At 52.1% G+C, this 115343-nt stretch carries 105 protein-coding genes and 1 pseudogene (1 of these 106 running past the window's edge); 18 read left to right on the forward strand and 88 right to left on the reverse strand.

The genetic code is table 11. The features are described 5' to 3' along the window. Window positions 1-51 precede the first annotated feature (51 nt). From rplS to ffh, 5 genes are all read right to left on the reverse strand, one after another. Window positions 52-411: a 50S ribosomal protein L19 gene (gene rplS / locus QWY20_RS05825; RefSeq protein WP_330086013.1), complete on the reverse strand. Its 360-nt coding sequence runs from the start codon at window positions 409-411 to the stop codon at window positions 52-54. Between the two features lie 22 nt (window positions 412-433). Continuing rightward, window positions 434-1210 (reverse strand): tRNA (guanosine(37)-N1)-methyltransferase TrmD, encoded by a 777-nt coding sequence (gene trmD, locus QWY20_RS05830; RefSeq protein WP_330128097.1) that lies wholly within the window; start codon window positions 1208-1210, stop codon window positions 434-436. After that, the gene (gene rimM / locus QWY20_RS05835; RefSeq protein WP_330128098.1) at window positions 1210-1740 is read right to left on the reverse strand and encodes a ribosome maturation factor RimM; all 531 of its coding nucleotides are present in this window, start codon (window positions 1738-1740) and stop codon (window positions 1210-1212) included. Before rimM ends, trmD begins: the two co-directional genes overlap by 1 nt. 26 nt (window positions 1741-1766) lie before the next feature. Beyond that, the gene (gene rpsP / locus QWY20_RS05840) at window positions 1767-2018 is read right to left on the reverse strand and encodes a 30S ribosomal protein S16 (RefSeq protein ID WP_330128099.1); all 252 of its coding nucleotides are present in this window, start codon (window positions 2016-2018) and stop codon (window positions 1767-1769) included. Between the two features lie 110 nt (window positions 2019-2128). Continuing rightward, window positions 2129-3496, reverse strand: a complete 1368-nt coding sequence (ffh, locus tag QWY20_RS05845; RefSeq protein WP_330128100.1) for a signal recognition particle protein — start codon at window positions 3494-3496, stop codon at window positions 2129-2131. 141 nt (window positions 3497-3637) lie between these two features. Here ffh and QWY20_RS05850 point away from each other — a divergent pair, with 141 nt between their 5' ends. Both QWY20_RS05850 and QWY20_RS05855 read left to right on the forward strand, forming a co-directional pair. Further along, the gene (locus QWY20_RS05850; RefSeq protein WP_330128101.1) at window positions 3638-4444 is read left to right on the forward strand and encodes a cytochrome C assembly family protein; all 807 of its coding nucleotides are present in this window, start codon (window positions 3638-3640) and stop codon (window positions 4442-4444) included. A 72-nt stretch (window positions 4445-4516) separates the two neighbouring features. Continuing rightward, the gene (locus tag QWY20_RS05855) at window positions 4517-5794 is read left to right on the forward strand and encodes an HlyC/CorC family transporter (RefSeq protein WP_330128102.1); all 1278 of its coding nucleotides are present in this window, start codon (window positions 4517-4519) and stop codon (window positions 5792-5794) included. A 57-nt stretch (window positions 5795-5851) separates the two neighbouring features. Here the strand turns inward: QWY20_RS05855 and QWY20_RS05860 are convergent, their stop codons facing one another. From QWY20_RS05860 to guaB, 8 genes and pseudogenes are all read right to left on the reverse strand, one after another. Beyond that, on the reverse strand, window positions 5852-6475 hold the full coding sequence (locus QWY20_RS05860; RefSeq protein WP_330128103.1) for a transglycosylase SLT domain-containing protein: 624 nt from the start codon (window positions 6473-6475) through the stop codon (window positions 5852-5854). Between the two features lie 117 nt (window positions 6476-6592). Next, window positions 6593-8191, reverse strand: coding sequence for a glutamate--cysteine ligase (gene gshA / locus QWY20_RS05865; RefSeq protein WP_330128104.1), 1599 nt, complete (start codon window positions 8189-8191; stop codon window positions 6593-6595). Window positions 8192-8302: 111 nt separating this feature from the next. Then, a complete protein-coding gene (pssA, locus tag QWY20_RS05870) occupies window positions 8303-9136 on the reverse strand; it encodes a CDP-diacylglycerol--serine O-phosphatidyltransferase (protein WP_330128105.1) in 834 nt (277 codons plus the stop codon). 109 nt (window positions 9137-9245) lie between these two features. Beyond that, window positions 9246-9476, reverse strand: coding sequence for a hypothetical protein (locus tag QWY20_RS05875; RefSeq protein WP_330128106.1), 231 nt, complete (start codon window positions 9474-9476; stop codon window positions 9246-9248). Beyond that, a complete protein-coding gene (locus QWY20_RS05880; RefSeq protein WP_330128107.1) occupies window positions 9476-9805 on the reverse strand; it encodes a hypothetical protein in 330 nt (109 codons plus the stop codon). The genes QWY20_RS05875 and QWY20_RS05880 overlap by 1 nt, the downstream gene beginning before the upstream one ends. 75 nt (window positions 9806-9880) lie before the next feature. Next, window positions 9881-9967 (reverse strand): annotated as a pseudogene (locus tag QWY20_RS05885) (GFA family protein); the annotation flags it as partial. Between the two features lie 63 nt (window positions 9968-10030). Next, window positions 10031-11608: a glutamine-hydrolyzing GMP synthase gene (gene guaA / locus QWY20_RS05890; protein ID WP_330128108.1), complete on the reverse strand. Its 1578-nt coding sequence runs from the start codon at window positions 11606-11608 to the stop codon at window positions 10031-10033. 72 nt (window positions 11609-11680) lie between these two features. Continuing rightward, a complete protein-coding gene (gene guaB, locus QWY20_RS05895; protein ID WP_330128109.1) occupies window positions 11681-13150 on the reverse strand; it encodes an IMP dehydrogenase in 1470 nt (489 codons plus the stop codon). Window positions 13151-13287: 137 nt separating this feature from the next. Here guaB and xseA point away from each other — a divergent pair, with 137 nt between their 5' ends. Further along, window positions 13288-14622 carry an exodeoxyribonuclease VII large subunit gene (xseA, locus tag QWY20_RS05900; protein WP_330128110.1) on the forward strand — a complete coding sequence of 445 codons (1335 nt, stop codon included), beginning with the start codon at window positions 13288-13290 and terminating at the stop codon, window positions 14620-14622. On the opposite strand, the gene QWY20_RS05905 is transcribed toward xseA, so the two are convergent. The 21 genes from QWY20_RS05905 to trmJ all read right to left on the reverse strand — a co-directional run bounded on the left by QWY20_RS05905 (window position 14619) and on the right by trmJ (window position 38177). Next, window positions 14619-15842: an amidohydrolase family protein gene (locus tag QWY20_RS05905; RefSeq protein WP_330128111.1), complete on the reverse strand. Its 1224-nt coding sequence runs from the start codon at window positions 15840-15842 to the stop codon at window positions 14619-14621. The two genes, xseA and QWY20_RS05905, sit on opposite strands and share 4 nt — an antisense overlap. Next, window positions 15839-17116, reverse strand: a complete 1278-nt coding sequence (locus QWY20_RS05910) for an amidohydrolase family protein (protein ID WP_330128112.1) — start codon at window positions 17114-17116, stop codon at window positions 15839-15841. Before QWY20_RS05910 ends, QWY20_RS05905 begins: the two co-directional genes overlap by 4 nt. A 131-nt stretch (window positions 17117-17247) precedes the next feature. After that, the gene (locus tag QWY20_RS05915; RefSeq protein ID WP_330128113.1) at window positions 17248-20373 is read right to left on the reverse strand and encodes an efflux RND transporter permease subunit; all 3126 of its coding nucleotides are present in this window, start codon (window positions 20371-20373) and stop codon (window positions 17248-17250) included. A 3-nt stretch (window positions 20374-20376) separates the two neighbouring features. After that, complete coding sequence (locus tag QWY20_RS05920; protein ID WP_330128114.1) at window positions 20377-21519, reverse strand: efflux RND transporter periplasmic adaptor subunit; 1143 nt, start codon at window positions 21517-21519, stop codon at window positions 20377-20379. A gap of 145 nt (window positions 21520-21664) precedes the next feature. After that, on the reverse strand, window positions 21665-23137 hold the full coding sequence (der, locus tag QWY20_RS05925) for a ribosome biogenesis GTPase Der (protein ID WP_330128115.1): 1473 nt from the start codon (window positions 23135-23137) through the stop codon (window positions 21665-21667). A gap of 78 nt (window positions 23138-23215) precedes the next feature. Further along, the gene (bamB, locus tag QWY20_RS05930; protein ID WP_330128116.1) at window positions 23216-24400 is read right to left on the reverse strand and encodes an outer membrane protein assembly factor BamB; all 1185 of its coding nucleotides are present in this window, start codon (window positions 24398-24400) and stop codon (window positions 23216-23218) included. Window positions 24401-24405: 5 nt separating this feature from the next. After that, the gene (locus tag QWY20_RS05935; RefSeq protein WP_330128117.1) at window positions 24406-25047 is read right to left on the reverse strand and encodes a YfgM family protein; all 642 of its coding nucleotides are present in this window, start codon (window positions 25045-25047) and stop codon (window positions 24406-24408) included. A 10-nt stretch (window positions 25048-25057) separates the two neighbouring features. Further along, window positions 25058-26341 (reverse strand): histidine--tRNA ligase, encoded by a 1284-nt coding sequence (gene hisS / locus QWY20_RS05940; RefSeq protein ID WP_330128118.1) that lies wholly within the window; start codon window positions 26339-26341, stop codon window positions 25058-25060. Window positions 26342-26421: 80 nt separating this feature from the next. Next, window positions 26422-27537: a flavodoxin-dependent (E)-4-hydroxy-3-methylbut-2-enyl-diphosphate synthase gene (gene ispG / locus QWY20_RS05945; RefSeq protein WP_330128119.1), complete on the reverse strand. Its 1116-nt coding sequence runs from the start codon at window positions 27535-27537 to the stop codon at window positions 26422-26424. Window positions 27538-27540: 3 nt separating this feature from the next. Continuing rightward, window positions 27541-28428 carry a RodZ domain-containing protein gene (locus QWY20_RS05950; RefSeq protein WP_330128120.1) on the reverse strand — a complete coding sequence of 296 codons (888 nt, stop codon included), beginning with the start codon at window positions 28426-28428 and terminating at the stop codon, window positions 27541-27543. Beyond that, window positions 28415-30217 (reverse strand): type IV pilus biogenesis/stability protein PilW, encoded by a 1803-nt coding sequence (gene pilW, locus QWY20_RS05955; protein WP_330128121.1) that lies wholly within the window; start codon window positions 30215-30217, stop codon window positions 28415-28417. Before pilW ends, QWY20_RS05950 begins: the two co-directional genes overlap by 14 nt. Before the next feature lie 22 nt (window positions 30218-30239). Then, on the reverse strand, window positions 30240-31367 hold the full coding sequence (locus QWY20_RS05960; protein WP_330128122.1) for a bifunctional tRNA (adenosine(37)-C2)-methyltransferase TrmG/ribosomal RNA large subunit methyltransferase RlmN: 1128 nt from the start codon (window positions 31365-31367) through the stop codon (window positions 30240-30242). 88 nt (window positions 31368-31455) lie between these two features. Then, complete coding sequence (gene ndk / locus QWY20_RS05965) at window positions 31456-31887, reverse strand: nucleoside-diphosphate kinase (RefSeq protein ID WP_330128123.1); 432 nt, start codon at window positions 31885-31887, stop codon at window positions 31456-31458. Between the two features lie 176 nt (window positions 31888-32063). Next, window positions 32064-32402: an ISC system 2Fe-2S type ferredoxin gene (fdx, locus tag QWY20_RS05970; protein ID WP_330128124.1), complete on the reverse strand. Its 339-nt coding sequence runs from the start codon at window positions 32400-32402 to the stop codon at window positions 32064-32066. Window positions 32403-32404: 2 nt separating this feature from the next. Continuing rightward, window positions 32405-34264, reverse strand: coding sequence for a Fe-S protein assembly chaperone HscA (hscA, locus tag QWY20_RS05975; protein WP_330128125.1), 1860 nt, complete (start codon window positions 34262-34264; stop codon window positions 32405-32407). A gap of 11 nt (window positions 34265-34275) precedes the next feature. Continuing rightward, entirely contained in the window at window positions 34276-34794 is a 519-nt protein-coding gene (gene hscB, locus QWY20_RS05980) for a co-chaperone HscB (protein WP_330128126.1), read from the reverse strand. Window positions 34795-34804: 10 nt separating this feature from the next. Further along, window positions 34805-35128: an iron-sulfur cluster assembly protein IscA gene (gene iscA, locus QWY20_RS05985; RefSeq protein WP_330128127.1), complete on the reverse strand. Its 324-nt coding sequence runs from the start codon at window positions 35126-35128 to the stop codon at window positions 34805-34807. A gap of 2 nt (window positions 35129-35130) precedes the next feature. Further along, entirely contained in the window at window positions 35131-35520 is a 390-nt protein-coding gene (gene iscU, locus QWY20_RS05990; protein ID WP_091337911.1) for a Fe-S cluster assembly scaffold IscU, read from the reverse strand. A 31-nt stretch (window positions 35521-35551) separates the two neighbouring features. Beyond that, the gene (locus tag QWY20_RS05995; RefSeq protein ID WP_330128128.1) at window positions 35552-36766 is read right to left on the reverse strand and encodes an IscS subfamily cysteine desulfurase; all 1215 of its coding nucleotides are present in this window, start codon (window positions 36764-36766) and stop codon (window positions 35552-35554) included. Between the two features lie 21 nt (window positions 36767-36787). Further along, window positions 36788-37273 (reverse strand): Fe-S cluster assembly transcriptional regulator IscR, encoded by a 486-nt coding sequence (gene iscR / locus QWY20_RS06000; RefSeq protein ID WP_330128129.1) that lies wholly within the window; start codon window positions 37271-37273, stop codon window positions 36788-36790. Between the two features lie 166 nt (window positions 37274-37439). Continuing rightward, complete coding sequence (gene trmJ, locus QWY20_RS06005) at window positions 37440-38177, reverse strand: tRNA (cytosine(32)/uridine(32)-2'-O)-methyltransferase TrmJ (protein WP_330128130.1); 738 nt, start codon at window positions 38175-38177, stop codon at window positions 37440-37442. A 297-nt stretch (window positions 38178-38474) separates the two neighbouring features. Between trmJ and QWY20_RS06010 the strand changes: the two genes are divergently transcribed. The 3 genes from QWY20_RS06010 (at window position 38475) to QWY20_RS06020 (ending at window position 42461) form a co-directional block, all read left to right on the forward strand. After that, the gene (locus tag QWY20_RS06010; RefSeq protein ID WP_330128303.1) at window positions 38475-39287 is read left to right on the forward strand and encodes a class I SAM-dependent methyltransferase; all 813 of its coding nucleotides are present in this window, start codon (window positions 38475-38477) and stop codon (window positions 39285-39287) included. A gap of 12 nt (window positions 39288-39299) precedes the next feature. Beyond that, entirely contained in the window at window positions 39300-40598 is a 1299-nt protein-coding gene (purD, locus tag QWY20_RS06015; protein ID WP_330128131.1) for a phosphoribosylamine--glycine ligase, read from the forward strand. A 66-nt stretch (window positions 40599-40664) separates the two neighbouring features. Beyond that, the gene (locus QWY20_RS06020; RefSeq protein ID WP_330128132.1) at window positions 40665-42461 is read left to right on the forward strand and encodes an ExeM/NucH family extracellular endonuclease; all 1797 of its coding nucleotides are present in this window, start codon (window positions 40665-40667) and stop codon (window positions 42459-42461) included. Between the two features lie 15 nt (window positions 42462-42476). On the opposite strand, the gene QWY20_RS06025 is transcribed toward QWY20_RS06020, so the two are convergent. After that, on the reverse strand, window positions 42477-42872 hold the full coding sequence (locus QWY20_RS06025; RefSeq protein WP_330128133.1) for an MAPEG family protein: 396 nt from the start codon (window positions 42870-42872) through the stop codon (window positions 42477-42479). Window positions 42873-42910: 38 nt separating this feature from the next. Between QWY20_RS06025 and QWY20_RS06030 the strand changes: the two genes are divergently transcribed. From QWY20_RS06030 to QWY20_RS06040, 3 genes are all read left to right on the forward strand, one after another. After that, window positions 42911-43840: an ion transporter gene (locus tag QWY20_RS06030; protein WP_330128134.1), complete on the forward strand. Its 930-nt coding sequence runs from the start codon at window positions 42911-42913 to the stop codon at window positions 43838-43840. 70 nt (window positions 43841-43910) lie between these two features. Continuing rightward, complete coding sequence (locus QWY20_RS06035) at window positions 43911-44807, forward strand: phosphoribulokinase (RefSeq protein WP_330128135.1); 897 nt, start codon at window positions 43911-43913, stop codon at window positions 44805-44807. A gap of 148 nt (window positions 44808-44955) precedes the next feature. After that, entirely contained in the window at window positions 44956-46971 is a 2016-nt protein-coding gene (locus QWY20_RS06040; protein ID WP_330128136.1) for a hypothetical protein, read from the forward strand. A 67-nt stretch (window positions 46972-47038) separates the two neighbouring features. Here the strand turns inward: QWY20_RS06040 and speD are convergent, their stop codons facing one another. The 15 genes from speD to rpe all read right to left on the reverse strand — a co-directional run bounded on the left by speD (window position 47039) and on the right by rpe (window position 62787). Then, window positions 47039-47845 carry an adenosylmethionine decarboxylase gene (gene speD, locus QWY20_RS06045; protein ID WP_228612936.1) on the reverse strand — a complete coding sequence of 269 codons (807 nt, stop codon included), beginning with the start codon at window positions 47843-47845 and terminating at the stop codon, window positions 47039-47041. 55 nt (window positions 47846-47900) lie between these two features. Beyond that, window positions 47901-48329: an OsmC family protein gene (locus QWY20_RS06050; protein WP_330128137.1), complete on the reverse strand. Its 429-nt coding sequence runs from the start codon at window positions 48327-48329 to the stop codon at window positions 47901-47903. Between the two features lie 84 nt (window positions 48330-48413). Continuing rightward, window positions 48414-48764, reverse strand: a complete 351-nt coding sequence (locus QWY20_RS06055) for a DUF3802 family protein (RefSeq protein ID WP_330128138.1) — start codon at window positions 48762-48764, stop codon at window positions 48414-48416. Between the two features lie 115 nt (window positions 48765-48879). Then, window positions 48880-50349, reverse strand: a complete 1470-nt coding sequence (gene astD / locus QWY20_RS06060; protein ID WP_330128139.1) for a succinylglutamate-semialdehyde dehydrogenase — start codon at window positions 50347-50349, stop codon at window positions 48880-48882. A 54-nt stretch (window positions 50350-50403) separates the two neighbouring features. After that, window positions 50404-51420 (reverse strand): arginine N-succinyltransferase, encoded by a 1017-nt coding sequence (astA, locus tag QWY20_RS06065; protein WP_330128140.1) that lies wholly within the window; start codon window positions 51418-51420, stop codon window positions 50404-50406. Between the two features lie 95 nt (window positions 51421-51515). After that, window positions 51516-52736 (reverse strand): aspartate aminotransferase family protein, encoded by a 1221-nt coding sequence (locus QWY20_RS06070; RefSeq protein WP_330128141.1) that lies wholly within the window; start codon window positions 52734-52736, stop codon window positions 51516-51518. 296 nt (window positions 52737-53032) lie between these two features. Beyond that, window positions 53033-54151, reverse strand: a complete 1119-nt coding sequence (locus tag QWY20_RS06075; RefSeq protein ID WP_330128142.1) for an HDOD domain-containing protein — start codon at window positions 54149-54151, stop codon at window positions 53033-53035. Between the two features lie 70 nt (window positions 54152-54221). Beyond that, window positions 54222-54827, reverse strand: coding sequence for an anthranilate synthase component II (locus QWY20_RS06080; RefSeq protein WP_330128143.1), 606 nt, complete (start codon window positions 54825-54827; stop codon window positions 54222-54224). Between the two features lie 66 nt (window positions 54828-54893). Then, window positions 54894-56525, reverse strand: coding sequence for a diguanylate cyclase (locus QWY20_RS06085; RefSeq protein ID WP_330128144.1), 1632 nt, complete (start codon window positions 56523-56525; stop codon window positions 54894-54896). A 21-nt stretch (window positions 56526-56546) separates the two neighbouring features. Further along, window positions 56547-59690 (reverse strand): PAS domain-containing protein, encoded by a 3144-nt coding sequence (locus tag QWY20_RS06090; RefSeq protein WP_330128145.1) that lies wholly within the window; start codon window positions 59688-59690, stop codon window positions 56547-56549. Window positions 59691-59703: 13 nt separating this feature from the next. Further along, window positions 59704-60093 carry a response regulator gene (locus QWY20_RS06095; RefSeq protein WP_407935404.1) on the reverse strand — a complete coding sequence of 130 codons (390 nt, stop codon included), beginning with the start codon at window positions 60091-60093 and terminating at the stop codon, window positions 59704-59706. Between the two features lie 147 nt (window positions 60094-60240). Continuing rightward, entirely contained in the window at window positions 60241-60639 is a 399-nt protein-coding gene (locus QWY20_RS06100; protein ID WP_330128146.1) for a CrcB family protein, read from the reverse strand. Beyond that, window positions 60636-61025 carry a fluoride efflux transporter CrcB gene (crcB, locus tag QWY20_RS06105; RefSeq protein WP_330128147.1) on the reverse strand — a complete coding sequence of 130 codons (390 nt, stop codon included), beginning with the start codon at window positions 61023-61025 and terminating at the stop codon, window positions 60636-60638. The genes QWY20_RS06100 and crcB overlap by 4 nt, the downstream gene beginning before the upstream one ends. An 11-nt stretch (window positions 61026-61036) precedes the next feature. After that, window positions 61037-62041 (reverse strand): tryptophan--tRNA ligase, encoded by a 1005-nt coding sequence (gene trpS / locus QWY20_RS06110; RefSeq protein ID WP_330128148.1) that lies wholly within the window; start codon window positions 62039-62041, stop codon window positions 61037-61039. A 74-nt stretch (window positions 62042-62115) separates the two neighbouring features. Next, window positions 62116-62787, reverse strand: coding sequence for a ribulose-phosphate 3-epimerase (gene rpe / locus QWY20_RS06115; RefSeq protein WP_330128149.1), 672 nt, complete (start codon window positions 62785-62787; stop codon window positions 62116-62118). 222 nt (window positions 62788-63009) lie between these two features. Between rpe and QWY20_RS06120 the strand changes: the two genes are divergently transcribed. Further along, complete coding sequence (locus QWY20_RS06120) at window positions 63010-63615, forward strand: TorF family putative porin (protein ID WP_330128150.1); 606 nt, start codon at window positions 63010-63012, stop codon at window positions 63613-63615. Window positions 63616-63961: 346 nt separating this feature from the next. Further along, window positions 63962-64159, forward strand: a complete 198-nt coding sequence (locus QWY20_RS06125) for a DUF2970 domain-containing protein (RefSeq protein ID WP_330128151.1) — start codon at window positions 63962-63964, stop codon at window positions 64157-64159. Here the strand turns inward: QWY20_RS06125 and QWY20_RS06130 are convergent. The 9 genes from QWY20_RS06130 to QWY20_RS06170 form a co-directional block, all read right to left on the reverse strand. Further along, window positions 64122-64991, reverse strand: a complete 870-nt coding sequence (locus tag QWY20_RS06130; RefSeq protein WP_330128152.1) for a Dam family site-specific DNA-(adenine-N6)-methyltransferase — start codon at window positions 64989-64991, stop codon at window positions 64122-64124. The two genes, QWY20_RS06125 and QWY20_RS06130, sit on opposite strands and share 38 nt — an antisense overlap. After that, a complete protein-coding gene (locus QWY20_RS06135) occupies window positions 64988-66346 on the reverse strand; it encodes an SPOR domain-containing protein (RefSeq protein WP_330128153.1) in 1359 nt (452 codons plus the stop codon). The genes QWY20_RS06130 and QWY20_RS06135 overlap by 4 nt, the downstream gene beginning before the upstream one ends. Further along, on the reverse strand, window positions 66347-67408 hold the full coding sequence (aroB, locus tag QWY20_RS06140; protein WP_330128154.1) for a 3-dehydroquinate synthase: 1062 nt from the start codon (window positions 67406-67408) through the stop codon (window positions 66347-66349). Between the two features lie 43 nt (window positions 67409-67451). Continuing rightward, a complete protein-coding gene (gene aroK / locus QWY20_RS06145) occupies window positions 67452-67970 on the reverse strand; it encodes a shikimate kinase AroK (RefSeq protein WP_091337993.1) in 519 nt (172 codons plus the stop codon). A 203-nt stretch (window positions 67971-68173) separates the two neighbouring features. Further along, window positions 68174-70228: a type IV pilus secretin PilQ gene (locus QWY20_RS06150; RefSeq protein ID WP_407935407.1), complete on the reverse strand. Its 2055-nt coding sequence runs from the start codon at window positions 70226-70228 to the stop codon at window positions 68174-68176. 17 nt (window positions 70229-70245) lie between these two features. Continuing rightward, on the reverse strand, window positions 70246-70743 hold the full coding sequence (locus tag QWY20_RS06155; protein ID WP_330128156.1) for a pilus assembly protein PilP: 498 nt from the start codon (window positions 70741-70743) through the stop codon (window positions 70246-70248). Between the two features lie 20 nt (window positions 70744-70763). Further along, window positions 70764-71369, reverse strand: a complete 606-nt coding sequence (locus QWY20_RS06160) for a type IV pilus inner membrane component PilO (protein WP_330128157.1) — start codon at window positions 71367-71369, stop codon at window positions 70764-70766. Then, window positions 71366-71929: a PilN domain-containing protein gene (locus QWY20_RS06165; protein ID WP_330128158.1), complete on the reverse strand. Its 564-nt coding sequence runs from the start codon at window positions 71927-71929 to the stop codon at window positions 71366-71368. The genes QWY20_RS06160 and QWY20_RS06165 overlap by 4 nt, the downstream gene beginning before the upstream one ends. Next, window positions 71917-72996, reverse strand: coding sequence for a pilus assembly protein PilM (locus QWY20_RS06170; protein ID WP_330128159.1), 1080 nt, complete (start codon window positions 72994-72996; stop codon window positions 71917-71919). The genes QWY20_RS06165 and QWY20_RS06170 overlap by 13 nt, the downstream gene beginning before the upstream one ends. A 151-nt stretch (window positions 72997-73147) precedes the next feature. Here QWY20_RS06170 and QWY20_RS06175 point away from each other — a divergent pair, with 151 nt between their 5' ends. Next, a complete protein-coding gene (locus QWY20_RS06175; RefSeq protein WP_330128160.1) occupies window positions 73148-75721 on the forward strand; it encodes a penicillin-binding protein 1A in 2574 nt (857 codons plus the stop codon). A 69-nt stretch (window positions 75722-75790) separates the two neighbouring features. Here QWY20_RS06175 and argH read toward each other — a convergent pair whose 3' ends face one another. From argH to metB, 8 genes are all read right to left on the reverse strand, one after another. After that, entirely contained in the window at window positions 75791-77173 is a 1383-nt protein-coding gene (argH, locus tag QWY20_RS06180; protein WP_330128161.1) for an argininosuccinate lyase, read from the reverse strand. Between the two features lie 2 nt (window positions 77174-77175). Then, window positions 77176-78396: an argininosuccinate synthase gene (locus QWY20_RS06185; protein WP_330128162.1), complete on the reverse strand. Its 1221-nt coding sequence runs from the start codon at window positions 78394-78396 to the stop codon at window positions 77176-77178. A gap of 8 nt (window positions 78397-78404) precedes the next feature. Further along, window positions 78405-79319: an ornithine carbamoyltransferase gene (locus QWY20_RS06190; RefSeq protein WP_330128163.1), complete on the reverse strand. Its 915-nt coding sequence runs from the start codon at window positions 79317-79319 to the stop codon at window positions 78405-78407. Window positions 79320-79346: 27 nt separating this feature from the next. Next, complete coding sequence (gene argB, locus QWY20_RS06195; RefSeq protein ID WP_330128305.1) at window positions 79347-80108, reverse strand: acetylglutamate kinase; 762 nt, start codon at window positions 80106-80108, stop codon at window positions 79347-79349. 1 nt (window position 80109) lies between these two features. Then, window positions 80110-81159 (reverse strand): N-acetyl-gamma-glutamyl-phosphate reductase, encoded by a 1050-nt coding sequence (gene argC, locus QWY20_RS06200; RefSeq protein WP_330128164.1) that lies wholly within the window; start codon window positions 81157-81159, stop codon window positions 80110-80112. Window positions 81160-81323: 164 nt separating this feature from the next. Continuing rightward, the gene (gene metF, locus QWY20_RS06205; RefSeq protein WP_330128165.1) at window positions 81324-82229 is read right to left on the reverse strand and encodes a methylenetetrahydrofolate reductase; all 906 of its coding nucleotides are present in this window, start codon (window positions 82227-82229) and stop codon (window positions 81324-81326) included. Further along, complete coding sequence (metL, locus tag QWY20_RS06210) at window positions 82230-84662, reverse strand: bifunctional aspartate kinase/homoserine dehydrogenase II (RefSeq protein WP_330128166.1); 2433 nt, start codon at window positions 84660-84662, stop codon at window positions 82230-82232. A 4-nt stretch (window positions 84663-84666) separates the two neighbouring features. Further along, window positions 84667-85980, reverse strand: coding sequence for a cystathionine gamma-synthase (gene metB, locus QWY20_RS06215; protein ID WP_330128167.1), 1314 nt, complete (start codon window positions 85978-85980; stop codon window positions 84667-84669). A gap of 224 nt (window positions 85981-86204) precedes the next feature. Between metB and metJ the strand changes: the two genes are divergently transcribed. Next, window positions 86205-86540 carry a met regulon transcriptional regulator MetJ gene (gene metJ, locus QWY20_RS06220; RefSeq protein ID WP_330128168.1) on the forward strand — a complete coding sequence of 112 codons (336 nt, stop codon included), beginning with the start codon at window positions 86205-86207 and terminating at the stop codon, window positions 86538-86540. A gap of 60 nt (window positions 86541-86600) precedes the next feature. On the opposite strand, the gene QWY20_RS06225 is transcribed toward metJ, so the two are convergent. The 5 genes from QWY20_RS06225 to QWY20_RS06245 form a co-directional block, all read right to left on the reverse strand. Further along, on the reverse strand, window positions 86601-87818 hold the full coding sequence (locus QWY20_RS06225; RefSeq protein WP_330128169.1) for a malic enzyme-like NAD(P)-binding protein: 1218 nt from the start codon (window positions 87816-87818) through the stop codon (window positions 86601-86603). Between the two features lie 348 nt (window positions 87819-88166). After that, window positions 88167-88643, reverse strand: a complete 477-nt coding sequence (locus tag QWY20_RS06230; RefSeq protein WP_330128170.1) for a DUF4870 domain-containing protein — start codon at window positions 88641-88643, stop codon at window positions 88167-88169. Between the two features lie 66 nt (window positions 88644-88709). After that, window positions 88710-90008 carry an inosine/guanosine kinase gene (locus tag QWY20_RS06235; protein WP_330128171.1) on the reverse strand — a complete coding sequence of 433 codons (1299 nt, stop codon included), beginning with the start codon at window positions 90006-90008 and terminating at the stop codon, window positions 88710-88712. Between the two features lie 57 nt (window positions 90009-90065). Next, window positions 90066-90842, reverse strand: coding sequence for a peroxide stress protein YaaA (gene yaaA, locus QWY20_RS06240; protein ID WP_330128172.1), 777 nt, complete (start codon window positions 90840-90842; stop codon window positions 90066-90068). A gap of 30 nt (window positions 90843-90872) precedes the next feature. Continuing rightward, window positions 90873-92525: a response regulator gene (locus QWY20_RS06245; protein ID WP_330128173.1), complete on the reverse strand. Its 1653-nt coding sequence runs from the start codon at window positions 92523-92525 to the stop codon at window positions 90873-90875. Between the two features lie 207 nt (window positions 92526-92732). Here QWY20_RS06245 and tal point away from each other — a divergent pair, with 207 nt between their 5' ends. From tal to QWY20_RS06260, 3 genes are all read left to right on the forward strand, one after another. Then, entirely contained in the window at window positions 92733-93683 is a 951-nt protein-coding gene (gene tal, locus QWY20_RS06250; RefSeq protein WP_330128174.1) for a transaldolase, read from the forward strand. Between the two features lie 25 nt (window positions 93684-93708). After that, window positions 93709-95340, forward strand: coding sequence for a glucose-6-phosphate isomerase (pgi, locus tag QWY20_RS06255; protein WP_330128175.1), 1632 nt, complete (start codon window positions 93709-93711; stop codon window positions 95338-95340). Between the two features lie 94 nt (window positions 95341-95434). Then, window positions 95435-95614, forward strand: coding sequence for a DUF3545 family protein (locus QWY20_RS06260; protein WP_330128176.1), 180 nt, complete (start codon window positions 95435-95437; stop codon window positions 95612-95614). Window positions 95615-95664: 50 nt separating this feature from the next. Here the strand turns inward: QWY20_RS06260 and ung are convergent, their stop codons facing one another. From ung to QWY20_RS06295, 7 genes are all read right to left on the reverse strand, one after another. Then, window positions 95665-96342: a uracil-DNA glycosylase gene (gene ung, locus QWY20_RS06265; RefSeq protein ID WP_330128306.1), complete on the reverse strand. Its 678-nt coding sequence runs from the start codon at window positions 96340-96342 to the stop codon at window positions 95665-95667. Then, complete coding sequence (thrC, locus tag QWY20_RS06270) at window positions 96335-97621, reverse strand: threonine synthase (protein WP_330128177.1); 1287 nt, start codon at window positions 97619-97621, stop codon at window positions 96335-96337. The genes ung and thrC overlap by 8 nt, the downstream gene beginning before the upstream one ends. Beyond that, window positions 97612-98568 (reverse strand): homoserine kinase, encoded by a 957-nt coding sequence (thrB, locus tag QWY20_RS06275; RefSeq protein WP_330128178.1) that lies wholly within the window; start codon window positions 98566-98568, stop codon window positions 97612-97614. The genes thrC and thrB overlap by 10 nt, the downstream gene beginning before the upstream one ends. Window positions 98569-98582: 14 nt before the next feature. Next, window positions 98583-101042, reverse strand: a complete 2460-nt coding sequence (gene thrA / locus QWY20_RS06280) for a bifunctional aspartate kinase/homoserine dehydrogenase I (protein ID WP_330128179.1) — start codon at window positions 101040-101042, stop codon at window positions 98583-98585. A 325-nt stretch (window positions 101043-101367) separates the two neighbouring features. Beyond that, complete coding sequence (locus QWY20_RS06285) at window positions 101368-102339, reverse strand: sensor domain-containing diguanylate cyclase (RefSeq protein ID WP_330128180.1); 972 nt, start codon at window positions 102337-102339, stop codon at window positions 101368-101370. Window positions 102340-102467: 128 nt separating this feature from the next. Continuing rightward, entirely contained in the window at window positions 102468-103076 is a 609-nt protein-coding gene (locus QWY20_RS06290) for a chemotaxis protein (protein WP_330128181.1), read from the reverse strand. Continuing rightward, entirely contained in the window at window positions 103076-103441 is a 366-nt protein-coding gene (locus QWY20_RS06295; RefSeq protein ID WP_330128182.1) for a response regulator, read from the reverse strand. Before QWY20_RS06295 ends, QWY20_RS06290 begins: the two co-directional genes overlap by 1 nt. 294 nt (window positions 103442-103735) lie before the next feature. On the opposite strand from QWY20_RS06295, the gene QWY20_RS06300 reads away from it, so the two are divergent. Next, a complete protein-coding gene (locus QWY20_RS06300; protein WP_330128183.1) occupies window positions 103736-105481 on the forward strand; it encodes an ATP-binding protein in 1746 nt (581 codons plus the stop codon). 83 nt (window positions 105482-105564) lie between these two features. After that, window positions 105565-106461, forward strand: coding sequence for a recombination-associated protein RdgC (locus QWY20_RS06305; RefSeq protein ID WP_330128184.1), 897 nt, complete (start codon window positions 105565-105567; stop codon window positions 106459-106461). 15 nt (window positions 106462-106476) lie between these two features. Here QWY20_RS06305 and QWY20_RS06310 read toward each other — a convergent pair whose 3' ends face one another. From QWY20_RS06310 to QWY20_RS06350, 9 genes are all read right to left on the reverse strand, one after another. Then, window positions 106477-107316 carry an HDOD domain-containing protein gene (locus QWY20_RS06310; RefSeq protein WP_330128185.1) on the reverse strand — a complete coding sequence of 280 codons (840 nt, stop codon included), beginning with the start codon at window positions 107314-107316 and terminating at the stop codon, window positions 106477-106479. 27 nt (window positions 107317-107343) lie between these two features. Further along, the gene (locus QWY20_RS06315; protein ID WP_330128186.1) at window positions 107344-107772 is read right to left on the reverse strand and encodes an HIT domain-containing protein; all 429 of its coding nucleotides are present in this window, start codon (window positions 107770-107772) and stop codon (window positions 107344-107346) included. Beyond that, on the reverse strand, window positions 107765-110416 hold the full coding sequence (locus QWY20_RS06320) for an ATP-binding protein (protein WP_330128187.1): 2652 nt from the start codon (window positions 110414-110416) through the stop codon (window positions 107765-107767). Before QWY20_RS06320 ends, QWY20_RS06315 begins: the two co-directional genes overlap by 8 nt. Window positions 110417-110526: 110 nt before the next feature. After that, complete coding sequence (locus tag QWY20_RS06325; RefSeq protein WP_330128188.1) at window positions 110527-112074, reverse strand: M17 family metallopeptidase; 1548 nt, start codon at window positions 112072-112074, stop codon at window positions 110527-110529. 114 nt (window positions 112075-112188) lie between these two features. Next, a complete protein-coding gene (nqrM, locus tag QWY20_RS06330) occupies window positions 112189-112401 on the reverse strand; it encodes a (Na+)-NQR maturation NqrM (RefSeq protein ID WP_091338071.1) in 213 nt (70 codons plus the stop codon). Then, window positions 112401-113447 (reverse strand): FAD:protein FMN transferase, encoded by a 1047-nt coding sequence (locus QWY20_RS06335; protein ID WP_330128189.1) that lies wholly within the window; start codon window positions 113445-113447, stop codon window positions 112401-112403. Before QWY20_RS06335 ends, nqrM begins: the two co-directional genes overlap by 1 nt. Window positions 113448-113456: 9 nt before the next feature. Beyond that, the gene (nqrF, locus tag QWY20_RS06340) at window positions 113457-114683 is read right to left on the reverse strand and encodes an NADH:ubiquinone reductase (Na(+)-transporting) subunit F (RefSeq protein WP_330128190.1); all 1227 of its coding nucleotides are present in this window, start codon (window positions 114681-114683) and stop codon (window positions 113457-113459) included. A gap of 19 nt (window positions 114684-114702) precedes the next feature. Then, the gene (nqrE, locus tag QWY20_RS06345) at window positions 114703-115317 is read right to left on the reverse strand and encodes an NADH:ubiquinone reductase (Na(+)-transporting) subunit E (RefSeq protein ID WP_330128191.1); all 615 of its coding nucleotides are present in this window, start codon (window positions 115315-115317) and stop codon (window positions 114703-114705) included. An 11-nt stretch (window positions 115318-115328) separates the two neighbouring features. Continuing rightward, window positions 115329-115343 carry the 3' end of an NADH:ubiquinone reductase (Na(+)-transporting) subunit D gene (locus QWY20_RS06350; RefSeq protein ID WP_330128192.1) on the reverse strand. It continues 615 nt past the right edge of the window, so the window shows 15 of its 630 coding nt (coding positions 616-630); its start codon lies off the right edge, out of view; its stop codon occupies window positions 115329-115331.

Raw genomic sequence — 115343 nt, forward strand, 5'->3', positions numbered from 1 at the left:
AAAAGGCCAGCCCTTGCAGGGCTAGCCTTTCTTTGATGCAGCAAAAAGTGCTTAGTTAAGCTTTTCGCGGATACGCGCTGATTTACCTGAACGATCGCGTAAGTAGTACAGTTTGGCACGACGTACCGCACCGCGACGCTTAACGGTGATGCTCTCAACCAATGGGCTGTGTGTCTGGAACACACGCTCTACCCCTTCACCGTTCGATACTTTACGAACCGTGAAAGAAGAGTGCAGGCCGCGGTTGCGCTTGGCAATCACTACACCTTCGTAGGCCTGAAGACGGGTTTTCTCGCCTTCTTTTACACGAACCTGAACGACCACGGTATCACCCGGGGCAAATGCAGGCACGTCTTGCTTCAGTTGTTCATCTTCAAGCTGCTTGATGATGTTTTGGCTTACTTTGCTCATAACAATCTCTCTTTACCTGGAATTAACTGTCTTTCTGCTGCAGCGCCTGGTGTTCCTGTTGGAACTCTGCCAGTAACTGTCGCTGCTCCTCAGTCAGAGCCAGGGAATTTAACATATCTGGCCGTCGTAACCAGGTCCTGCCAAGGGCCTGTTTCAGACGCCAGCGTCTGATTTTGTCGTGGTGACCACTCAGCAAAACCGGTGGTACCTCTTTGTTTGCTAACACTTCGGGCCGGGTGTAGTGCGGACAATCCAGCAAACCGGATGCAAACGAATCCTGCTCTGCCGATAAATCATGTCCAAGCACGCCAGGTACCATACGTGACACTGCATCAATCAATGTCATGGCCGGTAACTCGCCCCCGCTTAACACGTAATCACCAATTGACCATTCTTCGTCAATTTCGGTTTCTATTACGCGCTCGTCAATGCCTTCGTAGCGCCCAGCGACCAACAGCAACTTGCTGTGCTGCGCCAACTCCTGCACCCCTTTCTGGTCTAACTTCCGGCCTTGCGGCGAAAGGTAGATGGTGTGCACCTTGCCCCCTGCAGCTGCCTTGGCAGCGCGGATTGCGTCGGTGAGTGGCTGTACCATCATCAACATGCCGGGTCCACCACCATAAGGCCGGTCATCGACGGTGCGGTGTTTGTCCGTGGTAAAATCCCGCGGATTCCAGCACTGCACATCAATCAGCCCCTGGCGCAAAGCCCGTCCGGTCACCCCATACTGCGTTATAGCCTGAAACATCTCCGGGAACAGGGATACAACCCCAACCCAAAGCTTGCATGATTCCGGCATTAAAACGCGGGATCCCAGTCGACGACAATACGTCGCTCAGTCAGGTTGACTTCCTTTATCACCGAATTGGTGATAAAAGGCAGCAACCGTTCTTTCTTACCAAATGCATCGGTGCGGTTGGCTTTCACCACCAGCACATCGTTGGAACCGGTTTCCATCATGTCGCTGACTTCACCTAAGTGATAGCCGGCTTCATTCACCACCGCCAGACCCATCAGGTCTTTCCAGTAGTAATCACCCTCGCCAAGCGCTGGTAATACACTGGTTGGTACGGCGATGTCGGCATTGACCAGACGCTGAGCCTGATCGCGGTCCGAAACTCCTTCCAGCTTGGCAATCAAACCATTGCTATGGCGTTTCCAGCTGGTGACCTGCATTTGTTGTGGACACCCCTGAACACTGACTACCCAGGGTGTATAATCAAAAATCCCTTCCGGGAAATCCGTATAGCTGTTCACTTTTAGCCAGCCGTTAATGCCGTACACAGCACCAAATTTGCCAACCAAAATCAGTTCATTATTTGAACTCAAGCGACAACTCCACAGACAGTGCTAAATTAAGCCGCAGCTTTTTTAGCAGTTTTTACCAGGCTTGCAACACGCTCACTCAAAGATGCACCTTGTGCAACCCAGTGATTCACGCGCTCCAGGTCCAGACGCAGTTTTTCTTCCGTGCCGCTGGCGATTGGGTTAAAGAAACCAACACGCTCAATAAAACGGCCATCACGGGAAAAACGGCTGTCCGCAACCACAACTTGGTAAAAAGGACGCTTTTTCGCGCCACCACGTTGTAAACGAATAGTTACCATACCGTCCTCTAAGTTTTCGTTCAGGTTTTAAAAAATAACAACACCTCCGACGGTTCGGAGGGCTGGTGCATTGTACGGATTTTTGCCCCGATTGCAAGGCATTTCGCGGCTTATCGGGGCGGCAGCATCCCTGGTGGTAACTTGCCGCCAAGGCCGCGCATCATCTTCATCATGCCACCCTTACCCGACATCTGCTTCATCATCTTCTGCATCTGGGTAAATTGCTTGAGCATCTTATTGACGTCCTGCACCTGAGTACCGGAACCTGCGGCAATGCGCTTTTTGCGGGAGCCTTTAATCAGATCCGGAAACTGGCGCTCTTTTGGTGTCATTGAATTGATGATGGCTTCCATCCGGATAAACTGTTTATCATCCATCTGGCCGGCGACATTGGCTGGCAGGTTTTTCATACCCGGCAATTTATCCATCATCGACATCATGCCGCCCATATTGCGCATCTGACCCAACTGATCACGAAAGTCTTCCAGGCTAAAGCCTTTGCCTTTCATCATCTTCTGCGCCACTTTGGCCGCTTTGTCTTTATCGACTTTTTGCTCGATTTCCTCGATCAGGCTCAGTACATCGCCCATGCCAAGGATACGGGACGCCACCCGATCCGGATGGAAAGGCTCAAGCGCATCGACTTTCTCGCCCATACCGATGAACTTTATCGGCTTGCCGGTAATATGGCGAATGGATAAGGCGGCACCGCCACGGGCGTCACCGTCAGCTTTGGTTAAGATTACCCCGGTCAGTGGCAAGGCATCATTAAAGGCTTTGGCGGTATTGGCCGCATCCTGGCCGGTCATGGCATCAACCACAAACAGGGTTTCAATAGGCTTTACCGCCGCATGCAGTGCCTGGATTTCCTGCATCATGGCATCGTCGACATGCAAGCGACCGGCGGTATCCACCAACAGCACATCAAACAGGCGGGTGCGGGCATGAGCAATGGCGGCATTGACAATGGCGACCGGTTGCTGCGATACATCGCTTGGGAAAAACTCAACCCCAACCTCTTTGGCCAGGGTTTCCAACTGCTTAATCGCAGCTGGCCGGTAGACATCGGCACTGACCACCAGGACTTTTTTCTTTTTGCGCCCGGTTAAAAAGCGCGCCAGTTTCGCCACTGAAGTGGTTTTACCCGCCCCTTGCAAGCCGGCCATCAAGACCACCGCCGGCGGCTGGGTATTGAGTGCCAGCTCCTCATTGGCCTCGCCCATGGCATCTTCCAATGCCTTGCGCACAATCTTGATAAATTCCTGGCCCGGTGTCAGGCTTTTGCTGACTTCCAGGCCAACGGCTTTCTCTTTCACCTGCGCCACAAAGTCACGTACTACCGGCAATGCCACATCAGCTTCCAGTAGTGCCATCCGCACTTCGCGCAAAGTATCTTTAATATTGTCTTCGGTCAGACGCCCGCGACCACTGATGTTTTTCAGTGTGCGGGTCAGGCGGTCTGATAAATTCTCAAACATGGTGTCCATCCAGATTGCGTTGCTTGCTCTCAGTATACCTGAGTCCAACAGCGGCGTCAGCCACAGAGCCAATTAGGCATTGGTATTCAGCACAAGTTGCAATACAATGACTATCTGACTGTAATTCAGGGAAAGTTTTGCATGCACTCGCTGTTGTTGCCATTATTTGCCATGCTGGCTTATGCACTGGCAGCAGGCACTATTCTCAGCCGTTTATTTCACCCGGCCGGCCCGGCGCTTAAGCTCACCTTCAGCGCAGCCTGTTTAGGCCTGGCCCTGCATGCGATTTCCTTATCTGCCGCCTTATTTACCAGTGATGGCCAGAACTTTAGTCTGCTTAATGTCAGCTCCCTGGTCAGTTGGCTAATTACCATGGCGGTCACCCTTACCGCCTTGCGTTCTCCGTTAGTCCTACTCCTGCCGGTGGTCTATGGCTGTGCTGCTCTGGTGCAACTGGCTGTATTGTTGCTACCACAAGGCACCCAGCTGCTGCAGATTGATCAAAACCCGCTGTTGCTGCTGCATATCCTGGTGGCTTTTATTGCCTATGTGATTTTAATTCTGGCGACCTTATACAGTGTGCAAGTCAGCTACATCAGCTACAAACTAAAACACAAAGCGTTGAGCATGACCTCGCAGTTGCCTCCTCTGATGCAAGCCGAAGTCCTGCAGTTCCGTTTATTGCTGATTGGTACCGTACTGCTTGGCATCACCCTGCTCAGTGGCGCTCTCTTTACCAGCGACTGGCTTGGCAAACAAAACCTGCATAAAAATGTCCTTAGTTTGCTGGCCTTTGTGTTGTTTGCACTGCTTAGCTGGGGCCATGCCCGGTTGGGATGGCGGGGAAAAACAGCCATCAGTCTGACACTGGTAGCCAGTCTGCTGCTGACGCTGGCCTATTTTGGCAGCCGCTTTGTCCGTGAAGTGCTGTTAAGCGGTGGCTTTTGATGTTTTACATCTGCCAGTGCACCGTACATACTATGCAATCACACTCCCTTAGGCCACACAGGTAACCCAGATTTGGACGCGATCGCAACCAGTACCTTATTTATTATTCTTGGTGTACTTATTTTTATCTCCGCGTACTTCTCTGGCTCTGAAACCGGCATGATGTCGGTGAATCCATACCGCCTGAAACACCTGGCAAATGAAAAAAACAAAGGCGCGCTACGCGTCAGCCAGTTGTTAAAGCGGCCAGATCGGCTGATTGGCCTGATCCTGATTGGCAATAACCTGGTCAATATCGCGGCATCAGCCATAGCGACTGTCATTGGCTTGCGGTTGTTTGGCGATATCGGCATCGCCATTGCTACCTTTGGTCTGACGCTGGTGATCCTGGTGTTTGCCGAAGTCACCCCAAAAACCCTGGCCGCACTGCACCCGGAGCGGGTGGCTTTTCCAAGCTCGGTTATTTTAAAGCCGTTACTGAAAGTGCTGTACCCCATTGTTTGGCTGGTCAATCAAATTACCAACAACTTTTTAAAGCTATTTGGCGTCAGTGCAGAGCAACATAAAGGCAACAGCTTAAGTGCCGAAGAGCTTCGCACTGTGGTGCACGAAGCCGGCGCCCTGATCCCGGAGCAGCACCAGAGCATGTTGGTGGGCGTGTTGGATCTGGAGCATGCCACGGTGGAAGACATCATGGTGCCACGCAATGAAATCAACGGGCTGGATGTGAATGATGACTGGAAACAACTGGTGCGCCAGCTGGCCAACTCACCACACAGTCGTTTGCTGCTGTACCGCGATACCATTGATGATGCGCTCGGCTTTTTGAACACCCGCGATTTAGTGCGCCCCCTGCTGAAAAAGCAGCTGACCAAAGCCACCTTGCTGCGTGCTGTGCGCGATATTTACTACATTCCTGAAGGAACACCTCTCAGTACTCAATTGCTAAAGTTTCAGGCCTCGAAAGAGCGCATTGGCCTGGTGGTGGATGAGTACGGTGATATTCAGGGCCTGGTAACGCTGGAAGATATTCTGGAAGAAGTAGTCGGTGACTTCACTACCGATGTGATTGAAGACAAGCACGAAGAAATCATTGCCCAACCCGATGGCACTGTGTTGGTGGAAGGTGGTATTAACCTGCGCGATCTGAACCGTGAGCTGCAAGTGAACTTCCCAACCAATGGTCCGAAAACACTGAATGGACTGGTACTGGAGTATTTAGAAGAAATTCCGCAGGGCAGCCTGAGCCTGAAGCTGGCGGGTTATAAAATGGAGATTGTCGAGGTTCAGGACAATATGATCAAAACCATCCGCTTGTTCCCTCTGTCGAAAAAGCGGCGCGATCACTAATCACCTCTCCACAAAACTGCCTTTCCACAGCCAGCTAATGGCTGTGGAAAGATCGAATTAAAAACCAATCAAACGACGGAACCAGCCCCGCTGCAGTTCTTTCTCGCAGCTGGCCAATTGGGTTGCATACATCTGGGCCCGGTCATCTACCCGCCGCGCTACCGAAATCAGCCAGGTTTTATTACGATAAGTACCGCGCTGAAAACCACCCCAACCTTCATGGTAATTCAGGTACTGATTGTACGCATCCCATTTGGACACCCCGTTGATACGGTGGGTTTTATCCATGTACCAGCCCATAAAGTCGATAGCATCGGCAAAGTTGCTACGGCTGGCAAAGCGGCGATTGGTTTCCCGCTGGTAATCCGCCCAGGTTTCGGTTTTAGCCTGCGAATAGCCATAGGCCGAGCTGGCACGGCCATAGGGGATAAAGCCTAAAAAATAACGCATCGGCGGCCGGGCGTTGTGGCGGAAGCTGCTTTCCTGGAACATCATGCTCATCGGTACATGGATGGGCACACCCCATTTATCGCGGGTATTGGCGGCGGCCTTGTACCAGGAGCGATGCTCTTTAAAAATATCGCAAATATTGCTGCTGTTTTGCGGCGGCGGCGTGCTGCAACCTGCCAGTAACAATGCCGCAGAAAAAGTACCGCCGATTAAAAATAATTTTGTTTTCATCTGAACTTTATAAATCTCATTGCTTCTAACAAAGTGCAAGGACGCAAATCAAGTTTTACGTTTCCCTGGATTTCAATCCTGTATCGCGGTCACCCCTCTCCTGGTGACCGCTTTTTTTTAGCGCTCGCTCTCCAATGAGCACGGCTTAGGCGCAAAATAATCATCCAGGTATTGCTCGAAACTTAACGTATCGGCTGCTTCCACCGCCGCTTGTTGCTGGTGCGACTGCTCTGCCATTTCCTGCAAAGCCGGCTCATCGTAATACTGATAATCCCGTGCCAACAACTGCTGCCGGTACTGCTCCGCAAGGTTCAACGCGTAAGGGCCATTGTCTTGCTGTTTGCTCAAAAGCTCGCCCAGCAAGCGGCCGGAATAGGTAGTGGCCGGATCCAGCAAACTTAGATAAAAAAGGCGGATGCTGTCCTGGTAACTGCTGCCGCCATGCGCCTGGTCAAGCCAGGCCGCCACAGCATTTAAATCGGCAAATATTTCCTCAGCCCAATCCAACATCAGGCGCGGTGCTCCCTGTTGCATCAGCTCCAGATTTTGCCGCCTGCCATCGGTGACCACTTTCTTCAGGTTTTGTTCTGTCACCAGTTGGTCTGCATGGCTTAGCTCAGGGCTTTCCTGCAGCAGGCAATAGCACAAAAACACATCCAAAAAGCGCATTTGCTCAGCACTGATGCCCACCGGACTAAACGGATTGACATCCAGTGCCCGCACTTCGATGTATTCGACCCCACGCGCCGCCAGCGCGCAGGTAGGACGCTCGCCACTTTCAGTGGTGCGCTTAGGCCGGATGGTGGAATAAAATTCGTTTTCTATCTGCAAGATATTGCTGTTGAGCTGCTGATAGCCTCGTTTGGCATCGCATGGGATATCGGCGTACTCTTCCGATGGCAAGGTTATCGCCTGATGCAACCCTGCGATGTATTCATCCAGCGAGTTGTAGGTAACTTTCAAGCGCGACTGCGCACTGTTGGTGTAACCTAAATCGCTCATGCGCAGTGAGGTGGCATAAGGCAGGTACAGGGTCCCCTTGCCAAGCTGCTGGAATGGGTACCTGGTTTCCCGACCTTTGATAAAAGAGCCACATAAAGCGGGGGAAGCACCAAACAGATAGACAATCAGCCAGGCCATGCGTTTATAGTTGCGCACCAGCGCCAGGTACTGCTCGGAAATAAAAGCCTGGCTGGCTTCAGCCTGGCCGGCCACCGCAGCAAAATGCGGCCAGAAACCCTGCGGAAACGAGAAATTAAAGTGCACCCCACTGATCGCCTGCATCATGCTGCCATAGCGGCGTTTTAAGCCCTGACGGTACAGGGTTTTCATCCGGCCAACATTGGAGCTGCCATAGTGCGCCAGCTGGATTTCATCTTCATGCGCGATGTAACAGGGCATGCTGAGTGGCCATAGCCGCTCATCCGCCAGCTGCTTCAACGTAAAGGTATGCACATCTGCCAATTGCGCCAGAGTAGTCTCAATATCGGTCGAAACCGGTGTGATAAACTCCAGCAGCGTTTCGGAAAAATCTGTGGTGATCAGCGGATGCGTTAAGGCTGAGCCTAAAGCTGCCTGATGCGCCGTTGTTGCCAGAGTGCCGTTGGGTTGGATGCGCAAGCATTCCCGCTCCAAACCCCGGCGAATACCAACAATACTGGGCAGATGCTCGGCAGCAGACAGCTCTGCCAGGCGTTGTTTAAGAAGTGAACTCAAAAGATATCCTTCCTCAATTGAAGGCTCGTATTAGGGAGCGACAACCTTGAACCTGCCGCTCACTGTACTTTGGAAACCCACCCGGGACAAGGTATCTCAGGTGGTAAAATGTTACTTTTGTTCCTGTTCAGTTTGATCTGCCGGCTCTTGCGACTGCAAATCCGGTTGTGGCTCTTCAAAATCAGCCGGCGTTACATCACCCACCACATGCTCCAGTTTCAGTTTATTGACACTGCGAATGGTAGTGATGGGGCCAGAGCAGGCATACAGCAGGAAAATCAGCAGCAGCATTTCCGCCGGCCGCGCCGCTATCACCACAAAAATCAGCACCACCAGCAAGATGGTGACAAAAGATACTTTGTCGCGCCAGTTCACGTCTTTAAAGGAGTGGTAGCGGAAGTTGCTGACCATCAGCAATCCAGCCAGAATGGTCATAATGCCAAGCAGATAACCAAAACCATGACCATCCAGCTGGTAATAGGCGCCAGTCCATACCATGCCCGCTATCAGAGCCGCCGCCGCCGGGCTTGCCAGCCCCTGAAAGAAACGACCATCGGTCACCGACAAATTGGCATTAAAGCGGGCCAGCCGCAGTGCAGCACAGGCAACAAACAAGAAGGCCGCCAACCAGCCGAACTTACCGGTATCGGACAGTGCCCAGTTGTACATCACCATGGCCGGTGCCATGCCAAAGGACAGCATATCGGCCATGCTGTCGTACTGAGCACCAAATTCACTTTGGGTGTTGGTAAGCCGCGCCACCCGGCCATCCAGTCCATCAAAAATCATTGCCACAAAAATGGCGATGGCAGCGGCTTCAAAGTGGCCATTCATCGAGGAAATAATGGCATAAAAGCCGGAGAACAAGCCTCCGGTAGTGAGTAAGTTTGGTAGTAAATAGATGCCTTTACGCGGCTGAGATTCGTTTTTAACCGGTTCTGTCATAAAGTCCTGGCAGCAGAATGTTCTGAAAGATTATGCCGTTAATGTAGCACGGATCGGAAAAACGCAAAAGAAAAGCCGTGGCGCGAAGCCGCCAAAACGTCTCATGGTATCACCCATTGCTCACCGCAATCACCGCGACAACCCCCACGAACACAACAAAGCCGGTTGCAATACACGCTTGTCTGTTGTGCTGGCGTGATGCAGGAAAACGCCCAAAACTCAGTAGCTTCAGTATCAGATAACCACAACCATGGACTAAAAAATCGATAAACCCATAGATCACAATATACTTAAAGGCAGCAGCGCATGCTTTCAGGATTACATCAATCAAATCACTCATTACTGTTTGCTGTCCTTCACGTTATTCATGGCGAGTAATCTGCGCCCGCTGAAACTTACACGCTGATAGGAGCTATACACCAAATGACTGCTGGCTTCATTCACCAGATACGCATCCATCTCAACGCTCAATAACTTCGACACTGGTTTAATTTCCAAAACACCCAGCTCGCCCAGGTTTGCCGATAACAGGGTGTGATGTGAAGTAGCTAAAAATGTTTTATCGAAATCTCGTAATTCGCCATCCACGTACAACTTAGCGCCGTGTAACCAGGAGTTGGTGATTTTGACTTGATGTGGAGCCAGCGTAAATTCAAAAACTTTTCTCATCTCAAATTCCTTTTTTATCAGCAGCAACCGCAGTAAATTCAGTTAGCAGCCCTAGCGTAAGGGTAATGACTAGCATCATTGGCGGTCCGCCGGATGGTTGATACCATCGTAGGTAGGTACATTGGGTATTTTTAAAGGGTTAATGCCCTCCAGGCAAGTAACTTATAGTCAGCATATAAAAAACCCCGGCATCAAAGCCAGGGCTTTCGGGGTTCACTTAGGGATTTATTCCCATTCAATGGTCGCCGGTGGCTTACCGCTGATGTCATATACTACGCGGGAAATGCCGTCGATTTCATTGATAATACGGTTGGAGACTTTGCCCAGCATATCGTATGGCAGGTGGGCCCAGTGGGCGGTCATAAAGTCGATGGTTTCGACCGCACGCAGTGAGATCACCCAGTCGTATTTGCGGGCATCACCCATCACCCCGACCGAGCGTACCGGCAGGAAGACGGCAAAGGCCTGGCTGACTTTGTGGTAAAGGTCCGCTTTATGCAGCTCTTCGATAAAAATCGCATCGGCACGGCGCAGCAAGTCGCAGTACTCTTTTTTGATTTCGCCAAGTACCCGCACGCCCAGGCCTGGGCCAGGGAATGGGTGGCGATACAGCATGTCGTACGGCAAGCCAAGCTCCAGGCCGATTTTGCGTACTTCGTCTTTAAACAGCTCGCGCAGTGGCTCGACCAGACCCATTTTCATATGCTCTGGCAGACCGCCAACATTGTGGTGCGATTTAATCACATGGGCTTTGCCGGTGGCCGAGCCTGCCGATTCAATCACATCAGGGTAGATGGTGCCTTGTGCCAGCCAGCGGGCATTTTTCAGTTTCTGCGACTCTTCGTCGAACACATCGACAAACACCCGGCCAATGGTTTTGCGCTTTTGCTCCGGATCGTTCTGGCCTGCCAGTGCATCCAGGAAGCGATCTTCAGCGCTGACATGGATGATGTTCAAACCAAAGTGGTTGCCAAACATATCCATCACCTGCTTGGCTTCGTTTAAGCGCAGCAAGCCGTTATCAACAAAAACGCAGGTCAGTTGCTCGCCGATAGCACGGTGCAGCAACATGGCGGTGACCGAGCTGTCGACACCACCGGATAAACCCAGAATCACTTGATCCTCGCCAACCTGCTCACGAATCCGCAGAATGGCATCTTCGATAATGGATGCAGGGGTCCAGAGCTTTTCGCAGCAACAGATATCAACCACGAAGTGCTCCAGCATCCGCAGGCCCTGACGGGTATGGGTCACTTCCGGGTGGAACTGCACCCCATAGAACTGGCGCGCCTCATCGACCATACCAGCATGCGGGCAGGTATCGGTACGGGCCACGGTTTCAAAACCTGATGGGATCTCGATAACTTTATCGCCATGGCTCATCCAGACATCCACCAATGCGGTATTGCTGGCACTGATGTGGTCTTCGATGTTGGCAAACAAGCGGTTTTTGGCAATCACTTCCACCTGAGCATAGCCAAACTCACGCATATCGGAGCAGGATACTTTACCGCCCAGTTGTTCGGCCATGGTTTGCATGCCATAGCAGATGCCAAGCACAGGCACGCCAGCCTCGAATACATACTGTGGTGCCCGCGGCGAATCAGCAGCCGCCACACTCTCCGGGCCCCCGGATAAAATAATACCGGTTGGGTTGAAGTCGCGGATTTGCTCCTCGGTAACGTCCCAGGCCCACAGTTCACAGTAAACCCCAATCTCGCGGATACGACGGGCAATCAGCTGGGTGTACTGGGATCCGAAATCCAGGATCAGAATGCGGTGCAGATGAATGTTTTTGCTCATAGTGACCTTTTTAAATCCAATCGTTGTGAAAGCAAACGGCTGGCAAGTGCCAGCCGCTGTGAAACGCAGCCTTTACCCCATGCGGTAATTCGGCGCTTCCTTGGTAATTTGCACATCGTGCACGTGCGACTCGCCCATACCGGCAGAGGTCACTTTGACAAATTGTGGCTTGGTACGCAGCACCTCAATGGACTCACTGCCGGTCAGGCCCATGGCCGAGCGCAGACCACCCATTTGCTGGTGAATGATGTTCTCAATCGGGCCTTTGTACGCTACCCGGCCTTCAATGCCTTCCGGCACCAGTTTTTCGGCATTATCGCTGCCCTGGAAATAACGGTCTGACGAGCCATGCCGCTGTGCCATAGCGCCCAAAGAGCCCATGCCACGGTAGGATTTGTAATAACGGCCCTGATACAGCTCCACTTCGCCCGGCGACTCTTCGGTACCGGCAAACATTGACCCCACCATCACGCAATGAGCACCAGCCACCAGGGCTTTAGCGACATCGCCTGAGAAACGGATACCGCCATCGGCAATGATTTTTACGTTGGTGCCCTTCACCCCTTCGACTGCATCGGCAATTGCTGTGATTTGTGGTACACCACAGCCTGTCACAATACGGGTGGTACAAATCGAGCCAGGACCGATGCCTACTTTGACGGCATTAGCACCGGCTTCCGCCAGCGCTTTGGCGCCTTCAGTAGTCGCGACGTTGCCCGCAACAATTTGCAAGTCCGGGTACTGAGCACGGGTTTGTTTCACCCGGTCAATCACCCCCTGCGAGTGGCCATGGGAGGTATCAATCAGCAGAATATCGACGCCCGCTTCGACCAAGGCGGCGATGCGCTCGTCGGTCCCGGCACCCACGCCAACCGCAGCACCCACCCGCAACCGGCCCAAGTCGTCTTTACAAGCATTTGGCTTGCTGGCGGCTTTGTAGTAATCCCGCACTGTGATTAGGCCTTTTAGTTTAAAGGCATCATCCACCACCAGCACTTTTTCAATGCGGTGCTGGTGCATTAACTTAAAGGCTTCTTCGCGGGAAGCATTTTCGTTCACCGTCACCAGGCGATCTTTCGGTGTCATCAGTTCAGAAACTTTGGTGCCGGCACTGGCTTCAAAGCTCATATCACGGCCGGTGACAATACCGACCAGATTGTGGTTGGCATCCACCACCGGGAAACCAGAGAAACCGTGTTGCTGCGCCAGCGCCTGCACTTCACGGACTGTCATTTGCGGCGATACCGTTACCGGATCAGACACCACACCACTTTCGTATTTTTTTACCCGGCGAACGTGCGACGCCTGCTCTTCAATGGTCATGTTTTTGTGGATAAAACCAAGGCCGCCTTCTTGCGCCAGTGCAATGGCCAAACGGGCTTCGGTCACGGTATCCATCGAAGCGGACACCATCGGAATATTCAGATGAATGCTGTCGGTCAGCTGAGTGCGTAAATCGGCAGTATGGGGTAGTACGGTGGAGTGCGCCGGAACCAGTAACACGTCGTCAAAGGTAAGGGCTTCTTTCATGATCCTGAGCATCGCAACAATCTCGCTTCTTGGGAAAAACCAAAGGAATGTTGCGGCGCAATTTTAGCGCTTTTTCGCCTTTGGAACAAACGATTTTTTACTTTTGTGATAGAGTAAGGCGCAAAGTTCAGGCAACCTCTGATATCGGTATGCAAAACAAAGACATTTACACCGTTTCCCGCTTAAACAGCGAAGTCCGTATGGTGCTGGAACAGCAATTCCAGCGCATCTGGCTGCAAGGAGAAGTGTCTAACTTTGTCGCCGCTGCCTCTGGTCACTGGTATTTTTCATTGAAAGACAGCGGTGCCCAGGTCAAAGTGGCGATGTTTCGCCAAAGCAATCGCATGGCCAGCATCAAGCCACAAAATGGCCAGCAGGTGCTGATCAAAGCCCGCATCAGTGTGTACGAACCCCGCGGTGAATACCAGTTGCTGGCCGAGCTGCTGGAAGATGCCGGCAGTGGTGCCCTGCAATTGCAGTTTGAACAAGTCAAAGCACGATTACTGGCCGAGGGCCTGCTGGCCAGTGAACGCAAGCGGCCGTTGCCAGCCATGATTCAGCGTTTAGGCGTAGTGACCTCACCGACCGGTGCGGCCATCCGCGATATTCTGACGGTGCTCAAACGCCGGGCGCCAGGCATGCAGGTGATTATTTACCCTAGCCTGGTGCAGGGCAGCAGTGCGGTCGCTCAGCTTTGTCAGGCGCTTAGTCTGGCCTATCAGCGCAACGAGGTGGATGCCATTATTATTGGCCGTGGTGGCGGTTCGCTGGAAGATCTCTGGTGCTTTAACGACGAACAACTGGCCCGGCTGATTGCAAAAAGTCCGGTGCCTATTGTCAGCGCCGTTGGCCATGAGATTGATGTCACCATCAGTGATTTTGTCGCCGATATCCGCGCCGCCACGCCATCGGCCGCCGCTGAGCTGGTTTCCAGCGATCAGCTGCATCTGCTGGAGCGGGTGCAAAGGCTGCAGCGGGCTTTGCTGCAGGCGCAGCGCCAGCAGCTGCAACGCTTTGCGCCCAAAGTAGCGCAACTCACCCAGCGACTGCAGGCCAGGCACCCTTCGCGGCAACTGCAACAGCAACAACAGCGGCTGGACGAGCTTGGCAGCCAACTGCTGCGCCGGCTGCAGCAGCGCTTGCAACAATTAAAACAGCAACAGGCCAGCCTGAGCCGTCAGCTCAGTGCACTATCACCGGCCAAAAAGCTGCAGCAGCATCAACAGCAACTTGCACAGCAACAACGGCTGCTTGGTCGCGCGATGCAACAGCGGCTGCAACAGCAACAACAGCGCTGGCAATTGCTACTGGCCCGGCTGGATACGGTCAGTCCGCTGGCTACCCTGGCGCGGGGCTACAGCATCAGTTTTGATGAACAGAACAAGGTCATTACCAGCAGCGCGTCTTTGCAACAAGGCCAGTTGGTTCACACCAAGCTGGCCGAGGGATCTTTTGTCGCAAGGGTGACCACTACCGAGCGTTAATGTGCCTCGGTACTGACCACCTGACCGTTGATGATAACCTGACTGACCTGGGTGGTGTATTCAAAAGGATCGCCGGTATAGAGCACCAGATCGGCATCCTTACCGACCGCAATGGAACCAACCCGCTCATCAATACCTAAGATACGGGCAGCATCAATGGTAATCGACGCCAGTGCTACCTCATACGGCAGGCCATAAGCTGCGGCAATAGCGGCTTCCCACAGCACTACCCGGGTTTTCGGCACATAACGCTCGTACCCACTTTGCAGTGCAAACGGAATACCAGCCTGGTACAACTTTTGCGCTGTGGTAAAGCTGGCATTTTCCAGCTCACCAAACTGTCGTGCCATAGTCGGGTGCAGAATCACCGGCACCTCTGCCGCTTTGATGGCATCCAGCATCAGATAGGCTTCTGCAGCACCATCCAGCACAATACGAATACCAAACTCATCGGCAATCCGCAGCGCCGATTGCATGTCCTGCTCCCGATACGCGGTAATCAGCAAAGGCGTACTGCCCTCCAGCACACTGACCAAGGCTTCCAGTTCCAAATCACGCGCCGGTGCTTTGCCCGCTTCGGCCTGCTGCAGTTTGTGCTGGTACTCCTGTGCCCGGATCAATTGCTGTCTCAGCATGGCAATCTGTTTGGAGCGGGTGCCGGGGCTGCGATTCTCGGCGCCAAAAGCACCTGGCCCCAGCTGAGCCGCAATCATTGTCAGCGGTTGCATCAAGCCATCATCGACATGATTACCATGGCTTTTGCGTAGCATGGTCTGGCCGGAAATCAGCGCCCCCGGGCCGTGCCCCGTATGTAAGGTGGTGACACCAAGGCTGCGGACCCAATCCACCAGGCGTTCGCGGGCATTAAACGCATCCAAGGCGCGCAGTTGCGGCTGAATGGCGCTGGAGGTTTCCAACTGATCCTGATCGTGTGGCTGGTTCAGATAACCAGCCAGACCAACCACAGTACGGGCATCAATCAGGCCTGGGGTGACTACGGCCGCTTGCAAAGTTTTGGCACCCGTTGGCAAACGCAGCTGGCCCTGACGACCAACCTGACGTATTTTGCCGTCTTCGACCACAATAGCACCGGCTTCAATCACCGGGCCGGCCTGGGTATAGATCCGCTCAGCCAGCACCACCAGAGTTTCTGCCTGCAGATTAGCAGCCACCAGGCTCAGACCCAGCAAGTAACTTGTTTTTTTCAATGCGCTTTTCATTGTGCTGCCTCCAGCTGCAATACCTCACTGGCTACCTGATCACGACCGGCACCATAACCGCCGGTGGCAAAAAGTGCCTGCTCCGGATCTGCCAGATCAAACACTTTCACCCCCTCTACCCAGGTTTGCTCCACCCGGGTATAGACACTGAGTGGATCGCCGCTCAGCACAATAAAATCAGCGTCTTTGCCAACCGTCAAACTGCCTACCCGATCTTGCAAGTCCAACATCTTGGCACCATTCAACGTCACTGAACGCAGCGCTGTGTCTCTGTCCAAACCAAAGCGCACGCCCATGGCGGCAGAGCGCAAAAATAAACGCGAATCGGTAATGGGATCATCGGTATGATACGCCAGTAAAACGCCGGCATCAGCCAGCACCTTGCCGTTATCCGGCAATAAGTTCATCACTTCCAGCTTGCCACCGGGGCTGTCGATATGAATGATGGAAGCGCCAACGCCTGCCTTGGCAATGGCATCAGCCACCAACGCCCCCTCACTGACATGGTGCAGCACCACCCGGAAGTTAAACTCATCGGCCAGCCGCAGTACTGTCAGCACATCGTCGTGGCGGTGGGTATGATGATGCACAATGCGCTCACCACTGAACACTTCGCACAAAGCATCGTGACCGATATGACGTGGTGGCGGTGCATCGCTATCGCGCTTATCACAGTATTCTTTAGCCGCCACCAGCTGAGCACGCATCAAAGCCGCAGCCTTGCCCCGGGTGCCAGGAAACGGAGAGGCGCGCAGCGGGTTGGTACCATTGGCCATTTTAATGCCGCCGGCCATGGCGCCTGTCTCGGTTCGAATGGCCAGTGCTTCAACACTGCTGCCGTTGCGTAATTTCAGATAATTGGTCTGGCCGCTCAGTAAATGGCCGGAGCCTGGCATCACATTGACGGTGGTGATGCCACCGGCTTTGGCTTTCATCAAACCGGCGTGGCGGCTGTTGATGGAGTCCAGTGCCCGCACATCCGGCTGAATAGGTGCGCTACTATCGGCACCAGCCACCTGACCAATGTGGGAGTGCGTATCCACCAGACCGGGCATAATAACTTTGCCATCCATAGGATACACAGTGGCAGCAGCCGGGATCGGTACATTGGCGCCAATGGCCCTAATCCGGCCATCTTCGACCAACAAGGTACCATTCGGGATCGCAGGGCCATCAATAGGCAACAAGGTGGCGCCAACAAAAGCTTGGGGCCCTTGCTGGGCATGCAAGGCACCAGCCAGGCAGCCAGCGAGCAGTAAGGCTATTCTTCGCATCAGAGAGGTCTTTTTTTATAATGGTAGGTCCAGCATAAGCAGGGCACCGCATGCAAACAAGCAGCATCTGTCCTGAAAACGGAGCGGGGTATCGCAAAAAAGAGCGGGCAGCGCCTGCTGCCCGCTTCCTCTTAAGCTTCGTAAGCCGCAGGGCTGCCAAACAAGCGGCGTTTTAATGCTCTGAAAGGCCGCTTGGCATCCTCCAGGATCAGGTACAGGCAAGGTACCAGTACCAGCGTGATTAAGGTAGCAAACAGCACCGCAAAGCTTAAGGATACCGCCATCGGGATGACAAACTGCGCCTGCAGGCTGGTTTCAAACATGATCGGTACCAAACCAAAGAAAGTCGTCAGGGAGGTCAGTAAGATGGCGCGAAAACGCATTTTACCCGCCCGCACCACCGAATCGACCAGCGATAAACCTTCCCGCCGCGACTGGTTGACGTAATCAGTGAGTACTAAGCTGTCATTGATCACCACACCGGCGGCGGCAATCATACCGAAGAAAGAAAACAGCGACAGATTCATACCCAGCACAAAGTGCGCCAGTACGGCACCTATCATACCGAACGGGATCACAGACATTACTATCAGCGGTTGACTGTAGCTTTTCAGCGGAATGGCCAACAGAATATAGACCATCAGCAAACCAGCAATCATGTACAGGAACATCTGATCACGCTGGCGCTGCTGCTCTTCAATCTGACCACCCAGCTCAGTACGTACGCCTGGGAAACGCTCCAGCAGTTCTGGCATTACTTCAGCGCGAACCAGGCGCACTACCTCGGAGGTGGTGACCTGAGCCTGATCGACATTGGCGGATACCCGTACCGTACGGAAACCATTCTCGCGGTTTATACGGGAGATGCCGGGGGTTTCCACCAGCTCAGCGACATCACCCAACAGCACGAAGTCACCGGATGGCAGCCGAACCTTGCTGTAATCCAGCGCGCCGATTTGCTCACGTTGCAAGCGCGGGTAACGCACCATCACCCGCACTTCATCGCCATCACGGATCATGCGCTGCGCTTCCAGACCATAAAAGCCAGAACCGACCTGACTGGCTAAATCGGCCGGAGTTAACCCCAGCTGATAGGCCACCGGCTTTAGCTGCAAATTCAATTCTTTGCCAGCTGAGTCGATGGTGGAGCTTAAATCAAACACACCGGGGATTTTTGCCAGGTCCGCAATCAAGGCAAGGCCAGCCTGGTTCAACTGGTCAATATCACGGCCAAATAAGCGGTACTCCAGATTGTTCTGCCCGCCCATGCTCATCACATCATCCTGCACCCGGATTAACCGCACTCCCGGCAGCTCTGGCATGTTCTCCCGCCAGCGCCGTGATAGGGTAAAGGCGTTGAAAGGCCGCTCATCCTCTGCCACCAGGGTAACCACTACCTGGCCACTGGTTTGACTGTTTAAAAAGGCAAATACATCACTGATTAATGGCTTACCGGTTTCTTCCCGCACACGCTCTTCCTGCTGATAAATCATCGCTTCAATCGCCAGCAGGCTTTCAAGCGTTTGCTGCTCAGAGGCATTCTGGTGCATTTCAAAGCGGATTTGCGGATAATCGTGCGGTACCGGTGGCGTCATCACCACCCGCAGATGATTGGACGCCATCAGCGCAATGCTGACCATCAATAAGGCGACAAAGGCCGCCAGCGTAGCATAACGATGGCTGATGCAACGCTGTAAAAATGGTTGATAACGCTGCTCGATAAACTGCTGAAAATTTTGCTGGAATCGGCTGCGCCAGTGTTCTTTAGCCAAAGGTTTGATTTTACTGTGCGCCAAATGCGCCGGTAAAATCAGTTTGGACTCAATCAGACTGAAAATCAGACAAAGCACCACCACAATGGAGATATTTCGAAACTCGTTCGACTCCATGCCCTGGGCAAACATAAAGGGAGCAAACACCGCTATGGTGGTCAAGACACCGAAGGTTGCCGGGGTGGCAACCCGCCGGGCACCACGCACAATATTATCGACACTGTGGCCCTTTTGCTCTGTTTCGTGATAGGCGCTCTCGCCTATTACAATGGCATCATCCACCACGATCCCCAACACCATAATAAAGGCAAACAAAGTAACAATGTTGATAGTCACGCCGGCAAAAGGCATCAGCCAGATGGCGCCTAAAAAGGCAATCGGTAAGCCCAACATCACCCAGAAGGCAACTTTGACCCGCAAGAACAGCATCAGCATCAGGAACACCAGTACCGAGCCCTGCAGCAGGTTGCTCCACATCATGTTGAGGCGCCCATTCAGGTAATAGGTCATATCAACCAGCGCATCCAGCTGATAACCTTCAGGTAACTGCGCATTTTTAAAGGCAATGTACTGATGCACACTGCGGGCAACATCCGGCAAGGATTGGGTGCTGGACGCTTCGACCTGCAAGAAAGCTGCATTCTTGCCATTGCTGCGCATGTAATTGACCCGCTCTTCAAAGCCATCATGAATGCTGGCAATCTCGCCGAGCAAGACCCGCTCCCCCTGAGGACCCAGAATAACCGGAATACGGGCAAATTCATCCGCCCGGTAAGCACGTTGCTCCGAGCGGATCGTGATCATGCCGGACTCACTGCGGATCATCCCGGCCGACAAGTTATCGGAGTAATTGCGAATGGCACGGCTGACATCCTGCAAACTCAGGTTATAGCGTTGCAGCGTTTCCGGTGCGATTTCCACCGCCACTTCCCAGGCCGGCATGGTGTTAAAATTGACGAAGTTGATTTGCTCCAGCAGCAACAGCTCGTTTTGGATCTCACGCCCCATGGCTTTTAGTTCCAGCGAGTTGTCACTGCCGGTCAGCACTAACTCGACAGCCTGCTGACGCCACTCCACCTGATAAATAGTCAGTGGCTCCATGCCTGCCGGGAAAGTACCAATGGAGTCGACCCGCAGCTTGATTTGATCCAACCGGCTGCTGATGTCCTCCCCCACTTCCAGCTCAACGCTGATGCGTCCGGCGCCGCGCCAGGCGAAGCTGCGCACCCGCTTGATGCCTTCGATATCCTGCAAAGCCTCTTCAATTTTAATCAGAATGCCTTCTTCAATTTCCTGTGGGGCTGCGCCCCGGAAGGTGGCGTTGATATGAACGTAGTTCACTTCAACTTGGGGAAACATCTGCCGTTGTATGCTGTTGTAGGTGACAAAACCCATCACCAGAATAAACACCATCATCAGATTGGCAGCGACTGGGTTATTGGCAAACCAGGCGATAATGCCCCGTTTCGGATCGATGTAATCCATGCGTTACTCCACCTTGGCCAGTTCACTGCCATTGTTGTCGGTACGCACCTGCATGCCCGGCTGCGGGAAGCTAGGTGCCAGCAGCACCAGTTTGTCACCAGCTTGCAGCCCTTGCTCAATCAGCACGCTTTTGCCTTCCTGCCTTACCACCTGCACCGGCTGACGGCGCAACGTATTGTCTTCGTTAAGCAACCATACCTGTTGGTTTTGTACCGAGTCCTGCGGTACTTCGAACAAGGCCGGATGGGTCTGGCCGGACAGGATCACCTCGACGTAGTGACCAAAACGCAGCACCGGCTGCGCCGAGTTCAGGCTGTAGGGATCATCCACCTGTACCACCAAATGCCCCATCCGGGTCTGACCGTGGATCACCCCTAAATCACGCACTACTTCTGCACGGCGCTGATGGCCATCGAACTGCACCTGAGCCGGGATACCGGCCACCGGCTGCGGTAAGAAGCGGGCATCAAAACCTGCCACCGGCAAATGAATTTCGGCCTGCTCAACACTGTATATCTCCCCCAAAGCCGTCGCTGCGGAGACGACCTGACCCAGACCGACACTGCGGCTCACCACCAGTGCATCGTAGGGGGCAACAATTTGGGTACGCTCCAAATCACGCTTGGCTTTTTGCAAAGCGGCCTGAGCTGACTTCACTCCTGCTTCGGCACTGTGCAGCTGCGGCTTACGTAATCCCAGTGCGGAGACCTCACCAGGCGATAGGTGACGAAGCTCCTGCGCCGCGACCCGCGCCAGGGCTTTTTCCTGTTCCAGTGCGGCATAAGCGGCGGCTACACCAGCTTCTGCCGAGAGCACCGCAGCCTGATAATCGGCATCATCCAGTTGCGCCATGACTTCACCTTTGGCAATGACGCCACCGGCGACAAAATTGGGGTGAATACCAATCACCCGGCCCGATACTTCAGGCGTTAAACGGGTTTTCTCTTTTGGCTGCACCTCACCAAACACCCGCACTTCAAAACGGTGCGCTCTGGGTTGCAGCGTTTGGGTACTGACCAGAGGGGCTTGCACCCGTTCGGCATCAGCCTCTATAGACTTGGGTGCAGTACTGACAATGGCTACTACCAGAACGATGCCAAGCAACAACACGCCCACAGCAATGGCAACTTTGGTCCATAAGCTCATTATGGCTTCCTTATACGAGCAAAAATTACCCTATAAAGTAGCAGATAGCCGGGCGTGGCGATAACAAAGAAGTGTTAACTTTTATGAAGGCTGAAACACTTTGTTGCAACTGCCTGAGTTGCAACAAAGTCTGTACGGGCAGGCGCTAGTTTTTTTTCAACTTTTGGCGGGCTTTAAGTAAACGCTCTAGTTTGTATTGTTGGTTTGGTGTCATGCTGACCCGCTTTTTCTCGGTGGCGAAAGGGTTATCGCCTTCACGGAATTCAATGCGGATTGGGGTGCCCATAATCTGCAACGCTTTACGATAGTAGTTCATCAGATAACGTTTGTAGGAATCTGGCAAGGCACTGACCTGGTTGCCATGGATAACCACGATCGGTGGGTTGTACCCCCCGGCATGGGCATACTTGAGCTTCACACGGCGACCATTGACCAAAGGCGGCTGATGATCATCCTGTGCCATCTTCATGATCTGGGTCAGAATCGAGGTATTGATCCGCTTGGTAGCAGATTGGTAGGCTTCTTCTACCGACTCAAACAGGTTGCCAACGCCGGAGCCATGCAAGGCGGAAATAAAATGCAGCCGGGCAAAATCAATAAAACCTAACCGGCGGTCAAGCTCGCGTTTGACTTCATCTTTGACGCCTTCGTTTAAGCCATCCCATTTATTCACCGCAATCACCAGTGAACGCCCGGCATTCAGTGCAAAACCAAGCAAGCTGAGATCCTGATCGGCAATGCCCTGACGGGCATCCAGCACCAGCAACACCACATTGGCCTCTTCAATGGCCTGCAGCGTTTTAATCACGGAAAATTTTTCGACTTTATCGTCAATCTTGCCGCGCCGCCTTACCCCGGCAGTATCAATCAAAATATAGTCGCGCTCGTTGCGCTGCATCGGGATGTAGATGGAATCACGGGTGGTACCCGGCATATCAAACACCACCACCCGCTCTTCACCCAGAATGCGGTTGGTCAGGGTTGATTTACCGACATTGGGCCGGCCAATAATGGCCAGCTTGATGGGCTTATCGTGCAAGGCCTCTGCTTCAGTCGACGCATCGTCATCCTCGGACAGCGCCGTATCAGCCAACTCAGCGTCATCCTGCTCAGATACCTCGGGCAGTTCCAGCAAAGGCCGCAGGGCTTCGTTTAACAGCACCGATAAACCGCGGCCATGGGCGGCAGCAATCGGCCATACCTGGCCCAAACCCAAACTGTAAAACTCAGCAATGGCGCTATCGGCATCCAGGCCATCGGTTTTATTGGCAACCAGAAATACCTGCTTTTGCGCTTTGCGTAAATACTCCGCAATGCCCATATCCCCGGCAGTAAGACCTGCCCTGGCATCCAGCATAAAGAGTACGATATCGGCCTCGTCAATCGCCCGCAGCGATTGATCTGCCATTTCAACTTCAATGCCTTCGGCATCGCCATCAATACCACCGGTATCGACCACGATAAAAGACAATTCTTCGAACTCGACAGAACCGTATTTGCGATCCCGTGTCAGACCAGGAAAGTCAGCGACCAGCGCATCCCGCGTGCGGGTTAAACGATTAAACAAGGTCGATTTACCAACATTGGCACGACCAACCAGAGCGACAACCGGTAACATGAGCTCACCTCAAAATAAAAATAACAGGCTCACTGGAGCCTGTTATAGCTTAACGCATAAATCTGTTTTCAACCTGCTTTACGGCTGGCGTAATACCACCAACTCACCATTGCGGCTTTGCAGCACCAGGAACTCACCATTGCTCACCGGCGCAGCGTACATGCCTGAACGATGGAATTGGTGCCGGGCTACCATATCGCCGCTGCGGCGATCCAGCCAGTGCAGGTGACCTTTGCTGTCACCAAATACCAGATACTCACCAAATACGGTTGGGGCCGTCAGAAAATGACGCTCCAGCGCAGTCTGCGACCAGAGTTCCTGGCCATTGCGGCGATCGATCGCATACACCCGGCCAACGGAGTCCACAATGTACAGTACAGTATCTGCCAGCGCCATATTGCGGAAACTCGCGTAATCGCGCTTCCACAAGGTACGGCCTGAGTTCAATTCCATCGCCACCAGCTCACCATTGTAAGCAATGGCATAAACGGTATTGCCCACCACCAGTGGCCTTGCATCGACATCCACTAAGCGAGCCAAATCAGTGGCTCCTTGAGGGGTAGCGATTTGCTCCTCCCAGGCAGGCAAACCATGCTCAGAAATCAAGACGCCAACTTTGCCAGAGCCAGAACCAAATACCACACCACCCGGCACTATCGTTGGCTCGGCCACACCCCGAATGGTCAGCGCCGGCAGTTCCTGCTCGTAAGCCCAGCGCCGGCTGCCATCGGCCGGATTCAGCGCAACAATAAAGCCGGAGCCGGTATTGACTACAATCATGCCGTCGCCGGCAGCTGGGGCAGCCAATACTTCACCCGGTACTTTGCTGGTCCAGCGCCGCTCACCCGTTGCAGGGTCCAGTGCAATGACTTCCCCATTCTCGGTACCAAACAGCAGATGGCCAAAGCCATGGGATAAACCACCGGACACTCGCGCTGTGGTATTGGATCGATTACTCAGTAAACGCCAAAAACCGATCACGCTGTCGCGGCGAGTATCGTAGGTCCAGACGCGCTTGCCACTTTCCAGCTCAAAAGCAGTGATAAGGCCAGTCCGGCTGGCGGCATAAAGCTTACCATCCAGGATCAACGGACGCAGACTGGAGTCAAAGTGTTGCACACCATCGGCAGCGGTATGATCCCAGGCCAACACTGGTTGGAACTGGTTATTCACCGATGGCAGCACCAGCTTTTCTTTCTTCGAGGAGCAGCCAGCCAATACCACCAGTACCAGGGCGCTTGCTATCAGAGTTCGCATCGACATCAGATTCACAGCATGCCCTCAGTCTGTATATGAGCCAGCTCATCCAGTTTAATTTTCAGCAGTTGATTGGCCTGAGCTCCGTCACTCGCTTTGGCCAATTGATAGGCTTGCTTAGCAGCGATGGTATCGCCTTGGGCCAGGTGAATATCCCCCTTCAGCTCTTGCTGTTGCAAGGTGAAACTGGCTGGCAACTTGCTTTGCAGTAAAGCCAGTGCCTGGCTGTACTGCTGCTGCTGCAGATGGACACGGGCTAAGCGTAAGCGCGCAATTGCATCAATCACCGGATCTTTGGTCTGAGCAATCACCCAGCTAAGTTGCTGTTCGGCCAGGCTGTAGTCACCCGCCAACACCGCATCACGGGCTTTGAGCATGGCAGCAAAAGTCGCATAAGCGGTTTTGCTATTGCTCTCAATGTAACGCTCTGCATCTTGCAGCCAATCGGCAGACTGTTGCTCTTGTGCCAGCAGCAATTGCTCAAAGCCTGAAGAAGCCTGCTCAGCCTGAGCCAACTGGTGCCCCTGATAATAACGGAAGCCGTACAATCCCCCTAATCCCAGGATGGTTCCTGCAACGATGGTGATGCCGTACTCTTTCCAGAAGCGCTTGATGGCTTCTACCTGTTGTTCTTCACTGCTGTAAACGTCCATAACTGCTCCGTTATTCTTTCGCTAATTCGTTTTGCAAAAAACTGACCAGCCCGGTCAGCGCAATACGCTGCTGCGGCTGCTCCTGACGCAGCCACTTGATGGTAATACTTGCCGAGGCTAGTTCATCACTACCCAGCACTAACGCCAGCTTAGCACCTGATTTATCGGCCTTTTTAAATTGTTTTTTCAAGGCGCCACCGCCGCAATGCTGCATCATCCGTTGCTGTGGAAAAGCCTGGCGTAGCTGTTCGGCAACCGGAATCAACGCAAGTTCCGCGTCGAACCCTGAGGCCATCAAATACCAGTCCGCCTGGGCCTGCTCTGCCGGTGCCAACTCCAGTGTTTGCAAAAGCAGAATTAACCGCTCCATGCCAAGCGCAAAACCAACGGCTGGGCAAGGTTTGCCACCTAACTGCTCGACCAGGCCATCGTAGCGCCCACCGGCACAGACGGTACCTTGAGCCCCTAAACTATCGGTGACCCATTCAAACACAGTTTTGTTGTAATAATCCAGCCCCCGCACCAAACGAGGATTAACCACAAACTCAATGCCAGCGGCAGTGAGACGCTGCTGCAGCTCGGCAAAGTGCTCGGCCGACTCGGTGTCCAGGTAGTCGGCCAGCCTGGGCGCATTCGCCAATACCTCAGTCAAAGCCGGGTTTTTGCTGTCCAGAATACGCAGTGGGTTGCTGTGCAAACGCCGCTTGCTGTCTTCATCCAGCAGCTCGTGATGAGCGGATAGATACTCCACCAGGGCTGCCCGATAGTGCTGACGCGCCTCGGGGCTACCTAAAGTATTTAATTCCAGTCGCACATGGCTGGTTAAACCCAGTTGCTGCCATAACTGCGCACTAAGGCGGATTACTTCGGCATCAATATCGCTGCTGGCGATGCCAAAAGCTTCCAGACCGAACTGATGAAACTGGCGATAGCGTCCTTTTTGTGGCCGCTCATGGCGAAACATCGGCCCCATGTACCAGAGGCGTTGTTCCTGATTGTACAACAAGCCATGCTCATTGCCCGCGCGGACGCAGCAAGCCGTTCCTTCCGGTCGCAGCGTCAGGCTATCACCATTGCGATCGTCGAAGGTGTACATTTCTTTTTCAACAATGTCGGTCACTTCACCGATCGAGCGCTTGAACAGCTCAGTCATTTCGACAATGGGGAAGCGAATTTCCTGGTAGCCGTAGCTTGCTACCGTCTGCCGCAGCTGCTGCTCGACATATTGCCAGAGCCCGCTGTCTTTAGGCAGACAATCATTCATGCCACGAATGGCCTGTACTTGTTTTGACACCTTATTCTACTCGGCTTAGCTAAAAATAGACGGGATTATAGGAGCTTCAGTGCCAAACACCAAGCTTTCCCGCTGCTTTGTTACTGATCCAGTTGCGTGACCGCAATCTGTTGCTGCTTACGCTTCAGGTAATCACGCACCTGTTGCTCCAGTTGCTCAGCGATCTGGTGATTGTCGAGCCGCAGCTTTTGCCGTTCACCATTGATGTAAAAACCACTCATCCGGTTGGCTCCGGCTACCGCCAGATCAGAGACCAGGGCTTCACCCGGGCCATTCACCACACAGCCGATGACCGACACGGTGAGCGGCTCGACCACATCCTCTAACCGCTGTTCCAGCGCATTCATGGTTTTGATCACATCAAACTCCTGCCGTGAACAGCTGGGACAGGCAATGAAATTAATACCGCGCGAGCGAATACGCAGTGATTTTAAGATATCGAAGCCCACTTTCACTTCTTCGACCGGATCCGCCGCCAACGACACCCGCAGCGTATCACCAATACCTTCGGCCAGCAGCATGCCAAGGCCGATTGCTGATTTAACAGCACCAGCACGGGCACCACCAGCTTCGGTAATTCCTAAATGCAACGGCTGCTTAATCTGGGTAGCCAGTAAACGGTAAGCGCCCACAGCCAGAAACACATCCGACGCTTTGACGCTGACTTTGAACTGGTCAAAGTTAAGCCGGTCGAGGATATCAACGTGACGCATCGCCGACTCAACCAAAGCTTCGGCGGTTGGTTCACCGTATTTCTGCTGAATATCGGCTTCCAGTGAACCGCCATTGACACCGATCCGGATCGGAATGTTGTGGTCTCTGGCGCAATCCACTACGGCGCGGATCCGATCTTCCCGGCCAATATTGCCCGGGTTAATTCGCAAACAATCCACACCATATTCGGCCACTTTCAGGGCGATGCGGTAATCAAAATGAATATCCGCAACCAGCGGCACCGGTGACTGCTGTTTGATCAGGCGGAACGCTTCTGCCGCATCCATCGTAGGCACCGACACCCGCACCATATCGGCACCGGCAGCGGCAATGGCTTGGATCTGTGCTACCGTGGCATCAACATCGGTGGTTTTGGTATTGGTCATGGATTGCACACTGATCGGGGCATCGCCACCAACCGGCACAGTGCCAACCATAATCTGGCTGCTTTTACGTCGTTTAATAGGGTTATCAGCAAACATAGCTTAGTCTTGTAACGGAACAGAGAATTTAGCGACCCGGCCAGAGCGAAAACCGGACATATCAACCGGTTCAGCATCCAAGGTTATTTCAACCACCGAAGGATTGCCCAAGGTCACAGTAAAAGGAGGGCGGCCCTGCACCTGCAATTGATAACCAGCGCGCTTGGTACCAAAGGCCACTCTGGAGCCATCCGCATCCACCACGTCTATCCAGCAGTCATCGGCAAAACGCATGGTTAACTGCTGACTGTCTGGTATGGCCGCATCCGCCGGCAAGGCTTCCTGATCCTGGGCCGGCGCAGAGCTACTGGGTTCCGACAACACGGCAGGTTCAGCAATGGGCGTAATCAGCTCCGGCTGCTCAGGTAAGATCTGAGGTTCGGTAACCGATGTGGGCGTAGTTTCAGGTTCTACTGCAGTCACCATTTCGAGCGGGGCGCTCAAACGCTCGCTGACTGCAGTATTGGTGTCGTCAGTCAACCAATGGGTTTGCCACCACCACAGCACCAATAAGCCCAGTAAAATGGCGCCCACCAGGTAGGTAAGCAGCATAAAACGGCTTTCAGTCGCCTCTTTTTCCGTACGGTTGGAAAAACTATGCATCGCCCGTGGTTCTATCGCCTGATTGCCATGATGCCGTTCATAAGCTGCCAGCACTTGTTGTTCGGAAATTTTCAGTAAACGAGCGTAAGAGCGCAGATAACCACGGATAAAGGTCGGCAGGATACTGGCTTCGTACTGATCCGTTTCCATGCTCTCAATCAGAGATAAGCGAAGGTTGAGCTGACTGGCAACTTCTTTTTGCGACCACTGCTTCTGCTCACGGGCGGCTTTTAACAAGCTCCCTGCACTTTGCTCCATCGTTTCTGTTGGCGTGTTATCGGTCGTCATGGATTAGTTCAGCCGGGTCTTTCAGGTAAATACGTTGCCCCACATACACTCTGCTGCGTTCGGTCAGGTTATTCCAGTGCAGCAGGCGGGTAAGGCGAATATTGTATCGCATCGAAATATTAAACAGGGTATCCCCCTCAGCAACAACATGAGTATCTGGTCGCTCGACAGTCACTTCGCTTGGTGCCACTATGACCTCCAAGGGTGGTTCTGCCAACCACAGGCGTTGCCCCGCCCGAATAGTCGCACCGGGTGATAACTGGTTCCATTGCTGCAACCGCTCTAAACGAAGGTTGTAACGCATGGAAATAGCAAAGAGTGACTCACCTTGCTGCACAATATGGTAGGCAACATCTGCTGACTCTGAAGGCCCGGCCACCGGAGCAATAGCTTCCGTCTGGAGGTTCTTCTCGGGAAGTTCCTGGCTCTCGGGTTCAGCATCCGGGCTATGGACCGATGCAGCGGCCAATAGTTCAGTATCCAGTGATTGTTCGCTGATAATTTCTGCAGCATAGGCCTCTGTTGCTTCAGCCGCTGATTCTGTCCGGCCAGGTTCTGCAACCGTTGGGTCAACATCAAAATGAAACGCAGGCAATGCGAAAGGCTCTAGTTCCAGTACAGGTGGTCTGGTTTGCTCTGGCTCTTGTCTGGGCTCTGGCTTTGGAGCTGACCAAATAGGGGCCGCAATCACCTCTGGGCTTACCAACCTATCAGCCGCAAAGCTGGCTTTATCCGCAACCAGTTGAGCCTCGGCCTCTGGCTCAGGTTGGATATCGGCAGTACGGCTGACTGGTCTTGGTTCAGCTTCCGGCACGGCTCGCTGTGCTGTGCGGGTCAGCGATTGAGATTGACGGGGCGCTTCTGGCTCGGATCTGGGCTCATTACGGCGCACAATGCGAATTTGTGGCTGCTCTGTCGCAGTTTCCTGCTGAGTAGCTGGCTCTGGCAAGTCCAGATTGGAGATTAAATATTGCTTGTAGCGCTCGCGAAGTTGCTCGTATTCGCTATCTTGTAGCCGCTCCTGACGCATCAGACGCGCGGCTTCGCTATCCGGATAAACCTGGAGCAGCAACTCACGCGCAGTTCGCTGCGTTTCACTATCCAGCTCTTTATCGGCAATCAGATAGCTCAGCAGCGAGGTATTGGCTGACACATGGCCAAGACGCTGGATCCGGGTCAGATGCTGACGCGCTCGTTGGTGGTTGCCCATCGCATAATCAAGCCCGGCTAAATTCAATAAACTACTGATACGATTACCACTGTGCAGCACAGCCGATTCCAGATAACGTTGAGCCCGGCTAAAATTATTTTGTTGCAGCTGGCAAAGGGCGAGGTTTTCGTAACTTTCAGACACCCTCATGTAACCGGGCCGGCGAATAGCACTTAGCAGCAAATGCTCCGCTTCATCGTACTTTCCCTGCTGACACAGAAAAGCACCGTAATTGTTGTAGGTATCTGCGTTGTCCGGATCGCGGGCCAGCGCTTGTTTGAACGCAGCCTCAGCCTGTACCGGTTCATTGACATTCTGGTAGTAAAAGGCCAGTGCATTGTAGACTTCAGGCAATTGCGGGGCCAAAGCTCTGGCGCGCTCCAGGTTAAAAATGGCCTGGGCATTTTCACCCCGCTGCAGATAATTCAACCCCAGCGACATCCGCGTTCGGGCTGCTTCAGTGTTATCCACCTGCCGCTGTTGCACCGGCCGTTCAGAGCCAACATAAGTACTTTCAGACACGCAGCCTGACAACACCAATGCACTCATCACGACCATGCTAACCGACAGTTTTTGCATAACTTTTGCCCTGAGCCAACCTTTATGATGTCATTCTGACTGAAATCGCCTGACCTTTCATTTGTTTTTTTAATAAACGCTTGGTTCTGTCAACCACATCCCCGACCAATTGGCCACAGGCGGCATCGATATCATCGCCACGGGTTTTACGTACCATGACGGTAAAACCATGTTGTTGCAAGACTTTATTGAAACGATCGATGCGGGAATTGCTGGAGCGAGCGTACGGAGATCCGGGATACGGATTAAATGGAATCAGATTGATCTTGGCCGGTGTATCCCGCAGTGCATATGCCAACTCATGGGCTTGCTCCATGCTGTCGTTAATGCCTTCCAGCATCACGTACTCGACCGTGACTTTATCATTGGCCTTGGACCACTCGACATAACGCCGGGATGAAGCCAGAAAATCTTCCATTGGGTACTTCTTATTGACCGGTACCAATTCGTTACGCAGCTCATTATTAGGGGCGTGCAGTGAGATAGCCAGTGCCACATCAATCTTTCCAAGCATGGCATCCAGCGCAGGAACAACCCCTGAAGTACTTAATGTGACCCGGCGCTTGGACAAACCAAAGCCATAGTCTTCCATCATCAGCTCCATGGCCGGGATCACGTTATTCATATTCAGCAACGGCTCACCCATGCCCATCATCACCACATTGGTGACTGGTTTTTCCCCGGTATCGCCATAACTGCCAATCAACTGACAAACACGCCAGACCTGACCAATGATTTCAGCCACCGTCAGGTTACGGTTAAAGCCCTGCTGAGCCGTTGAACAAAATGAACAATCCAGCGCGCAGCCAACCTGGGAAGAAACACAGAGGGTACGGCGATCTTTTTCCGGGATCCAAACGGTTTCGACTTCCTGACCACCATCCAGCCGCATCACAAACTTGATGGTGCCGTCTTTACTGTCCTGACGGCTGGCCACTTCCGGAGCACGGATCTCAGCACACTGCTTTAATTTCTCACGCAGCAACTTGTTCACATTGGTCATTTTGTCGAAATCATCGACACAGTAATGATAGATCCATTTCATCACCTGATCGGCGCGAAAAGGCTTCTCGCCAAGATCAGCAAAAAACGACTTCATTTGCTCACGGGTCAGATTCAGCAAATTGGTTTTTGCACCAGATGTTGTCATGCTATCTATTCCTGTTCAATCATTGCACTCTGCGCCAAAGACGCAACAAGGGGGCTATGCCCCCTTGATTTGGTACCGCTGTTAACGATTAACGGGTACGTGGGCAAACTTCCGCATCGGTGAAGAAGTAAGCAATTTCACGGGCAGCCGACTCAACAGCATCTGAACCATGGACCGCATTCTCATCAATGCTGTCGGCATAATCAGCACGTAATGTACCTGCCAGTGCGTCTTTCGGGTTGGTAGCGCCCATGATTTCACGGTTTTTACGCACCGCATCTTCACCTTCCAACACCTGCACCATCACAGGACCAGAGGTCATAAAAGCAACCAGAGCACCAAAGAAAGGACGCTCTTTGTGCTCCGCATAGAAGCCCTCGGCCTGTTCTTTGCTCAAGTGTAGCATTTTTGACGCCACAATACGCAGGCCTGCTGCTTCAAAGCGCTGGTAGATAGCGCCAATCAAATTTTTCGCAACAGCATCCGGCTTAACAATAGAGAAAGTACGTTCTAAAGCCATGAAAGAGCTCCTTGAGTGAATGGGTTAAATTTTAAAGGCGCGAAATTATACGTGATCCCAGCCAAAAAACCTATTTTCTGCCATAAAATTTTTCAGGTTACGGCGAACCCGATGCCGAACAGACCATTGCACCGGGTATAGAGCGGCACAAGGCTCTGATGCCCTGGCAGGAAAGGTTAGTGATTTTCACTGACCATATTGACGGTGTACTTGGGGATCTCTACCACCAGATCTTCATCGGCAACATGAGCCTGACAACCCAGACGGGATTCAGGCTCCAGGCCCCAGGCTTTATCCAGCATGTCGTCTTCCAGCTCATCGCTTTCATTCAAACTGTAAAAACCTTCCCGCACCACCACATGACAGGTGGTGCAAGCACAAGACTTTTCACAGGCATGCTCAATAGAAATACCATTGCGCAGCGCCACATCCAAAATGGTATCGCCTTTGGCAGCATCCAGTTCAGCACCTTGAGGGCACAATTCTGCGTGCGGCAGAAAAATAATTTTTGGCATGATTAAACCTCATCCACCTTATGCCCTTTCAGGGCGTTTCGAATTGATTGATCCATTCTCAGGGCTGCAAACTGGTCGGTGCTGTGATTGACGCGCTCGATGGCCAGCTTGATGGCGTCCACATCCTGTGCCTGACGTTGCTGTTGCAATGTTGCCAGTTGTTGCTCGATCTGCTCACGCTCTTCTGTTTCCAGCAAGTGACCATCAGCCATCAGGGCGGCCTGCACGGCCTCCAGCACCCGATCGGCTTCCACCTGCTGCTCCAACAGCATGCGCTTTTGCATATCGGCTTTGGCGTGCTGCATTGAGCCGGTGATCATGCTCATAATTTGCTCATCGGTCAGACCATAAGATGGCTTGACTTCAATACTGGCGACCACACCGCTGCTTTTTTCCTGCGCAGTGACATGCAACAAGCCATCAGCGTCGACCTGAAAGGTGACCCGGATATGGGCACCACCTGCCGGCATCGGCGGAATACCGTGCAGCTCAAAACGAGCCAATGAGCGATTATCTGCCACCAGCTCACGCTCACCTTGCAGTACATGAATCGCCATCGCGGTCTGACCGTCTTTGAAGGTGGTGAATTCCTGGGCTTTGGCTACCGGGATCACGGTATTGCGTGGAATAATTTTTTCTACCAGGCCGCCCATGGTTTCCAGGCCCAACGACAGCGGGATCACATCCAGCAGCAGCGTATCCTGCTCGCTTTTGTTGCCGACCAGCACATTAGCCTGAATGGCCGCACCAAGGGCTACCACCTGATCCGGATCTATCGAGGTCAATGGCTCTTTGCCAAACAGCTCAGCCACTTGCTGCCGCACCAAAGGCACCCGGGTAGAACCGCCCACCATCACCACCGACAACACCTCGTCCAGCTGAAGACCGGCATCACGCACTGCGGATTTACAGGCCAGCAGGGTTTTACGGACCAATGGCTGGATCAGCCTTTCAAAAGTAGTGCGACCAATAGTGCCGCGGAACTCCTCATCACCCAAAGGCAGCACAAAATCGGCCTGCTCATGCTGGCTAAGCTTTTCTTTTAACCGCCGTGCCAGCAATTTGTATTCGCGCAGACTTTGCGAAGAGCGTTCAGTTTCACCGGTTTGCTCAAGCAACCAGCCGACGATGGCCTGGTCAAAATCATCGCCGCCAAGCGCCGAATCACCGCCAGTAGCCAGCACCTCAAACACGCCTTTTTGCAAACGCAGAATGGAAAGATCAAAGGTACCGCCGCCCAAGTCATAGACAGCTATCACGCCTTCCTGGCCAGAGTCCAGACCATAGGCCAGAGCAGCAGCGGTCGGTTCGTTCAGTAACCGCAGTACATTTAAACCAGCCAGTCGGGCTGCATCCTTGGTAGCCTGACGCTGGGCGTCATCAAAATAGGCCGGCACGGTAATCACCACACCGGTGAGCTCACCGGCTAAATGTTCGCTGGCAATGGCATGCAGACGTTTAAGGATCTCAGCCGATACTTCCACCGGGTTTTTTACGCCCTGCCGGGTTTGTATCGCCAGCAGGCCGGATTGATCCACCAATTGATAAGGCAACTGTTCCGCCTGGCCAGCAATTTCAGCATAACCCCGGCCCATAAAGCGCTTGACCGATAAAATGGTATTCTCAGCATCAAATACTGCCGCATCCAAAGCGGCCTGCCCCACTTCGGTGACTTCGCTACTCACAAAACGCACAGCCGATGGCACCATCGGCTGATCATCACTGCCAAGCAGAATTTGTGCTTCGCCACTGCGTACCGTAGCAACCAGTGAATTGGTGGTGCCCAGATCGATGCCTGCCGCCAGTTTGTGTTGATGCGGCGCCGAGCTTTGTCCTGGCTCAGCGATTTGTAATAATGCCATGGGTGATTGTCTTATCGTTGCTGTTCAATAAACTCGAGCTCTTGCTGCAGTTTATCAAAAAATTTAAGTTTACGAAGAAGCGATGCAGCGTGTTGATTGCCGCTTTCAGAGTGCTGCTCTAACGCCTGCACCAATTCCGTGCGTAGTTGTTGCTGATGTTGCTGCAGCTCTTGCTCAAACTGCTGCAGTAGCTCTGTTTGCTCAGACGCTGCGGCGATGTCGGCCAGTTGCTCACGCAATTCCATCTGCTGCATTAAAAATGCCGGGTCCTGAAAGCTTTGTTGCTCGTGCTTGAGCTCGATACCACGGCATTGCAACAGGTACTCGGCCCGTCGCAGCGGATGCTTGAGTGTTTGGAAGGCATCGTTGATCAGGGCCGCCTGCTGCACCGACTGACGCCGGTCCCGCTCACTGGCATTGGCAAAATTATCCGGATGAAAGCGGCGCTGAAGCTGCAGATAGTGCTGGCTCAGCAAGGCTGAGTCCAGCTCCATCTGTTGGGGTAGTTGAAACAACTCAAAGTAATTCAAGGCCTGGTTCCTACACCGTGAAACTCTCGCCGCAACCACACTCCCCATTGACATTGGGGTTGTTAAACTTGAAGCCTTCGTTTAGCCCTTCACGGGTGAAATCCAGTTCGGTGCCGTCGATGTAAACCAGACTTTTGCCATCGACTATCAGCTTAATCCCTTGCTGATCGAATACTTCATCGTCCGGGTTCAGATCATCCACAAACTCAAGCACGTAAGCAAGGCCAGAGCAGCCGGTAGTTTTCACACCTACCCGCAGCCCGATGCCTTTACCCCGATTGCTCAGAAAATGGCGAACCCGGTCCGCCGCTGCATCCGTCATCGTTATGGCCATGCTTACCCCTGAGCACCTTGCTTTTGCTTGTAATCGGCAATGGCTGCTTTGATGGCATCTTCGGCCAAAATGGAGCAGTGAATTTTCACCGGAGGCAACGCCAGCTCCTGGGCAATTTCGGTGTTGGTAATTTTTTGTGCTTCATCCAGCGTCTTGCCTTTCACCCACTCGGTAACCAGTGAGCTGGAAGCAATTGCGCTGCCACAGCCGTAGGTTTTAAAACGAGCATCTTCAATCACGCCCTGCTCATTTACTTTCAGCTGCAAGCGCATCACATCACCACAAGCAGGTGCACCGACCATGCCGGTGGCAATGGTTGGATCATCTTTGGCAAAGGAGCCAACATTGCGCGGGTTTTCGTAGTGATCGATTACTTTATTGCTGTAAGCCATTGCTATAACCTCCTGAGTCAGTTACTTAAGTTTAGTGAGCAACCCACTCTACTGAATTTAAATCGATGCCATCTTTGTACATATCCCACAGCGGCGACATCTCGCGCAGCCGGCTGATGGCCTCGTTAACCACCTTCACGGTATGGTCAATGTCTGCTTCGGTGGTGTAACGACCAATGCTAAAACGGATCGAACTGTGCGCCAGCTCATCGCTCAGACCAAGCGCCCGAAGGACATAAGAAGGTTCCAGGCTGGCAGAAGTACAGGCCGAACCTGAAGATACGGCGATGTCTTTCAGTGCCATAATCAGCGACTCGCCTTCCACATAGTTAAAACTGATGTTGGTGATGCCTGGCACGCGCTGTGCGTCGTCACCATTTAAAAACACTTGCTCGATATCTTTTACACCATCCCACAGCCGCTGACGCAAGGCTTCAAAACGCTGCCGCTCTGTTGCCATTTCTTCTTTGGCAATGCGGAAAGCTTCACCCATTCCGACCAGTTGATGGGTCGCTAAAGTACCAGAGCGCATGCCTCGCTCGTGACCGCCACCATGGGTTTGTGCTTCCAACCGGATACGTGGCTTACGCCGAACGTACAAGGCACCCACTCCTTTCGGGCCGTAAATTTTATGCGCTGAAAAGGACATCAAATCCACTTTCAACTGCTGCAGATCGATATCGACTTTGCCCGCTGCCTGCGCCGCATCAACGTGAAACACAATGCCTTTTTCACGGCACAGCTCACCGATAGCCGGAATATCCTGTACTACGCCAATCTCGTTATTGACGAACATCACACTGATCAGGATGGTGTCTGGCCGGATCGCTGCTTTTAGTACGTCCAGATCCAGCAAGCCATTGGCCGCCACATCCAGGTAGGTGACTTCATAGCCTTCCCGTTCCAGCGCACGCATGGTGTCCAGTACGGCTTTGTGCTCAGTTTTTACCGTGATTAAGTGCTTGCCTTTTTTGTGGTAAAAGCCTGCAACGCCTTTAATCGCCAGATTATTGGACTCAGTTGCGCCAGAGGTCCAGACAATTTCACGGGGATCGGCATTGACCAGTTCGGCGACCTGACTACGGGCCAGTTCAACTGCCTCTTCGGCTTGCCAGCCAAAGCGATGCGAGCGCGATGCAGGGTTGCCGTACTGACCTTCGAAGGTCAGGTACTGCATCATTTTTTCTGCCACGCGCTGATCAACCGGAGTGGTTGCCGCATAATCCAAATAAATAGGTAACTTCATCTTTGGCTCCAGTTAGGCTGCCTACAGCTGGCAACTTACTTCAATCTTGTTTACCGGGGAGGACGCTGCTTCTGCTTTGTCCTGGCGTTTGGCTACACCTTGTACGTCGTTTTGCTCAACCAGTTCAGCCAGCGAGATGTTGGTAAGAAAATCTTCAATCCGGTGACTGAGATCACTCCATAAGCTGTGGGTCAGACAGCGCACCCCACCCTGACAATCTGATTTGCCCTGACAACGGGTAGCATCGATCGACTCATCGACCGCGCTGATCACTTCTGCCACCGCAATCTGCGCTGCTTCACGCCCGAGCTGATAACCACCACCGGGGCCCCGCACACTGCTGACCAAGCCACGTTTACGAAGGCGCGCAAACAGTTGTTCCAGATACGACAGCGAAATACCCTGTCGCTCGGAAATATCGGCCAGAGAAACAGGCCCGCTGCCGTGGTGCAAAGCGACATCCAGCATCGCGGTCACTGCGTAACGCCCCTTCGATGTCAATCTCATGCTGTACTCCGGATGGCGTAGCCATCAACCTCTGTGTTCATAGCGGTTATTGTACATTCCTGACTATTTTAGTCAAGTATAAAGCCTAGTAATTTAGTCAGGTATTATGGCCATCACTGTGAGTTGCAACACAAGCTTTGATGCTGTGGTACTGCATGCCGTACCACTATTTTTTATCAGCGGTGCCAGCCAAGCGCTTTTGCACTGAAGTCAGCATGCCGCGCAGAATATTGTACTCAGCCTCTTCCGGCCTGGCGCGATTAAACAAGCGTCTTAGTTTGGTCATGACCAGGCCTGGATGCTGGCGAATAATAAAACCCGTTTGATCCAGTGTTTGCTCTAAGTGCTGGTAAAAATTGTCCATCTGACTGGCCGTTGGGTAATGGATGGCATCCGCCGCATCAGACTGCTCCGCCCGTGCCAGGGCGGCAACCCGCACTTCATAGGCTACAATTTGCACCGCCATGGCCAGATTCAACGAACTGTAGTCAGGATTGGCAGGAATACAGACATGATAATTGCACAGTTGCAGCTCTTCGTTGCTTAAACCATTGCTTTCACGACCAAAAACCAGAGCGACCGAATGACTAGCTGCTTCCTTCACCGCCAGCTCACCAAGTGCTCTGGGCTCCAGCATGGGCCAGGATAAGGTGCGGGAACGGGCACTGGTACCGACCACCAGACCACAATCGGCAATGGCGTGTTCAAGCGTATCAAAGTGCTCTGCCTGGCTGAGCAGTTCGCTGGCTCCAGCAGAAAGCGCGTAGGCATGGCCATCCAGTTCAGCTTTTGGCTGCACCAGGCAAAGTCGGCTTAACCCCATAGTTTTCATGGCTCTGGCTACCGAGCCAATGTTGCCACTGTGGGTGGTTCCCACCAGTACAATTTTAATCTGATCCAGCATAAAGCACCCTGTTTGAAGGGGCGCTATTCTAGCATAGCAAGGCTTGGCAGGGACAGACCCTACCCACCATAGTCTGACAATAAGCGCAAAAGAGGTAACGCCAACGCCTTCAGAACCACCGCCCGTTATCCAGTGCAGCGGACAGCTGTGTGGTAAATCGCTGCTTTTTTTGCTGGCCTTTGCTACACTAGCCCACCTCGGCGGTGTGCGTGGTGTCCAGCCAATCCGATGCTGGACGCACCGGGTATAATAGAATGCTTTCAACCCAAGAAGGATACCCCCATGACTGCAATTGGTATGAAATTTAGTTGGCTGCTGCTACCGGCGCTGCTTTTAAGCACTTCACTGTCTGCGACTGAAACCGCTATTCAGGCTGCGGTTGAGCACTCCAGCAGGACCGCTGCCAATAAAGCACGGGATCACTACCGCAATCCGGTCGAAACCTTGTCGTTTTTTGAAGTCGCACCACACAGCACCGTGGTAGAAATTTCCCCCGGTGCTGGCTGGTACACCGAAATCCTGGCTCCTTTGCTGCACCAGCAAGGCACCTTGTATGCCGCCCATTTCCCGGCCAACAGTTCATCCGAGTTTGCTCAGCGCTCTCGAGCCAGCTTTGCCGAAAAAATGGCATCGCATCCAGTCTACAGCAAGGTTCAAATGACCGAGTTTGCTCCGGTGGCTTCGATTCAGATTGCCCCCGACGCCAGTGCCGATGTCGTGCTTACCTTTCGCAATCTGCACAACTGGTACATGCAAGGCGGTGAAGATGCGATGCGCATTGCCTTCAATCACTTTTACCGGGCATTAAAACCAGGTGGTGTGCTCGGCGTGGTTGAACACCGGCTGCCAGAGGCCAAACGCGACAGCGATTGGACCCAAAGTGGCTATTTCCCGCAAAGCCTGGCCATTGAGCTGGCCGAGCAAGCTGGTTTTGTGTTTGAAGCCAGTAGTGAAATCAATGCCAACCCCAGGGATACCGCGGATCACCCTCGTGGCGTCTGGACTTTACCGCCCAGCTTGCGGCTTGGCGAACAAGACCGGGATCGGTATCTGGCCATCGGTGAAAGTGACCGGATGACCCTGAAATTTCGTAAACCTCAACAGCAATAATCGGACAATCGAATGAATGTACTGGTAGTCGGCGGCGGTGGCCGCGAACATGCACTGGCCTGGAAAGCGGCCCAATCCCCTCTGGTCACAAAGGTTTTTGTGGCGCCCGGCAATGCCGGTACGGCGCTGGAGCCAGCCTTACACAATGTCGCCATCGCGGCGGATGATGTGGCCGCGCTGTTGGCTTTTGCCAAAGAGCAACAGGTTGAGCTAACCATCGTTGGGCCGGAAGCTCCGCTGGCCAAAGGCATTGTCGATGCATTTCGTGCCGACGACCTGGCCATCTTTGGTCCCAGCCAGGCAGCCGCCCAGTTGGAAAGCTCCAAAGCCTTCGCCAAAGACTTTTTGGCCCGCCATCAGATCCCAACCGCGGCTTATCAAACCTTTACCGAAATTACGCCAGCCAAAGCCTTTGTGCAACAGCTGGGGACACCCATTGTAATCAAAGCCGATGGCCTGGCCGCTGGTAAGGGCGTTATTATTGCCCAAACCGAGGCCGAGGCTTTTGCTGCGATTGAGGATATGCTGGCTGGCAACAAGTTTGGTGATGCCGGCAGCCGGGTGGTGATTGAAGAGTTCCTGACCGGGGAAGAAGCCTCCTTTATTGTGATGGTGGATGGCTGCCATGCGTTGCCCTTTGCCTCGTCACAGGACCATAAAGCCCGTGATGAAGGCGATAAAGGCCCGAATACGGGCGGCATGGGTGCCTACTCCCCTGCCCCAGTGGTGACCCCGGCCGTGCATGAATGGGTAATGCAACAAGTGATAGAGCCAACTGTGCGCGGTATGGCTGCTGAAGGCAACGTATTTACCGGATTTTTGTATGCAGGCCTGATGATAGCGCCGGATGGTACTGCCAAGGTACTGGAATTCAATTGCCGTTTTGGCGATCCGGAAACTCAGCCCATTATGATGCGATTGGAGTCAGATTTGGTAGCGCTGTGTCAGGCAGCCGTTCAAGGCAAGCTGGCGCAAAGCGAAATCCAGTTCAGCTCAGATGCAGCTGTGGGTGTGGTGCTGGCAGCAGGAGGCTACCCGGACAATTACGCCAAGGGCACAGAAATTCAGGGGCTTAGCACGGCAGACTCGGCCAAAGCCAAGGTCTTCCATGCCGGCACTGAGCTAAAAGATGGCAAAGTTGTCACCAATGGTGGCCGGGTACTCTGTGCCACGGCACTGGGTGAGAATGTCACTGCGGCGCAACAGGCAGCTTATCAATTGGCACAGCAAATCAGCTGGCAAGGTATGTTTTACCGCAAAGATATTGGCTACCGGGCTGTCGCCCGCGAGCAGGGCAGTAAAGCAAACTAATGACAACCAACCCGCTTCGGCGGGTTTTTATTCAGCACCGCCCAACCAAACTCTCAAAGCGAGCTCATGATGAAAACCCTCTACAGCTTTTGTTTTGCCCTTGCCAGCAGCCTGGCACTCAACAGTTGCGCCCAACCGGCTGCCGAGCTGTGCCAACTTCCTGTCACCCCTATCTCCAGCATTCAGGGTGAAGGAGAGCAAAGTCCTAAACTCGGCCAGACCGTGCTGACCCAGGGTGTGTTAACGGCTTACATCTACCCCGATACGCCACGAGCGGGCTGGTTGTTGCAACAAAGTGGGCCAGTAGCACTTCAAACAGCTTCCCAGGCACTCTTTTTGCCGGATGATGGCCGCCTTACCCAGTTGCAACTAGGCCAGTTGCTGGCCATACAGGGCCGGGTAGCGGAAATCGAACAACTGACCAGCCTGATTGATGTTGAGCTGCAAAGCTGCGGTCAGAGCCAGGCCAAACCGCTCCGTATACAACTACCGTTGCCTGAGCAGCTCAGTTGGGAGGCACTGGAAGGCATGTGGCTGCGCTTCGAACAGCCGCTGGTAGTCAACAGCACCTTTGGACTGGGTCGCTTTGGCGAGCTGACACTGGCCGATAAACGTTTATGGACCCCGACCCAGATCCATCTGCCAGGTGACGCCGCAAAGGCGCATGAGGCGCTGCAGGAGCGCCGTATGTTGGTGCTGGATGATGGTAGCCTGGAGCAAAACCCGGAGCCCTTGCCTTACCCGCCGTCGGGTTTAAGTGCCGAGCACAGTCTGCGCCTTGGCGATACGTTCAGTGGTGTTGAAGGCGTCCTGATTCAGGATCTGCGTGGTTACCGGCTGGTACCTACCCGCCAACCCGATTGGCAACCACAAAACCCAAGACCATCCCCTCCGGCACCACGCCAAAATGGTGAACTAAGGGTAGCCAGCTTTAATGTACTGAACTTCTTTACCGGGGCTGATCAGGATCCTCCCTTCCCAACCCGTCGCGGCGCCAGCAGTCAACTGGAGCTAGAACGGCAACAGGCTAAATTAACTGCCGCCATTCTGGCAATGGATGCTGATATTGTCGGGCTGATTGAGCTGGAAAATAATGGCTATGCTGATGGCAGTGCCATCGCCACTTTATTGACCGCCTTAAATGCAGCAACGGATCGCCCCTATGCCATGGTAAAAACGGCAGAACAACCCGGCAGTGATGTGATCAAAGTTGGGCTGATTTACCGGCCGGATGCCGTACAGCAAGCAGGTACCGCCGCCACCCAGCCACAGCCACCTTTTCATCAACTACACCGGGCACCGGTAGCACAGAGCTTTCTTGATTTGTCCTCACAGAAAATGCTGACAGTGAGCGTCAATCATTTCAAATCCAAGGGCGGCTGCCCCAGACGCGACCACCCGCAGTTTGCACAAATGCGTGATCAGGGCGATGGCCAGGCTTGCTGGAATGCGGCACGGTTGGAAGCAGCAGAGGCCCTGCATCACTGGTTAGAACAACAGCCAACCGGTATCACAACCCCTTACCAGTTGTTGATGGGTGATCTCAATGCCTACCGGATGGAAGATCCAATCCGCTTGCTGGAACACTTGGGCTGGCAGTATCTCGATGCCAATACAGAGGGGCCCTCCTACTCCTTTGTGTTTCGGGGCAAGAGCGGCTCGCTGGATCATGCTTTGGCCAGCCCGGCTTTCGCCGCACTGGAGCCACAGATTCAGCACTGGGCTATCAATGCCGATGAACCTGTTTTGCTGCAATACAGTCTGGAGTACAAAAGCCTGACGCAACAACAAAAGCTGTATGCACCATCACCGTACCGTTCATCGGATCATGATCCCATTATCCTGACCTTTCGAATGAACTAAGCAAACTAAGCCGGGCTAACCTCCCCAGATAGCCCGGCCTATCATGCTAAAAGCTGCCGCCATGCTCACCAGCCAGATAAGGGAGCGAACCGTCGCTGCATCGTACCAGTAACACAGCAAGTAGCCACAGCGACTGAGCACAAAAACCCACCCCAGCACCAGACTCAGTTGATCAGGGCCTCCAGCCAAACCTGTCGCCAGTACAGCACAGGCATAGATAAGCAGCGCTTCAAAGCTATTGTAATGTGCAGCATTGGCTCTTTGACCAAAGCCACTCAGCCTGGCTTGCTGCTGGCGCGGATTGTGGTTATCGTATCCTTCAGGTTCGCGATGCATCGCCACAACCAAAGGCGCCTTGGCCAGATAAGGCAGCAGCATTGCAATAAATAATGTGAGTAGCAAACTGGACATAGATCTCTCCCGCATTAAAACAACAAGGACTTTGCAACATGGTATCACGCGCCATAACGGCTAAATGGCTGGAACCTTCCACCGAACACGACAAGCGCTACCTCTGGGTGGATATTGCACTGATCCTGCTGATAGGCCTGAATATTATCGCGCTGATTTTGCAGTCCATCGAAGCAATCGACCAAACGTATCACCGTCACTTCTTCTATTTTGAACTGCTTTCTATCACCGTCTTTACGCTGGAATACGGCGCCCGGATCTGGAGCATTGTCGATGCACCGGAATACCAGCAGCAGGAGGGCAGCAACTGGCAAAAGCGCTGGCGCTATATCCGCTCACCGATGGCGATTATCGACTTGCTGGCCATTCTGCCGTTTTATCTCGGCTTTCTTATTGAACTGGATTTACGCTACCTGCGGGTCTTCCGCTTGCTTAGGGTGTTCAAACTCACCCGCTACTCCCGCGCCATGCAGTTATTGATGAATGTGTTTAAAGAAGAGCGCTTCTCCTTGTTCGCCGCCTTTGCCGTGCTCTTTATCATTATGCTGGTGGCCGCTTGTGCCATGTACTCGCTGGAAAAAGACATTCAGCCCGAGCATTTTAGCTCCATCCCGCAAGCCATGTGGTGGGCTTTGGTCACGCTGACCACGGTAGGCTATGGCGATGTCACCCCAGTGACTGACCTGGGTAAGCTGTTTGGTGGCCTGATCACCATCGTCGGTATTGGCATGGTAGCCTTGCCAGCTGGTATTCTGGCTTCCGGTTTCTCCGAGCAGTTATCCCGTCGCCGCCAGTTCTACCAGCTGGCACTGGATCAAGCCTATAAAGACGGGCAGTTGCTGCCCGGTGCCGCACCGATGCTGGATAAACTTCGCTCTGAACTGGGTGTCAGCCATACCGAAGCCCGCATCATGCAACAATTGATGGAAAAGCGCTATCAGGCGATGCATGTAACGGATCAGGATTAAATGAAAGCAACTTGCCTGAATGACACAGGTCTTATAAGGTATGGATCCAATACCATAGGGTGGGCTTGAAGTGTCCGATAAAAATCCAATCATCGCCATTACCGGCTCCTCGGGTGCCGGTACCAGTACCACCAGCAATGCGTTTCAGCATATTTTTCGCACTTTAGGCGTAGATGCTGCCTTTATCGAAGGCGATTGCTTTCATCGTTACAGCCGGCCGGAAATGGATTTAGCAGTACGTAAAGCGATGGAGCAAGGCAAGCACATCAGCTATTTTGGCCCTGAAGCGAATGATTTTGGTGCACTGGAAGATTTTTTTGCCAGCTACGGCAGCAATGGCAGTGGCCGTTATCGCAAGTACCTGCATACCTTTGAGGAGGCAGTGCCGTACAACCAGCTGCCCGGTACTTTTACCCCCTGGCAGGAGCTACGCCCCAATACCGATTTGCTGTTTTACGAAGGCCTGCATGGTGGCGCCGTCACCGAACAGCACAACGTAGCGCAGCATGTCGACCTGCTGATCGGCATGGTGCCGATTGTGAACTTAGAATGGATCCAGAAAATCATCCGCGATACCCATGATCGAGGCCACAGCCGTGAAGCGGTGATGTCCAGCATCGTGCGCAGCATGGACGATTACATCAACTTTATTACCCCGCAGTTTTCCCGCACCCACATCAACTTCCAACGGGTGCCTACGGTGGATACCTCCAACCCTTTTAGCGCCAAAGACATCCCGTCACTGGATGAAAGCTTTGTAGTGGTGCGCTTTCGCGGCATCAAGCACGTGGATTTCCCCTACTACCTGCAGATGATCCACGGCTCTTTTATGTCGCGGGTCAATACGTTGGTGGTACCGGGCGGCAAAATGGGCCTGGCAATGGAACTCATCTTAACGCCGCTGATTGAGAACCTGATGAAAAAGCGTGCCAATACCCGCGGACAATTGGATTGGTTGGGGCGCTGAGGCGCTTAAGAAAGCCCAAACGCTCTTAGCCGGCAAAAGAATAAATGATTAGAAATCAATGCAGTGAGTAAAAATTAAACATTTAGATTGCTGATTTTATTTATTAGAATTACACTCCGGAAAATTTATCCCGGAAATGGAAATTCTAATGATGAAAGCGTTAAATTTTTTCACCTTCCTTGCTGTGCTATTTCTCACTGCCTGTGGCGGTGGTGACAGTACCCCTCCCTCAGGTGGTGGCCAGACCGGAGGCAGCAACGATAAGCCGCCCTTCCTGATTGAAGCCGATTACCTGGATGCCTATGGTGCCATCGCGGTGAACCTGCCAGAGGGAATGCTGCAACTTGCTCATTACAGTCATACGTTGGTACACCAACAGGTTCCATTCGGGGATTTTCAAATCTGTAGCAATGGCGGTGGCCGTACTTTATCATTGAATCAAGCTCTGCCTATCACCTCCGGCACAGTTTTCACCGATACATTGGAAGACTGCTTTGTCGATACGCTTGACTCCATTTTAAATGGTGAAGTCAAGCTGACAATCAATCAACAAACCAGTACCGCCCTTGGGCATAGCTACTCGTTGGAGCTGGATCTTAGTAAGGTGGTATTTCGCGATTACCCGGAACTCACCGTCTTAGATACGGTGAGTATCACTTTAACCACCGAGCAACTGCTCAGTACGATTCAGGTACAACCCAAGCACAACCAGGTACGTTTTCGCTCCAGCGACGGTGACGTGTTTAGCCTGAGCCAGTTCCAATTGACCAGTGAGCTGGATCTGGCAACAGCTTTGTACCGCGTGGAGTATCAGGGACGAATCGCGCTCAATCACTTTAGCCGTGATTTGGCCGTCAAAGTGACCGAGCCCATTCAAGGCTTTTTGGGAGAATACCCGCATCAGGGGCAGATTGAGCTGAGCGACAGCCGTAACAATACATTGCAGCTTAGTGCCAATCAGGTGGTCGACTCTGAGCTGGTCAAGGTGCGACTGAACCAAGGACCAACAGATCTGTACTACTGGACTGCATTTACTGATGGTGCTTACTGGAATTGGCCTGGTTTATACAACCCTGGCTACGCACAGCGTTTTCGTCACGATAATTTTGAGTTTCTGGGTCTGGTGGGATCGCCAAACTTTGATGATTTTCCAAGCATGGGCACTCTGTCTTTTCTATTCTCTCGCCCGGTAAGCTCAATCGAAAGTTATGAACTAAACAGATTTTTTAATAATTGGGAATGGGGACAGCCGTCAGTGGCAGCCGAAATCACCATCGAAGGTGCTTTAGTGCATATTCGCCCCAGTATGGCACTCACCCCAGGCAAGAAGTACACCGTGCAGTCCTTTGAAGCAACAAGTGCCTTAGGGATAGAGCGATACGTTTACCTTTATCAACAGCTGACTGTCAGTACAGCAATACAAGCCGTAATCAGGAAAGATCAAGTCTCGGTAACACCGGGTTCCGAGCTAGCATTATCCGCTGCCAACTCGATGGTTGCTACGGGATTAACAGCGAACTACCATTGGCAGGAAATCACTGATTTTGGTATCACCTTCACGCAGAGCGACACTAAGGAAACCAGCATTCATATTCCCACAGAAAGCACGACTGGGATTATTCGGATCCGTTTGACGGTAGAGGATGAATTAGGCCGCCGCCATAGCACAGATGCAGAGCTGCTCCTGAAGGATATCAGCACCAATGTACTTTACTACAACAGTGACCAGGGTGATTGGATTGGTGCAGGGCAAACCCGCTTCCTGACCAATGAAACAGGCCAACTAACCACCTCTAGCTGGGATAAAAATAAGTTGACCGTACACTACTCAGGTACTGAACATAACCACTCCGTTTGGTGGTATTTGGATCTTGCTGCGCCTGAAGGAAATGACTTAACCCCCGGTCTCTATCAAAATGCAACCCGGGCTGCTTTTAAACCAGCAAATGGTAATGGATTGGATTTTTCTGGTAGCGGCCGTGGCTGCAACACCCTAACCGGTTCCTTTGAAATTTTTGAAATTCAGTTTACTGAGTTTACCAATGAATGGAATGAGCAGGAGTTTGAGGTCAGCACTTTGGCAGTAGACTTTACACAATATTGTGAAGGCGGAGAGCCTGCTTTACGTGGCAAAGTTCGCATCAACTCCAGTCACCCAATGTAGACGCAGAACTGATAAACAAAAACCGCTCAGTTTGAGCGGTTTTTTTATTGACTGATGATTACCTAGCTTACTTCACATCCGGCAAATTACGGCCATAGAAAATTTCGCGGATTTCTTTAAACACCTTGCTGCTGATTTCTTTCACCTGCTCTTTGCTCATCGAGTCGGTGCCAACACCGAACAGGTAGTTGTCCAGATCGCCTTGCTTTAGCATCATCTTGGTGTGAAACAGGTTTTCCTGGTACACGTTGACATCAATCATCTGAAACGCGTTTTTGGTTTCTTCATCCATAAAGTTCTGGATGGAGCTGATCGGGTGATCGATGTAATGCTTGGTACCGCTGACATCGCGGGTAAAACCACGTACCCGATAGTCAATGGTGACCACATCGGACTCAAAACTGTGGATCAGAAAGTTCAGCGCTTTCAATGGTGAAATAATACCGCAGGTCGATACTTCAATATCGGCACGGAAGGTACAGATGCCATCGTGCGGGTGCACTTCCGGGTAAGTGTGCACACAAATATGGCTCTTATCCAGATGCGCCACAACCGCCTCTGGCAACGGGCCTGGATTTTCCGAATTGTCCGGGTTTTCCAGTACCGGTTCTTCACTCACCAAAATGGTGACACTGGCACCTTGCGGGTCATAGTCCTGCCGGGCGATGTTCAGCACATTGGCACCTATGATATCCACTACTTCACACAAAATGTCGGTCAGTCGGTCGGCATTGTATTGCTCATCGATGTACTCGATGTATTCCTGCCGATGCTGCTCGGTTTTGGCGTAACAGATATCGTAGATGCTAAAGCTTAAGCTTTTGGTCAGATTGTTAAAGCCATGCAGCTTAATTTTCTCAAACGGATTGATCACTTAGTGTGCTCTCCACGACCGCTGCCTGTGGCAACAGTGGTTTGACGACAGGAAGTCAGTCGGCTTTCACCAACCCTTCCGCGGCTTTTACACTGTACGAATGCGAGACCTGGACACTTTTAGCCAGCATCAGCGACACCGAACAGTACTTATCGGCGGATAGCTCTACCGCCCTTGCCACCTGCTTGTCACTGAGGTTGACCCCTGTGACTTCAAAGTGCAGGTGCATCTTGGTAAACACCCGGGGAATGCTGTCAGCCCGCTCTGCAGTGAGCTTGACTTCACAGTGCAGCACCTGCTGGCGGGCTTTTTGCAAAATACTGACCACATCCACCGATGAACAGGCACCGGCAGACATCAGCAACATCTCCATTGGGCTTGGTGCTGTGCTTTGCTCTTTGTTGGCGTCGAACACCACCTGATGGCCGCTACCAGAGCAGCCGACGAAGGTCATTGAGTCCAGCCACTTTACGGACGCTTCCATCACAAAACCTCGGTATTACCACAAAGGGGGCATATTCTAGCGAAAACTTTGGCAAGCTGCCAGCGAAAGCAGTGAGGGAATTACTCAGTCAAACAGATCAGCCACAGCGTTATCGAACAAGTTTTTTATCAGCAGCGCCACTTCGCTAATAATTTCAGCCTGTTCTTCGGTCACCGGGTTCTCGAGCACACTGGACAGCACTTCCTGAAAGTCGTACACAATGCCGTCAACCTCACGGATAATAATGCTGCGGTGATTCATTTCCAGCTCGGTATGCTGGGTACAGAGGTGAATGATTTGTTCTGCGATGCACTCTTCTAACAACTCGCCGACGCTTTTGTTATCCGCTCTGGTTGTACCGGCCTGCTCAAACAAAGACAAATTCTCTGCCAGAAACTGGATCAAGTGCTCGTAGCCGGGTTTATCGATCACCATGGTCGCGATACTGCCTTAAGAGTGCTGTAGTTGCCTAACAGTTAAGCAAAATTTAGCCCAGAAAACAAATCGGGGCCAAAGCCCCGATCAAATTTTTTTCTGTGCCGGCTTTTAGTTAGAATTTCAGTCCGGGCGAAAGCTGCTCTGGCAACTGCACCTTCTCCAGTTCAACCGAGGCCACCGGGTAGGCGCAGTAATCCGCTGCGTAATAAGCACTGGCCCTATGATTGCCACTTTTGCCAATCCCACCAAAAGGCGCTGCCGAACTGGCACCGGTAATTGGACGGTTCCAATTCACAATACCGGCACGAATGCGGCGGAAAAAATGCTCATAGAGTTCAGCACTGTCACTCAGTAAACCAGCCGATAAGCCAAAGCTGGTGCGGTTGGCAGCATCGATAGCGGCATCAAAGTCGGTAAAGCGGAACACTTTCAGCAAGGGGCCAAAATGCTCATCATCCGGGAAATCCTGGATAAGGCTGCAATCAATAATACCAGGCGACACCAGGCCGGTGTCTGCTTGCAAATGCTTCATTTCCAGCAAGGAGCGACCGCCCATTTTTTGCAGCTGACTTTGTACATCCAACATGCCTTTAGCAGCAGCTACCGAAATCATCGAGCCCATAAATGGCTGATCGTCATCGTCGTACAAGCCGACCTTGATGTTGGCAGTCACATCCAGCAAACGTGCCAGAATACGATCGCCCTGCTCGGTCGCCGGCAAAAACAGTTTGCGGGCACAGGTACAACGCTGGCCAGCGGAGATAAACGCCGACTGGACAATATCATGCACCACAGCATCAATATCCGCTGCATCCTGCACGATCAGCGGGTTGTTGCCGCCCATCTCCAGCGCCAGAATTTTTTCTGGCCGGCCAGCAAATTGCTGGTGCAAAATGTGACCGGTACGGGAACTGCCGGTAAAGAACAAGCCATCGATATCATCATGGCTGGCCAGGGCTTTGCCGGTTTCCACTTCGCCTTGCAGCAAGCTGAGCACACCAGCCGGTAAGCCAGCCTGTTGCCATAGTTTTACCGTTAGTTCGGCGACTTTGGGTGTCAGTTCACTGGGTTTGAATAAAACGGTATTGCCCGCCAGTAAGGCCGGCACAATGTGGCCATTGGGTAAATGGCCCGGAAAGTTGTAAGGCCCAAACACTGCCACCACACCATGCGGCTTGTGGCGCAGGAAGGCTTTGCCTTGTGGCATCGGGTTTTCTTTGCTGCCGGTACGCTCCTGATAAGCACGCACGGAAATATCAATTTTGCCAATCATCGCCGCCACTTCGGTGCGGGTTTCCCACAAGGGTTTACCCGTCTCTTCCGCGATGCACGCTGCCAGCACTTCTTTTTTAGCCGTTAACTGCTCACCAAAGGCTTTGACAAAGCCTAAGCGCTCCTCAAAGCTGAGCTGTCCCCAGCTATACTGAGCAGCCCTGGCTGAAGCCACAGCCGCTTGTACCTGAGCAGCGGATGCCGTATTGCCTTGCCACACCTGTTGGTTCTTGGCTGGATCGATGGATACAAACGAATGGCCTTCACCAGCCACCCACTCGCCCTGAATAAACTGTACAGGATGTGTCATGCTACTCCCCTAAATTAGTTTCTGATCCAAAACTACTGTTTCAGAATGCAGGAATTAAATCCTGGTTAAACGAACCCAGTCACCGGTCTGAACCAGTAACCCTTCAGCGCAGGCTGCAGGCAGCACCACTTCATCGCTGTCTTCTGGCACAGCCAGCTCCAGCCAGGTAGCGCGAAAATTTTGCAGCTGCGTGTTGCACACCATATACGGCTGTCCTTTGGGCACATCACCAATGCGAACCTGCCGCTTTTCACTATCACGCGCCGACCGAATATGCTCCAGGTTGGCTTCGACCGTTGGGCCGGCGTCAAAAATATCCACATAGCCGCGATGCGAGAACCCTTCCGACTGCAGCAAAGAAATAGCGGGCCGGGTTTTACCGTGCACCTGGCCAATCACAGCCTGAGCTTCTTTGCTCAGCAGGCTGACATAAATTGGATACTTTGGCATCAGCTCGGCAATAAAGACTTTCTGACCAATACCGGTCAAATAGTCTGCCGTGGGGAAGTCTACTGAAAAAAAGTGCTCCTGTAACCATTGCCAGAATGGAGAGTTGCCATTTTCATCAGAAACCCCGCGCATTTCGGCAATGATCCGATCAGAGAACCGTTCACTGAACTCTTTTAAGAATAAAAACCGGAACTTGGACAGCAGCTTGCCGTTGTTCTTCTGCCGGCAGTTTTCCCGTAAAAACAGAGTACACAACTCACTGGCGCCGGTGTAATCGTTGCATAAAGTCAGAATGTCGACCGTTTTGTACACATTGAGCGAGCGCGAGCTATGCACCACTTTACCCAGATGATAATGATAAAATGCATCATCCAAACCAACCGCAGCCTCGAGCGCGCTGGTCCCCATCACCAGGCCGGTTTCCGTATTTTCCAATACGAACAAGTAGCCTTCATCACCCGGCGTCGTCACGGTCTTTAGAAACGAGCGCTCTGAACGGCTGATTTTACGCATCAAGAGCTCATCGTTGACCGGTAAGGAGGTAAAGCCATGGCCAGACTCTACCGCAATGTCGTACAAGGCAGCATAGTCATCGGCACGGATTGGGCGAATCACAATCATTGTCGCTTACTCCAATTAGGAACAGATAAAAGAGGCAGCCAGGCTGCCTCAGTGCTTCATTTCGACGTTTAAACGCCTTATTGCTTTTTTATCGATCAGGCCGCATTCACCACTTGGGCAACGGCTTTTTCAAAGCGATCCATGCCATCCTGAATATCCTGCTCAGTGATCACCAGCGATGGCGCAAAGCGCACTACATTGACCCCAGCAACCAACGCCATCAAGCCATGATCCGCCGCCGCCAGGAAGAAATCCCGAGCCCGCCCCTGGTACTGCTCATTCAGAACAGCGCCCAGCAACATCCCTTTACCACGCACTTCGCTAAACACCTGGTATTGTTCGTTAATCGCATCCAAGCGCTGCCGGAACAGTTGCTCTTTGGCCAAAACGCCCTGCAGTACTTCTGGTGTATTGATGGTATCAATCACCGCTTCAGCCACAGCGCAAGCCAGTGGGTTGCCGCCGTAGGTGGTACCATGGGTGCCAACTTTCAGATGCTTAGCAATCTCGGTGCTGGTGAGCATAGCACCAATCGGGAAGCCGCCGCCCAGTGATTTCGCGGTGGTCAGAATATCTGGTATGACACCGTAGTTCATGTAGGCATACAGCTGGCCGGTACGACCAACACCGGTTTGCACTTCATCCATCACCAGCAAGGCCTGGTGCTCATCGCAGAGTGCCCGAACACCAGCCAGGAACTCCTTAGTGGCAGGAATAATACCGCCCTCACCCTGAATAGGCTCCAGTACCACCGCACAGGTACGCTCACTGATTAAAGCTTTGACGCTATCCAGATTGTTAAATTCGGCATGAAGTACAGCCCCTGGCTTTGGACCAAAGCCATCGGAGTAACTGGCCTGGCCGCCAACCGTTACGGTAAAAAAGGTCCGGCCATGAAAGCTTTTGCTAAAAGAGATGATGTCTTGCTTGTGCTCGCCATGGGTATCCAGTGCCCAGCGCCGTGCCAGTTTAAAAGCGGCTTCATTGGCTTCGGCTCCGGAATTGGCAAAGAAGACTTTTTCAGCAAAGGTCTGTTGTACCAGCTTGCTGGCCAGGCGCAGTGCAGGTTCATTGGTGAGCACATTGCTTAAATGCCATAACTTACCAGCCTGCTCAGTTAAAGCGCTCACCATAGCCGGGTGGCAATGCCCCAAACTGCTGACTGCAATACCACCTGCAAAATCGACGTACTCACGGCCTTCCTGATCCCAAACCCGTGATCCCCGGCCTTTTACCGGAATCATTTTCGCCGGGGCATAGTTGGGGACCATCACGTCATCAAACAAACTGCGGGTGACCTGAATGTGTTCTGCCATTGATTGCTTACCTCTTTTGCTAGTGGCCTGGATGCAGTGTTCTACACTAAGACATCGCAACGTTGATAACGCATTATTGCAGAATATTTCAACGCTGTCTGCAGTGAGAAACGCAGCGAAGCCAATAAAAACAAGGGCTACAGATAGATTTGCACCGGGAGTGAATAACTAAGCAGGCACGATTCAGTGCAAATCAGGCAGACGGTTCAAACAAGCAAGAAACCATCCTTGCTGGCCAGAAAGCAGTAAGCTACCGCAGCTGCTCTGGCACTTTGCATGTTTATCGGAAAAAAAATTTAGCCTTCGACATCCAATTTCAACAAATTGGTCTGTACCAGCAGTTGTAAAGCGTCTTTGGTCATGCCAACGGCTTTCAGCATACTCTGCATTTCAGCGGGCTCCAGCCGTTGGCGTTTTTTCAATTGCTGCCATTGCACAAAGGTCTGAGCTTGCTGCACCACCCGGGCCATGGGCGAGGCACCACTGTACCCAACGCCTTCCGCCAATTGATCCAGTGTCTGACAGAGTGGCAGTCGCTGCAAGCCCCAGCGGGATGTTAGATCGGCACTCAGCACCGCAGCATGCTCGGTCAGTTGCTCACTCAAGAAATCGGCTTCAGGCTCCAGTACATCCAACGCATCGATCAGTTTAATATCCCGCGCCTCTCGCGCTTTGAGCAGTTCATCACGCTTGACCTGCTGGTAAGTTCTTAAATAACTGCGCACCACCGCAACATGCCCCAGCGTATGAAACAAGCCACTGCAAAAAGCGGTATAAGGATGTTCACGGTACAGCTCTGCCAGCGTTCTGGCAGCATTCGCTGTTGCCAGGCTGTACTCCCACAAAACGTTTTTTAAGCCATGAAAAGGCTCGGTCGAATGCGGCATACAACGCTTCATTCCATACAATGGAATAATAAGTTGCAAAGTCTCCAGGCCAAGAAAGCGCAAGCCGGTTTTTACATCTTTAATCAAGCCGCCGGACGCGGTTCTGCCCCGGTACTTCGGTTGATTGATGAGCTTTAGTAAGTCGTCCACCAACCAGGGTACTTTCTTAATGGCTGGATCTAACTGATTTAAGGTTACGGCTTTGGCACTAAGCAAATCCAGCAAGGCATAAAAATCGGGCGTCAAATCAAACAAGCTGGCTTTGACATCCTCCAGCGAGGTGAGCCGCTCTGCCAATAAGTCTGCGACCTGATCGTGCAAATGCGCCTGAGCAAATTCGCCGAATTGTTCTTTTGCCTTGGCATCCGCCATCCGCGCTTTTCTGGCAGCAGCTTCGACTGCCAACAAGGTACGTTGCTGCGCTTGCTCTTGCTGGCCGGTTTTGCCTTGTCGTCGTGCTGGATCAACCCCAATCAGGACATCAAAGAAGCGTAATGAGAAATCGGTTCCTACCGTTGGGGCATTCATCACTGAATTTCAGCCTCGTGCATTGTTTAGAAAAAATTGTTTTTCATACTGCTTAGCGCATCACTTGCTGTCAAGCAACTCCTGACAAGGGGCCATTATTTTGCACTAAAAACTGCTGCAGTAACACCAAACCTGCGTCGGATAAAATAGCCTCAGGGTGAAACTGCACACCCACTAACGGCATGGTGTTGTGCTTTAGCGCCATCAACTCATCCAGTTCACCACTGGCCGTCTGTGTCCAGGCCAGAGCCGACAGCTCAGCCGGCAAACTGTCTGGGGCTACCACCAGTGAATGATAACGGGTAATGCTCAGCGGGTTTGGTAAGCCAGCAAAAATGGATTGGTTGCTATGGTGGATCCAGGAGTTCTTACCGTGCATCACCTCACGCGCCCGCACCACCTTGGCGCCAAACGCGTGGGCGATCACCTGATGCCCCAGGCAAACACCCAGCAATGGTATTTTACCGGCAAAATGCTTCACCACAGCCAATGAAATCCCGGCTTGCTCCGGTGTGCCGGGGCCGGGAGAGATCACCAGATAATCGGGAGCCAACTGCTCAATACCAGCCACATCAATGGCATCGTTGCGCCGAACCAGCACCTGCTGGCCCAACTGTTGAAAATACTGCACCAGATTCCAGGTAAAGGAGTCGTAGTTGTCGATCATCAATAACATGAATGGATCCGATCTGAGCAGCTGGGTTAGCTGCTAATGATGGTGGTGAAAGAATTGGTGTCTATTCTATGCAAGCACCCGATTCCGACCAAGTGATTTTGCCTGATAAAGTTTTCCATCCGCTTGGGCCAGCATGGACTCCGCATCGTCAAACCCTTCGCTACTGCAAGCAATACCGGCTGAAAAGCTGCAGGCAAAGTCTTGTGCACTGCTGTGAAAAACGATGGTACCAAAGCTATCTAAGATAGATTGCATCAGCTGCAAAGCATCCTCAGATGCACACTCCGGCAACACCAGCAGAAATTCTTCACCGCCGTATCGCCCAGCCTTATCCGTGCGCCGAATGCGCTTTTGCAGCAAGGTAGCCAGGGTGGTAATCACCAGGTCGCCCATGGCATGACCAAAGCGATCGTTCACGCTTTTAAAATGATCGATATCCACCATTACCAGACAAAAGGTGTTACCACTGCGTTTGGCGCGCTGGTACTCCAGCACCGCCGCTTCTTTGATGGCACTGTGTTTCATTAAACCGGTCAGGCTGTCTTTAACAATCAGGTTTTTCAGCTCCCGACTGCGTCGCAGGCGCACCTGTACCGCCTTAACCAGCTGTGCATCACTGATGGGTTTGGTTAAAAAGTCATCGGCACCAAAGGCCATGGCTTTCAGTTGCTGTGCTTTGTCCTGCTCTGCCGATAAATACACAATGGGCAAGCTTTTCAGTGTGTCGTATTGGCGGATCACGCCGGCGAGCTCAGGCCCGCTGTAGGTTGGCATATGGAGATCCAACAACACCAGATCGGGCTGATACTGCAGAATATCGGCAATGATGTTTTCAGGGTTCGTCAAAATTTGACAATCAATACCGGCCGTTTGCAGGGTCAGCACAAAGTGCTCCGCCAAAAGGACATCATCGTCCATGACACAGACACGACCGCCTGACTCAGCCTGCTGCTCCGCTAAGTCCGAAATTCGCCCCAACATGGCAGGCACATCCAGCGGTGAGACATAAAATGCCTGCGCCTGATACCGCGCCGCCTGCGCCCGCAGCGAAAAGTTATCTTGGTCGCTGAACAGCATCCAGGGGATCTGCCTATCTTGCAACACCTTTAACAGTTGCTGTTGCTCGAACAGTTGGCTTACCCCATCATTCAGGCTGGCAGAGCAGTACAACAAGGCTGGAGTCTGGTTGGTCAAACTTTGCAAACAATCCTGATAGGAAGTAAACACCTGCAGCGGATAGTCAAAGGCGCTCAGTTGGCTCGTCAATTCAGCGGTGAGGTTGTGATCATCAAGTAGCAACCATATCTGCTCAGGCGCCGGCCTGGCGATGGCCTGACTTTCTGAGACACCGCCCCCTGCCGCCAGCACATGTTGCATTTGATGATGAAAGGCAGCCACAGCCTTCTCAAGCCCGGATAACCGAGCTGCCTCAAGCCTTTGTTCTTGCTGAATACTCAGCGCCAGCTGCTCAACCTCTCGTGCCAGCTGGCCCAGTTCCGTTAAGCGAAATGTTCCGCAAGAACCGCTGAGCTGGTGGCTGATAGCAATCAGCTCTGCTAAAGCAGCGTGCTCACCTGCTGCCAGCTTCTGATATTGCTGCAGCATCATCACTGCCTTTGAAGGTAACGTCTCGATAAAACGTTGCTGCAAGGCAGCAAAGCGCTGCTGGTGTGTCTTGTTTTTGTTCTCAGAACTCACGGCAACTCCCCACAACTCAGCTCAGGACACAAGCGAAAACCAAATACAAAAACGAGCCCCTTGCTGGTAGCCGGTATCGAGCGCAATGCGTCCGCCCATGCCCTCGACCAGCTCTTTACACAAGGCTAAACCTAAACCTGTACCACCTTTTTCTTTAGCACTACTGGCATCGGCCTGAGAAAAACGTTCAAACAGATGATCATGAAATGCCAGCGGGATACCAGGCCCTTGATCCTGCACAGCGATCTCAAGTTCAGGGCCAGCAAGTCTGGCCTGAATCCTGACCACACCATGTTGTGGCGAGTATTTCATTGCATTGGACAGCAAATTGGCCAGAATTTGCTGCAAGCGGTGCTCATCCACTACTAATTTGGCCTGGTCTGCCGGCGGCACTATGTCCAGCTGCAGCTGCAAACCTGCTTTTTGGATAAAGGTCGAATGATCCGAGATGGCTTGCTGCAATAAAGGTAAAATCGGCTGTGTTTTCAGCTCAAAATTCATTTTACCGGCAATCAACTTTTCAATATCCAGTAAATCGTTGATCAGATGCTGCAACCGGCTGCTATTGCTGCTGGCAACCTGCAGCAGCTTTTGTCCTTTTTCAGTCATGGAACTGCTTTGGGTCGCCAACAACAGCTTTAAGGCCCCATTGATGGAGGTCAGCGGTGTTCGCAGCTCATGACTGACCGTGGAAATGAACTCATCTTTCACCTGTTGCATGCGCATACGCTCGGTCACATCCTGCACCGAGCCAATCATCATCAGCTCCGGGTTATCAGACTCAGGCAGCATTTGCGCCAATTCATGCACCCAGCGGATTTCACCATCCGGGCGGATAATGCGGTGCACCACATCGTGCAAACCAGTTTGCTTTGCTTTTTCCTCACTGGCCTCGACCAACGGCAAATCATCCGGATGCACAGTGCTTTTAAACAAAGCCACACTGGGCTCTGTAGTGGAAGCATCAAAACCAAAGACATCATAAATCATCGGCGACCACCACAAGGAGCCGGTTCTAAGAGATGCCTGCCAATAGCCAATTTGTGCCTGCTGGCTGGATAGCTCCAGCCGTTGTTGCGCCAAATGCAGCTGCTCGTTGGCCTGCTCCAGTGCCAGATAATACTGTTTGGTTTCAGTAATATCGTAAATGTACCCATGCCAGAGCACACTGCCATCCGGCATAGGCTCTGGCATCGCCCGGCCTGATACCCAAGCCATACCACCATCCTCTTTTCGAATGCGGTATTCATGCTGCCACAGCGTCAGTTCCCGGGCTGAGCGTTCAATACTAGCAGCCAATGCCGGCAGGTCATCCGGCTCAATGACAGCAAAGACCTTGCCGGCATCCTCTTTCACCTCACCCGGCATCACACCATAAATCAGCTTTAAATTGCTGCTGGCATAAGGAAATGCCGTCCGACCATCGGGCCACTGCTGAAACTGGTACACCACGCCCGGCAGTTGCTCGGTGAGTTTTAACAGCTGGCGTTTCAACGTTTTTTCACTGGTGACATCCAGAATAAAACCATCGAGGTAACGCAGGCTGCCATCCTCATGGTACTCGCCCATGCCACGCTCCTCGACATAACGTATGCTGCCATCTTTGTGGATAACCCGGTATTGCAGCAACCAACTGGTTTTCTCGGCTACGGCTTTGGCAACGGCCTGTTCCAGGTAATCGCTGTCGTCCGGGTGGATCACACTGGCATAGCTACGCACCTTGTTTTGGATAAAATCACTGGCCGGATAGCCGGAAAGTGGATCGATGCTGCCGCTCATGTACACCATGGTCCAGTGCGCATCGGCCAGACAACGGTAAGTGATGCCGGGAATATTGGCCACCAGGGTTTGGAATTGATCGCGGCTTTGTTGCAAGGCTTCTCTGACCTTCATCTCTTCGGTCAGGTCAAGGTGTGAGCCCACCATCCGCAGCGCCTGCCCATCGGGGCTCCACTCAATAACTTTGCCAACGCAACGAACCCAAACAGTAGAACCATTCTTATGGCGGTATCGCACCACTTGATCGAACGGGGTTTGGCCATGACTGTTAACGTGAGCTTCGAAGGTTGCCAACACCTTGGCCAAATCTTCCGGAAAAATAATGCGCTGCCAGGCTTGTGGCGAGTTTTCCATCTCATGATCCTGGTAGCCAAACATCCGCTTGAAAGAAGGACTCAGGTATTCTTTGTTGGCAGCAATATCCCAATCCCAATACCCGGCCATAGTTTGTTCAAGAATCTGCTCAAACAGGCTCCGCTGTTCTGTCAGCTGCATCTCTGCCTGCTTTTGTTCGGTGATATCGGCATGGGTACCATACATCATCAAGGGTTTGCCATCGTCGGTCCAGGTTACCACCCGGCCCCGATCATGCACCCAAACCCAATGCCCCGCTTTATGCTTCATCCGGCATGTCACATCGTAAAAAGCAAGCTCGCCCGAAAAGTGCCGCTCGAGCAAGGCAGCCGACGCTGTTAAATCTTCGGGATGGGCCAGGCTCAGCCAGGTATCGATGGTGATGGGCGCCAGCTCTGCTAAGGTATAACCGACAATCTCAGCCCAGCGCTCGTTAAAAATGGTCGCCCCGGTTTGCACATTCCATTCCCAGGTACCGATGCGGGTCCCTTCCAGTACCGAACGATACCGCAGCTCACGCTCGGTCAGTTGCTGGTGCGCCTGCTCTTGCAAGCGATCCTGGATCTCTTGCTGCACGGCATTGGCAAACTCACGTAAAATGGCTTGCTCACGCGCATCCAGGGTGCGGGGTTTGGCATCAATCAGGCACAAGGTGCCGATAGTCTGCCCGTCGACCTGAAGCGGCGCCCCAGCATAAAAACGAATGTGAGGCGCTCCGGTGACCAGGGGGTTATCGGCAAAGCGGGGATCCTGGCTGGCATCGGGCACCTGAAAAATATCCGTCCCCAAAATAGCATGGCTACAAAAAGAGATGTCGCGGCCGGTTTCGCATGAGTCCAACCCCTGTTTTGATTTAAACCATTGCCGCTCTGCATCCACCAGCGAAATCAACACAATCTCAGTTTGCAAGCACTGCTGCACCAGCCGGGTCAAACGATCAAAGCGGGGCTCGCCAGGGGTATCCAGCAGCCCGCTGTGCTGCAAGGATTGCCAACGTTCGACTTCGCATTCGGGGATCTTTGGTGGCTGCATGCAGTTAATGCTCCTAAGCCTGGCGTGCTTGTTGATAGAGCGCGCGCAAGGTATCGCCCAGCTCCATCGGCTCAAAGGGTTTTTCCACCACCGCAATCGCGCCTGCATCCAGGTACTGCTGTTTTTCAGCTTGCTGTATTTTGGCAGTCATGAAAACCACAGGGGTAGACGCCAGCAATGGCAGCTTGCGTAGCTCTGCCAATGTTTGCAGGCCATCCATTTTGGGCATCATCACATCCAGCAAAACCAACTCTGGCGCAAAAGCTTCGGCTTGCTCCAGCGCCGACTGACCGCCATCACAGCTGAGCAACTCAAAGCCTGCCACGTCTACCAGAGCCATTTCTGTTATCATGCGAATCGACTCATCGTTTTCAACATGCATGATGCGGGTCAATTCCATCATAGCCTACCTGTGATTTCGTTTTTTTCAATATACCTAAACCAGCACAATAGGCCAATGAAAACGGTTGTCGTCATTAAAAGTCCATGCCCGGCATCGGCTAAGAGTGGAGCTGTGCGGTGATGACGGAATTACCAGCTGATAGTGCGTTTAACGGCGTACTTTTGAGAGAGCTAAATGGTGTCCCAGCCATACCGATAACAACCAGCCAACCGATGACAGCAGCAGATAGGCCAGTGCCAGTTCAGAATACCCAGTCTGCTGCAACCACAAGCACTCCAAGCTAAATACCGAAAAGGTGGTAAAGCCGCCGCACAGACCTGCCAGTACAAACTGCTTTTGCGCTTCGCTGACCTGCCAGGCACCCTGCTCGCTTACCATGGTGGCATAAAACCCCATGGCCATGGAGCCGACGCAATTGGCCAGTAAGGTCGCCCAGGGCCAGAGGGCCTCTGGCTGATACAGCCCAACAGACAGCAGCAAGCGCAGGCTGGCTCCTAAACCAGAGCCCAGCCCAACCAGCAAGTAGACGTGTGGACGAATGCTCACCCTTGCCCCCAGTAAAAACCAAAGGCGACCGCGATGATGCCAAGCAGCAGGGTAAGAAGGGTGTTGGCAATGGCCCTGGTTTTCCTGCCAGCATGCCAAAAACTGAAGGTTTGCCAGCTATAACTCGATACCGTGGTGTAGGCTCCTAAAAAGCCAACCCCAATAATGAGCCAGAGCGATGGGGCAGCCCCAGCCAGCAACAGTGCTGCCAGGTAGCCAATAGCAAAAGCCCCACTCACATTCACCACCAGGGTCCCCCAGGGCAGGGCCATGCCTAACCAGCGACTCAGCTGATTACTTAGCCAGAAACGAAGGATGCCACCGCAAGCAGCAGCCAGCACAAACAACAGCACCTCATAGGCGGTCAATGACAGAGGCGCATTCACTTCAGTGCCCTTTAAGGCAGAACAAAGCCAACGGCATCGTAGACGTTGCGTAAGGTTGCCGCAGCGCGGTGACGTGCTTGTTCAGCTCCCTGATGCAAGACTTTGTGCATCAGGTTTTGATCGGCCCGGATTTCTTTAAAGCGCTGCTGCAGAGGTTCAAGCAGAGCAACCACCGCATCGGCCACATCCGTTTTTAAATGACCGTACATTTTGCCTTCGTACTCGGCTTCAAGCTCAGCCACCGTTTTACCGGTGACGCCGCTTAAGATACTCAGCAAATTGGCCACCCCTGGTTTGGCTTCCAGATCAAACATCACCCGCGGCGGATCGTCGGAGTCGGTCACGGCCCGTTTGATTTTTTTGGCGATGACTTTGGGGTCTTCCAACAAACCAATAAAGTTTTGCGGGTTGTCGTCGGACTTCGACATTTTCTTCGTTGGATCCTGCAGACTCATCACCCGGGCTGCGACTTTGGGAATAAAAGGCTCAGGTACGGTAAAGACATCGCCATGCAGGGCGTTAAACCGCATGGCCACATCACGAGCCAGCTCCAGGTGCTGCTTTTGATCCTGACCGACCGGAATTTGATTGGCTTGATACAACAATATGTCTGCGGCCATCAATACCGGGTAAGTAAAAAGACCAGCATTGATGTTGTTGTTGTGACGCTCGGATTTGTCTTTAAATTGCGTCATCCGCCCCAACTCACCAAACTGGGTGTAGCAATTGAGCACCCAGGCCAGCTGGCTGTGCTCAGCAACATGGGACTGCATAAAGATACTGGAGCGCTCGGGATCAATGCCGCAGGCTAAATACAGCGCCAGACTATCCAGGGAGGCATTTCTAAGTGCCTGAGGGTCTTGCCGTACAGTAATGGCATGCAAATCGACGATGCAATACAAACAGTTGTAGTCGTCCTGCATCTGATCCCATTGCCGCAGCGCGCCCAAATAATTGCCAATGGTCAGTTGTCCTGAAGGTTGCGCTCCACTGAGCACGATCGGCTTGCTTGTCATAAATCCTGTCCGTAATAGGGTGTTTAAACGAATCATGCAGTATAACCGCATGCAGCGGTTAAAGGCAGCAGCTGTTACTTTACTTTGGCTAACTCAGCCCGCATCGCGTCTATGGTATCGCGGTAACTAGGGCTGTTAAAAATGGCCGAGCCCGCCACAAACATATCGGCACCTGCGGCTGCGATGTCAGCAATATTGTCGGTTTTGACGCCACCGTCCACCTCCAGCCGGATTGGCCGGCCGGATTGGTCGATCAGCTGCCGCACCTGTTTTAGCTTGTGCAAGGTCGAAGGAATAAAGCTTTGACCGCCAAAGCCGGGGTTCACCGACATCAACAGAATCAAATCGACTTTATCCATCAGATAATCCAGCACAGATAACGGTGTGGCCGGGTTCAGCACCAGACCAGCTTCACAGCCATGCTGGCGGATTAATTGCAGGGTGCGGTCCACATGACGGCTGGCCTCAGGGTGAAAGCTAATGATGCTGGCACCTGCCTCGGCAAATTGTGGTACCAAGGCATCCACCGGCTCTACCATCAAATGCACATCAATCGGTGCCTGAATGCCATAATCACGCAGTGCCTGACACACCATAGGCCCGATCGTCAGGTTAGGCACATAATGATTATCCATCACATCAAAGTGCACCACATCGGCACCTGCCGCCAGCACCTGATCCACATCGTCGCCTAAACGGGCGAAGTCGGCCGATAAAATGGACGGGGCAATTAAGTAAGGTTGCATCAGGGATTCTCCACGCCGAAAAGAGTGGCTACTTTACTGAATTTACGCTGGAAAAGCACCCGCCTTTGCTGCACAAAAAGCAAGCAGCCTTGCACCAGTGCAGCACAAAACAGCATTGCAGGGTGAAAGGTAAAACATTAATCCTATGATTTTAAATAATAAAGTAAGCTGGCATAGTTCTTGGACTTGCAGTGTGATAATCAAAACACAAGGACAACTGCAATGAAGAAAACCATCTTAGCCAGCGCGTTACTCATCGCCTTAGGCTGCCACAGTACGACCCAGGCCGATGAAGTCGGCATCAGTGCTGAAGTAAGCGGCATGACCAAGTATGTCTTCCGGGGTTACAAGCTCACCAATCACTTCCACGTCCAAGGTTCTATTGAAGCGGACTATCAGGGCTTTTATGCCGGATTTTGGGGCACCACAGATCAAGAGGTTGGCTCTGAAACCAACCTCTACCTTGGCTATGGCTTTGATGTCAGTGACAGCATCGCCCTGGACATTGGCGTGCTGCAATACCGTTTTGATGGGATTGATGAAGACTATCTGGAATACCATCTTGGTATCGACTTTGGTTTTGCTGGCATCACCTTCTATTACGATGAGTTCGATAATATCTACATTGAAGCCTCTACCGAGTTTGCTTTGAATGATCAGTGGAGCATTGGTCTGCATGCCGGTTGGGAAGACTCGGATGAGTCTCTGTACGATTTAGGCATCAGCCTGAATTACGCCATCACGGATACTCTGACCGCTTCGGCATTTGCTACCAAAAAAGAGAGTGGTGACCGTGCTATCTTTTTTGGTTTGACCGCATCATTCTAGCCCGATAGAGGCAGGAAGCTGCACAACAGATCAGCTTAAAAGTAAATAACTTGTATCCCGGATGAATTTCTGCTATGGTAATCGCCATTGTCAGGATGCTCCGGGATTTCAATGATGAAAGCTTTATTGCAGCATAAAACGCGTATCGCCGTACTGGTGTCAGTGCTACTGGGCGGCTGTGTTTTTTTGCTGATGCACTCTGACCAGAACAAACTGCACTGCCAGACTTCATTCGAATGCTCTAATCAGTTTAGCTGGTTAAGTTGGTTGCAAGGGCAAAGCCGCTCTTCACAATTTCACTTTGTAGACTTGCTCGAACTGCTGGACCGCATGTTGCCAGTCAACAATGACAACACATAAACCAGCCTCCTGGAAGCAGGTGTTAAAAGCGGTTGCAGGTGCTTTTATTGGCGTTCAATCCGAACAGCAACGACAACAAGACTTTACTGCCAAAAGCCCTTTACCTTACATCATTGTTGGTTTGGTGATGGCATTGATATTTGTCGTTAGCGTGCTGCTTGTCGTATCTTGGGTACTACGCTGATCACATTGCTGACTGGCGGCTGATACAAAGCAAATAACTCTGCCACTTTCTTTCGTCCATCCCCTTTTTGACTGATAGAACGCGCTACCTGAATGGGGTGCAGGCTTGCTTGCTGATAAATTTTCCGGGTAAGGGTGGTGTCGTGATTGCTGATAAGCACAGTGCTACCTTGCAGTGCTGCCTGCTCTGCCAGATTGGCTAACTGCGCCTGATCATCCAGATTAAAGCCTTGGCGGGCATAGCTGGTAAAACTGGCTGTTTTGCTAAGCGGTACATAAGGTGGATCACAATACACCACTGAGCCAGGCGTTAGATCTGCAAACACCTGTTGATAACTACTGCAACTAAACTCTGCCTGTTGCGCCTTTTCGGCAAAAAAGTACAGTTCAGCTTCCGGAAAGTAGGGCTTTTTATAGCTGCCAAAAGGCACATTAAACAAGCCTTTCAAATTATAACGGCATAAGCCATTGTAACCATGGCGATTAAGGTACAAGAAAAGCACAGCGCGCTCATAGCTATCGACACTGTGATTAAATCGCTGCCGAAAATTGAGGTAACAATCTTTTTGATTACTGGCTGCTACAAAGCAGGCTCTGGCATCGGCTACAAACTGGTCTGGCCGCTGTTTAACAATTTGGTACAGGCTGATCAAATCCTGATTAATATCATTGAGCTGATAGCGAGAATACTGGGTATTCAAAAAAACCGAGCCAGCACCGACAAAGGGCTCGACCAGTGTATCGCCCTGCGGCAAAAAACGTGAAAGCGCTTCGACCAGATTGTACTTGCCGCCGGCCCATTTCAGAAAGGCGCGTTGCTTGGATTTGCTCATTGCCGACGACTACCTTGGGCTGGTTGCACTGCATGAATTTCCTGCCAAACCTGCTGCATGGCTTTGATAAACGGAGTCTCAGCTCTAAGCCTCGCAGGGAGCTCCGCTCGCATAGCTCTGGCCTGATTAGCCGTTGCGTAGGGAGCTAGCACCACCACCCACTGTGATTGGCCATTAAGCTGCCGCTGGTAAATCAGTACAGCCAGCTCCGGGTAGGACTGCCGCAGAGCGATCGCAGCATTCAGGTTGGCAAAAGCACCAAGTTGCAATGCATAGTCGCTGTCATTCATAGCTAGCAGTGCAGCTTCATCATGCTGCCATGAGGGTTGAACCCCGGCATCCGTTATGGCATCTAAAGCTACCTCTGCCGTGTGCTCTTCGTGATTCGTTTGGCTAAGCGAAATTGTTGGCTCATTCGTCGCTGCTGGTTCTGTAGTGCCGCCTTGTGTCGCAAGCACTGACTGAGCCGTAGCTGGCTCTGGCTCTGGCTCTGGCAGCACCCAAGCTACCGTTTCATCCTCCGGTAACGGAACAGGTTCGTTAGCAGGCAATGCTTCAACCTCAGCGACCTCAGCGATAACAGGTTCGGCCGGACGCCACGACTCCAGTGCCGGTCTTGGCTGATTATCAGCCACAACGGCTTCTGGCTCAGACGGTTGAGGCAGCCACCAAAACATCAGGATCGCGATTACACCCAGCACAGCAAGCACCAGTGAAGCTGTGCGATACTTTTGCGCCAACAAAGCAACTGGCTTGCTGTCGCTTTGCTCCTGAATCACCTCCGGTTCTAACAAGCGGTGTAAATTACCTGCCGCCATTTGCAAACGCTCTGCTGCTGAGCGTGTTTGTAACATCTGCACCGGCAACAGCTGCTCAGCTTCCGCCTCAGTCAAGGGGGCAATCGCCAGGTTTAAATCAGCATCCGGCAAAGCATTTGGACCAGTGGTAATAATATGAATGGGATGAGCCCGCAGCATCGACAAACAACTGAGTGGCAGGCTGCCCTGGCCGTCCAGGATCCAAACCAGCGGCTGTTGCTGGGGCTGTTCCAGCAACGCCATGAAGTTCGCATCGAACTCGCCCTGACCAAACCACTGCTGCAGCAGAAGCTTTTGGCACTGTGCTGTTGTCATATCCGGCTGAGCAGCAAAATAAGCCAGATTCATGGTGTCCGACAGCAGTTCTGCCAGGACCAGGGTCAGTGTGGTTTTGCCAGCCCCGGTCCCACCGATCAGATGGATGTGCTGAAAACCATTAAACTCAATTTGAAACAATACCCGCTCCAGCAGCTCACGCTGCGAAGACAGGAGAGTGGAGTGAGCTTGCAGCTTAGCAGCTAGAGGCGATAGCGACATTCAGGAAAAAACACTCAACAATTCAGCTTCATCAACATCATCAATGATTTCACTATAGCCAAAGGAGGTTGGCAATACAAACCGCATCTTGCCTGCACGGACTTTTTTATCTGTTTTCATGTAGGGCATAAAGTCTTGTATCGACATGCCTTCTGGTTTAACTACTGGCAAGGAAAAGCGTATCAGTAAGCTTTTGATTCGATCGAGCTCAGACACCGATAACCAACCGCGACTCTGTGCTAATTGCGCAGCCATCATCATACCAACGGCAACCGCTTCACCGTGCAGCCAGTGACCATAGCCAAGCCAGGCTTCAATGGCATGTCCGAAGGTGTGCCCCAGATTCAATAAAGCACGTTTGCCCTGCTCCGTCTCATCTGCAGCAACGATATCTGCCTTCATCTGACAGCAGTGCGCTATCATGGTTGCTAAAACGGCCGGCTCTAATTGCTCAATCGCTTCAGCATGCTGCTCAAGATAATCAAAGAAGTCCGGATCGGCGATCAGAGCATACTTCACCACTTCCGCCATGCCTGCAGCAAACTCTTTTTTGGGCAAGGTAGCAAGCACATCGGTATCAATCAGTACCTGCTGCGGCTGCTTGAAAGCTCCGATCATATTTTTACCCAGCGGGTGATTGACGGCTGTTTTTCCACCCACCGAAGAGTCAACCTGCGACAGTAAAGTGGTAGGAATCTGAATGAAATCAATACCTCGCTGATAGCAAGCAGCCACAAAGCCGGTGAGATCACCCACTACACCGCCACCAAGCGCTACCAGCAGGCCATCGCGGGCCAGGCGATTCTCAAGCAAAAAGGTCTGAATATGACCAAATTGTTCAAGCGTTTTAAAGGCTTCACCGTCTGGTAATAAGAAATGCTGTACCTGGCTATCAGCAAACAAGCGGCGTGCTGCCTCCAGGTACAAAGGGGCAACAGTATCATTGCTGATAATGATCACTTGTGCATAGTGCTTGCACAGATGATTTGGCTGCTGCAACAAGCCGGAAGCGATAGTGATAGGGTAGCTGCGCTCACCCAGTTCAACCTGAACACGATGCATAAGCAGCCCCCTCTTTTGAAACAAAAAAGATGTTAAAGCAGAATCAAAAACCCAGTTGCTCGACGATTTGACTGGCGACCGCCCGAGCACTTTGCTCATCGGTCCGCACGGTCAGATCCGCAATTTCTTCATACAAGGGGTTGCGCTCTGCCGCCAGGCGGGTCAGCACCTCTTCTGAGTCTTCTTCGGTTTGTAGCAAGGGCCGGCGCTTATCGCGTTGCGTACGGGCAACCTGCTTTTCGATTGGAGTTTCCAGGTACACCACAATACCGCGAGCAGATAGCCGATTTCTGGTTTCTTTGCTGGTGACTGAGCCACCGCCAGTTGCCAATACAATGCCCTGCATTTCAGTCAAGTCTTGAATGACGTTCTCTTCACGAACCCGAAAACCAGCTTCACCTTCTAAATCGAACACCCAGGCGATATCAGCACCGGTTCTGCGTTCAATTTCCTGATCCGAGTCATAGAAATCAAGATGCAGCATGTCTGCCAAATGACGGCCAATTGTGCTTTTACCAGCACCCATAGGACCTACAAGGAAAATATTACGTTTTTCTGCCATATGTCGTCGTGCTAATTCATTGTCTTGGTGAACTTAAAGTCAGGAACCAAGGCTCCCACGAAGATTTGAAGCGCTGAATTATGTCAGCAATGGCGTTCGCTTGGCAAGCTTATTTCAAAAATATTAGCGGGTATGCCAGCTACTCAGCAAACAGGCCGGACATTGCCGGCCTGTTGCTTGGTTAACGCTGAACCGGATGTCGATTACTGACCATCGGTTAAGATCCTTGGCGTGACAAAAATCAACAGCTCCGTCTTTTCATTAAATTCGCTGGTATTTTTGAATAAACGACCAATGTATGGAATATCACCAAATAGCGGAACTTTGGAAATAGCCGAGATGGCTTGTTGCTGATAAATTCCACCCAAGACAATGGTCTCCCCATTATCCACCAATACCTGGGTCTGAATGCGCTGTGTATCTATGGCAGTTGCAGGACCAGTTGGGGTTTGCACCGTGTCACCACGGGTATCCTGGGTAATCACCAAATCCAGAATAATACGGTTATCCGGTGTAATTTGTGGGGTCACTTCCAGGCTTAATACCGCCTTTTTAAAGGTGACTGTGGTAGCGCCACTGGAAGCCGCCTGAACGTAGGGAATTTCAGTACCCTGCTCGATACGGGCCATTTTTTGATTCGAAGTGGTGATCCTTGGGCTGGCAATGATTTCAGCTTTGTTTTCTTGCTCCAATGCCGACAGCTCTAAATCAAGAATGGTGCCATCTGACAATTTAGCAACATGGAAGGCAATATTCCCGGCCGGATTCGTTACCGGCAAATTGACATTCCAGCGCTGATCCAGACTGGGAATCACCCCTCCAGCAATTGTATTAGCCCCTGCAGCGGTTCCTGAAGTACCTTTAGTCCGCTGCTGGTCTGAGAATCCCCAGCGAATGCCCAAGTCTTCCTGCACATTGTCTTTCACAGTCACCATCCGCGACTCAATCAGCACCTGCCGAACAGGGATATCCAATCGCTCCACTAAACGGCGGGCATTTTCTATGGAGCGACTGGTATCACGAATCAAAATGGTGTTGGTCCGATCATCGACCGAGACAGCGCCACGCTCCGATAACAAGCTGGTATCCTGGTTACGAAGCAAGGTGGCGATGTCGGCTGCCTTGGCATAATTGATCACCAGAAAATCAGAATACAGTGGTTCCAGGTTCTCAACATCCAGCCTGGCTTGCAGCTCACGGGCCTCACGGCTGGCCAACTCGTCAGTTGGAGCAACCATCAGAATATTGCCATCCATCCGTTTATCAAGCCCACGCACCCGCAGCACAATATCAAGCGCCTGGTCCCAGGGCACACCATCCAGTCGTAAGGTCACGTTACCAGTCACAGAGTCGCTGGTGACTAAATTGAAGTTATTGTAATCAGCAATAATTTGCAGCACAGTCCGAACTGGAATATCCTGAAAATTCAGTGAAATAGCCTGCCCCTGGTAATCACGGCCACCCAAGACACTGCGCTGGGTGGTGTCACGCTGCACGGTAAGGGTGAAAATATTATCAACTTGCTGATAGCTGTGGGTAAAAGCCTCTGTAGGTTCAATCACCAGACGGCTAATACCGTCCTGATGAAAGGTTTCAATCTGACGGACAATGGTACCAAAATCCATTACATCTAAAATATACAGCATATCATCAGGAATGCTGGTGTTGTGGAAATCCAAATGCAGTTTGCCAGCACGCTCAGTCACATTGACTGCTGCTGCATTATTGCGAAGGAATACCAAAACACGGCCTTCACCACGCTCGCCACGGCGAAAATCAATCGCCTGTATGGCATTTAGAGCACGTGGTTTAATTTCATTGTTGTACGCTGGGACAGCCTCTGCTCTGCTATCTTGTAGATGCAGGAAAAAACTGCCTCCTTCCTGACGGGTCTGATAAGGGTTCAAGCGTTCCAGATAGATCACAATGCGGGCACTTTGATCTTCCGTAAATGCATTGATTTCTTTAATACCCGAGCGGCCAACATCAATTTTAGCCAGTGCAGCATCCACGCTGATATCGCTAAACTGCAGTTCTATCCGCGCTGGTTGATTAAACACCTGCACATCTGGCGACTGGTTAAGTGTTCGATCGAACACGAACTCAAGCTCAGTCTCACCGCTCATTAATGGGCTGTAACGCACATCATGCAACAATGGCTTTGCGGTTGCTGGCAAGCTCAGCAACACCATTAATACCATAGCCTTGTAGATGGCGTATTTTACATGGTTTGTCATTGTTTTAGTCATCTTATCCATCATGCATTACACACCTGTTAATTAGCAGATCCAGCCATCTGCAACGTTGTCGTTCTTTCTTGCCAACAGCCTGCTCCATCAGGGATCAGCTCAAGCAATTCAATATGCGTTGACGTAACCGCAAGCACCCGGCCGTGGTGCAAACCAAGATAGTTACCCCTGGTAACCCGATGCAAGGTTTGATCCCCTGCCTGAATCAAAGCCCATAACTGATTACTGTCGCCCAGAGTACCACTCATGATCAGGTTATCTAACGCAAAACTCTCCAGTGGCTCCCGCCGCCGATTCGGATCGGGGTGCGGACAATCGCGTTGTTGTACAAAGCGTTCCTGTATCGCCTCGCGCCGAGGCAATGCAAATGGACTTCTTGACTGCGCCCCTTGATACGCGATGTGCTGAAACTCTTGCATTTCAGGCAAGGGCTCTATGCGGGTTCGGGTATTCGCTTTTACTTCGGCCTCAAACTGATGAATATCTGCCATATCATCAAAACAGGCTGTTAAAAGGAGTGTCATTGGAACTAACCACAACCATCTCATTGGTCAGCCTCCTTATAACGGTAGGTTTTTGCGACCACATTAAAACGCAGCTTACCATCCTGCTCCGCAGCGATATTAAAGTCGTGCAGACTGACAATGCGGGGTAAGCGAGCCACTTCACTGACAAAATTACCAAACTGATGGTAATCACCAATCACATCTATCCGTATCGGCAGCTCAGTATAAAACTCTTTTTCAATTTCCGGCATCCAGTTAATCCGCACAAAGTTCAGACCACTGGTAGTACCCACATAGGTAATATCGTCCAATAAGCCTGGTGTTTCATGCGTTGCCGGTAATTGCTTCAGCAAAAATGAAAAGGTTTGTTCCATCTCAGCCATTTGCTGTTTATAGGGCTCCAGATTCACAGCCGATGCATACTTGGTGCGATATTCTTGCCGCAGCTGAGTTTCCTGCCGTTGAGCGGCATTCAGATCATCGATTTTGCTACTAACCAACAGGTAATAACTCAGTGCCGCCACAGCCACAGCCACCACCGCAGCAAAGATAGCTTTCACCACAGCTGGCCAACTGCCAATGTTATCGAGAGTCAGCTCATTGACGTCAATGTTGGAAAAATCAACATTCCAATCCAGTTTCATCGCGTCTCTCCCTGCAGCACTTCAAACCCCTGCACCCGGACATGCATTTTAAAGTCACTGAGCAACTGATTGCTGCGACCTGTTTCAATAAACTCCAGCAAAGGATCGGACAGCAACTCCGAGTCCTCGACCAGACGGATCATATTCGCTAAGCGGTTGTTAGACTCACTGCGGCCATTGATCAGGATTGCGTTGCCTTTTTTCTCCAGACTGGTCAGGTAAACCCCACTGGGTACTACCCGCACAATTTCATCCATGATCTGGGTTCCCAGATTACGGCTACCTTGCAACTGAGTAATCAGCGCCATTCGTTGCTGCAGGCTATTCTTGGTTTCGTTCAAATCACGAATTTCTGCAATTTGCCGGTTCAGTTTGCTTATTTCAGCCTGCAAGTACTGATTGCGCTTTTGCTGGCCTTCCAACCTGGCGCTGTATATCGAGCTCACCACGAAAACCAGCATAAAACTGATCAGGGCGACTGCAGTCAGAATACTCAGGTATTGCTTTTGCCGCTCTTTGCGCGCTGCTTCGCGCCACGGCAATAAATTTATATGTGCCATGGTGAAAAGCTCCTTAATGCCAGACCAGTAGCAACCATCAATTGCGGCCCTTGTTGCTTCAGTAACTCTTTGTCAACCGAGCTGGCACAGCTCATCTCGTTAAAAGGCCTTGCGATCACCGTATAAATGCCTAACTCATCCGTCAGGAGCTTATCGATACCTTCAAGCAAAGCCGTGCCACCCGAGATCACCAGATAATCGATATTTTCTTTACCGCTGGTGGTCAGATACATTTGCACACCTCGCCTTACCTGTTGCAACAACATAGTCTGGAAAGGGGCCAGCACTTCAAAGGTGTAGTTGGGTGGTAAATCACCGTTTACTTTCGCCTGCTCGGCCTCTTCGTAACTTTTGTTGTAGTAGGAGAGGATGCTACGGGTGTATTGCTCGCCCCCGAACACCTGATCGCGGGTGTAGAGTGTTTTGCCTTTTTCCAGCACGGACAAGAGTGTCATGGTGGCGCCTATATCAACCATAGCCACGACTTTCTGATTGGCGTCATCAGGCAATTGTTTCAGACATAAACTCGCCGACCGACTCAAGGCATAACTTTCGACATCGATCACTTTGGCATCAAAACCACCATGCTCCAACGCCGCCACCCGGCTTTCGACGCTTTCGGTACGGGCAGCACTTAGCAAAACGTTGACTTTGGAAGGGTCTGTCTCATTAATATCAAGCTTTTCAAAATCCATACTCACTTCGTTCAGTGGGTAGGGAATCAGGCTGTCGGCTTCCACCTCAATCTGGCTTTCCAATTCAGCATCGGTTAAGGCGACATCCATAAAAATGATCTTGCTGATAACGGTTGAGCCAGAAACAGCTGCAGCGGCAAACTTGACGGCTCGTGGAATTTTCTTACGGATTTTATTGAGCACATTACCTACGGCTTCAATGTCCTGTATTTCACGTTCAGACATAGCCCCTTTGGCCATAGGCTCAATTGCAAAGGCTTCCAGCTGGAACTTATCCTGCTGTTGACTAAGCAACACAGCTTTCACCGAATGGGAGCCGATATCTATGCCCACCATCATCGGAGACTGTTTTCGAAAAAGTGGTTTCATCATAGCAACACACAGCCGTAGTTATTACATTTGTTATTGTTATACAATGTAGCTTAGATCCTTTTTTCAGGAATAAAAAGAGTTTATTCAAAAACAAACAACTATATACTAGTTGTCCGATGTCCAAATTGACAGTTGTAACTGAGGCGAATGGGTGTCCTGGCTTAAAAAAATTTTGTTTTTGTGCGTAATTGGGCTGCTGCTGGCTGTATTGACAGTAGCTGCGGCCTATTGGTATGTGAAAGATGATCTGCCTGATGTCAGCTTGCTGCAGGATGTGCGGCTACAGACACCGATGCGGGTTTTTACTGCCGATGGCGAACTGATGTCACAATTTGGTGAGCAACGCCGCATCCCGCTTACGCTGGACGAGATGCCACCCCAATTGATTGAGGCATTTCTCGCTACCGAAGATAGCCGTTTTTATGAGCATCCTGGCTTTGATGTGATTGGGATGATGCGGGCTGCGATCGTTGTCGCTAGTACCAGAGATGCCAAACAAGGCGCCAGTACCATCACTCAGCAGCTGGCAAGAAACTTCTTCTTAACCCGCGAAAAGAAAGTGATCCGTAAGATCAAAGAGATCTTCCTGGCAGTTCGCATCGAACAATTGCTTACCAAAGATGAAATTCTGGAACTGTATCTGAACAAAATTGAACTGGGGCACCGGGCATTTGGTGTCGGTGCTGCGGCTCAGGTCTATTTTGGGAAAACGGTGCATGAGCTCACACTGGATGAAATTGCCATCATTGCTGGTCTGCCGCAAGCCCCCTCGGTACTGAACCCGGTGCGCTCACCAGCCAATGCCCGCAACCGCCGCAACATTGTGCTGGGCCGGATGCTAGCCATGAACTACATCTCCGAACAAGAGTACCGTGAGGCTCTGCAAGCACCGGTAATCAGCCGCCGCCATGGTGCTCAGATCACGGCTTCCGCTCCTTACGTTGCAGAAATGGTCCGTCAGCAAGTGGTAGACATGCTTGGAGAAGACTATGCCTACAGCGCTGGCCTGCAAGTCTATACCACCATCACCAAACCCATTCAGGATGCAGCACGCCGTTCTTTACAGCAAAATTTATACGATTACGATGAACGCCATGGGTACCGCGGTCCACAAGCGCAGCTTTGGACAACCAAAACGGAAGACGTCGAAGCCGATCCTGCCTGGACAGAAACTGAGATCCTAAGCTACCTGGCTGAATTTACCAGCCTGGAAGATTTGCACCATGCCGTGGTCATCGCTCTGGAAGAGCAAGAAGCTCAGGTATTGCTAGCCGATGGCAGAGCACAGACATTGCCCTGGGATGGCCTGAAATGGGCCCGCCGCTTTATTAACGATCAGCGCCAGGGGCATGCACCCAAGCTGGCGGCAGATATCCTTCAGCCAGGCATGCATATCCGGGTGCGTTACAATGGCGATCACTGGCAATTAAGCCAGGAGCCGGAAGCCACCAGCGCTTTAGTCGCGATGGATCCTAACACCGGTGCCATTCAGGCATTGGTTGGCGGTTTTAGTTTTGCCCAAAGCCAATTTAACCGGGCAACCCAGGCCAAGCGTCAGGCAGGCTCAACCATCAAACCCTTTATTTATTCTGCTGCTTTGGAGCATGGTTATACCCTGGCATCGATTGTCAATGATGCCCCTATCCATCATTGGGATCAGGGTGCCGGCATAGCCTGGCGTCCCCGTAACTCTCCTGCGGTGTATGATGGCCCTATTCGGGTGCGTGAAGCTTTGGCTAAATCGAAGAACGTGGTATCGGTCCGTTTATTGCGCGGTGTCGGCATCGACGCCACCATTCAACACTTGCGTAATTTTGGCTTTGCTGAAACTGATTTACCGCGCAATGAAACCTTGTCGCTGGGCTCCGCTTCACTCACACCGTTGGAGCTGACAGCGGGCTACGCAGTGTTCGCCAACGGTGGCTTTTTGGTTGATCCCTATGTGATCGATCGAATTTACAACGAAGAAGGCGAGCTGATTTATCAACACCGGCCAAAAGTTGCTTGCCGTGACTGCATAGAGCAAGCTGAATTAAGTACTGACAGCCGGCTTCAGGATGGCGACGCAGAAGCCCAGCTGGCTCAACTTTTTGCCAGTTTAGAGCCAGCTCCCAAAGAACCGAAACCCACTGAAGCTAAACAGGCACCACGGGTGATTTCGGAACAAAACGCCTTTTTAATTCGTGAAGCCCTGAAATCCAGTGTCTGGGGTGGCGGTAATTGGAATCGAGGCACTGGCTGGAATGGCACGGCCTGGCGGGTACAAAGCCTGCAGCGCCGTGATATTTCCGGTAAAACCGGTACCACCAACGACTCGAAAGATACCTGGTTTGCTGGTTTTAACAGCCAGCTTGTGGGGGTCGCCTGGGTTGGTTTTGATGATGCCAATCGCAGCCTGGGTCGCGCCACCTGGAACGCGAACTTAGGCCGTGATCAAAGCAGTGGGGTTGAAGCAGGTGCCAGGACAGCCCTGCCGGCCTGGCTTGAGTTTATGCGGGTTGCTATGCAGGATATGCCAGCAGATCAGGTGGAAACACCATCTGGGATATCGTCTGTTCGCATCGATCTGGAAACCGGTTTATTAAGCCGCGCTAATGATCACACCAGCAGCTTTGAATTCTTTATGCGTGGTACCGAGCCAAGCCAATACGCTCAGCCCGGCGCTCCGGCATTCTCCTTTGACGATGAAGAACCCTCCACCGAACTGCTGGAACTGTTTGATTAGGATTGACTTTGCTCTTAGCAAACAAAACGGCCAGCACAATGCTGGCCGTTTTGTTTGTATACTATGCCTTTATTGCTGGGCAGCCAACCAGGCTTTGGCCTTTGCCAGCGCTGGCAGTACTTGCTCCGGGCTGGTTCCCCCCAGAGCACTGCGTCGCGCCATACCGGCTTCTAAGGTGAGTGCCGGGTAGACATCCTCGCTGATAACATCGCTGACCTGTTGCATCTCAGTCAATGGCAGTTGCTCCAGCGGCAGTTGCTGCTTGGAGGCTATCAGCACCAACTGACCTGATAAGTGATGAGCATCCCGAAACGGGATCCCTTTGCTAACCAGATAGTCGGCCAGGTCGGTAGCATTACTGTAGCCAAGCTCAGCGGCCTGACGACAAGCATCTACTTTCACGCTTAAATGTGGCAGCACAGTCGCCAGCACCTGCAAGGATTGTTGCCACTGCTGCATCAAGTCAAAAAAACCCTGCTTGTCTTCCTGCATGTCTTTGTTGTACGCCAAAGGCAAGCCCTTCAGCACGTGCAAAATGGCGACCAGCTGGCCCAGAATACGGCCACTTTTGCCGCGCAGCAGTTCAAACACATCCGGGTTTTTTTTCTGCGGCATCAGCGATGAGCCGCTGCTGATGGCATCGCCCAGCTTGAAAAAGCCGGCTTCGCCCGAGCAAAAGAAAATCACATCTTCCGATAGTCGCGAAACATGGGTCATGCACAAACTGGCCGCTGCTGAGAGTTCAACCACAAAGTCGCGATCAGACACCGCATCCAAACTATTGGCTGCGGCGGCATCAAAACCCAGCTGCTGCGCCAGCCAGCTGCGATCCACCGGTACCCCGGTGCCTGCCAGGGCACCCGCACCAAGCGGGCACACATTCAGCCGCTTGCTGGCATCGTCCAGCCGGCCCAGATCGCGTTTCAACATCTCAACATAAGCCAGCGCCCAGTGTGCCACCATCACCGGCTGAGCACGTTGTAAATGGGTGTAGCCTGGCATCACTGCCGTGCCAGCTGCATCAGCGAAATTCAGCAGTGCCTGAATACTGCCAAGTAAGCTGCTTCGTACAGCCGATGCCGCAGCACGGGTCCATAACCGCAGATCAGTCGCCACTAAGTCGTTGCGGCTGCGGCCGGTATGCAGCTTGCGGGCAACCGTACCAAGGCGTTCGGTCAGCTTAGTTTCCACCCAGCTGTGAATGTCCTCCTCGCCGCTATCAACCGGCAAACGCGGGTTCTGCAACAACTCGTCTGCCAACTGCTGCAACGCCTGCTGCAACTGCTGTGCTTCATCCGGTGCAATCAACCCGGCTTCAGCCAGGCCGGCAGCCCAGACTTTGGATGCAGCAATATCCTGCTGTGCCAACTGGTAGTCAAAACTAATGGAGTCGTTAAAGGCTTTGAACTCATCCAAGGTTGCTTCGGTAAAGCGGCCGCCCCACATCGCCATAATCAGGACTCCTGTGCTGTTTTATCAGCTGCATGCATAGCGCGGATCCGACTGGCCAGGCTGTAGAGGCGAATAAAACCGGCTGCATCTTGTTGGTTGTAGACTTCATCATCTTCAAAGGTGGCAAAGGCTTCAGAGTACAAGCTATTGACCGAGCGACGCTTAGCTACGGTGGCACGGCCTTTGTAAAGCTTTAACACCACATCACCGGTCAAGTCCTGCGCCAGGCTGGTCGCAGCAGCGAGCAGAGCGTCTTTGAGCGGGGTAAACCAACGGCCATCGTACACCAGTTGGGCAAACTTCAGGCCAATCTCTTCGCGGTAATTCAGTGCGGTACGGTCATACACCAGCGCTTCGAGCCCCTGCAAACCAGCCAGCAAGATGGTGCCGCCCGGGGTTTCATAACAACCACGGGATTTCATGCCGACTAAACGGTTTTCTACGATATCGATCCGACCTATACCGTGCTCGGCTCCAATGTCGTTCAGTAAGCTCAACGCCTCGACCGGCGCCAGCTGATGTCCATTGATTTTTTGCAGTTCACCCGCCACGAAGGACAGCTCAACATAAGCCGGCTGATCAGGCGCCTGCTCCGGCGATTTGGTCCAGGTCCAGACTTGTTCTGATGGTTCACACCAGGGATCTTCCAACTCGCCACCTTCATGTGAGATATGCCAGAGGTTGGCATCCCGACTGTAGATTTTAGTAGCCGATGAGGTGGTCGGGATTTTCTTTTCAGCCAGATAATCCAATAACGACTGCCGTGAACTGAACTCCCACTCACGCCAGGGTGCAATGACTTTGAGTTGAGGTGCCAGCGCAGCAAAAGCGCTTTCAAAGCGAACCTGATCATTGCCTTTACCGGTGCAGCCATGACTGAGCGCATCCGCACCGACTTTTAAGGCCAGTTCAACCTGAGCGCGGGCAATCACCGGACGCGCCATAGAGGTGCCAAGCAGGTACTGACCTTCGTACACAGCGCCGGTTTTCAAGGTCGGGTAGACTACTTCGCGCATCAATTGGTCACGTAAATCGACCACATAGCAGCTGGATGCCCCGGACGCGATGGCTTTTTCCTCCACTCCGGCCAGTTCCTCTTCGCCCTGACCAACATTGGCAACAAAGGCCACCACTTCGCAGTGATAATTGTCCTTTAACCAAGGCACGATAGCCGAAGTATCCAATCCACCGGAATAAGCCAATACGACTTTCTTTACACTCATCTCGCACCTCATGCTAAAAGTTGAACCAGCACCGCATTCTGCGCGTGCATTCTGTTTTCTGCTTGCTGCAGCACCAGGGCTGCTTTGCTGTCCAGCAGCTCGCTGGTCACTTCCTGCCCCCGATGTGCGGGTAAACAATGCATCAGGTAAGGAATGCCCAGCCGCTCCAGTACAGCACTGGATAATTGATAATCACCAAAACGACGCAGCTGCTCGGAGGCATCCAGCGAGTCGCCCATCGACACCCAGGTATCGGTGTAAATGGCCTGGCTGCCATGAGCTTCGGATAAATGATGGCTCAAACTGAGGCTGGCGCCAGTTTTTGCGGCAATTGCCTGTGCCTGCTGCAGCACATGCCCATCCGGGCCATGATTGGGTGGCGTGATCACCACCAGCTTCATGCCTGCTAAGGCAGCCCCCAGCATCAGCGAATGGCAGACATTGTTGCCATCCCCGACAAAAGCCAACTGTACCCGTGTTAAGTCGCCGAACGTCTCATGCAGCGTCAGTAAGTCAGCCAACGCCTGGCAGGGATGGTACAAATCGCTGAGGGCATTCACCACCGGAATACCGCTGCTGGCAGCAAGCTTCTCAAGCGTGCTTTGCGAATACACCCGTGCAACGATGGCGTCGGTCCAGCAAGCCAGATTACGGCCAAAATCTTCCACCGTCTCCCGCTTGCCCATAGCACCATTTTGTTGATCCAAATAAACACTATGACCACCCAATTTATGAATGCCCACGTCGAAGCTAACGCGGGTGCGCAGTGAGGGCTTTTCAAACAACAAGGCAATGCTTTTACCAGCCAGAGCGTGTTGATACTGCGCCGGTTGATGCTTGATTTGCAGAGCCAGTTGCAGCAATTGCTGCAACTGCTCCGATGAAAGCTCCTGCAAGGACAGAAGTTGGTGAAAAGTGGTCATAAGCAAACTCGCTGTTTTGTTTTTTATCTAAGGTTGAATCCTGGTACCTACCGGCTGCCCTGCCAGCAACCCAAGTAACAACTCAGGCTGTTGCCAACCGGCCACCACGATGCTGCGCTGTAAGGCTTGCGCGGTTTCAAGCGCGGCATCCAGTTTTACTTTCATGCCCCCTTTGATCACACCAGTGGCCACCAGACTGCTGGCCTGGTGCGCATCCAACTGCGGAATTAAGCTGCCATCGGCTTGTAAAATCCCTGGTACATCGGTCAGCAGCAGTAAATCACCCTGCAGCAACTGGCAAAGCGCTGCCGCTGCCAAATCAGCATTGACATTCAACAGGCTGCCAGCGCTATGACCGATGGAGCTCAGCACCGGAGTAAACCCTTGTGCCAGCAACCCCTGCAGCAGCTCAGACTGCCCCGGCAACGCTTTAGCGACTGCGCCGAGCTGACTTATCGCTTCAAAGCGACAACTGCCACCTGCCCCAAGCGTCAGGCCAACAGGCTTTAAACCGGCGGTATCGGCCAGCGCTACCAGTTCCGCATTCACAGCGCCGGCTAAGGCGCCGGCAATCACCGGCATTTGTTCTTTTGGCGATACCCGCTGGCCATCGATTTTTTCTGTGACAAAACCAAAGGTCTGCAACCAGCTTTCCACCTGAGCTCCACCGCCATGCACCAAGACCAGCGGCCGCTGTTGTTTAATCTGCAGGCATACGGAGAGTAAGGCAGTGATCGCTGACGGCTCTTGTAGCAGACGACCGCCCAGCTTGACAATCAAAGGACGCATCTCAGTCACGATAGCCTCCTGCCAGCAAGCCGGTGGTCTCCGGATAACCAAACTTTAAATTGGCCAATTGCACGGCCTGGGCGGCGGCGCCTTTAAGCAAATTGTCGATGGCTGAAACCACCACCAACTGTTGGCCATGCTGCTGCCAATGCAGATCGCAAAAACAGGTGCCGGCCACATCGGCTAAATTGGGCGAGCGCGGCAGCAAGCGCACCATAGGTTTGTGCTGATAGTACTGCCGATAAGCGGCATCAACCTCGGCCTTGGTGACACCAGCCTGTAAGCTGACGCTGATGGTCGCCAGAATACCGCGTTTGAAATTGCCCAGATGCGGAGTAAACACCACAGGACAGCCGAGCGTTTGTTCAATTTCCGGCCGGTGCCGGTGGCCAAAAAAGCCGTAAGCGGCCAGGCCTACTTCGCAAAAGGAGGTGCCCAGACTGGCTTTGCGCCCGGCGCCGGATACGCCACTGATGGCATTGATCACCGGTACAGCACCATCGGCCAGGAGACCGGCCTTGATTAACGGCAATAATGCCAATGCCGAAGCGGTTGGATAACAACCGGCTACAGCAAATAATGACTGCTCAAGCTCAGCTGCACTGATCCATTCCGCCAGACCATAAGGGGCCTGCGGCAATAGCGCCGGATGCTGATGAGCATAACCATAAAATTCCGGGTACAAAGTGGCGTCTTTTAGACGAAAAGCACCGGATAGATCGAAGATCACCAGGCCCTCAGCCAGCAAGAGCGGCGCTAATTCTTCACTGGCCTCATGTGGCAAGGCTAAAAAGGCGATATCCGCCTGCTGTGCCAGTCCGGTTAACGCTTCTGGCTGCCAGGGCAGTACTTGCAGATCCAGCTGATTACTGTAACGTGGATACAGGCTGGAAAATGCTTCCGGCTCACGACCGGCAGATGCATAAGCAGCCACTAATTCGATGGCCGGGTGCTGACTGATCAGCTGCACCAGCTCGGCGCCACTGTAACCAGCGGCGCCCAGAATAATAGCGCGTTTTTTCGGCAAAAGGTTTGATTGAGATTGCGACATCAGCGACTTTCCTCACACGGATAAGCCGCTAGTCTACGCAGTGGCACAGCAAAAAACAAGAATTATTATGCTGTTTTTGTGAATTTATATCCAAAATTAATTTTGACTAAACCACTAGTCTGCCCGCACAAGATGACCGGCAGATGACAAAGCAGGTGATGGCTTCAAACCTGCGGTTGAGCCACAGGCCGCACCCCCAGTAAATGGCAGATGGCATAACTTAACTCGCTCCGGTTCAAAGTGTAAAAATGGAAATGCTCCACCCCTTCCCGGCTTAATACTTTGACCATTTCCATCGCAACATTGGCGGCTACCAGATTGCGGGTGGTGGCATCCTGTTCCAGGCCTGCATAGGCATTATGCATCCAGCCGGGTACAGCAACATTGGTCAGTGCGGCGAACTTCAGCAACTGCTGGAAGTTGGTAACCGGCAGAATACCAGGGATAATGTCCACATCGATACCGACAGCCGCGCAGCGATCCCGGTAGCGTAGAAACTTTTCTGCATCAAAAAAGAACTGGGTAATGGCGCGGGAAGCACCGGCATCGACTTTGCGCTTCAGGTTTAGCAGATCAAACTGTGCATTCGGTGCTTCCGGATGCACCTCGGGATAAGCTGCGACAGAGATATCAAAGTCGGCTACTGAACGCAGGATCTCGACCAGATCAGCAGCATACAGGGCTGGCTTGGCGGTGGTACCCGCTGGCAGATCGCCTCGCAGCGCGACGATGTGCCGGATGCCATTGTCCCAGTAATCCCGGGCGATTTGCTTCAGCTCATCCACACTGGCATCCACACAGGTCAGGTGGGGAGCGGCAATCAACCCAGTCCGTTGCTTGATGGATTTGATAATGTCGTGGGTACGATCACGCTCACCGGAGTTGGCGCCATAGGTCACCGAAACAAAACTGGGAGCTAAAGGTGCTAAACGTTCAATCGATTGCCACAGCGTCTGTTCCATTTGCTCAGTTTTGGGTGGAAAAAACTCGAAACTGACTTTGGTTTTCCCTTGCACGTCGTGCAGGTTGCGGTTAATCGCTTCTAAAAATTGGGCATGAGCAAAGGACATTTACGACGACCTCGATAAATTAGCAGGAGTGGACAGCAACAACTGACGGCTCAGTTGAGCCAGATCCGCATGCACGCCACCGGCGGTTACGGTGCGGCCAGCCCCTGGACCTTTGATCACCAAAGGCAGCTGTTGATACCAATCAGACTCAATCACAAAAACATTATCGCACGGCTGAATAGCAGCCAGTGGATCGGTTTCCGGCACCACGACCAGCCGGACACAGGCATCTACGCCATCATCCGTCAGAGTAAGCTCACCAACATACCGCAGTTGCTTGGGTGATGCCTGTGCAGATGCCTGAACAAGGTGCTGCTGCATCAAAGCATCAAATTCTGCCCGCTGTTGCCAGAAATCATCCCAGCTGGCGCCAGCCAGGGCTTCTGGCAGTAACGGTTCCAGCCTGATATCGGCTAAATCCAATGAACACCCCAGCTCACGCGCCAACACCAGCAATTTGCGCTGCACATCACGACCGGATAAATCTTCACGCGGATCCGGCTCGGTGTAACCCAGTGCTTTTGCTTGCAGCAGTAAGTCTGAAAATGCGGTGCGGCCATCATAAAGACAGAGCAGCCAGGATAAGGTCCCGGAGAAAATCCCACTGATACGCCGCACAGTGTCGCCGGCTGCTTGGAGCTCATTGAGAGCCCGTTGCACCGGCAAGCCGGCGCCGACCGTGGTATTACTTAGCCACTGCAACTTTTGTTCACTTAACAGAGTTCGGATCCGCTGATACTGAGGCTCTGGCAAAGTGACGCCTTGTTTGTTTGCACTGATAATATGACAACCAGCAGCGATAAAGTCCGGGTACTGTTCGGCCAGAGCCTGGCTTGGCGTTAAATCAATCAATACTTTAGGGGCCGGTAAGCGGGCAATTTCAGCCAGTAAAGCCTGCTGCTGCAAAGATACGGCCTGTTGCAGCAGTGAAGGCAACTCCTGCACAGCGGCTGGCTTTAGCACCATCTGGCGTGAATTAAATACCGCAGCCAGCTGCAAACCATGGCTACCCTCGCAGCGCTGTTGATGGCCCGGCAATAAACGTAAAAACTCAGACCCCACATTGCCGGTACCGGCAACAATCAATTGAATGTCCGGACGCGGTTGAGTGCAATAGTGATGCAGTTCGGCAAAACTCACGGCAGATAACTCCTGTTCAAATAACCACACGGCCAGCTCTTTGCTTTGATAAGTATGCGCAGGTTGCAGCCGCTGCAAACAGGCCGCAACATCAGCCGGCAGCGCCTCCTGCTGCACCGGTGCCGGCTTTAACCAGGCCACCGCATAGTACGCAGTGGTATCATGCACCGCATGCACCTCGTGCTCAGCCAATAGCTGTACCGCCCGATCCGCCACCTTGGAGGGCAATAACCACAAATTCCCCTGCTCGCTTTGCTGCAAGGTCACCACTGGTTGCTGCAACTCAGTCGCCAGCCAGTGGGCATCAAAACCATGCAAATCGTGCACACTAAGGAGCACCATCTGCTGTAAATCAGTGACAAAACTGGCCTGGCAGCTGGCATTCGGCACAATCTGGCAACCCTGTCGTGTCGGTTCAAAGCTGGAGCGCACCTGCAGCTGCATCTGGCTGTTGTATAAAGGAGCCAGCGTCCGTGCATGCAACACCGGATTTCCAAGCTCCGCCAGCAAGCAGGCCTGACGCCAGCTCACCTGATGATAAGGATGGGCTGCCGCTAAGCGACGTGGGTCACCACTGTAAATCGCATCCACATCGGTCCAGATATGCACCTGCTCTGCCTGCACCAGCCGTCCTAAAATGGTCGCGGAGTAATCGCTGCCATTGCGTCCCAGTGTCAGGCTGTGTCCGGCTGGATCGCGCGCAATAAAGCCAGTGACAACCTGAATGCCTGCTGTTCGAAGCGAAAGCAAATACTGTTCAGATTCATCCCAGCGGATCTGTTGACCATCCACGGTCAAAAATTTGCGGCTATCCAGCCAGTCTGCTGATAAGCCGGATTGACGCAATAACCTACTGAGCAAGAGTGCAGATAACGACTCACCCAGTGCCAGTACATCCGCTGTTTGACCTGCCTGCACCAAGGCCGGCAACCCTGCCAGCCAAAGGGCTAACTCAGCCAGTACTTCTGCTTGCAAGGAGCCTGACAGGGTTTGGCAAACCAGCTCCGTTAAATCGTCCCTCAGCTTTGCCACGGCCAACTCAATCGCAGCATCCTGCCCGGTCAACTCCAGTAAGGCACAGAGCTGATCGGTGGTTTTACCCGGAGCTGATACCACCAGCCAGCAATCACGGTCTGGTTGCCAATCATGCGGCAGCATGCTATCTGTCACGATCTGCTTCACTATGGCTGCTACCGCCTGAAACCGGCTGGCATTCGCCAGGCTGGTACCACCAAACTTATGCACCTGGCTGCGATTGCTACGCCACGGTTTGGTTAAAGCTTGTGTTGTCATCATCTCACCATAAAGCGGTCAAAGCCGGACTAAGCGACAATGACGGCGAAAACTCTTGTTTATTGCCGGCAGTATCCCCTGCATCGGTCACTGCAGCGGCTGCTTTGTCACTGGCCAGGTTGCCTGTTGAATGACCCTTTGGCTTGCCGGATTGACTGGCGGCTTCCAACACAGCAAACCCCTGTGCTAAATCCGCCAGGAGATCATCAATGCCTTCAATGCCAACCGACAAACGCAGCAGCGTTGGTCCGATGCCAGCGGTTGCTTGCGCTTCTGCGCTCATGGATGCATGCGTCATACTGCCTGGATGGCAGATCAAACTCTCAATGCCACCCAGTGATTGCGCCAGCGTGAAGCACTGCAGCGCATCCAGAAAGCCCTGTAATAAAGCAGGTTCTACCGCCAGATCAAAGCTCAGCATGGCACCAAAGCCCTGCTGCTGTGTCTTGGCAATGGCATGGCCCGGGTGCTCGGGCAAACCTGGGTAATAGACTTTGCTGACCAGCGGCTGTTGCTGTAAAAAAGCAACGATCCGCTCTGCATTCGCCTGATGTTGCTGCATTCTTGGCAATAAAGTTCGCAGCCCCCGCAAGGTCATGTACGCATCGAAGGCGGCACCGGTAATGCCCAGACAATTGGCCCACCATTTTAGTTCATCGCCAACGACTTGATCGGCGCAAATCACAGCACCAGCGACCACATCACTGTGACCATTGATGTACTTGGTGGTGGAGTGCACCACGATATCAGCTCCCAGGGCCAGTGGTTGTTGCAGCACCGGTGTCAGAAAGGTGTTATCCACCACCACTTTGGAACCCAGCGTCTTTGCCAACTGGCACACCGCCCGGATATCGGTAATTTGCAGCAATGGATTGCTCGGAGTTTCCAGCCAGATCATTGCGGGTTTGGCGGCCTGAATACGTTCGGCCCAGTCACCTTGCTGAAAATTCACAATCGCCAGCTTAAAACTGCGCTTGCGCTCGGCCAGGTTGGTAAAGAGTCGGTAACTGCCGCCATAGCAGTCGTGCGGGATCACTAGCGTGTCTTCCGGCGTTAACAGTTGCAACGCCAACACGCAAGCCGACATACCAGTATTGGTCACGATGGCTTTGGCTCCGCCTTCCAGCTCCGCCAAAGCATCAGCCAGCAAATCGCGAGTTGGGTTGTTGGAGCGGCTGTAGTCATAAGCTCCAGCCTTGCCAAGCGCCTTTAATCGATAGGTAGTCGTCAGGTACATCGGCGGCGTCACTGCTTCATGGGCTGAGTCCTGAGCAATACCTGCCCGGGCTGCTATGGTAGCAAAGTGACGTTGGCTCATGCTGAAGCTCCTGAGTTATTTGGATGTTTAGACGTCTAAAAGTATAACCAGATAAATGGCGATGTCAAAACTTTTCTCTGCTAAGATAAAGCTAATTGCCGGATGGCTATTTGACTGGAACGCCAAAAGAGTTAAAATTTCGGCACTTGCTACCACCCGATGCAGCAATGGATTGAAAGTGCGGGCGGTGAAGCATCCAACGACAACAACTACAAGGTATTGTTATGGCTAAATGGAATGGTGAATACATTCACCCCTACGCGGAACACGGTAAAAAATCCGAACAAGTCAAAAAAATTACTGTGTCTATTCCGCTGAATGTTCTGAAGGTTTTAACCGATGAACGCACACGGCGGCAGGTCAACAACCTGCGCCATGCCACCAACAGTGAATTGCTGTGTGAAGCTTTTTTGCATGCCTTTACCGGCCAGCCATTGCCGGGCGATGACGATCTGCGAAAAGACAGCCCGCATCAGATCCCACAGGAAGTACGTGATATTCTGACCAGCATGGGCAAGCCTATCCCGGAAATCATTGAAGCCGAAAGCGCTGAAGATTAAGCAGATCTTCAAGCAAAAAACCGCAGCCAAGCTGCGGTTTTTTTACCGGCTTGTTCAACTTTAAATACGAGCCACACCTGAGGCGATAGCCGCCTCGGCAACCGCTTTAGAAACCCGCTCCAGTAAGCGTGGGTCCATCGGCTTGGGGATAATGTAGTGTGGTCCGAACTCAAGCGACGCGACCTCGGCTGCTTTTAACACCGCCTCTGGCACCGGCTCTTTGGCGATGCTACGAATCGCTTCGACCGCCGCGATTTTCATCTCATCGTTGATCACGCTGGCCCGCACATCCAAAGCCCCCCGGAAAATAAAGGGGAAGCACAGCACATTATTCACCTGATTAGGGTAATCCGAACGGCCGGTGGCCATAATAATATCGCTGCGGGTGGCGTGAGCCAGTTCAGGCTTAATTTCCGGATCGGGGTTGGAGCAGGCAAAAATCACCGGCTTATCGGCCATCAGTTTCAGTGCTTCAGCTGGCAAGACATCCGGGCCGGATACCCCAACAAACACATCGGCGCCTTCAAGCGCGTCTTCCAGCGTGCGCTTATCGGTGTTATTGGCAAACAGCTTTTTGTACTCGTTCAGATCGTCGCGGCGGGTGTGGATCACCCCTTTGGTATCCAGCATGTAAATGTATTCACGCTTGGCACCGCATTTGATCAACAGCTCCATGCAGGCAATGGCCGCAGCACCCGCCCCCATACAGACGATGGTGGCTTTACTGATATCTTTGCCCTGAATTTCCAGTGCATTCAGCATACCAGCAGCCGTGACGATGGCGGTGCCATGCTGATCATCATGAAACACCGGAATATTGCAGCGCTTGATCAGTTCCTTTTCAATTTCAAAGCACTCTGGCGCCTTGATGTCTTCGAGGTTAATGCCACCGAAGGTATCAGCAATGTTGGCCACGGTGTTGATAAACTCTTCAGTGGTGCGGTGGCTGACTTCAATATCAATCGAGTCCAGGTTAGCAAAGCGTTTGAATAACAGTGCCTTGCCCTCCATTACTGGCTTGGAGGCCATAGGCCCCAGATTGCCCAGGCCCAAAATGGCCGAGCCATTGGAAATGACCGCCACCAGATTGCCTTTGGCGGTATACTTGTAAACATCGTCCGGGTTTTCGGCAATGCAGCGCACCGGCTCAGCCACACCCGGGCTGTACGCCAGCGCCAGATCGCGCACAGTCTCCGCAGGTTTACTGATTTCGATACTGATCTTGCCTGGAGTAGGCTCGGCATGGTACTTCAGTGCTTGTGCTTTAAAATCGGACATGATGATTTCCTGAATGATTTGTAGGGTGCATTCGGGCCAATTGCTTGGCCATAAGCGGCGGGCTTGATGCAAGGCTGTTATTTTATCCGCTGGAGTTGCGGAAAAGAATCATTGTTCTGCACCTCGTACCAGTAGCCACGACCATCCAAAGATTAGTGCATTTACTCTGGATGTAAAGCCGTCTGGAATGATTTATAGCAAGTTTTCACAGCTTCGCCAAGCCTGCAAAAGCAGCAGCCGCTGCCGCAATGCAGAAGGATGCAGCCAGACTGGATGCTCATGCAGCAGCTGCTGCTGCCAGCCCTGATAGGGCTGACAAGACACTGTGCTCAATTGCATAAATTTTTTTTACGCTGTTTCAGGTGCATCAATACGGAAAAAGCGGATCGCCAGTGGGTAATTCTCAATCACACCATCTTTGGCTTTGATGGCACCTAGCACCGTAAAAGCGATGGAGCAGATCATCAGCGCCAACAGCATTGGGAAGCCAATGATGATCACCGTCAGCAATAAGGAGGCAAAAGCATAGAGCACAAAGCTCAAGATCCAGTTAAAGATCACTTTGCCATGTCGATCGATGGTACTGTCTTCATTACGCGACAACCACATCACCAGCGGCACCACCCAGCCCAATACTGGCAGGATAAACACACACAACTGCGCCAAATGCATCAGCATGGTGTAATTGTGGGTTTGCAGGAAAAACTGCTGCAGACTGGTTGAGGACTGCACAAGAATCTTCTGCTTTTGCTCAGCAAACTCCTGCTCGGTCAGAATGCCTTTTTCCCGCAATTCGTTTAGTTTTTCCAGTTGCTGCACATCCATAAAGCCGCCTGTTTGCTCGTTATTTTAAACAACTTAGCCAAAGTTGCGCCAAACAGCAACTTGAACTTAACGCTCCCAGTAAGCTTCTTCCAGGCTGTCTTCCCGCTCTGGCAAGCCTTTACTAAGCCGGGAGGCGTACTGCACTAAAATTTCATAACTGACCCGGTTGGCGTACTTGCAGATCTGGGCAAAAGACGAGTAGGCCAGATAAGGCTGCTCATGTTTACTCGACATAGGCTGCAGCTGTCGATGATGATGATTAGCGGCCATATCATGCAACAAGGCCGCTAAGGCGCCATCGCCAGCGCCATTGGTATTGGCGATACGCTCCGGCCCCCCCAGGTAGGGATCAATGTGCGAATAGACTTTCAGCGGCTGATTGCAATCACGCCGGAGCATCGGCCGGCTGAATTCAAAACGGTTGAAATCGGCCAGACTGCCGGACTTGATGGGATGACTGGTTTCGCGCTTTAATGCCTCATCGGTGTATCCACACAAATAAAGACCATCAGCACCGGCAGTAATCAGCACCATATCAACCCATTCCAGAATGGCCTCAGCAGCCAGCAAAGGGTCTTCGTGTCCGGTCAGTGCTTCTGCTTCCTGTTCATTCATGGCCAGAATTTGCACATGCTGACTGGCGGTGTGCTGAATCGTACTACGCAGCTCCTCCACCAGGTGACGGGTACCCAGGCTCATCACCACCGGCACCTCCGCCTGATTGGCCAGTTGCAAGGTATGCTGCATGGCAGCAATGATTGGCTGACCGGTGGCACGCAGTGGATAAGCACTCAGCACCAATGCGGAGGCATTGGTGACCAGCTCAGCCGGAATACCTGCTGCTGTTAACTGATCCATATCCCCCGGATCAATCACAAAAGTACGCTCACCATCCGGCGTAATTAAGGTAATACCACGACCGACATCGCCCTGCACTGCTTGCAGATGGTTCAAATCAACCTTGCTGCTGGTATGACACAGATAATGGTAGGCTGGCGAGCCGAGGGTGATATTGGCCGACATGACCCCAAGCAACACCGATTTATCATCGGCCAGCACAGAGTAATTGTGCACTGTATTGCCAATGGTGCCACCGGCAAAGTGATCGGAAATCGCCCCCAGGCTTAGCAACTGCTGATAAATGCGATCAGCTTTGTCGTGTTCGACCAGATTGGATAAACCTTTGCCAATGCCATGCTGCAACAAAAAGGCATCATCGACTTTGGCAACCACATCGACAATCACCTGATCCAGCCCCAGCACGTAAGTATCGCGCCTTGGGTCGACCTCAAAGCGAGGCAGCTCCGGCTTGGGAGCCGACACCGGAAAGTAGTGTTTAATTTTGCGATGACCTGGAAACTTCATCTGATTAGCTGCCTCTGGCGCGAAAAAAGGGGCGCTAGTGTACTTGATTGCCTGGCTTCAGGCTACTTCGTCACGCAGAAAAACCAATTCATTGGCGCTGGACTCTCGCGCACTGTAATAGTAGCCGCCAGCACTGAAGTCTTTCAGCTGTTCAATGGTTTCTACCCGATGGGTGATCACATAACGGGCCATCATGCCTCTGGCCTTTTTCGCATAGAAGCTAATCACCTTGTACTGACCATTTTTGCAATCTTTAAATTGCACATTCAGCACCTTGGCTTGCAGCGCCTTGGGACGCACCGCTTTAAAATATTCCTGCGATGCTAAATTTAATAGCAGCTCAGAGTCCAGCGCAGCGAGCTGTTGGTTCAACTGCTCGCTGATCCGATCCTGCCAAAAGGCATACAAGGTATCACCGGCCGGATTTTTCAGCCGGGTGCCCATTTCCAGCCGGTAAGCCTGCATCAAGTCAAGCGGCCGCAGTACGCCATACAGGCCACTTAAGATCCGTAAATGCTGTTGCGCATAGTGCAGATCTTCGGCTGTCAAACTGCTGGCATCCAGCCCCTGATAGACATCACCATTAAAAGCAAATAAGGCTGGACTGGCATTATCTTTGGTAAATGGCAGCTGCCAATCGGCAAAGCGTGCCGCGTTGAGCCCCGCCAACTTATCACTTAGTTTCATCAGCTTAGCGATATCTACCGGGGTTAGTTGTTGGCAAATATCGATCAGTTGCCTGGCATCAGCCAGCATGGCCGGCTCGGTAACATCACTGATGGGTGATTGGCGTTGCATCGACAGATCTTTGGCAGGAGAAATCACCATTAGCATTCTATGAAATCCTCTTTTTCAGCGCTTGGGCTAGCCTGATGCAGCAGACGACAGCGTGAGCGCGGGTAACTTGTAATGAGCAGAAAGTTGCTGATGTAGGACAGCAAAACGTTGCTGACTAACCGGTTCCAGCTGACTTTGTTGTAGCGTCTGGCACAGCGTGGCGGCAGCGGCTTGCAATTTAGGGCTGGCTGGTAGGCTCGCCAGGGTCTGCCATAAGCTTAACGCTAACTGACTATTGCCCGGTACATACAAAAAAGCCTGCCATAACCGGCTGAGAGCCTGGTTCAGTGACTGCTCCCGATAATTCACCTGGCCCTGCTGCATCAAGGCTTTCGCTGTTTTCCATAAAGCAGGGATCTGCTGCTGCCAGTGCTGACTGTAAGCCAGCTCAACAGCTCCGGTTAAATCGTCCGCAAAAGCATGGTGCAGCAATCGCTCCATCACAGCTTCAGCTTGCTTCACATCCGCCATCGCTAACTTTAACCATGCTAAATCGATGTTGGCTTCAACTGAGCAGCTTGCTATATCGCTCTGCTCTGCACTAGCCAGCCATTGCTTTGCCTGCTGCAATTTGCCTTGCAACAATGCGATACGGGCCTGCACCAACAAAAGTTCAGGTTGCAGTGCCTCGGTAAAAAAACGTTTTGGCAGCAGCTGCAACGACTCTTCAGCTTTACTCAGTAGTGGGCTCAGCTTCAGCGACTTGCTCTGCATGGCTTTTAACAGCAGCATGCGCGCCGGGTTTAGATAATGTTGTGCTGAGTCGAGCACACTATAACGATGCTGCTGGCTGGCTTTTTGCCAGCAACGAATGGCCTCATCCGGCTGCTGACTCAGGCAGGCCAGAGTTGCTTGCACCTGCAATACTTCGACCGATTGCGGTAGCGCACGGGCTAAATCCTGACACAGCGCCAATGCCTGCTCTGGCTGCTGTTGTCTTAAGGCCAGCCGAATGAGCCAGTCCAGTGCTTCAGGCCGTGTTTCTTCCGCTTTACTTAACACCGTTAGCAGGCTGCCTGCTTTTTCCAGCTCCTCAAGTTGAAACTGCGCTATGGCATGGCCTAGCAAAGCCCAGCTTAGCTCCCTGCTTTGCAATATCTGCTGATACAAGTGCGCAGCCAGCTTAGGCTGCTGATGGCGTAGCAATAACTCACCTTTTAAACGCAGTGCATAAAGCGCATAAGCTGGCGTTTCCCTGACCACCCGATCACACTCAGCCAAAGCTTCCGCTGGTGCGTCCGGCAAGGCCTGAAATACTTTACGAACCACCAGCCGCTGCTGTATAGCCCTGGCCAGTCGTTTCTCAAGTGTCAGATAGGTAAAGGGTTTTTGAATGTAACAGTCCGGTTGCCGCTCACACAAACCAAACACCGGCTGGCGCATCGTCTCAGCACTGAGTAGGACAAAACAACAGCCAGCTTTGAGTAGTTCACGCTTTTTTAATGCATCAAACAGTTGAGCACCATTTAAGCCATCACCTAGCTGAAAGTCAGCTAGAATAAAATCAAAGCTGTGCAGCTCTGCTTTTTCCAAAGCAGCCGAGGCATCAGCAACAGCGGTAATGTGTTCGAAACCAATCTGCTGTAGCATACCCCGAATGGATGCTCGGATGGGTTCGCAATCATCGACCAACAGAATACGTTTTGTTTGGTAAAAACTGCTTTGGAAAATCATGGACATCCTGTGATAAGTTTCCCGGCATGAGCGGTGCTGGCTGGCCCATAACCGCACTATAGTAATATCGGCTGGTCTGCGCAATGGCTTTTACCGCAGCGCCCAAATCAAAACCGCAGGAAAGGCAACGGTTATGTTGTAATTTTCCTACATTAATTTATTATAAACGCTGAAAATCGTTTTTTTCGGCCTAAATGACGGTAATTAAACAATATGAGTACGCTACTTGATCAGCTAAAAGCCGTGACCACCGTGGTTGCAGATACCGGTGATTTGGATTCCATCGCTCAGTTTAAACCAGTCGATGCCACCACCAACCCATCCTTGTTGCTCAATGCCAGCCAACAGGCATCCAGTCAGTCCACTCTGAGTGATGCTATTCATTATGCCAAAGCGAAGGCTACGGGCAGCCAGGCGCAGCTGGAACTGGCCTGCGATAAGTTTGCGGTGGATATTGGCACGGCTATCAGCAAACTGGTGCCAGGCCGGGTCTCGACCGAAGTAGATGCCCGTTTATCTTTTGATACCCAAGCGACCATTGCTAAAGCCCGTCAGTTGATTGCACTTTATCAGGAAAATGGCGTTGGACCTGAGCGCGTTCTGATTAAAATCGCCTCCACCTGGGAAGGGATTCAGGCCGCCAGAGTGTTGGAGCAAGAAGGCATTCAGTGCAACCTGACCTTATTGTTTCATAAAGCCCAGGCCATTGCCTGTGCCGAAGCCGGCGTTTTTCTGATTTCGCCTTTTGTTGGCCGCATTTTGGATTGGTACAAAGCAGCCACCGGCCAGGACTACACCGCAGAGACCGATCCTGGTGTTTTGTCCGTGCGGGATATCTATCAGTATTACAAACAGCATGGTTACGCCACCATCGTGATGGGCGCCAGCTTTCGTAACACTGGCGAAGTACTGGCACTAGCCGGCTGCGATCGCCTGACCATCAGTCCAGCTCTGTTGCAGGCGCTGTCTCAGCAGCAGGGAGAGCTGACCGTGCACTTACAGGATCTAGGTGCTTCATCACCACAGCCGGCAGCTATGACCGAAGCCGCCTTTCGCTGGGCATTGAATGAAGACGCCATGGCCACCGAAAAGTTGGCTGAAGGTATTCGTAAATTTGCCGCCGATCAGCGCAAGCTGGAGCAACTGCTCCAGCAGCAACTATGACTAACCATCGCAGAAGGATCCCATTATGAGCGCCCCCTGGCAGGCTCTGCAGCAACTGGCTGCTGAGCCTTTTTCACTGCGTCAGGCATTTTCAGACGATGCTGAACGCGCCCAACGCTATCAACTGGCTGCCTGTGGCATTGAACTGGATTATTCCAAAAACCTGATCAATGAACAACGCTGGCAGCAGTTGCTGGCACTGGCTAAGCAGAGTGAGCTGTGCCAACTTCGCTCGCGTATGGTAGCCGGTGAAGCCATCAACCATACCGAACAGCGCAGTGTTGGCCATATGCGTTTACGCTTGCCGGAGCATGCGCTCACCACTTTGGATGATCAGGCAGTCGCTACCGAAATTCGTAGCTGCCGCCAGCAGATGACAGCGCTGGTCAATCAACTGCATGCACAAAGCTATCTGGGCTATCAGGGTCAACCGATCACCGATTTGATCTGGGTGGGAATTGGCGGCTCCCTGCTGGGCCCTCAAATGGCCTGCGAGGCGCTCAACCCGTTCAATCAAAGCCCGGTAAAAATCCACTTTGCCGGCAATATTGATGGCGCTGTGGTGCATGATCTCTGCCAGACCCTGAAGCCGGAAACCAGCCTGGTGGTGGTAGCGTCCAAATCCTTCGGGACCGAAGAAACCCGGCAGAATGCGCTGAGCCTGCGGCAATGGTTCCTCGACCATGGGGCTGATCAGGCTGCCATTACCCGGCATTTTTGGGCTACCAGCTCCAACATTCAGGCTGCGGCTGATTTTGGCATCATGCCCGAGCATATTTTGCCGATGTGGGATTGGGTGGGCGGCCGCTACTCCATTTGGTCGGCCATTGGCTTGCCGTTGGCGCTGCAGCTTGGCAATGAGCAGTTTGAGCAATTCCTGGCTGGTGCCCATGCGATGGATCAGCACTTCTTGCAGGCTGATCTAGCCAACAACATGCCTGTGGTACTGGCGCTGCTGGGGATTTGGTACATCAATGGCATGGGCTGTCAAAGCCAGGCCTTGTTGCCCTACAACCATTATCTGCGTTTGCTACCATCTTATGTACAGCAACTGGATATGGAAAGTAACGGCAAACAGGTGGATCATGCCGGTCAACCGCTGCCTTGCGCCACAGCACCCGTCATTTGGGGGGATGCTGGTACCAATGGTCAACATGCTTACCATCAACTGCTGCATCAAAGCCAGCTGGTTATTCCGGCTGATTTTATCCTGGCAGCTAAACCCCAGCATGCCCTAACGGATCATCATCTGAGACTGGCAGCGCACTGCTTTGCCCAAACGCAAGCGCTGATGCAGGGCAAAACCATCGCAGAAGCCAAAGCCGAGTGCCTGGCACAAGGCATGAGCGAGCAGCACGCTGCCATGCTGGCACCACATAAAGCATCCCCCGGCAACAAACCCAGCAATACCTTGCTGCTGCCAGAGCTGTCTCCCTTCTATCTGGGAGCCTTGCTGGCGCTGTATGAGCACAAGGTGTTTTGTCAGGGGGCAATTTGGCAGCTGAACTCCTTTGATCAATGGGGAGTAGAGCTTGGGAAACAGCTATCAGGCCCTATTTATCAGGCGCTTAATGGCAAGCCGGCTCCGTTTGACAGCTCCACCTCGGGCTTACTGGCTAGCCTACAAAGACATCTGACCAGTAGCAAAACAGGATAAAATGTCATCATGTTGTCACTCTGAACCTTTATTTTTAATAAAGTCTATGGTACACCTTTGTTGAAAATAACAACAACATCAGAGAGGCAGCTGAATGGAAAGCTTCGAAGACTTACTGAATATGTTGGAACGTCCGGCGCACAAAGCGCGTGGTACGGGGAAGCGCAAATGGCGGGAAATCGAGGCCATGAAAGAGCGGCAGCGGTTAAAACGCGAACTGGCCGACATGGACTGGACCATTGAACCTGAACTGGATGACATAGAGTTATTTTAATAAAAACGCCCACATCGCAGGATGTGGGCGTTTTTATTGATACGCTCTGTTTACAGCTCTGCCTGCAAAGGCAATTGCCATTGAATAGGCGTTTGTCCATGCGCCTTTAGTGCTTCATTGGCCTGCATAAAGTGATTGCAGCCAAAAAAGCCCCGGTAGGCGGATAAAGGTGAAGGATGTGGCGCTGTCAGCACGGTATGCTGCTGACGGTTAATCAGGCTCGCTTTGCGGATCGCATGCGATCCCCAGAGTAAAAACACCACATGTTCTGCCTGAGCACTCACCCCGGCTATCACTTTATCGGTAAACTGTTCCCAGCCCAGCTCACGATGCGAGTTAGCCTGATTGGCCACCACCGTTAACGCCGTATTCAGCAACAATACCCCCTGCTCTGCCCAGGCTTTTAAATAGCCATGATTTGGGATCTGATAGTCCGGATATTCCAGTGCCAACTCTTTGTACATATTGCGTAACGACGGTGGCACCGCTACCCCGGGTCGCACTGAAAAAGCCAAACCATGTGCCTGGTTCGGTCCATGATAAGGATCCTGCCCCAGAATCACCACTTTCAAATCGGCAAAGCGGGTTAGCTTAAAGGCCGTAAATGCCTCCTTCTCCGGCGGGTAAATCACCTGGCCGCTCGCCCGCGCTTGCTGCACCTGCTGCATGATCTGTTGAAAGTACGGCTGCTCTTTCTCAGCCCCGATTACATCCTGCCACTCAAGCATCGGGATCAAGCTCATTGAGTAACTGCTGCAAAGCCGCAAAGTCAGCAGGCAGTTCTTTGCTCAGACTGGGCTCGGCCTGGCATTTGGCCAGCACGGACGGTAAAGCAATGGGACAACCCAAAATGTTCTCGACCTGCTCTTTAAACTTAGCTGGATGGGCGGTGCCAAGGAAGATGCCGATTTCACCCGATTGCAACGAACGTTTTAGTGCCTTATAAGCCACTGCCGCATGTGGCTCACTGATGTAACCATCTGCTGCCAGCTGTCGCATGCCGAGCTGGGTATCGTCTTCATCCACCGCCACCGCCTCAAGCTCATGCCGCTGAATAATGCCTTGCTCAAGCAAAGCTTCTACCCGTGGCCAGTTGTTCGGCGCGCTGATGTCCATGGCGTTGGACAAGGTAGCTTGAGTGGCTTTTGGTAACCACTGCCCCTCCCGCCAATAACGAGGTACGGTATCGTTGATGTTGGTTGCAGCCACCATCCGCTTAAATGGCAACCCCAGTGCTTTGGCAATCAGGCCGGCAGTAACATTGCCAAAGTTACCACTGGGTACGGCAAACACCACATCCTTGCGCCGCTCTGCCGGTACCTGAGCCAGAGCTTCAAAGTAATAGCAGACCTGCGCCAGTAAACGACTGATATTGATCGAGTTAGCCGAGTTAATATTCAGCCGCTGCACCAGCTCTTGCTGGTCGAACACTTGCTTTACCAGCGCCTGACACTGATCGAAATCCCCTTCGATGGCCACGCTGGTAATATTCTCACCCAGCGTCGAAAACAGCTTTTCCTGCAGACTGCTGATTTTTCCTTTCGGGTACAAAATCACCACCTGCACGCCGGGCTGGCGGTAAAAAGCTTGCGCCACAGCGGCGCCGGTATCACCGGACGTTGCCGTGACAATAGTCACCTTTTGCTGTTGCTGCGCTTTGGCCAGCGCTTGCGCCATAAAACGCCCGCCAAAGTCTTTAAACGCCAGGGTCGGGCCATGGAATAGCTCCAGACAAAATACATCGGCTTTGACCGGGTGCAGCGGGGCTGGAAAAGTAAAAGCCTGCTGTACCATCTGCCGGATGTCATCCTGTGATAGCTCATCACCAAACAAGGCTTGCATGATTTCAGTGCTGCGCTCTACCAGTGGTAGCGCTAACAAGGCATCACAATCCAGCTTTGGCCACTCGGTGGGGAAAAACAACCCTTGCTGCTGGCCAAGGCCGGTGCGGACGGCCTGCAAAAAACTCACTTGCTCGCTGGCTACTTTTAAATTAACTAACTGCATGGAATGGGATCCTTTACTGAACGCGCCCCAGCTGAGGCCAATCGACAAATATGCGTCATCGCATCCTGATTTTTTTCATAGTGACTAGCCAGATAGCTGGCAGCCTTTGCGGCAACTTGCTCGGTTTGGCAAAGCGCAAATACAGTAGGACCGGCCCCGGATATACCGACATGAACCACTCCCAACTCCATTAATGCCTGACGCAGTACCGGCAGCTCAGGCATCAACAAAGCCCGGGCGGGTTCTGCCACCACATCCTTCAGAGCGGCGATAGCTTCGGCTTCATCCTGGCAATACAAGGCCGAGACAAAGCGACTTAGGCCGGCAGCAAACTCAATACTGGTTTTAAGCGGCAACTGCGCAGGGATAGCTGCCCTGGCTGCCTTGGTCGATAAGGTGGTACCGGGGTAACTCAGCACCACCCGCCAGTGCTCAAACCAGGGTAAATCCCGGCATAGACGCTCACTACCTGGCAGCATCAACTGCAAACCACCCAGATAGGATGGTGCCACATTGTCGTAATGCACCGAGCCACTGACCCCTCCTTCGGCTTCAGCCATCAACTGCAGCAGCTCCACCTGGCTTAATGGCTCTGAAAAATAGTGGTTAAATGCAAAACAGGCAACCACGATGGAACAAGCACTGGAGCCTAGCCCACTGCCAACCGGCAGCTCTTTGTAAAGGTGAAGATCCAGGCCTGGCAATGCTTTACCAAGCCGCTGCTGAAACAGCTGATAACACCGCAGAATGAGATTGTCGTCCGTGTCTGCTGGCAGTTGGTGCTGATACCGTCCACTCAGACTTAGCCTGGTGTTCGCGCATTCACCACGAATGGCCAGCACATCCCCCAGCCTCTGCCCATTGACTGGTTCAAAAGCAGCCCCTAACAAATCAAAGCCTACACTGACATTACCGGTGGATGCCGGCGCATAGTAACACTGTGTCATACTAATGGCTCCACTCAGACTTCCTGCTGCCAGGACAGCGTACGTAAGATGTCACTAAACACCCCGGCCGAAGTTACCGCAGCACCAGCGCCATAGCCCCGCAGCACAAAGGGGATAGGCTGATAGTACCGGCTGTGGATCGCCAGTGCATTTTCACCGTCTTTCACTTTGGCCAGCGGATGATCTTCAGCCAGGGCTTTTATCGCCACCTTGCAATGACCATCCCGAATTTCACCAATGTAGCGCAGCACCTTGCCTTCTGCTTTGGCTTTTGCCACCCGGCTGGCAAAAGCAGCATCGGCGTGCGGTAGCCGGGCTAAAAAGTCGTCGATGGAGCCGGAAGCATCGAAGTCGACCGGCAGCACCGACTCTACCGATACCTGATCCAGCTCCAGCTCCAAACCAGACTCCCGCGCCATAATAAGCAGCTTGCGTGCTACATCCATGCCGGATAAATCATCCCGAGGATCCGGTTCGGTAAAGCCCATCGCTTTGGCTTTTAACGTCACCTCAGACAAACTCAGGCCCTGCTCCAGCATGCCAAAAATATAGGATAATGAGCCGGATAAAATACCTTCAAAGGCCAACAGCTCATCACCGGCATGCAGCAGGCCTTGCAAGGTATCAATCACCGGCAAGCCGGCGCCGACCGTAGTCTCGTACAAAAAGCGGCGTCGATGCTGCTGGGCAGTCTGCCGTAACTGTCGATAATACCCCATACTGGCTGTATTGGCTTTCTTGTTGGGGGTGACCACATGGAAGCCAGCTGCCAGAAAGTCAGCGTACTGGCTGGCAATGGCTTCAGAGCTGGTGCAGTCCACCAACACCGGATTAATCAGATGCTGCTCCTGCACAAACTGACTGAGCGCCGGCAACGAAAAGCGCTGTTTACTTTGCGATAGCTGGGCTTGCCAACCGGTTAAGTCAACACCATCCGGTTGCAGTACTAAGTGCTGACTGTTGGCAATGCCGTACACTTTCAGTTTCACATGGCGCTGCTGTAGAAAATCCTGCTGCCGCTTGATCTGGGCCAAAAGCTCAGCACCCACCACACCACAACCGACCAGAAACACATCGATGCTGGGAATATGACTGAAAAAGTTTTCATGACACACTTTCACCGCATCCTGGCAGGACGACTGCGCCACCACGGCAGAAATCGAGCGCTCACTACTATCCTGTGCAATCGCCACGACATTGACCCGGGCTTGTGCCAGTGAAGCAAAAAACTTGGCTGCAACGCCTTTATGTTGGCGCATACCATCACCGACCAGGCTCACAATGGCCATATCCGCAGCAATATCCAACGGCCGTAGCAGGTTGTTTTGCAGCTCCAATTCAAACTCGGCTTCCAGCGCCTTTTGCGCTGCAGTCAGATGCAACTGAGGCACACAGAAACTGATGCTAAACTCGGACGAGGACTGAGTAATCAGGTTGACCGATATATTGGCCCGCGCCATGGTAGCAAAGACCCGACTGGCCATTCCCACCACGCCTTTTAGGCCAGGACCGGACACGGTAATCAAGGCCAGATGCTGCAAGCTGGAAATGCCTTTCACCAGCGACTCACCGTCGCCTTGACTGGCAATGCAGGTACCAGGAGCAGCCGGATTCAGGGTATTTTTGATGTAACAGGGAATGCCATAGCGTGCCAGCGGGCCTATGGTTTTAGGGTGCAACACCTTGGCACCAAAATAAGACAGCTCCATGGCTTCATCGTAGGATAAACGTTCAATCAGCTGGGTCTGTTTCACTTGACGCGGGTCCGCACTGTAGACACCATCGACATCGGTCCATATCTCACAGGCTTCGGCCTGAATACTGGCCGCAACAATAGCAGCAGAGTAATCCGAACCATTGCGCCCCAGCAGACAGGTTTCGCCTTGTGCATTGCTGGACACAAAACCTGCCAACAGATAGACCTGAGCCTTTGTCGCGGCAATAGCCGCCTTTAAAGCCAGCTCTGAGCCTTTGATATCGGCTGAGGCATTCAGATAATCGCCTTCACTGCGCACGCAGTCCACTGCGGATAACAAAGTCACTTGAATACCTTGCGCCTGCAATAACGCCTGCATCAAAGACACGCTGAATTGCTCACCCAGCCCCAGCAACTGGGCTTTGATGTGATCCGGACAATGCCGCAACAACTGCACGCCTTGCAAGCGCTGCGCTAACAGCTCCAGTTGGGCTTGCATTAAAGCTTGCACCGAACCAAGCGCTCCCCCCCCCGTTTCCATGGCTGCTTCATCCAGCAATTGCTGATAGCGCAACTGCAAACTTTGCAGCAAATCCTGATAATCAGCCCCCATGTAGGCAAGATCCGTCAGCTCAACCAGCAGATTGGTGACGCCCTGAGGCGCCGACAAGACCAGACAAAGCTCGGTATGCCGTGCGCTGTCTGCCACTATGGTAGCCACATCCTGGAAGCGTGCGACCGAGGCCAGCGAAGACCCGCCAAATTTTAGCACTCGCATATATTACTCCTGAATCATTCAAATTGTTGGTCTGTTTTCTACCTGGTTGTTTTTGTTGGGTCTTAACGCCCTTATCCCGCTTTATCTGAAGTGACACTGGCTAGTCGTCAACGTTGCCTGAGTGCCGCTAGAAACTCACCGGGTAAAAACAAAAAACCCGTGACGGGTGAGGTCACGGGTTTTCTGGCGACAAAGCACCACCGACCTCCTACCCCGACAGGGTGGTGGTAATAATAATGGTGGTGGTGAGAGTCTGTAATTTTTTCATAGGCTTCATAATGCACAGACTTATAGACGTCTGTCAATAGCTAATCAAGGGGTGATCTTAATTTACCTTCTGCAACACTTTTTGCAAGTCATCCCGATAGCTGGTGCTACGGTTACGGCCCTGACGCTTCGAGACATACAAGGCAACATCGGCACATTGCAGCAAATCATGTGCTTCCTGATGTCGGTGCGGATTAAACTCAGCAACGCCAAGACTGATGGTGGCACGAATAATCCGCTGATTGAACAGCAACTGATGGGCAGCTACCTGACGGCAAATCCTTTCGGCAACCTCCGTTGCCCCACTTTGACTGGTGTTGGGTAAAATAATGCCAAACTCCTCCCCTCCGTAGCGCCCCAGAAAATCCGACTCACGCAACAGGCTCTGAATAAAGCTGGCCAACTCAATCAGCACGAAATCGCCACCGAGATGACCATAGTCATCATTCAATTGCTTGAATTTATCCAAATCAAATAAAATCAGAGACAAAGGTTGATGATAGCGCTTCGCACGCAGCACCTCGGAGTGCAGCAACTGCTCCCAGTAACTGCGGTTGTACAGCCGGGTCAGGCCATCCAAACGGTTTGCCTGTTGCAAGGCCTGCATATTGCGCTGCAGCTCCAGTTGATAGATGCTGACATCGGTAGCATCTTCTATCAGTAGACAGATAAAGGTTTCACCGGTATGAGGATGCACCAATGGCAGCATGCTGCAGTTTTGCATCATGTAATCACTGCCGCCGGTCACCGGACGCAGGTGTGGTAACTTAAGGACATAGGGCCGCTGCTCCCACGAGCTGAAGGTAGGTGCATTTAAGGCGATCACACTATCCAGCTTGCGCTTAAGCCAGGCCTCAGGTAGGTCGGTAAACACATCAAACAACGATTTATGCCGGACCTCTGCCAAGGGAACGCCCAACCTTCGCTCAATAAACTGGTTATAAAAACTGATGCCATAGTCGGTACTGAGCACCAATACACCACTGTTTAATTGCTGCAATATTGGCATCGCCAGCCAATGCGCGTCCATCCGAACTCCTCGACTCTGTTAACAAATTGCAAGTTGACCAGCTATGTCTCTGAATACAGTTGTCCGTTAGGGCAGCTATCTGTCAGTCTAATGACAAATCAATGCGTTGATGCTCTGTACTTCGATGATCAGTAATCTTGCAAAATAATATCCAGCTGCTGCTGCAAAATCTGCAAAGCGCTACCGGGGATCAACAAAATCATATCGCACTGAAACGCATAGTTTGTCACCTGATATTGGATATTCACCTGCAACGCAACATTCCAACGACTGGCCAACTCTTGCAAACGCTCAATCAGCTGATTATTCTCGCAACTGAGCTGTCGGGGAGCGCTGTAAGACAGGGTACTGTCTAACTGCGCTGCCAAACTGTTCAAAAAAGTTGTGGTAAGAATAGAGCTGATGTCACTCAACATTTCTGCATCGCTGACATCATGTTGCTGATAACCCAGTATGTTGGCCAGTTGTTTGGCACTGCTCAGGTTGTAAAGCAACATCGCCTCGCCCTGCATGCCGGCAGGACCAATAAACCCCTGACTGATAAGGTACGCTTCTTTATCAGCATAGAGCTCCCGGAATTGTGATGGCATGTCGGTAGCGCTGACCACTTGCATCGCTGGTACCTGTAAATGCACCAGAGTATCTAAGTAGCGGGCCAATTGATCACTGGCCAGGCCCATGGATACATTCATCAGCTCCTGCAGTGCATCCTGCTGGTCTGTCGTCAGCATGGCCATTAAATTAGCCCATACTCGTGCATAATCTGTGCAAGCTTGTCGCTGTTGACCGGCTTTTGAATAAAAGCCAAAGCACCAAGCTCTGCCACCCGCTTTTGCATTTCTGGCTGAATATCCGCCGAAATGACAATCACAACACACTTTAATTGCCGTGCTTTAATGGCCTCTAACACACCAATGCCATCCAACTCTGGCATAGTCAGATCAAGAAAAACTACCCCAACCTCTTGCGAGCTCAGAATATCCAAAGCTTCCAGTCCATTGGATGCAGTAAGAATCTCGGCGGCAAAACTCTCGGGCAAGCTTTTCTTAACTTGCTTACGTGCCAGTACCGAATCGTCACAAATCAAAGCAGTTAAGCTCATCGCTACGGTTCTCTACGCTCGTGAAGAATGATTTTATTTTTAATTTCTTGGTGTTATCCGCAGTATCGCATCGACTATAACCAGAAGCCAAATACAATGCAAGTCGGCACAAACTCTGCTACTTTGGGACTATAAAATGGTATGAGTTGCCATAATAAGCCACTCAGCGCTTATGGTAGCTCAGGCCATTCATCTGAAAATTAGGCTATAGTCATAGGTGGGCGCTATACTGATGCCTGCCATCCCAATAAGCCTGACAATAATAGATACTGTGCTGTTTTCAAAGGACCATCTATGCAGCAAAGAAGTTTATCCAGAACCCTGCTGACCAAAGTATTATCGGTGTATTTTATCCTGACCTTTGTGGTCACTCTGGCTCAGATCGGTGCTGAATACTTCAATACCAAGCGGTACATCAACAGTGAACTGGCGACCTTACAACAAACTTTTTCCGGTAGCCTGACCAGGGCAATCTGGGAGCTGAACACCCAGCAAGCACTGGTGATTGCAGATGGCTTACTGGCCATTCCAGCGGTAGAAGGCATCATTGTACGGGATGACAGCGGAACAGTGATCACGCAACTAGGCCGTCACGTTGACATCAGCCAACGCCATGGCAGTGAACTGGTCCGTGAAGGTATTCAGCTGGCGGAGCAGCAATCGGGCCTGTTTGGCTATACGTTTCCACTGATTTTTGAGTTTTCCGGCCGGGCGACACAGGTTGGTGATGTCACCTTGTTCTCAAGTCGCGCTATTGTCATTGATCGAATCAAAGTTGGTATTTTCTTTCTGATTGGCAATGCCATGCTAAAAACGACCTTCTTAATCATTTTGTTTTTGTTTGCGTTTCGCCGTTACCTGACCGAGCCGCTTGGCGAATTGACCCAACAAATTGAAGATTTGGAACTGGATCATTTGGAAGGAACCCGGATAGAGACCAGTCAGGCACAAAGCAGTATTGAGCTCAGTGTGATGACCACAGCGTTTAACCGGTTAATCCGCCGGGTACAGGATTACAAAGCTGAACTGGAAAGTACTCAAAAAGAATTGCTGGTAAGCAATGAAAAGCTGGATCAACACAACCTGGTGCTGGAGCAGGAAGTTGCCCGTAAAACCTCGGGGTTAAGTCAGGCCATGATGGATTTGCAGCAGCAAAAGCAACAACTGGAAGTGAAACAGCAGAGCCTGAAAGAAGAAATTGAGCGCCGTCGTCATATCGAGCATGCACTGCGCAACAAGCAGACAGAGCTGGAAAATCTGGTGGATGATTTAAAACAAACTCAGGATCGTCTGGTTCAATCGGAAAAAATGGCGGCCCTTGGCGGTCTGGTCGCCGGTATCACCCATGAAGTAAATACCCCAGTCGGGATTGGGGTAACCGCCACCAGTTTCTTATCAGAAAAAATTCATACACTGCAAAAAGCTTATCAAGAAAAAACGCTGTCACCCAAAAATCTGGAGCAATTCATCGCTGAAGCCGGGGAAACAACAGCCTTGCTCGAGTCTAACCTAAACAGAGCCTCCGATCTGATTGCCAGCTTTAAACAGATTGCTGTCGATCAAACCAGTGAGGCCATTCGAACCATCCGGTTGGATAGCTATCTGCAGGAAGTCATTCGCTCCTTGCATCCGCATTTTAAGAAAACGAAACATCAGGTCGATGTGAATTGCCCGACGGATCTACAACTGACCTGCCCGGCTGGTGCTATCTCGCAAATATTTACCAACCTACTGATGAATTCTCTGATCCATGGTTTTGAAGACAAAGAGCAAGGGCTCATTCGCATTACTGTACTGGAGGATGGTGACGACATTGATATTCGTTACAGCGACGATGGCAAAGGATTAAATACGGAGCAGTTGGAAAAGCTGTTTCACCCGTTCTTTACCACCAAACGGGAAGCGGGTGGCAGCGGCCTTGGCACACACATTACCTACAACCTTGTTCGTCAAACCCTCAAAGGCAGTATCGAAGTGAACAGCGAGCCAGGCAAAGGCTTGCACTACCACATTCGCTTTCCAAAAAAGCTTACCGGTTAACGCTTCTACTGAAACAGCCGTTGCCATTGAACCTGCGGCTGAACGCGCTATACTGGCCGCTTTTCAGCGCAACTGAGTGAATTATGTGGTTTAAAAATAGTCGTGTTTATCAGTTAAGTTCCCCGCTCTCGCTCGACCAGAGCTCGCTGGAACAAGCACTGGCCGAATTTCGTTTTACGCCCTGTACCGGTCAGCAACAAAGCAGCCTGGGGTTTAGCTTTCCGTTTGAGTCTGCCCAAAGTTATTGTTACCAGAACCAGCAGTACCTGTTTTTCGCTGTCAAACGGCAAGAGAAATTGCTGCCTGCGGCCGTGGTGCAAGATGAGATGCAGCCCCGCCTGCAAGCTTTAGAGGCTGAAAAAGGCCGGGCACTAAGCCGTAAAGAAAAAGACAGCATCAAAGAAGAGGTCACATTCGAGCTGTTACCCCGCGCTTTTAGTAAAACCCAGTTGGTATTAGCCTGCTATGACCAGAGCAAGCACCGCATTATGATCCACACCAGCAGCAGTAGCCGGGCTGAAGAGGTGCTGGCCTTACTACGCAAAGCCATAGGTTCGTTGCCTGCTTTGCCCTGGTTGGATCCGTACCGCCTGAGCAACTGCCTGCAATTTTGGCTGCAGTCCAAGCAGCTACCCGCATCCTTTCAGCTTGGCCATGAAGTAGAGCTCAAAGCACCGGATGAAGAAGGTGCCAAAGTTCGCTTTAGCAACCATTTGCTGACCACTGATGAAGTACAAAGTCATTTACAGGATAAGCAGGTCACACGATTGGAACTGCAGCAAGAAGAGGGCCTAAGCCTGAAAGTTTGTGATGATGGTAGCTTGAAAAGTATTCGTTACCACGACAGCATCAGCAGCAAAAATGATGAGCTAGGCTGGGAAGATGCAGAGGCTCGGTTGGCCGCCGACTCCCTGCTCATGGCATCGACCCTGAGCATGGCACTTGACCAGGTTGCTCAGGCCGTGATTGAAGTGGAATAAACCCAACCAGAGCGTTTAGGCAAAAAGAGCCCGTACATCCTGATACACAGCAGCAATGGCAGGCTCTTGCATAAAATCGACATCCGGTAGCAAGCCAAGCTCAATGTACTGGCTGATAAGTGCATGCTGCTGCTCTGGCTGAGGAAAACTGCGCTGTGCTATGGTGGCAATCCGGACAAAGTCGGTATAATCCGGCTGCGGCGAAACCCTGGATTGCTGCCACTCAGCAATCACCCGCTGATAGACCTCTGAAAAACCCCAGGCTTTCATAATGGCCAAGCCAATCTGTGGGGACAGCTTCGCCATGGCATGACGCATAAAGCCAGGATGGCCAAAAACCTCCTGATGCTTCTCTGCCTCGGTCAAAATCGGCAACAAGCCAATGTGATGCAACAGAGCAGCTAATGTCATCACATCAGGACTTAATGCGCATTTACTTTGTTGGGCCCGATAGTAACTCAGGCAAGCCACCGCAATGCTGGTGACCTGAACGGTATCCCGCCAGGCCTTGTCCATCATCTGCTGAATATGCGCATTCTGACTGAGAAATAACTGCTCCATCGCCATTGCGGTAGCGATGGTCTTAATCTGGCTGAGACCAATGCGCGTCACCGCCTGGTTCAGAGTACTGACCTTAATCGAGCGCCCCAAAAAGGCACTATTGGCAACCCGAATCATACGAGCGGCCAAGGCTGGATCCATGCTAATGGTTTCTGCCATCACCGCCAGGCTAACCTCAGGATCGTCCGCAGTACGGCGCACCCGCAGAGCAATCTCCGGTAAGGTAGGTAATACCAGGCTATCGCTGCGTAACTTTTCAGTCAGAATGGTTATGAGTGCATGTTCTGCCGACATGATACACCTCGCAATGAACGATTTAGGCTAGGATGGCCATGCAGGCAGACTTTGCCGCCACTGACCAAGGTACTGCTGTATCGCCGCCGGCTGATACGGCTGCATTTTTGCCACACCCCAAACAGGCGCGGGCCACGCTTTGTCGTGCTTGAAGCGGGCAATATGATGAATATGTAATTGTGGCACCATATTGCCCAAGGCAGCAATGTTTAATTTATCGGGTCGAAAACACTGGCGCAACCAAGCCGCAAGCTGCCAACTTTCTTGATGGTACTGCAGATAATCCGCGGGAGTTAAATCAATCAACTCCTTTAACCCTGGCCGTCTTGGGATCAACAAAAACCAGGGATACTGTTGATCGTTGATCACACGCAACTGACACAACGGCCAGTCTGCCACAAAATAACTGTCTTGCTGCAAGGGGGCAGCTAATTCAAAGTGCTGCGTTTCAGGCATCCGTGAACTCCTCATTGACGATCTGCTCCATCTTGTTCAACAGCTGCTGGCAAGCTTTTAACGCCTGTTGATGGGCTTGCTGTTCCAAGACGTCGGCCAGCTCCGTCAGGTTAGCAAAGCCCATGCTGCCAGCACTTCCTTTTAAGCTGTGCGCCTCAAAAGCCAGCTTATCCCAATCTTGCTGCATACAAGCATGGCGCAAAACGCCTAACAACTCCGGCAGCTTACTGCGAAAATTAGCCCGCAGCGCTAACACGGCAGGGTCCTCTGCCAGCCTCCGTTCAAACTCCTGATAATGATGGCCTCGGCTGTCGCTGCGATACGATTGGACCAACTTCAGAAACTGCTGTTGATCGATGGGTTTTGACAACACGGATTGACAACCGGAGCGTTTATAACGTTCAATGTCTTCACTCATCACATTGGCGGTCACAGCAATAATCGGTGTTTGAATCCCAGCATGGCGGATCAACTCGGTAGCTTCTTCTCCGCCCATCTCTGGCATCTGCATATCCATAAAGATCAAATCAAAATCTGCCTTTAAGGCCTGCTCTACCGCCTGATGGCCATTTTCCACCATCAGATAACTGGCGTTGACCTGTTGCAGTAAAATGCTTAGCAGTAACTGGTTATCCGGATTATCTTCAGCCACCAGTATATGGAGTGGGCATTGCTCATTCTGCAGAGGGCTGGGTTGAGGCTGGATGGGTGCTTGATAGGATTGAACCAGCTCAAGGTTCATTCCACTGCAATCGAGCAGCACTTCAAAATTACTGCCAACTCCTTTTACACTGTCTACCCGGATGTCGCCCCCCATCTGTTGAATGAGTTTTTTCGAAATACATAGCCCAAGTCCGGTACCACCAAAATGGCGTGTCACGGTGGAGTCGGCCTGCACAAAGGGTTGAAACAAACGGGATAGCTCAGTCGGAGAAATACCAATACCGGTGTCTTTCACCGAGATTTTCAGCCGCTGCTCCATCAAATCGTATTCGACGCGAATGATCACTTTGCCCTGTTGGGTAAACTTAACCGCGTTGCTGGTCAGGTTAAGCAGAACCTGCCGAAACCGCACTTCATCGCTGATGATCACCGCAGGTAATGGAAAGCGCAATTGCAGCTCACAATCCAGTCCCTTGGCTTTGGCCTGAGTCTGACTAAGTTGGTACACATCATCGATAATTTCCAGGCAATGACAAGCTTCATGCTGCAGCTCTAATTTATCCGCTTCAATCTTCGATAAGTCCAGAATATCATTAATTAAATTCAATAAATGCTGGCTGCTTTTCAATACACGCAGCTGATAGTCTTTCATCCGCTCCAGCTGTTGCTCCTGCACGCTTTGCTCACTAAAACCTATAATCGCAGTTAACGGAGTACGGATCTCATGACTCATATTGGCCAGAAACACACTTTTTAGCCGGCTGGCTTGTTCTGCAGTCTCTCGCGCTACAATGAGCTCCTGGTTGGCTGCCGCTAAATCATCGTTCGCACGCGCCAGATCCTGAGTTCGTTTCAGTACTTTTTCCTCTAGCTGTTGCTTGTACGCACGTTCCCGCTCACGGTAAACCCGCAATTGGCGAACCATCACATTAAAAGCAGCAAACATATCACCAAGCTCATCCTGCTTTTGTACCGGCAGCAAGGTGGATAAATCACCACGGCCCACTGCGGTTTTCGCCTGGGTTAGCTTGCGGATAGGGCCAAATACGTGCCGTATCAGCAACCAATAAATACTAAAAGGCAATAGCAAGACCACACAGAGCAAGAGAGCACCGATGACCCAAGGCAACTTTAAGGTGTCAGCCATCAGCTCACTTTGATTCACCCCCATTAACAGCTGAAAACTGCCAGGTAACTCGGCACCTTTCAGTAGCATAGGTTGGCCAAGCAATGTCCCTGGAATCATGTCAGATTGCTGCATACTTAGCTGAATGGTACGGAAATGGCTGGGGGCAAAAGTGCTGCCAATCAATTGAGGACGATCGGTAAAAGCAATGGTGGCTGCCGGACTGATTATCAGCGAAATGCTACCAGGTGTCAGCGACTGCTGCAAAATGGTACCTAGTTCCCTTGGCTCGAGGCTAAGCACCAGATAGCCCCATAACTGACGGGAGTCCCCCGCGGCAGAAGTACTGTTGTGATAGACTTTTCGTGCCAGATACAGGCGCTGCTCTTGACTATCCGGCTCCATGGCAAAGAAAAAGCTTTCATCACGGATCATACTCTGCAAGCGAGCCAGGTGTCGCTGCCTGAAGCGTAAAGGAACTGAGCCTTGCTCAGCCGCTGGCACCATAAGCTCTGTGGTACCATTCAGTTGCAGTAACTTGATGCGGTAATCAACCTTGGCCTGCCGCTGCAAAAAGTCTTGCCATTCCTGCGCCAATAACGCTTGGTTGGCACCTTGATTTGCCAAATAGTTGGCCAGGCTTTGACTGGATGACAGCTCTGCCAGCTGCGTACTCAAGGTCAGAAACTCGGTATGAATCGCCAGCTGCTGGGCATGCAAAAATTGACTGGCTTGCTGATTTGCCTGCTGCCAGTAGAAGGATTGACTGTACTTAATAGCAAGCACACCAAAAAATACAGCTGGCAGCAACAACAAGGGAACCAGGTAAACCAGGAGTGTTTGTCGTAATCTCATTGCCGGATCGTATGCCGCCTAAGCGAAAAAGGTTCTCCCCACAGCATAACCAGCATTGACTGGCAGAACAAGCTTTGTGCTACCAGTCAGGCACTGAAAAGTGCTGGCAACTAACTTCCTATGGTAGCAGCCAACAATGCCATGATTGGCGCGGCTGAGGGTTTGCCATGTATCCAGTCACCACCATCCACACCACTTCCGGCAATATCGAGGTGCAAATAAGGGATAGGCTTCGCCTGATATTGACCATGTGCAGCTAAGCCAGAAGCCTCTACCAAAAAGGCCATCGGGAACTGATGACCACGTACCGTTACCGAGGATGCCGCATTGTTGCAGCTAAGCACGTCTTCAGCAGCTGATTTGGCCTGAATGAATTGAAAATCCTCCCGACGGCTGCGTGATATTTCACAAGGATCTCCCCAGATATCACCACTGTGCTGTACCTGAGCTGCCAGTTGCAATGCCCGGGACGGGCCATTTTCAACCAGAGCGGTATAGGGTCCAACTGCACGAGCGGCATGGCCGGTAAGTGTCGCAATGGAATAAATCTGGGGAGTCACTTCATTCAAGGCCATCTCACGCAGATGAGACAACAAATCAGCCAGTACCAAACGCCCTTCGGCATCGGTATTCCCTATCCGAACCCGAACACCAGCATGGCTGGTCAGTACTTCATCTGGTACAAAGGCATCCGAGCCAATGCTGTTTCGTACCGCACCGATTTCGGCTACCACTTTCACACCTTCTGGCTTTAGGCCTGCAATCGCCAGCATATAACCAGCCACTGCGGCCCCACCGCCTTTATCGCGGCTCATGCCAGCCATGCTACCACCCACTTTCAAATCAGCACCACCGGTGTCGTACACCAGCCCTTTACCTGCCAGCAGCAACGTCTGCGCCACGGCACCTGCTGGATTGTAGGTTAACCGAATCACCGCCGGATGATGTCTTTTTACGGCAAGTGAACTACGGGCCACAGCCATCATTAAGGGATAGTCACGTAGCAAGGTCGGCACATCGGTAATTACCTCGACCTGTACTGAAGTGCCAGCAAAAGCTTCCTGACAGTAAGCGGCAAAATTAAGCGCACTCATCCGCTCGGGCTCAGTCCCGGCCAGATCACGCGCCAGTCGTCTGCCTGCTTCAATCGCCATCAGTTCTGCAGCCTGCTCCGGCGAGACGCCGCATAAGCCTATGCTATGGACAGGCTCCAACTTTTCTTCACCGACCACCTCGCGCCCTTCCAGGGGTTGCCATAAGGCTTGACACATTGCCAGATAGCTTACCGCAGCCGTTTGCCGGTAGAGGGGATCATTCATGGGCTCAACCCAGACCAGGGGTGCTCTGGCTCCCATCTCCTTCGCAAGCTGTACTGCCTGTTTGGCCGCATCGGCGAAGCTGCGCACGTCATCGTAATCTCTGTCCAGGCTACCGACCGGAGCTAGAATCAAACGCTGGCCTGGCACCCGAGTACAATGCAGGCTGGCCAGTTGCTGACCTATGCGCTGATCCACCTGTCCGGCTGTATTAATGATGTCGTGAAGAGCAGCAAGCTCTGGATGGTTAAAATCGCTGGCCAACACAATAAGCGCATCGTAGCGGCTATCAGTCAGAGCGTGTTGCAACGAGTCTAAGGCATGGAGATGCGGATAAGACATAATGACTTCCATCTGGCTAAAAAAGTCATTATTTCGGAAAACAAAAAGCAGAACAAGCCAGAAGCCACTTTCGTAGTGACACAGCTGGCAGTTCTGCTTTACGCCAGAACAGCTTTAGATAATTTTATTTTCCTGCCAGAACTGCTCTTTCTTCATTCTGGCCTGGCGTTTCTCACATGGATTGTCGCAGTCGCAGGCTTTTTCAACACCAATAGCACCCAAACCTCCACAGCTGCCACTGATGGTCTTGCGCTGAACCAAGTAGCCAACAGCCATCGCCACCACCACCAACAACAAAACAGCAAAAGTCAGTAAAAAAGTACTCATCATCGTACTATGCCTCCCGCATGCATAAAGGGTTCAAAAGCGTCACTCACCAGCTCAGTAAAGCCATCATCGGTTTTCACAATAAGGATAGCAGCTAAGCCAATGCGATTGGCAAAAGCCAGCGCCTCATCGGCTTCCATAATCATCAACGCAGTAGAGTAGCCATCCGCCACCATACAGGACTCATGCAGTACAGTGCTGGATACTACCCGGCCCTGAATAGGACGACCTGTGCGTGGATCCAGGATATGAGAAAACCGTACCCCATCCTGCTCAAAATAATTGCGGTAATCCCCTGAAGTCGCTAGCGCCAAATCACCGGGTTCAATAATGCGCTGCACCGCTCGGCCATCGGCATCTGGCTTTTCAATGGCAATACGCCAGGGGGTACCATCGGGCTTAGGGCCTCGGGCACGGATCTCGCCGCCAACCTCAACCAGATAGGCGGCAAAGCCTTTGCTATCCAACAGATCAGCCACCCGATCGACCCCATACCCTTTGGCTATGGTGGATAAATCCACCGACACCCGGGGATCCGCTTTAGTCAGCCACAGTCCATCCAGGCTAAGCTTATCAATGCCGACAAACGGCAGTATGGCCTGGTATTGCTCGCTGCTGGGCGCTCTGGTAATACGGCCTTCAGCACCAAAGCCCCATAACTCAACCAGCGGGCGAATGGTGACATCCAGCAAGCCACCAGTTTCCAGACCAATCCGGATCGACTCAGCCATGACAGCGGCTGTCGGTTCAGACAATAAAAATGGCTGGGTACTGTGCCAGCGGTTAAACCGCATCAATTCCGAGTCTGGAATATAGGTCGACATCAACTGGTTCACCAACTCCAGTTCAGCATCGATCTCTGCTTGCAATTGGGTGTAGTCAACCTCTTGCTCACCGGCAAAGATCGACACCACATAGTAAGTCCCCATGGTTTGACCATGCAGACGCTCCGGCGTGATGCGTTCTTCGGTCGGAACCGGGCTGCAAGAAACGAAAATGGCCAGCCCGATTAGGGCCAGCCAGAATTTGTAATACACTTTCAACATAAGAAAGGATTAACCACCAAAGTCATCAAGCATGATGTTTTCGTCTTCAACACCCAAATCTTTCAGCATGTTGATCACGGCTTTGTTCATCATCGGCGGACCACACATATAGAACTCACAATCTTCCGGTGCTTTGTGGTTCTTCAGGTAGTTCTCGTACAAGACATTGTGGATAAAGCCGGTGTAGCCTTCCCAGTTGTCTTCCGGTTGTGGATCCGACAGCGCCACATGCCACTCGAAATTATCGTTCTCGGCCGCCAACATGTCGAAATCTTCCACATAGAACATTTCACGGCTGGAACGGGCACCGTACCAGAACGACATCTTGCGCTTGGATTTCAGACGACGCAGCTGATCGAAGATATGCGAGCGCATTGGCGCCATACCTGCACCACCACCGACGAACACCATCTCTGCTTCTGTTTCTTTGGCAAAGAACTCACCAAACGGACCAGAAATCGTCACTTTATCGCCTTCTTTCAGGCTCCAGATAAAGGAGGACATCTTGCCACAAGGCAGTGACAGGTTATTTGGTGGCGGCGTAGCAATCCGCACGTTCAGCATAATAATGCCTTCTTCTTCCGGGTAGTTCGCCATGGAATAAGCACGGATGGTTTCATCATCCACTTTCGATTCCAGGCTGAAGAAGTTAAAGCGCTCCCAGTCTCCACGGAATTTTTCCGGGATATCGAAGTCTTTGTACTTCACATGATGTGGCGGAGCTTCAATCTGAATGTAACCACCAGCACGGAAAGGGACGGACTCACCGTCTGGAATACGCAGCACCAATTCTTTAATGAAGGTCGCTTTGTTGTCGTTGGAGATGACTTCGCAATCCCACTTACGGATCCCAAAGACTTCATCTTCCACTTCAATTTCCATGTCGCCTTTTACCGCCACCTGGCAGGACAAGCGACAACCTTCGCGGGCTTCTTTCTTGGTAATGTGGTCCAGCTCGGTCGGCAGAATTTCACCACCACCTGAGTGCACATGCACCGTACACTGACCACAAGAGCCACCACCACCACAAGCAGATGACAGGAAGATACCCTGATCGGCCAGCACGCCCAGCAGCTTACCGCCCGGCTTGGTTTTAATGGCTTTTTCCGGGTCACCATTGATCAGGATGGTTACATCACCGCTGGCGACCAGTTTGGATTTCGCGGCAAGAATGATGAATACCAGGGCCACCACGACCACTGTAAACATCACTACGCCAAGAATAATCTCTTGCATTGTGTTTTCCTTCTACTGCTTACAATGAAACGCCGGAGAACGACATAAAGCCAAGACCCATCAAACCTACAATCAGGAAAGTAGAGCCCAGACCACGCATGCCGTGCGGCATATCAGCGTATTTCAGTTTTTCACGCACAGCAGCCAGCAAGGTAATTGCCAGCGCCCAGCCAACACCACTGCCTAAACCAAAGACCACGCTTTCAGCAAAGTTGTAATCCCGCTCGACCATGAAAGCAACACCACCGAAGATGGCACAGTTTACCGTGATCAAGGGCAGGAAAATCCCCAGCGCGTTGTACAGTGCCGGGAAAAACTTATCCAGCGTCATTTCCAGGATTTGAACCATGGCTGCAATCACACCAATGTAGGTGATAAAGCCAAGGAAGCTAAGATCAGCATCCGGAAAGCCAGCCCACTCCAGCGCACCAGGCGCCAGCAAGTTGTGGTACACCACGTTGTTGATTGGCACAGCCAGGCCCAACACTACGATTACCGCAACGCCAAGGCCAAAGGCGGTAGTGACTTTTTTAGACACCGCCAAAAAAGTACACATGCCAAGGAAGAAGGCCAACGCCAGGTTTTCAATAAAGACGGCGCGGACAAATAAACCTAAATAATGTTCTAAACCCACTTGTCAGCTCCTTATGCCTGCTCAAC

Source organism: Alkalimonas cellulosilytica (assembly GCF_036325985.1).
In the GTDB taxonomy this organism is placed as follows: domain Bacteria; phylum Pseudomonadota; class Gammaproteobacteria; order Enterobacterales; family Alteromonadaceae; genus Alkalimonas; species Alkalimonas cellulosilytica.

What these genes read in the sequence shown, in the direction of transcription:
- metJ (WP_330128168.1), top strand. Translation starts at nt 86,205, where the DNA reads ATGGCTAAATGGAATGGTGAATACATTCACCCCTACGCGGAACACGGT.
- QWY20_RS06095 (WP_407935404.1), bottom strand. Translation starts at nt 60,093, where the DNA reads ATGATGGAATTGACCCGCATCATGCATGTTGAAAACGATGAGTCGATT.
- QWY20_RS06120 (WP_330128150.1), top strand. Translation starts at nt 63,010, where the DNA reads ATGAAGAAAACCATCTTAGCCAGCGCGTTACTCATCGCCTTAGGCTGC.
- metF (WP_330128165.1), bottom strand. Translation starts at nt 82,229, where the DNA reads ATGTCCTTTGCTCATGCCCAATTTTTAGAAGCGATTAACCGCAACCTG.
- QWY20_RS06130 (WP_330128152.1), bottom strand. Translation starts at nt 64,991, where the DNA reads ATGAGCAAATCCAAGCAACGCGCCTTTCTGAAATGGGCCGGCGGCAAG.
- QWY20_RS05860 (WP_330128103.1), bottom strand. Translation starts at nt 6,475, where the DNA reads ATGAAAACAAAATTATTTTTAATCGGCGGTACTTTTTCTGCGGCATTG.
- QWY20_RS05905 (WP_330128111.1), bottom strand. Translation starts at nt 15,842, where the DNA reads ATGAAAAGCGCATTGAAAAAAACAAGTTACTTGCTGGGTCTGAGCCTG.
- astA (WP_330128140.1), bottom strand. Translation starts at nt 51,420, where the DNA reads ATGATTGTGATTCGCCCAATCCGTGCCGATGACTATGCTGCCTTGTAC.
- QWY20_RS06020 (WP_330128132.1), top strand. Translation starts at nt 40,665, where the DNA reads ATGATGAAAACCCTCTACAGCTTTTGTTTTGCCCTTGCCAGCAGCCTG.
- QWY20_RS06310 (WP_330128185.1), bottom strand. Translation starts at nt 107,316, where the DNA reads ATGTCGGCAGAACATGCACTCATAACCATTCTGACTGAAAAGTTACGC.
- der (WP_330128115.1), bottom strand. Translation starts at nt 23,137, where the DNA reads ATGTTACCGGTTGTCGCTCTGGTTGGTCGTGCCAATGTTGGTAAATCG.
- QWY20_RS06295 (WP_330128182.1), bottom strand. Translation starts at nt 103,441, where the DNA reads ATGAGCTTAACTGCTTTGATTTGTGACGATTCGGTACTGGCACGTAAG.
- aroK (WP_091337993.1), bottom strand. Translation starts at nt 67,970, where the DNA reads ATGGCAGAAAAACGTAATATTTTCCTTGTAGGTCCTATGGGTGCTGGT.
- QWY20_RS06050 (WP_330128137.1), bottom strand. Translation starts at nt 48,329, where the DNA reads ATGGAAGCGTCCGTAAAGTGGCTGGACTCAATGACCTTCGTCGGCTGC.
- thrC (WP_330128177.1), bottom strand. Translation starts at nt 97,621, where the DNA reads ATGCAGTTAGTTAATTTAAAAGTAGCCAGCGAGCAAGTGAGTTTTTTG.
- xseA (WP_330128110.1), top strand. Translation starts at nt 13,288, where the DNA reads ATGCAAAACAAAGACATTTACACCGTTTCCCGCTTAAACAGCGAAGTC.
- ffh (WP_330128100.1), bottom strand. Translation starts at nt 3,496, where the DNA reads ATGTTTGAGAATTTATCAGACCGCCTGACCCGCACACTGAAAAACATC.
- trpS (WP_330128148.1), bottom strand. Translation starts at nt 62,041, where the DNA reads ATGACAAGCAAGCCGATCGTGCTCAGTGGAGCGCAACCTTCAGGACAA.
- QWY20_RS06335 (WP_330128189.1), bottom strand. Translation starts at nt 113,447, where the DNA reads ATGTTGAAAGTGTATTACAAATTCTGGCTGGCCCTAATCGGGCTGGCC.
- QWY20_RS06070 (WP_330128141.1), bottom strand. Translation starts at nt 52,736, where the DNA reads ATGGCAGAACACATTCAGGTCACCCGCAGTTTGTTTGATGACGTGATG.
- QWY20_RS06170 (WP_330128159.1), bottom strand. Translation starts at nt 72,996, where the DNA reads ATGATGAAACCACTTTTTCGAAAACAGTCTCCGATGATGGTGGGCATA.
- ispG (WP_330128119.1), bottom strand. Translation starts at nt 27,537, where the DNA reads ATGTTTGCTGATAACCCTATTAAACGACGTAAAAGCAGCCAGATTATG.
- purD (WP_330128131.1), top strand. Translation starts at nt 39,300, where the DNA reads ATGAATGTACTGGTAGTCGGCGGCGGTGGCCGCGAACATGCACTGGCC.
- QWY20_RS06245 (WP_330128173.1), bottom strand. Translation starts at nt 92,525, where the DNA reads ATGTCCATGATTTTCCAAAGCAGTTTTTACCAAACAAAACGTATTCTG.
- QWY20_RS05960 (WP_330128122.1), bottom strand. Translation starts at nt 31,367, where the DNA reads ATGACAACATCTGGTGCAAAAACCAATTTGCTGAATCTGACCCGTGAG.
- QWY20_RS06165 (WP_330128158.1), bottom strand. Translation starts at nt 71,929, where the DNA reads ATGGCACATATAAATTTATTGCCGTGGCGCGAAGCAGCGCGCAAAGAG.
- metB (WP_330128167.1), bottom strand. Translation starts at nt 85,980, where the DNA reads ATGAGCCAACGTCACTTTGCTACCATAGCAGCCCGGGCAGGTATTGCT.
- yaaA (WP_330128172.1), bottom strand. Translation starts at nt 90,842, where the DNA reads ATGCTAATGGTGATTTCTCCTGCCAAAGATCTGTCGATGCAACGCCAA.
- QWY20_RS05935 (WP_330128117.1), bottom strand. Translation starts at nt 25,047, where the DNA reads ATGGACGTTTACAGCAGTGAAGAACAACAGGTAGAAGCCATCAAGCGC.
- thrB (WP_330128178.1), bottom strand. Translation starts at nt 98,568, where the DNA reads ATGACACAGTGTTACTATGCGCCGGCATCCACCGGTAATGTCAGTGTA.
- QWY20_RS06325 (WP_330128188.1), bottom strand. Translation starts at nt 112,074, where the DNA reads ATGTCTTATCCGCATCTCCATGCCTTAGACTCGTTGCAACACGCTCTG.
- argC (WP_330128164.1), bottom strand. Translation starts at nt 81,159, where the DNA reads ATGTCGCAATCTCAATCAAACCTTTTGCCGAAAAAACGCGCTATTATT.
- QWY20_RS06235 (WP_330128171.1), bottom strand. Translation starts at nt 90,008, where the DNA reads ATGAAGTTTCCAGGTCATCGCAAAATTAAACACTACTTTCCGGTGTCG.
- metL (WP_330128166.1), bottom strand. Translation starts at nt 84,662, where the DNA reads ATGACAACACAAGCTTTAACCAAACCGTGGCGTAGCAATCGCAGCCAG.
- rpsP (WP_330128099.1), bottom strand. Translation starts at nt 2,018, where the DNA reads ATGGTAACTATTCGTTTACAACGTGGTGGCGCGAAAAAGCGTCCTTTT.
- QWY20_RS06090 (WP_330128145.1), bottom strand. Translation starts at nt 59,690, where the DNA reads ATGCAGCCACCAAAGATCCCCGAATGCGAAGTCGAACGTTGGCAATCC.
- tal (WP_330128174.1), top strand. Translation starts at nt 92,733, where the DNA reads ATGAGTACGCTACTTGATCAGCTAAAAGCCGTGACCACCGTGGTTGCA.
- bamB (WP_330128116.1), bottom strand. Translation starts at nt 24,400, where the DNA reads ATGTCGATGCGAACTCTGATAGCAAGCGCCCTGGTACTGGTGGTATTG.
- rpe (WP_330128149.1), bottom strand. Translation starts at nt 62,787, where the DNA reads ATGCAACCTTACTTAATTGCCCCGTCCATTTTATCGGCCGACTTCGCC.
- guaB (WP_330128109.1), bottom strand. Translation starts at nt 13,150, where the DNA reads ATGCTCAGGATCATGAAAGAAGCCCTTACCTTTGACGACGTGTTACTG.
- aroB (WP_330128154.1), bottom strand. Translation starts at nt 67,408, where the DNA reads ATGCATCGTGTTCAGGTTGAACTGGGTGAGCGCAGCTACCCTATCACT.
- thrA (WP_330128179.1), bottom strand. Translation starts at nt 101,042, where the DNA reads ATGCGAGTGCTAAAATTTGGCGGGTCTTCGCTGGCCTCGGTCGCACGC.
- QWY20_RS05950 (WP_330128120.1), bottom strand. Translation starts at nt 28,428, where the DNA reads ATGACGACCGATAACACGCCAACAGAAACGATGGAGCAAAGTGCAGGG.
- QWY20_RS06075 (WP_330128142.1), bottom strand. Translation starts at nt 54,151, where the DNA reads ATGAATGCCCCAACGGTAGGAACCGATTTCTCATTACGCTTCTTTGAT.
- QWY20_RS06230 (WP_330128170.1), bottom strand. Translation starts at nt 88,643, where the DNA reads ATGGATGTGCAGCAACTGGAAAAACTAAACGAATTGCGGGAAAAAGGC.
- QWY20_RS05880 (WP_330128107.1), bottom strand. Translation starts at nt 9,805, where the DNA reads ATGAGAAAAGTTTTTGAATTTACGCTGGCTCCACATCAAGTCAAAATC.
- QWY20_RS05850 (WP_330128101.1), top strand. Translation starts at nt 3,638, where the DNA reads ATGCACTCGCTGTTGTTGCCATTATTTGCCATGCTGGCTTATGCACTG.
- iscU (WP_091337911.1), bottom strand. Translation starts at nt 35,520, where the DNA reads ATGGCTTACAGCAATAAAGTAATCGATCACTACGAAAACCCGCGCAAT.
- hscA (WP_330128125.1), bottom strand. Translation starts at nt 34,264, where the DNA reads ATGGCATTATTACAAATCGCTGAGCCAGGACAAAGCTCGGCGCCGCAT.
- fdx (WP_330128124.1), bottom strand. Translation starts at nt 32,402, where the DNA reads ATGCCAAAAATTATTTTTCTGCCGCACGCAGAATTGTGCCCTCAAGGT.
- QWY20_RS05875 (WP_330128106.1), bottom strand. Translation starts at nt 9,476, where the DNA reads ATGAGTGATTTGATTGATGTAATCCTGAAAGCATGCGCTGCTGCCTTT.
- ung (WP_330128306.1), bottom strand. Translation starts at nt 96,342, where the DNA reads ATGCTTGAGTGGCAGGATGTAATCGGGGCTGAGAAAGAGCAGCCGTAC.
- QWY20_RS06320 (WP_330128187.1), bottom strand. Translation starts at nt 110,416, where the DNA reads ATGAGATTACGACAAACACTCCTGGTTTACCTGGTTCCCTTGTTGTTG.
- QWY20_RS06315 (WP_330128186.1), bottom strand. Translation starts at nt 107,772, where the DNA reads ATGCCTGAAACGCAGCACTTTGAATTAGCTGCCCCCTTGCAGCAAGAC.
- QWY20_RS06290 (WP_330128181.1), bottom strand. Translation starts at nt 103,076, where the DNA reads ATGGCCATGCTGACGACAGACCAGCAGGATGCACTGCAGGAGCTGATG.
- argB (WP_330128305.1), bottom strand. Translation starts at nt 80,108, where the DNA reads ATGCGTCCTTTGATTGTCAAGCTGGGCGGTCGTCTGCTACAAGAGCCG.
- QWY20_RS06055 (WP_330128138.1), bottom strand. Translation starts at nt 48,764, where the DNA reads ATGGTGATCGATAAACCCGGCTACGAGCACTTGATCCAGTTTCTGGCA.
- QWY20_RS05910 (WP_330128112.1), bottom strand. Translation starts at nt 17,116, where the DNA reads ATGCGAAGAATAGCCTTACTGCTCGCTGGCTGCCTGGCTGGTGCCTTG.
- QWY20_RS06185 (WP_330128162.1), bottom strand. Translation starts at nt 78,396, where the DNA reads ATGAGTGTAAAGAAAGTCGTATTGGCTTATTCCGGTGGATTGGATACT.
- QWY20_RS06285 (WP_330128180.1), bottom strand. Translation starts at nt 102,339, where the DNA reads ATGGACGCGCATTGGCTGGCGATGCCAATATTGCAGCAATTAAACAGT.
- QWY20_RS06305 (WP_330128184.1), top strand. Translation starts at nt 105,565, where the DNA reads ATGTGGTTTAAAAATAGTCGTGTTTATCAGTTAAGTTCCCCGCTCTCG.
- nqrM (WP_091338071.1), bottom strand. Translation starts at nt 112,401, where the DNA reads ATGAGTACTTTTTTACTGACTTTTGCTGTTTTGTTGTTGGTGGTGGTG.
- argH (WP_330128161.1), bottom strand. Translation starts at nt 77,173, where the DNA reads ATGGCGATGTGGGGCGGCCGCTTTACCGAAGCAACCTTGGATGAGTTC.
- QWY20_RS05920 (WP_330128114.1), bottom strand. Translation starts at nt 21,519, where the DNA reads ATGAGCTTATGGACCAAAGTTGCCATTGCTGTGGGCGTGTTGTTGCTT.
- pssA (WP_330128105.1), bottom strand. Translation starts at nt 9,136, where the DNA reads ATGACAGAACCGGTTAAAAACGAATCTCAGCCGCGTAAAGGCATCTAT.
- QWY20_RS06160 (WP_330128157.1), bottom strand. Translation starts at nt 71,369, where the DNA reads ATGAAACTGGATTGGAATGTTGATTTTTCCAACATTGACGTCAATGAG.
- QWY20_RS06135 (WP_330128153.1), bottom strand. Translation starts at nt 66,346, where the DNA reads ATGTCGCTATCGCCTCTAGCTGCTAAGCTGCAAGCTCACTCCACTCTC.
- QWY20_RS05915 (WP_330128113.1), bottom strand. Translation starts at nt 20,373, where the DNA reads ATGGATTACATCGATCCGAAACGGGGCATTATCGCCTGGTTTGCCAAT.
- QWY20_RS05995 (WP_330128128.1), bottom strand. Translation starts at nt 36,766, where the DNA reads ATGAAGTTACCTATTTATTTGGATTATGCGGCAACCACTCCGGTTGAT.
- iscA (WP_330128127.1), bottom strand. Translation starts at nt 35,128, where the DNA reads ATGGCCATAACGATGACGGATGCAGCGGCGGACCGGGTTCGCCATTTT.
- rplS (WP_330086013.1), bottom strand. Translation starts at nt 411, where the DNA reads ATGAGCAAAGTAAGCCAAAACATCATCAAGCAGCTTGAAGATGAACAA.
- pgi (WP_330128175.1), top strand. Translation starts at nt 93,709, where the DNA reads ATGAGCGCCCCCTGGCAGGCTCTGCAGCAACTGGCTGCTGAGCCTTTT.
- ndk (WP_330128123.1), bottom strand. Translation starts at nt 31,887, where the DNA reads ATGGCTTTAGAACGTACTTTCTCTATTGTTAAGCCGGATGCTGTTGCG.
- guaA (WP_330128108.1), bottom strand. Translation starts at nt 11,608, where the DNA reads ATGAGCAAAAACATTCATCTGCACCGCATTCTGATCCTGGATTTCGGA.
- pilW (WP_330128121.1), bottom strand. Translation starts at nt 30,217, where the DNA reads ATGCAAAAACTGTCGGTTAGCATGGTCGTGATGAGTGCATTGGTGTTG.
- trmJ (WP_330128130.1), bottom strand. Translation starts at nt 38,177, where the DNA reads ATGCTGGATCAGATTAAAATTGTACTGGTGGGAACCACCCACAGTGGC.
- QWY20_RS06125 (WP_330128151.1), top strand. Translation starts at nt 63,962, where the DNA reads ATGACAACACATAAACCAGCCTCCTGGAAGCAGGTGTTAAAAGCGGTT.
- astD (WP_330128139.1), bottom strand. Translation starts at nt 50,349, where the DNA reads ATGACACATCCTGTACAGTTTATTCAGGGCGAGTGGGTGGCTGGTGAA.
- QWY20_RS06040 (WP_330128136.1), top strand. Translation starts at nt 44,956, where the DNA reads ATGATGAAAGCGTTAAATTTTTTCACCTTCCTTGCTGTGCTATTTCTC.
- QWY20_RS06225 (WP_330128169.1), bottom strand. Translation starts at nt 87,818, where the DNA reads ATGTCCGATTTTAAAGCACAAGCACTGAAGTACCATGCCGAGCCTACT.
- QWY20_RS06010 (WP_330128303.1), top strand. Translation starts at nt 38,475, where the DNA reads ATGAAATTTAGTTGGCTGCTGCTACCGGCGCTGCTTTTAAGCACTTCA.
- QWY20_RS06190 (WP_330128163.1), bottom strand. Translation starts at nt 79,319, where the DNA reads ATGACCACTTTTCACCAACTTCTGTCCTTGCAGGAGCTTTCATCGGAG.
- nqrF (WP_330128190.1), bottom strand. Translation starts at nt 114,683, where the DNA reads ATGCAAGAGATTATTCTTGGCGTAGTGATGTTTACAGTGGTCGTGGTG.
- QWY20_RS06080 (WP_330128143.1), bottom strand. Translation starts at nt 54,827, where the DNA reads ATGTTATTGATGATCGACAACTACGACTCCTTTACCTGGAATCTGGTG.
- QWY20_RS06155 (WP_330128156.1), bottom strand. Translation starts at nt 70,743, where the DNA reads ATGACACTCCTTTTAACAGCCTGTTTTGATGATATGGCAGATATTCAT.
- QWY20_RS06030 (WP_330128134.1), top strand. Translation starts at nt 42,911, where the DNA reads ATGGTATCACGCGCCATAACGGCTAAATGGCTGGAACCTTCCACCGAA.
- trmD (WP_330128097.1), bottom strand. Translation starts at nt 1,210, where the DNA reads ATGCCGGAATCATGCAAGCTTTGGGTTGGGGTTGTATCCCTGTTCCCG.
- QWY20_RS06260 (WP_330128176.1), top strand. Translation starts at nt 95,435, where the DNA reads ATGGAAAGCTTCGAAGACTTACTGAATATGTTGGAACGTCCGGCGCAC.
- QWY20_RS06025 (WP_330128133.1), bottom strand. Translation starts at nt 42,872, where the DNA reads ATGTCCAGTTTGCTACTCACATTATTTATTGCAATGCTGCTGCCTTAT.
- iscR (WP_330128129.1), bottom strand. Translation starts at nt 37,273, where the DNA reads ATGAGATTGACATCGAAGGGGCGTTACGCAGTGACCGCGATGCTGGAT.
- QWY20_RS06150 (WP_407935407.1), bottom strand. Translation starts at nt 70,228, where the DNA reads ATGGATAAGATGACTAAAACAATGACAAACCATGTAAAATACGCCATC.
- QWY20_RS06300 (WP_330128183.1), top strand. Translation starts at nt 103,736, where the DNA reads ATGCAGCAAAGAAGTTTATCCAGAACCCTGCTGACCAAAGTATTATCG.